Origin of the sequence: Methylomonas sp. MS20 (assembly GCF_050275925.1) — a bacterium.
Classification (GTDB): Bacteria; Pseudomonadota; Gammaproteobacteria; order Methylococcales; family Methylomonadaceae; genus Methylomonas; species Methylomonas koyamae_A.
Genome location: NZ_CP189962.1, coordinates 112,907 through 228,249 on the forward strand (window position 1 = coordinate 112,907; position 115,343 = coordinate 228,249).

Annotated in this window: 90 protein-coding genes and 1 riboswitch (2 of these 91 running past the window's edge); of the genes, 43 read left to right on the forward strand and 47 right to left on the reverse strand. The window is 59.0% G+C overall.

Annotation, left to right across the window (positions count from 1 at the left end; all coding sequences use genetic code 11):
• The 9 genes from ACQE3D_RS00535 to ACQE3D_RS00575 form a co-directional block, all read right to left on the reverse strand.
• A protein-coding gene (locus ACQE3D_RS00535) for a YcbK family protein (RefSeq protein ID WP_231883603.1) crosses the window boundary here: on the reverse strand, nt 1-224 show its beginning. 496 nt of this gene lie to the left of the window's left edge; only the first 224 of its 720 coding nucleotides appear in the window; the start codon lies at nt 222-224; its stop codon lies beyond the left edge, outside the window.
• A gap of 419 nt (nt 225-643) precedes the next feature.
• The gene (locus ACQE3D_RS00540) at nt 644-1,387 is read right to left on the reverse strand and encodes a methylenetetrahydrofolate reductase (protein WP_064026997.1); all 744 of its coding nucleotides are present in this window, start codon (nt 1,385-1,387) and stop codon (nt 644-646) included.
• Nucleotides 1,388-1,702: 315 nt separating this feature from the next.
• On the reverse strand, nt 1,703-3,166 hold the full coding sequence (locus tag ACQE3D_RS00545; RefSeq protein ID WP_313729396.1) for a transglycosylase SLT domain-containing protein: 1,464 nt from the start codon (nt 3,164-3,166) through the stop codon (nt 1,703-1,705).
• Between the two features lie 237 nt (nt 3,167-3,403).
• Nucleotides 3,404-4,924 carry a fumarate hydratase gene (locus ACQE3D_RS00550; RefSeq protein ID WP_313729395.1) on the reverse strand — a complete coding sequence of 507 codons (1,521 nt, stop codon included), beginning with the start codon at nt 4,922-4,924 and terminating at the stop codon, nt 3,404-3,406.
• 217 nt (nt 4,925-5,141) lie between these two features.
• A complete protein-coding gene (locus tag ACQE3D_RS00555) occupies nt 5,142-5,354 on the reverse strand; it encodes a hypothetical protein (protein ID WP_071160012.1) in 213 nt (70 codons plus the stop codon).
• Nucleotides 5,355-5,762: 408 nt separating this feature from the next.
• The gene (gene mltB / locus ACQE3D_RS00560) at nt 5,763-6,929 is read right to left on the reverse strand and encodes a lytic murein transglycosylase B (protein WP_313729393.1); all 1,167 of its coding nucleotides are present in this window, start codon (nt 6,927-6,929) and stop codon (nt 5,763-5,765) included.
• A gap of 18 nt (nt 6,930-6,947) precedes the next feature.
• The gene (locus ACQE3D_RS00565) at nt 6,948-8,081 is read right to left on the reverse strand and encodes a PilT/PilU family type 4a pilus ATPase (protein ID WP_064026987.1); all 1,134 of its coding nucleotides are present in this window, start codon (nt 8,079-8,081) and stop codon (nt 6,948-6,950) included.
• Between the two features lie 15 nt (nt 8,082-8,096).
• Complete coding sequence (locus ACQE3D_RS00570; protein WP_064026984.1) at nt 8,097-9,134, reverse strand: type IV pilus twitching motility protein PilT; 1,038 nt, start codon at nt 9,132-9,134, stop codon at nt 8,097-8,099.
• Nucleotides 9,135-9,372: 238 nt separating this feature from the next.
• Nucleotides 9,373-9,705, reverse strand: a complete 333-nt coding sequence (locus ACQE3D_RS00575; RefSeq protein WP_064026982.1) for a TraR/DksA family transcriptional regulator — start codon at nt 9,703-9,705, stop codon at nt 9,373-9,375.
• Nucleotides 9,706-9,835: 130 nt separating this feature from the next.
• On the opposite strand from ACQE3D_RS00575, the gene ACQE3D_RS00580 reads away from it, so the two are divergent.
• Genes ACQE3D_RS00580 through ACQE3D_RS00590 form a run of 3 tightly spaced genes read left to right on the forward strand, consistent with a single transcriptional unit; the run spans nt 9,836 to nt 13,625 of the window.
• Nucleotides 9,836-10,741 (forward strand): AAA family ATPase, encoded by a 906-nt coding sequence (locus ACQE3D_RS00580; protein WP_064026980.1) that lies wholly within the window; start codon nt 9,836-9,838, stop codon nt 10,739-10,741.
• Complete coding sequence (locus ACQE3D_RS00585) at nt 10,738-11,682, forward strand: DUF58 domain-containing protein (protein WP_281021906.1); 945 nt, start codon at nt 10,738-10,740, stop codon at nt 11,680-11,682. The genes ACQE3D_RS00580 and ACQE3D_RS00585 overlap by 4 nt, the downstream gene beginning before the upstream one ends.
• Nucleotides 11,679-13,625 carry a transglutaminase TgpA family protein gene (locus ACQE3D_RS00590; protein WP_313729392.1) on the forward strand — a complete coding sequence of 649 codons (1,947 nt, stop codon included), beginning with the start codon at nt 11,679-11,681 and terminating at the stop codon, nt 13,623-13,625. Before ACQE3D_RS00585 ends, ACQE3D_RS00590 begins: the two co-directional genes overlap by 4 nt.
• Nucleotides 13,626-13,645: 20 nt before the next feature.
• On the opposite strand, the gene ACQE3D_RS00595 is transcribed toward ACQE3D_RS00590, so the two are convergent.
• The gene (locus ACQE3D_RS00595) at nt 13,646-13,951 is read right to left on the reverse strand and encodes a hypothetical protein (protein ID WP_281021908.1); all 306 of its coding nucleotides are present in this window, start codon (nt 13,949-13,951) and stop codon (nt 13,646-13,648) included.
• A 99-nt stretch (nt 13,952-14,050) separates the two neighbouring features.
• Between ACQE3D_RS00595 and ACQE3D_RS00600 the strand changes: the two genes are divergently transcribed.
• Together ACQE3D_RS00600 and ACQE3D_RS00605 are read left to right on the forward strand one after the other, a co-directional pair.
• Entirely contained in the window at nt 14,051-14,971 is a 921-nt protein-coding gene (locus ACQE3D_RS00600; RefSeq protein ID WP_064026972.1) for an SPFH domain-containing protein, read from the forward strand.
• Between the two features lie 4 nt (nt 14,972-14,975).
• A complete protein-coding gene (locus ACQE3D_RS00605) occupies nt 14,976-15,419 on the forward strand; it encodes an NfeD family protein (RefSeq protein ID WP_313729391.1) in 444 nt (147 codons plus the stop codon).
• Between the two features lie 27 nt (nt 15,420-15,446).
• On the opposite strand, the gene ACQE3D_RS00610 is transcribed toward ACQE3D_RS00605, so the two are convergent.
• The 4 genes from ACQE3D_RS00610 to ACQE3D_RS00625 form a co-directional block, all read right to left on the reverse strand.
• The gene (locus ACQE3D_RS00610; protein WP_064026968.1) at nt 15,447-16,232 is read right to left on the reverse strand and encodes a class I SAM-dependent methyltransferase; all 786 of its coding nucleotides are present in this window, start codon (nt 16,230-16,232) and stop codon (nt 15,447-15,449) included.
• A 197-nt stretch (nt 16,233-16,429) separates the two neighbouring features.
• Nucleotides 16,430-17,845, reverse strand: a complete 1,416-nt coding sequence (gene lpdA, locus ACQE3D_RS00615; protein ID WP_313729390.1) for a dihydrolipoyl dehydrogenase — start codon at nt 17,843-17,845, stop codon at nt 16,430-16,432.
• A gap of 394 nt (nt 17,846-18,239) precedes the next feature.
• Nucleotides 18,240-19,049 (reverse strand): glutamate racemase, encoded by an 810-nt coding sequence (gene murI / locus ACQE3D_RS00620; RefSeq protein ID WP_313729389.1) that lies wholly within the window; start codon nt 19,047-19,049, stop codon nt 18,240-18,242.
• A 153-nt stretch (nt 19,050-19,202) separates the two neighbouring features.
• On the reverse strand, nt 19,203-29,534 hold the full coding sequence (locus tag ACQE3D_RS00625) for a filamentous haemagglutinin family protein (RefSeq protein ID WP_313729388.1): 10,332 nt from the start codon (nt 29,532-29,534) through the stop codon (nt 19,203-19,205).
• A 366-nt stretch (nt 29,535-29,900) separates the two neighbouring features.
• Here ACQE3D_RS00625 and ACQE3D_RS00630 point away from each other — a divergent pair, with 366 nt between their 5' ends.
• The 8 genes from ACQE3D_RS00630 to ACQE3D_RS00665 all read left to right on the forward strand — a co-directional run bounded on the left by ACQE3D_RS00630 (nt 29,901) and on the right by ACQE3D_RS00665 (nt 40,534).
• Nucleotides 29,901-30,785, forward strand: a complete 885-nt coding sequence (locus tag ACQE3D_RS00630) for a hypothetical protein (protein WP_281021914.1) — start codon at nt 29,901-29,903, stop codon at nt 30,783-30,785.
• Nucleotides 30,786-30,850: 65 nt separating this feature from the next.
• Complete coding sequence (locus ACQE3D_RS00635; RefSeq protein ID WP_071160033.1) at nt 30,851-32,776, forward strand: hypothetical protein; 1,926 nt, start codon at nt 30,851-30,853, stop codon at nt 32,774-32,776.
• 420 nt (nt 32,777-33,196) lie between these two features.
• Nucleotides 33,197-35,050: a DUF2341 domain-containing protein gene (locus tag ACQE3D_RS00640; RefSeq protein WP_313729387.1), complete on the forward strand. Its 1,854-nt coding sequence runs from the start codon at nt 33,197-33,199 to the stop codon at nt 35,048-35,050.
• On the forward strand, nt 35,047-35,451 hold the full coding sequence (locus tag ACQE3D_RS00645) for an ExbD/TolR family protein (protein ID WP_064026943.1): 405 nt from the start codon (nt 35,047-35,049) through the stop codon (nt 35,449-35,451). The genes ACQE3D_RS00640 and ACQE3D_RS00645 overlap by 4 nt, the downstream gene beginning before the upstream one ends.
• 6 nt (nt 35,452-35,457) lie before the next feature.
• Nucleotides 35,458-36,129 (forward strand): energy transducer TonB family protein, encoded by a 672-nt coding sequence (locus ACQE3D_RS00650; RefSeq protein ID WP_313729386.1) that lies wholly within the window; start codon nt 35,458-35,460, stop codon nt 36,127-36,129.
• Nucleotides 36,130-36,203: 74 nt separating this feature from the next.
• The gene (locus tag ACQE3D_RS00655; RefSeq protein WP_313729385.1) at nt 36,204-38,048 is read left to right on the forward strand and encodes a putative porin; all 1,845 of its coding nucleotides are present in this window, start codon (nt 36,204-36,206) and stop codon (nt 38,046-38,048) included.
• A gap of 9 nt (nt 38,049-38,057) precedes the next feature.
• Nucleotides 38,058-38,879 (forward strand): hypothetical protein, encoded by an 822-nt coding sequence (locus ACQE3D_RS00660; RefSeq protein WP_313729384.1) that lies wholly within the window; start codon nt 38,058-38,060, stop codon nt 38,877-38,879.
• Nucleotides 38,876-40,534 carry a ShlB/FhaC/HecB family hemolysin secretion/activation protein gene (locus ACQE3D_RS00665; protein ID WP_313729382.1) on the forward strand — a complete coding sequence of 553 codons (1,659 nt, stop codon included), beginning with the start codon at nt 38,876-38,878 and terminating at the stop codon, nt 40,532-40,534. The genes ACQE3D_RS00660 and ACQE3D_RS00665 overlap by 4 nt, the downstream gene beginning before the upstream one ends.
• A gap of 620 nt (nt 40,535-41,154) precedes the next feature.
• Here ACQE3D_RS00665 and ACQE3D_RS00670 read toward each other — a convergent pair.
• Together ACQE3D_RS00670 and ACQE3D_RS00675 are read right to left on the reverse strand one after the other, a co-directional pair.
• Nucleotides 41,155-42,012, reverse strand: coding sequence for an HDOD domain-containing protein (locus tag ACQE3D_RS00670; RefSeq protein ID WP_071160047.1), 858 nt, complete (start codon nt 42,010-42,012; stop codon nt 41,155-41,157).
• Nucleotides 42,009-44,513, reverse strand: coding sequence for an EAL domain-containing protein (locus tag ACQE3D_RS00675; protein ID WP_064026928.1), 2,505 nt, complete (start codon nt 44,511-44,513; stop codon nt 42,009-42,011). The genes ACQE3D_RS00670 and ACQE3D_RS00675 overlap by 4 nt, the downstream gene beginning before the upstream one ends.
• Nucleotides 44,514-44,821: 308 nt before the next feature.
• Between ACQE3D_RS00675 and ACQE3D_RS00680 the strand changes: the two genes are divergently transcribed.
• Entirely contained in the window at nt 44,822-45,154 is a 333-nt protein-coding gene (locus ACQE3D_RS00680) for a DMT family transporter (protein WP_071160050.1), read from the forward strand.
• A gap of 100 nt (nt 45,155-45,254) precedes the next feature.
• Here the strand turns inward: ACQE3D_RS00680 and ACQE3D_RS00685 are convergent, their stop codons facing one another.
• Nucleotides 45,255-45,527, reverse strand: coding sequence for an oxidative damage protection protein (locus ACQE3D_RS00685; RefSeq protein WP_071160052.1), 273 nt, complete (start codon nt 45,525-45,527; stop codon nt 45,255-45,257).
• A gap of 290 nt (nt 45,528-45,817) precedes the next feature.
• On the opposite strand from ACQE3D_RS00685, the gene ACQE3D_RS00690 reads away from it, so the two are divergent.
• The gene (locus ACQE3D_RS00690; protein WP_313729381.1) at nt 45,818-46,918 is read left to right on the forward strand and encodes an efflux RND transporter periplasmic adaptor subunit; all 1,101 of its coding nucleotides are present in this window, start codon (nt 45,818-45,820) and stop codon (nt 46,916-46,918) included.
• Entirely contained in the window at nt 46,915-50,019 is a 3,105-nt protein-coding gene (locus tag ACQE3D_RS00695; RefSeq protein WP_313729380.1) for an efflux RND transporter permease subunit, read from the forward strand. Before ACQE3D_RS00690 ends, ACQE3D_RS00695 begins: the two co-directional genes overlap by 4 nt.
• A gap of 25 nt (nt 50,020-50,044) precedes the next feature.
• On the opposite strand, the gene mutY is transcribed toward ACQE3D_RS00695, so the two are convergent.
• Nucleotides 50,045-51,124, reverse strand: a complete 1,080-nt coding sequence (gene mutY, locus ACQE3D_RS00700; RefSeq protein ID WP_313729379.1) for an A/G-specific adenine glycosylase — start codon at nt 51,122-51,124, stop codon at nt 50,045-50,047.
• A 528-nt stretch (nt 51,125-51,652) separates the two neighbouring features.
• On the opposite strand from mutY, the gene ACQE3D_RS00705 reads away from it, so the two are divergent.
• Nucleotides 51,653-52,027, forward strand: coding sequence for a Rieske (2Fe-2S) protein (locus tag ACQE3D_RS00705; protein ID WP_313729378.1), 375 nt, complete (start codon nt 51,653-51,655; stop codon nt 52,025-52,027).
• Nucleotides 52,028-52,039: 12 nt separating this feature from the next.
• On the opposite strand, the gene ACQE3D_RS00710 is transcribed toward ACQE3D_RS00705, so the two are convergent.
• From ACQE3D_RS00710 to ACQE3D_RS00745, 8 genes are all read right to left on the reverse strand, one after another.
• Nucleotides 52,040-52,708, reverse strand: coding sequence for an NAD(P)H-dependent oxidoreductase (locus ACQE3D_RS00710; protein ID WP_313729377.1), 669 nt, complete (start codon nt 52,706-52,708; stop codon nt 52,040-52,042).
• Nucleotides 52,709-52,822: 114 nt separating this feature from the next.
• Entirely contained in the window at nt 52,823-53,575 is a 753-nt protein-coding gene (locus ACQE3D_RS00715; RefSeq protein WP_064026909.1) for a DUF5765 domain-containing protein, read from the reverse strand.
• Between the two features lie 250 nt (nt 53,576-53,825).
• Nucleotides 53,826-56,030, reverse strand: coding sequence for a primosomal protein N' (locus ACQE3D_RS00720; protein ID WP_313729376.1), 2,205 nt, complete (start codon nt 56,028-56,030; stop codon nt 53,826-53,828).
• A 339-nt stretch (nt 56,031-56,369) separates the two neighbouring features.
• Nucleotides 56,370-56,882: a disulfide bond formation protein B gene (locus tag ACQE3D_RS00725; RefSeq protein ID WP_168030350.1), complete on the reverse strand. Its 513-nt coding sequence runs from the start codon at nt 56,880-56,882 to the stop codon at nt 56,370-56,372.
• 126 nt (nt 56,883-57,008) lie between these two features.
• Nucleotides 57,009-57,713 (reverse strand): potassium channel family protein, encoded by a 705-nt coding sequence (locus ACQE3D_RS00730; protein WP_071160071.1) that lies wholly within the window; start codon nt 57,711-57,713, stop codon nt 57,009-57,011.
• Nucleotides 57,710-59,314: an NAD-binding protein gene (locus ACQE3D_RS00735; protein ID WP_313729375.1), complete on the reverse strand. Its 1,605-nt coding sequence runs from the start codon at nt 59,312-59,314 to the stop codon at nt 57,710-57,712. Before ACQE3D_RS00735 ends, ACQE3D_RS00730 begins: the two co-directional genes overlap by 4 nt.
• 3 nt (nt 59,315-59,317) lie before the next feature.
• Nucleotides 59,318-60,046, reverse strand: coding sequence for an SDR family oxidoreductase (locus ACQE3D_RS00740; RefSeq protein WP_313729374.1), 729 nt, complete (start codon nt 60,044-60,046; stop codon nt 59,318-59,320).
• A complete protein-coding gene (locus ACQE3D_RS00745; protein ID WP_313729373.1) occupies nt 60,034-61,026 on the reverse strand; it encodes an SPL family radical SAM protein in 993 nt (330 codons plus the stop codon). The genes ACQE3D_RS00740 and ACQE3D_RS00745 overlap by 13 nt, the downstream gene beginning before the upstream one ends.
• Nucleotides 61,027-61,135: 109 nt before the next feature.
• Here ACQE3D_RS00745 and ribF point away from each other — a divergent pair, with 109 nt between their 5' ends.
• Together ribF and ACQE3D_RS00755 are read left to right on the forward strand one after the other, a co-directional pair.
• Nucleotides 61,136-62,077: a bifunctional riboflavin kinase/FAD synthetase gene (ribF, locus tag ACQE3D_RS00750; RefSeq protein ID WP_313729372.1), complete on the forward strand. Its 942-nt coding sequence runs from the start codon at nt 61,136-61,138 to the stop codon at nt 62,075-62,077.
• Nucleotides 62,074-62,304: a DUF1289 domain-containing protein gene (locus tag ACQE3D_RS00755; RefSeq protein WP_168030342.1), complete on the forward strand. Its 231-nt coding sequence runs from the start codon at nt 62,074-62,076 to the stop codon at nt 62,302-62,304. The genes ribF and ACQE3D_RS00755 overlap by 4 nt, the downstream gene beginning before the upstream one ends.
• Nucleotides 62,305-62,393: 89 nt before the next feature.
• Here ACQE3D_RS00755 and ACQE3D_RS00760 read toward each other — a convergent pair whose 3' ends face one another.
• Both ACQE3D_RS00760 and ACQE3D_RS00765 read right to left on the reverse strand, forming a co-directional pair.
• Nucleotides 62,394-62,849, reverse strand: a complete 456-nt coding sequence (locus ACQE3D_RS00760) for a DNA polymerase III subunit chi (protein WP_313729371.1) — start codon at nt 62,847-62,849, stop codon at nt 62,394-62,396.
• Nucleotides 62,850-62,927: 78 nt separating this feature from the next.
• Complete coding sequence (locus ACQE3D_RS00765; RefSeq protein WP_313729370.1) at nt 62,928-64,412, reverse strand: leucyl aminopeptidase; 1,485 nt, start codon at nt 64,410-64,412, stop codon at nt 62,928-62,930.
• 92 nt (nt 64,413-64,504) lie between these two features.
• On the opposite strand from ACQE3D_RS00765, the gene lptF reads away from it, so the two are divergent.
• Together lptF and lptG are read left to right on the forward strand one after the other, a co-directional pair.
• Entirely contained in the window at nt 64,505-65,638 is a 1,134-nt protein-coding gene (lptF, locus tag ACQE3D_RS00770) for an LPS export ABC transporter permease LptF (protein WP_064026539.1), read from the forward strand.
• Nucleotides 65,638-66,705: an LPS export ABC transporter permease LptG gene (gene lptG, locus ACQE3D_RS00775; protein WP_313729472.1), complete on the forward strand. Its 1,068-nt coding sequence runs from the start codon at nt 65,638-65,640 to the stop codon at nt 66,703-66,705. Before lptF ends, lptG begins: the two co-directional genes overlap by 1 nt.
• Nucleotides 66,706-66,754: 49 nt before the next feature.
• Here the strand turns inward: lptG and ACQE3D_RS00780 are convergent, their stop codons facing one another.
• The 3 genes from ACQE3D_RS00780 to ACQE3D_RS00790 are packed head-to-tail and all read right to left on the reverse strand — an operon-like array spanning nt 66,755 to nt 67,841.
• Nucleotides 66,755-67,141, reverse strand: coding sequence for a lipocalin family protein (locus ACQE3D_RS00780; protein ID WP_168030336.1), 387 nt, complete (start codon nt 67,139-67,141; stop codon nt 66,755-66,757).
• 58 nt (nt 67,142-67,199) lie between these two features.
• Nucleotides 67,200-67,661 (reverse strand): RDD family protein, encoded by a 462-nt coding sequence (locus ACQE3D_RS00785; protein WP_269454748.1) that lies wholly within the window; start codon nt 67,659-67,661, stop codon nt 67,200-67,202.
• Complete coding sequence (locus tag ACQE3D_RS00790) at nt 67,662-67,841, reverse strand: hypothetical protein (protein WP_064026486.1); 180 nt, start codon at nt 67,839-67,841, stop codon at nt 67,662-67,664. It abuts the gene before it with no gap.
• A 247-nt stretch (nt 67,842-68,088) separates the two neighbouring features.
• On the opposite strand from ACQE3D_RS00790, the gene pcnB reads away from it, so the two are divergent.
• The 5 genes from pcnB to panD all read left to right on the forward strand — a co-directional run bounded on the left by pcnB (nt 68,089) and on the right by panD (nt 72,103).
• Nucleotides 68,089-69,468 carry a polynucleotide adenylyltransferase PcnB gene (gene pcnB, locus ACQE3D_RS00795; RefSeq protein WP_064026484.1) on the forward strand — a complete coding sequence of 460 codons (1,380 nt, stop codon included), beginning with the start codon at nt 68,089-68,091 and terminating at the stop codon, nt 69,466-69,468.
• Nucleotides 69,465-69,968: a 2-amino-4-hydroxy-6-hydroxymethyldihydropteridine diphosphokinase gene (gene folK, locus ACQE3D_RS00800; RefSeq protein WP_064026482.1), complete on the forward strand. Its 504-nt coding sequence runs from the start codon at nt 69,465-69,467 to the stop codon at nt 69,966-69,968. The genes pcnB and folK overlap by 4 nt, the downstream gene beginning before the upstream one ends.
• The gene (gene panB, locus ACQE3D_RS00805; RefSeq protein ID WP_313729369.1) at nt 69,965-70,774 is read left to right on the forward strand and encodes a 3-methyl-2-oxobutanoate hydroxymethyltransferase; all 810 of its coding nucleotides are present in this window, start codon (nt 69,965-69,967) and stop codon (nt 70,772-70,774) included. Before folK ends, panB begins: the two co-directional genes overlap by 4 nt.
• Nucleotides 70,775-70,776: 2 nt before the next feature.
• On the forward strand, nt 70,777-71,625 hold the full coding sequence (gene panC, locus ACQE3D_RS00810) for a pantoate--beta-alanine ligase (RefSeq protein ID WP_313729368.1): 849 nt from the start codon (nt 70,777-70,779) through the stop codon (nt 71,623-71,625).
• A 97-nt stretch (nt 71,626-71,722) separates the two neighbouring features.
• Nucleotides 71,723-72,103: an aspartate 1-decarboxylase gene (gene panD / locus ACQE3D_RS00815; protein ID WP_064026534.1), complete on the forward strand. Its 381-nt coding sequence runs from the start codon at nt 71,723-71,725 to the stop codon at nt 72,101-72,103.
• 44 nt (nt 72,104-72,147) lie between these two features.
• Here the strand turns inward: panD and fliW are convergent, their stop codons facing one another.
• Nucleotides 72,148-72,606: a flagellar assembly protein FliW gene (fliW, locus tag ACQE3D_RS00820; RefSeq protein ID WP_064026476.1), complete on the reverse strand. Its 459-nt coding sequence runs from the start codon at nt 72,604-72,606 to the stop codon at nt 72,148-72,150.
• Between the two features lie 131 nt (nt 72,607-72,737).
• Nucleotides 72,738-72,959, forward strand: a riboswitch (cobalamin riboswitch).
• A gap of 110 nt (nt 72,960-73,069) precedes the next feature.
• Between fliW and ACQE3D_RS00825 the strand changes: the two genes are divergently transcribed.
• The 4 genes from ACQE3D_RS00825 (at nt 73,070) to cobD (ending at nt 77,600) form a co-directional block, all read left to right on the forward strand.
• Complete coding sequence (locus ACQE3D_RS00825) at nt 73,070-74,935, forward strand: TonB-dependent receptor domain-containing protein (RefSeq protein ID WP_313729367.1); 1,866 nt, start codon at nt 73,070-73,072, stop codon at nt 74,933-74,935.
• A 19-nt stretch (nt 74,936-74,954) separates the two neighbouring features.
• On the forward strand, nt 74,955-75,527 hold the full coding sequence (locus tag ACQE3D_RS00830; RefSeq protein WP_064026472.1) for a hypothetical protein: 573 nt from the start codon (nt 74,955-74,957) through the stop codon (nt 75,525-75,527).
• A 161-nt stretch (nt 75,528-75,688) separates the two neighbouring features.
• A complete protein-coding gene (gene cbiB, locus ACQE3D_RS00835; RefSeq protein ID WP_313729366.1) occupies nt 75,689-76,606 on the forward strand; it encodes an adenosylcobinamide-phosphate synthase CbiB in 918 nt (305 codons plus the stop codon).
• A complete protein-coding gene (cobD, locus tag ACQE3D_RS00840; protein ID WP_313729365.1) occupies nt 76,599-77,600 on the forward strand; it encodes a threonine-phosphate decarboxylase CobD in 1,002 nt (333 codons plus the stop codon). The genes cbiB and cobD overlap by 8 nt, the downstream gene beginning before the upstream one ends.
• On the opposite strand, the gene ACQE3D_RS00845 is transcribed toward cobD, so the two are convergent.
• The 3 genes from ACQE3D_RS00845 to ACQE3D_RS00855 form a co-directional block, all read right to left on the reverse strand.
• Nucleotides 77,594-78,505, reverse strand: a complete 912-nt coding sequence (locus ACQE3D_RS00845) for an MBL fold metallo-hydrolase (protein WP_313729364.1) — start codon at nt 78,503-78,505, stop codon at nt 77,594-77,596. The genes cobD and ACQE3D_RS00845 overlap by 7 nt on opposite strands.
• Before the next feature lie 19 nt (nt 78,506-78,524).
• A complete protein-coding gene (gene polA, locus ACQE3D_RS00850) occupies nt 78,525-81,281 on the reverse strand; it encodes a DNA polymerase I (RefSeq protein WP_313729363.1) in 2,757 nt (918 codons plus the stop codon).
• A 130-nt stretch (nt 81,282-81,411) separates the two neighbouring features.
• Nucleotides 81,412-82,662: a dicarboxylate/amino acid:cation symporter gene (locus tag ACQE3D_RS00855; RefSeq protein WP_313729362.1), complete on the reverse strand. Its 1,251-nt coding sequence runs from the start codon at nt 82,660-82,662 to the stop codon at nt 81,412-81,414.
• Between the two features lie 377 nt (nt 82,663-83,039).
• Here ACQE3D_RS00855 and mtgA point away from each other — a divergent pair, with 377 nt between their 5' ends.
• Nucleotides 83,040-83,819: a monofunctional biosynthetic peptidoglycan transglycosylase gene (mtgA, locus tag ACQE3D_RS00860; RefSeq protein WP_313729361.1), complete on the forward strand. Its 780-nt coding sequence runs from the start codon at nt 83,040-83,042 to the stop codon at nt 83,817-83,819.
• A gap of 17 nt (nt 83,820-83,836) precedes the next feature.
• On the opposite strand, the gene yjgA is transcribed toward mtgA, so the two are convergent.
• Together yjgA and ACQE3D_RS00870 are read right to left on the reverse strand one after the other, a co-directional pair.
• The gene (gene yjgA, locus ACQE3D_RS00865; protein WP_064026462.1) at nt 83,837-84,421 is read right to left on the reverse strand and encodes a ribosome biogenesis factor YjgA; all 585 of its coding nucleotides are present in this window, start codon (nt 84,419-84,421) and stop codon (nt 83,837-83,839) included.
• Between the two features lies 1 nt (nt 84,422).
• A complete protein-coding gene (locus ACQE3D_RS00870) occupies nt 84,423-84,659 on the reverse strand; it encodes a hypothetical protein (RefSeq protein ID WP_313729360.1) in 237 nt (78 codons plus the stop codon).
• A gap of 427 nt (nt 84,660-85,086) precedes the next feature.
• On the opposite strand from ACQE3D_RS00870, the gene rdgC reads away from it, so the two are divergent.
• Complete coding sequence (rdgC, locus tag ACQE3D_RS00875; protein ID WP_071160101.1) at nt 85,087-85,998, forward strand: recombination-associated protein RdgC; 912 nt, start codon at nt 85,087-85,089, stop codon at nt 85,996-85,998.
• Nucleotides 85,995-86,957: a L,D-transpeptidase family protein gene (locus tag ACQE3D_RS00880; protein WP_064026458.1), complete on the forward strand. Its 963-nt coding sequence runs from the start codon at nt 85,995-85,997 to the stop codon at nt 86,955-86,957. The genes rdgC and ACQE3D_RS00880 overlap by 4 nt, the downstream gene beginning before the upstream one ends.
• A gap of 81 nt (nt 86,958-87,038) precedes the next feature.
• On the opposite strand, the gene ACQE3D_RS00885 is transcribed toward ACQE3D_RS00880, so the two are convergent.
• Nucleotides 87,039-87,317 carry an Lpp/OprI family alanine-zipper lipoprotein gene (locus tag ACQE3D_RS00885; RefSeq protein ID WP_082885413.1) on the reverse strand — a complete coding sequence of 93 codons (279 nt, stop codon included), beginning with the start codon at nt 87,315-87,317 and terminating at the stop codon, nt 87,039-87,041.
• A gap of 85 nt (nt 87,318-87,402) precedes the next feature.
• Entirely contained in the window at nt 87,403-87,954 is a 552-nt protein-coding gene (locus ACQE3D_RS00890) for a L,D-transpeptidase family protein (protein ID WP_064026526.1), read from the reverse strand.
• Between the two features lie 72 nt (nt 87,955-88,026).
• On the opposite strand from ACQE3D_RS00890, the gene ACQE3D_RS00895 reads away from it, so the two are divergent.
• Both ACQE3D_RS00895 and ACQE3D_RS00900 read left to right on the forward strand, forming a co-directional pair.
• Nucleotides 88,027-89,661, forward strand: a complete 1,635-nt coding sequence (locus ACQE3D_RS00895; RefSeq protein WP_313729359.1) for an alpha-D-glucose phosphate-specific phosphoglucomutase — start codon at nt 88,027-88,029, stop codon at nt 89,659-89,661.
• Between the two features lie 234 nt (nt 89,662-89,895).
• Entirely contained in the window at nt 89,896-94,875 is a 4,980-nt protein-coding gene (locus ACQE3D_RS00900) for an MG2 domain-containing protein (RefSeq protein WP_313729358.1), read from the forward strand.
• A gap of 134 nt (nt 94,876-95,009) precedes the next feature.
• Here the strand turns inward: ACQE3D_RS00900 and ACQE3D_RS00905 are convergent, their stop codons facing one another.
• From ACQE3D_RS00905 to aceE, 3 genes are all read right to left on the reverse strand, one after another.
• Nucleotides 95,010-95,588, reverse strand: coding sequence for a hypothetical protein (locus ACQE3D_RS00905; RefSeq protein ID WP_313729357.1), 579 nt, complete (start codon nt 95,586-95,588; stop codon nt 95,010-95,012).
• Between the two features lie 161 nt (nt 95,589-95,749).
• On the reverse strand, nt 95,750-97,051 hold the full coding sequence (gene aceF, locus ACQE3D_RS00910; protein ID WP_313729356.1) for a dihydrolipoyllysine-residue acetyltransferase: 1,302 nt from the start codon (nt 97,049-97,051) through the stop codon (nt 95,750-95,752).
• A gap of 25 nt (nt 97,052-97,076) precedes the next feature.
• Nucleotides 97,077-99,749, reverse strand: coding sequence for a pyruvate dehydrogenase (acetyl-transferring), homodimeric type (aceE, locus tag ACQE3D_RS00915; RefSeq protein WP_071160114.1), 2,673 nt, complete (start codon nt 99,747-99,749; stop codon nt 97,077-97,079).
• A 262-nt stretch (nt 99,750-100,011) separates the two neighbouring features.
• Here aceE and ACQE3D_RS00920 point away from each other — a divergent pair, with 262 nt between their 5' ends.
• Entirely contained in the window at nt 100,012-100,653 is a 642-nt protein-coding gene (locus ACQE3D_RS00920; protein ID WP_313729355.1) for a hypothetical protein, read from the forward strand.
• Nucleotides 100,654-100,717: 64 nt separating this feature from the next.
• Here ACQE3D_RS00920 and ACQE3D_RS00925 read toward each other — a convergent pair whose 3' ends face one another.
• On the reverse strand, nt 100,718-103,168 hold the full coding sequence (locus ACQE3D_RS00925) for a retention module-containing protein (RefSeq protein WP_313729354.1): 2,451 nt from the start codon (nt 103,166-103,168) through the stop codon (nt 100,718-100,720).
• A gap of 86 nt (nt 103,169-103,254) precedes the next feature.
• The gene (locus ACQE3D_RS00930) at nt 103,255-104,868 is read right to left on the reverse strand and encodes a protein adenylyltransferase SelO (protein WP_313729353.1); all 1,614 of its coding nucleotides are present in this window, start codon (nt 104,866-104,868) and stop codon (nt 103,255-103,257) included.
• Between the two features lie 105 nt (nt 104,869-104,973).
• Between ACQE3D_RS00930 and bamE the strand changes: the two genes are divergently transcribed.
• Entirely contained in the window at nt 104,974-105,318 is a 345-nt protein-coding gene (gene bamE, locus ACQE3D_RS00935; protein ID WP_064026436.1) for an outer membrane protein assembly factor BamE domain-containing protein, read from the forward strand.
• A gap of 8 nt (nt 105,319-105,326) precedes the next feature.
• The gene (locus ACQE3D_RS00940; RefSeq protein WP_313729352.1) at nt 105,327-106,283 is read left to right on the forward strand and encodes a peptidoglycan DD-metalloendopeptidase family protein; all 957 of its coding nucleotides are present in this window, start codon (nt 105,327-105,329) and stop codon (nt 106,281-106,283) included.
• Here the strand turns inward: ACQE3D_RS00940 and ACQE3D_RS00945 are convergent.
• The gene (locus ACQE3D_RS00945; protein WP_064026434.1) at nt 106,244-108,499 is read right to left on the reverse strand and encodes a PAS domain S-box protein; all 2,256 of its coding nucleotides are present in this window, start codon (nt 108,497-108,499) and stop codon (nt 106,244-106,246) included. The genes ACQE3D_RS00940 and ACQE3D_RS00945 overlap by 40 nt on opposite strands.
• A gap of 130 nt (nt 108,500-108,629) precedes the next feature.
• Nucleotides 108,630-109,823: an MFS transporter gene (locus ACQE3D_RS00950; protein WP_313729351.1), complete on the reverse strand. Its 1,194-nt coding sequence runs from the start codon at nt 109,821-109,823 to the stop codon at nt 108,630-108,632.
• Nucleotides 109,824-109,934: 111 nt separating this feature from the next.
• Here ACQE3D_RS00950 and ACQE3D_RS00955 point away from each other — a divergent pair, with 111 nt between their 5' ends.
• Nucleotides 109,935-110,717 carry a dienelactone hydrolase family protein gene (locus ACQE3D_RS00955; RefSeq protein WP_064026432.1) on the forward strand — a complete coding sequence of 261 codons (783 nt, stop codon included), beginning with the start codon at nt 109,935-109,937 and terminating at the stop codon, nt 110,715-110,717.
• Nucleotides 110,718-110,771: 54 nt separating this feature from the next.
• On the opposite strand, the gene crp is transcribed toward ACQE3D_RS00955, so the two are convergent.
• Complete coding sequence (crp, locus tag ACQE3D_RS00960) at nt 110,772-111,425, reverse strand: cAMP-activated global transcriptional regulator CRP (RefSeq protein WP_064026430.1); 654 nt, start codon at nt 111,423-111,425, stop codon at nt 110,772-110,774.
• Between the two features lie 129 nt (nt 111,426-111,554).
• On the opposite strand from crp, the gene ACQE3D_RS00965 reads away from it, so the two are divergent.
• The 4 genes from ACQE3D_RS00965 to ACQE3D_RS00980 all read left to right on the forward strand — a co-directional run.
• Complete coding sequence (locus ACQE3D_RS00965) at nt 111,555-111,974, forward strand: OsmC family protein (protein ID WP_168030300.1); 420 nt, start codon at nt 111,555-111,557, stop codon at nt 111,972-111,974.
• Nucleotides 111,975-111,978: 4 nt separating this feature from the next.
• Nucleotides 111,979-112,758: an adenosylmethionine decarboxylase gene (gene speD, locus ACQE3D_RS00970; protein ID WP_064026426.1), complete on the forward strand. Its 780-nt coding sequence runs from the start codon at nt 111,979-111,981 to the stop codon at nt 112,756-112,758.
• Between the two features lie 255 nt (nt 112,759-113,013).
• Nucleotides 113,014-113,580: a hypothetical protein gene (locus ACQE3D_RS00975; protein ID WP_313729350.1), complete on the forward strand. Its 567-nt coding sequence runs from the start codon at nt 113,014-113,016 to the stop codon at nt 113,578-113,580.
• A 14-nt stretch (nt 113,581-113,594) separates the two neighbouring features.
• Nucleotides 113,595-115,343 carry the 5' portion of a bifunctional metallophosphatase/5'-nucleotidase gene (locus ACQE3D_RS00980; RefSeq protein WP_313729349.1) on the forward strand. 96 nt of this gene lie beyond the right edge of the window, so only the first 1,749 of its 1,845 coding nucleotides appear in the window; its start codon is at nt 113,595-113,597; the stop codon falls past the right edge of the window.

Here is a 115,343-nt window from a genome sequence, read left to right on the forward strand (position 1 = left end):
GGCATCACCAAATCGCGTTGGATCGGTTGAATCTCCGAATGTACTCTACCGCCGTGATAACTATGCCGATTCGCATAGTGATATTCCGTCGTCACGCCGTGTTTTTTTCCGCCGTAAACGTCGTGTACCCGGCTGTTAGGCGCGCCATGCTGGTCCGCCGAAGCGAGACGGGCATGACCGTGATCCGGTCGCGCGGATTTAGCCGATCTGCTTGCTACCGTCATGTTTGATCCCCGGCTGGATCCAGACTTGTGAATTTCTCGCGCCGCCTTAGCGGCGTGTTTAGGTAAGCGCACCGCAGTTCTGCCGGCGGCTGCCGCGCCATGGTTGTGTTCCGATTTTGCCGCCGATTTTTTTGCTGCCTGCACCGCGCCGGGCATCGCTATAGATAAGACAGCGCCGACCGCGAAACGGCCGAAAAAACTACGACGAGAGAGTTCCACCTCGTCCTGTTTGCTGCTGTGATTTTCTAAGTTACGTCTCAGCATCCATCATCTCCCAATTTAACTTCGCTCGGATAGTTATTGATTCCGAAGGCCAAAACCCAAAAAGGTCCGGAACGATTATAGCACTGCATCACGGTTCTGGCCCGTTTTGTGGGAAACCGCGGCTCCCCTTCGGTGCGGCAATGGGTAGGAGCAGCTCAACGCGGCAGGTCTATCCGTTCGAAATATTTTTGCAAGTCGATCCGAATCGGCATGAAGTAAACGTGCAGATCGGCAATGGTGGCGGACGCGATCAGCTGGTTGGCGAAGGCAACGTTCCAGTCGTAATCGGGGCGGAAGTCGGCCGGAAATTTGACCTGGTTTTTGACTTCCCAATAATTCATCGACGCTTTGGTGGTGATCGGACTGATCCCGATATAAGTCTCCAGCCCCCGAACCTGCTCGGCATAAATTTCCACCATTCGGCTATCGTAGAACGGTTGCGAAAATAGCCCTGTCGCGCCGGCATCGGCCTTGCGCTGGATGTAGTCGCATTCGTCCCGCAGACCGTGCCGATGCGGGTCGAAACCGGCATAGATATTCAACTCGGGAAAACGCTGATGTGTCGCACGAATCAGATCCACGACATCGGTGTTGTAAAAAGCCCGCTTCAAGCCTTCCGGCGGATCGCCGGTGACCAGCAATACGCTGTCCAACTGGTACTGCTCGATGATCCGGTACAACTCGCCGCTCTCAATCTTGAAATCGATTGCTCGAAAATGCGGAACAAAGCGATATTTGCCGCGATCGATGCGAGTCGCCAATTCCCAACTACGGGTGTCGAAACGCTGGATATCCGGTATGTTGATGATATTGATACCGTTACCCAAACCTTGAACGAAAGCGTATTGTTCATCGAAAGCCGCAAGGCTTCTAGGCACTATTTCAAAAGAGATATTCATGGACGTTGCGTGCAGTGTTGAGCATCGATTCGCCGTTACCGTTAGCGCTTAGGTCGAACCAAAACTCAATCATCCTAGATGGCCTGCTCGGAGATTCGGCTGCCGGCGCTAGCGCTGGTTGCGATGTTAGGGTGTTGAAACGTTTGTTGGACGTTGAGTTAATGAATGTTGGGTTGGCGGCAGCGGATATTTAGGCATTTCCGACGGAGGCATCTCCGCCGGGGGCAATACACACGCTACATCTGGCCGATTGATTCGGTATTCTAGCCGACTCCGGGACAAAAAACGCGTGCGAGACGGTTCGGAACTATTTTGCTAAGGGATGAATTGCTCGCGCGTCTGTTGCTGATGCTGCTGAATTGCCAACTGCAGCTTGTACGCCGCATAGTATTTGTAAATATTGCGCACGTAGGTCGTGGTTTCCCAGCCTATTTTATCGGCGACGACCAATTCCAGGTTATTGAACCAGCGATTGGGGTCGAAGCCGCGCTTTTCCGCCTCATGGCGCAGACGGGTGATGGCGCCGGGGCCGGCATTGTAGCTGGCGAAGGCAAAAAGCGTTCGGTCGTCGTCGCGGAACTCGATGTCGCTGAAGTAACGCGCCATCAAATCGTCCAAATACTTTGCGCCAGCGTGGATATTGGCTTCCAAACGCCGCACGTCGCCGACGTTTAGGCTCCGGCCGGTGGACGGCAGTACCTGCATCACCCCAATCGCGCCGGTTGGTCCGCGCGCGCTCTGCCTCAGTTGCGATTCCTGAAAACCTTGGGCGGCCAGCATCAGTGGGTCGAAGCGGTATTGGTCGCCGTATTTTTCGAACAGCTTCAGCATATCGGCGAAACGCTGCCATTCCTGATCGGCGGTGTTGTTCCGGATTTGCTCGATGTTTTTATTGAAAGCCACGATGGTTTGTTCGATCAAACGATGTTTTTTGACATCATTGAAATAAAAGTCCCGCAGTACTGTCTGCAATTCGGGACTTTGCTTGCGAAAAACCCACCCCGACTGTCCGGCGGAGCGCACCGCCACATCGGTCACGGTGATATTGGGCAAAACCTTGGCCCAAATATCCGCCTTCCAATCGTCGACGATGATGATGCCGACCAAGCCGGCATTCAGCATTTCCATTAAATCTTCGTCTTCAATCGCATCCGGTACGGTGACGATATTGACCGGCGCTTTTCCGGTGCTTTTCAGTCGGTCGTTCAATGCGGTCAGGCTGGCGTGGTAGCTGGACGACGGGCGGACATGCACGGTTTTGCCGCTTAAGTCTTCGACGTTAGCGATTACTTCGCCGCCGCGACGAACCAGCACCAACTCGGAGATCGAATAGTCGTCAGGCGCCAGGAAGTCGACCAGATCAAGACGCTCCGGGGTTTTAGTCAGATCGGCGGCGACAATGTCTCCCAAGCCGCGCTTGAGATCATCAATCAGCCGGTCGCGAGTCGTCGGCACGATTACGACGGTAATCGGCCGTTTGTGTAACTGCTTGGCGTATTGATGGTTAATGAAACGTTCGAAGTTACGCACCAGTTCGGCGGTTAAACCGCGCTCGCGACCCTTATCGTGAAAATATAGCGTCCGGCTGTGAGGCGCTAAAACTCGAATTAATCGCCGCTCCAACATTTGCGAGAAATCGCCGACCCAAACCTCGTTGGTCAGCGACAATTGCCGGGTCGAACCGGATGAGGACCGGTTCGGAAATAGGTCGGCATCGGCAAGCGCGGGTTGCGGCAACGCCAGACACAGTAAAAACAGTTTCAGTATGAATTTCGGCATCGGACGATGAATAACATTGCTTTGAAATGATCGAAGACTGGCACTATACCGCGAGCCGGGGACAGGTGGGAACGTCGAGTTGGCATGCGGGTCCGCTTGATTTTCCGAATAGATTTCGTTGTCGAGTCAGCGTGGACGGCTAAGGTGCCGGGGTTACCCCCGTTTCTAATTACCAGGCCTCGAATCCTTGCGTATTGGTAGACTGCCGGCTTCAGGCTACGGGGGTAATGCCGTAAATTACTCGGTCACGACTGGAATCTTGCCAATCTTCGATTGCCATTCCTTGGGAGCAGTGTCGTGTATCGACTCGCCCCGACTATCGACCGCCACCGTCACCGGCATGTCTTCCACCACAAATTCGTGAATCGCTTCCATACCCAGCTCGGGAAAGGCCACGATACGCGCCTGCTTGATGGCCTTGGAGACTAAATAGGCCGCGCCGCCGACCGCGATCAAATAGACGGCTTTGTGCTTGGCGATGGCGGCTATTGCTTGCGGGCCGCGCTCGGATTTGCCTATCATGCCCAGTAGGCCGGTTTTTTCCAGTACCGTATCGGTAAAGCCGTCCATTCGGGTGGCGGTGGTCGGGCCGGCCGGGCCCACGACTTCGTCGCGTACCGGATCAACCGGGCCGACGTAATAGATGAATTTATCTTTTAAATCGACGCCGTTCGGTAACGGCTCTCCTTTGTTTAAAAGATCGACGATACGCTTATGGGCGGCGTCGCGACCGGTCAGCAATGTGCCGCTGAGCAACAAGGTTTCGCCGGGTTTCCAGTCGGCAACGTCTTGCTTGGTCAAACCATCGATATTGACCCGTCGCGCCGTGCTGGCGGATTGGGTGATTGCCGGCCAGTCCGATAAACTGGGCGGCGTTAACACGGCTGGGCCCGAGCCGTCCAAGACGAAATGGGCATGGCGGGTGGCTGCACAGTTGGGGATCATCGCCACCGGCTTATTGGCGGCGTGAGTCGGGTAATCGAGGATTTTCACATCCAGCACCGTGGTCAGCCCCCCCAGACCTTGGGCACCGATGCCCAGTGCGTTGACCTTGTCGTACAACTCCAGCCGCAACTCTTCCAGCGCGTTGCTTGGGCCGCGCGCGATCAAGTCCTGAATATCGATAGCGCCCATGCAAGCCTGCTTAGCCAGGATCATGGCTTTTTCGGCGGTGCCGCCGATGCCGATACCGAGAATGCCGGGCGGGCACCAGCCGGCACCCATGGTCGGCACGGTTTTCATCACCCAATCGGCGATGCTGTCGGCCGGATTCAGCATGACGAATTTGGACTTGGCTTCCGAGCCGCCGCCCTTCGCGGCGACTTCCACGTCCACTTTATCGCCTGGCACCAGTTCCATATGCACCACCGCCGGGGAGTTGTCTTTGGTGTTAATGCGCTTTCCGGCCGGATCGGACAGGATCGATGCCCGCAACACGTTATCCGGATGCAGATAAGCCCGCCGTACGCCTTCGTTGACCATCTCGCCGACGCCCAGCTTGGCGTCCCAGCGCACCTCCATGCCGATCTTCAAAAACACCGTGACGATACCGGTGTCCTGACAAATCGGCCGCCGGCCTTCCGCGCACATCCGCGAGTTAATCAGAATCTGCGCCATCGCGTCCTTGGCGGCCGGGCTTTGCTCCTTCAGATACGCCGTGTGTAAGGCGTCGATAAAATCCTGAGGATGGTAGTACGAGATGAATTGCAAGGCATCGGCGATGCTTTGGATGAAATCGTCTTGACGTATCGTTGTCATGGCGCGACTGAAAGCTAAAAATCAGCCGAAAATTTACCACGAAGAGCCAAGGAATTGAGTATTTTTGAAATCGCGGGATTTATCCGCTAGCTCGTTGATTCATTGGATTCGCAATAACCCCGCAACGCCATACGCCAAGACCTAGATATTCCCGACATTGACCAATAGGGTTCTGAAAGTGCGGCGTGCCGCTCTCGATCTCGATGGCCTTGTTTGATTATCGAAGGCATAAATCCGGCATATCGAAGAAGACTTCCAGGCGATCCAGTTCGGTGTTGGCGATTTCCAGCGCAGCATCGAAAGTCGCCAAGTCGCCGGATTGGGTGGCGATATCCAGCATCAGATCGCACATCGATTTGGTTTTGATCAGGGAGTCGCGTTGCCTCTCCAGTTCTTCCTGTTGCTCGTCTGTTATTAAGTAAATTTTCATGACAACTATCCTTTACCGTCCACGGTCAGTCCAATGTCAGCATCGCCATTTTTCTTTGAAAGAATTTACGATTTGGCAATCTGGTTTGATTAAAAATGTGATCAATTTTGCAATTATCGGCTTGTTGCGTATGGTCGCCTTGAAAGCGCCGGCCTGGAATTGTTCGAAGGTCCAGTGCGCGACCATGATGACGGTGCGGATGTCGGGAAGGTTTTTGACATGCGTCGGCGCTGGTCGGTGGGAACCGCGCGGTTCGCAACGCATTGAAACTATGGATGTGGAGTGTGAGGATTCAGTCGGGTGGACACCGCGCGGGCCGGCTCGCGCTGCAACCGGAATTTGCCAGTGCGTTTAAGGCCGGGCTTGGCGGCATTCGACTTACCGTACGACTTACGTTAGGCCTTGGGACTAACCAAGACCGTCCCCGCCCGCCGTTCTCAAATAGCCGCTTTTGATCGCTTGAGCCAGCTCGTGTACCGCCATCGCATAATGGGTGCTGTGGTTGTAACGGGTAATGACGTAAAAGTTGGGGTGTCCCAGCCGGTATTCGTCGCGGTCATGGTGACGGAGCAACAGCAAACTGAGCGGGTAATCGCAACTGCAGGATTCCGCCGGTTTCAGCCCCGCGTCAGTCAGTTTGTCCAGCGAATACCGGCTGTCGAAGCCGGTTTCCAAGTCGGCGGCGGGTTGGCCGGACGCGGCGGAAACCACCGGTTGACCGGCTTGCCAACCGTGTTCGGCAAAATAGTGGGCGACGCTGCCGATCGCGTCTTCCGGATTCCATAGATCGCGGCGGCCATCGCCGTTGAAGTCGACCGCCCATTGCAAAAAGCTGCTGGGCATAAACTGACCCAAGCCCATCGCGCCGGCGAACGAGCCGACCGGCTTGCCGGGGTCCACGCCTTCGGCACGGGTCATGACCAGAAAATTCTCCAGTTCGCCTCGGAAATACTCGCCCCGGCGCTGGTAATCGAAGGCCAAGGTGGTTAGGGCGTCAATGACGCGGTGATTGCCGACGAAACCGCCGAACGTGGTTTCCACCGCCAGAATGCCAAGGATGTACTCGGCCGGCACGCCGTATTCGCGGCTGGCGCGTTGCAGCGAGGATCGGTACTTTTGCCAGAAAGCGACGCCGGCGTCGATATGACGGGCGTCGAGAAATTGGGCGCGATAGCGGCTCCAGCCGCCCTTGGCCGGCTTGCCCTTCATCGCTTGGTCCGACTTGGCGAGGTAGTCCAGAGTCCATTGCTTGCGCTTGGCTTGGCTGAACAGTCCGTACAGATATTCGCGATGGAAGCCGTGCTTTTGGCTGATGTCGTCAATAAAACGGCCGAGCGCTGGGTATCCGGCGTAATCGCCGGATACCGAAGAGGCCCGATAGTTGCCGGGTTCGGCCAGCGGCCTTAAATCGGGTGTCGCGGTACGGCCGCGTTCCGGCGGCGCTTGCCGGGTTGGACTGTAAGCCCGCTCGGAGGGCGCGTTCTTGGAAATGGGTTGAGAGCTGCAGCCATCCAGCAGCGCAATCAGCAGGACGGCGGCGATTTTGTTGGCGCGCGGAGAATTCGGAGGTTTCAAAGGTCGGGTTACCCAATGTTATTTATACAGCGCGCCTCCGTCGTCGTCGTTTTCTTCCAGCATCATGTCCTTGACCTCGAAATTGACGTTTTCGGCGCCCAGTTTGATCATCAGGCGGACTTCGTTGCGGGAGTCGGCGGCGTGTAGCGCGTCTTCGTAGCTAATTTTACCGGCTGCGTACAAATCGTAAAGCGCTTGGTCGAAAGTCTGCATGCCGTGTTCGCGCGAATTCTTCATCAATTCCTTCAGTTTATGCACTTCGCCCTTGCGGATCATGTCCGACACCAGCGGGGTGTTCAACAGAATTTCGATCGCCGGATAGCGGCCCTTGCCGTCCGAGCGCTGCACCAGTTGTTGGGCGACGATACCACGCAGATTCAACGATAGGTCCATGAACAATTGGCTGTGCATTTCCTCCGGAAAGAAATGCAGAATCCGGTCCAACGCTTGGTTGGCGTTGTTGGCATGCAAGGTACAAACGCACAAGTGACCGGTTTCGGCGAAGGTGATGGCGTGCTGCATCGTGTCGCGGGTGCGTACCTCGCCGATCAGGATCACGTCGGGCGCTTGCCGCAAAGTGTTTTTCAGCGCGACTTCGAAGGACTCGGTATCCAGGCCCACTTCGCGTTGGGTCACAATACAGCCTTGGTGCGGATGGATGAACTCGATCGGGTCCTCGATCGAAATGATGTGACCGCTGGTGTTTTCGTTGCGATGCCGAATCAGCGCCGCCAGCGATGTGGATTTACCGGTGCCGGTCGCGCCGACGAACATCACCAGACCGCGCTTATACATGATCAAGTCTTTCAGCACCGGCGGCAGGTGCAGTTGTTCGGCGGTAGGAATCGTGGTTTCGATGCGGCGTAACACCATGCCGGCCGAATCGCGTTGAGTAAAGGCGCTTACCCGGAAGCGACCCAATTCACTGACACTCAGCGCGAACTGGCATTCCTTGGTATTCTCGAACTCGTCGCGCTGGCGTTGCGACATCACGCTGAGCACCAGTTTCATGGTTTGTTCGCTGTTCAAAACACCCTTGGATACTTCGACGACCTTGCCGTCCACTTTCATGGACGGCGCCCGGCCGGCGGTAATGAACAGGTCGGACGCTCTTTTCTCGACCATCAGCGCCAATAAGGCTTTAAAGTCCATGGCCCCTCCTTAACCTCAGCGGAACATATCTTTGTTGACCGCGCGCGTCATCGCCGCCTTCGCGGTGATCAAACCCTTATCAACCAGTTCCTTCAGGTTTTGATCCAGCGTCTGCATGCCGTCCTTGCGGCCGGTTTGGATCGCCGAATACATTTGCGCGACCTTGGCCTCGCGGATCAGGTTGCGAATCGCCGGCGTGCCGACCATGATTTCGTGCGCGGCGATTCGGCCGCCGCCGACTTTCTTCAGCAGCGTTTGAGAAATCACCGCTTGCAAGGATTCCGACAGCATGGCCCGGATCATGTCTTTCTCGGCGGCGGGGAACACGTCGATAATCCGGTCTATGGTTTTCGCGGCCGAGGTGGTGTGCAGCGTGCCGAACACCAAGTGGCCGGTTTCCGCGGCGGTCAGCGCCAGCCGGATGGTTTCCAGGTCGCGCATCTCGCCGACCAGGATGATGTCGGGGTCTTCCCGCAAGGCCGAGCGCAAGGCTTCGTTAAAACCCAAGGTATCGCGGTGAATTTCGCGTTGGTTGATCAGCGATTTCTGGCTTTCGTGAACGAATTCGATCGGGTCTTCGACGGTCAGGATGTGCGCGTAATCGTTGGTGTTGATGTGATTGATCATCGCCGCTAGCGTCGTCGACTTACCGGAACCGGTCGGTCCGGTCACCAGGATCAAGCCGCGTGGTTTGGTACACAGTTCCGCGAAAAATTTCGGCGCGTCCAAATCTTCCAACGTCAGCACCTTGGACGGAATGGTCCGGAACACGCCGGCCGCGCCGCGATCCTGATTGAAGGCGTTAACCCGGAACCGCGCCACGCCAGGCAGCGCGAACGAAAAGTCTGTCTCCAGAAACTCTTCGTAATCCCGGCGCTGCTTGTCGTTCATGATGTCGTAGATCAGCGCGTGGACTTCCTTGTGATTGAGCGGCGGGATGTTGATCCGCCGGATGTCGCCGTCCACCCGGATCATCGGCGGCAAGCCGGCGGACAAGTGCAGGTCCGAGGCCTTGTTTTTAACGGAAAAAGTCAGCAATTCTGCGATGTCCATGGGGCGGGGTCCAACGAAAAAAGGTGGTGGGCAAAGGATAGTACAAAATCCGAATCGGCGGCGGGGATGCGCGCCGAACCCGCCGGAAACGACAGGCTTGGACGTCACGATGCCGCGAACCCTGGCCGCCGGAATGGTTGCGGCCCTGAAGGCCCGGCCGTTGTTTTTGAATGCGGGGTTCAGGCCCGAGGGCTCGCGTCATCCGTCTGGAACCACTGAAGGTGATTCCTCGGCGGGTTTACTGTTGCTCGGCGCAGCGTATACAGAGCGCGGCGTAGGGCAACGCGGCCAGCCGGGCGGGCTTGATCGGCTCGCCGCAGCGTTGGCAGATGCCGTAGGTGCCGGCGTCGATGCGGATGATCGCTTGCTTGATTTTTTCGACTTCGTCCCGAGTGACGTTGCCGATGGCATCCAGCACTTCGTCGTTCTCGGTTTGGGTCGCTTGTTCGGAAAAATCGCGGTCCAGCGCTTGGTCGATGTGCTTAACGTCGTCGGTAATTTTACCGAGGCGGTCGTCCAGCTCTTCCAGCATGTTCAAAAGCTGGTCGCGCACGTCGTCGTAGTCTTTCATAAGCGTCTCCGCGGTCCGGCCGGATCGCATGGGTGTTGGGGCTGTCGGCTTTATACAACGAAGCCGATGGCGGGTGCAACCGGGCTGGACTATACTCGGCCGCAGCCCTTTCGCTACCGACATTTCTCCGATGGATCTCGCCCTCGAACGCTTATTGGACACCGCTAACCGGATTATCCTCGGCAAGCCCCGCCAAATCCGGTTGGCGGTTTGCTGTCTGCTGGCCAGAGGACATCTGTTGATCGAGGACATTCCGGGCGTCGGCAAAACCACGCTGGCGCACACCCTGGCCAAACTGTTTGGGATGGAGTACCAGCGCATCCAGTTCACCAGCGACATCTTGCCCGCCGACATTCTCGGCTCGTCGGTGTTCGATGCCAATCGCCAGAGTTTTACGTTTCACGCCGGACCGATTTTCAAGCAAATGGTGCTGGCCGACGAAATCAACCGGGCCACACCCAAGGCCCAAAGCGCGTTGCTGGAGGCGATGGAAGAGCGTCAGGTCACGATAGAAGGCAAGACCTATCCGTTGCCGCGGCCGTTTTTCGTGATCGCGACCCAGAATCCGGCTCACCAGATCGGCACTTTCCCGCTGCCGGAATCGCAGGTGGATCGGTTTTTGATGCGGATCGAACTGGGTTATCCCGATCGCCAGGCCGAACGCGAATTGCTAAGCGGCCGTCCCCGGCATGCCTTGATTGACAATCTGCCGGTGGTGATCGGCGCCGGCGAATTGCTCGAAATGCAATTGGCGGCGACCGAGGTTCACGTTTCGCCGGCCTTGCTGGATTATCTGCAAGGCATCTTGGATTTCAGCCGGCACCACCCGGATTACGCCAGCGGCTTGTCGCCGCGCGGCGGATTGGGCTTATTGGCCGCTGCTAGGGCTTGGGCGTTTCTGGACCGGCGCAAGGCGGTCTTGCCGGAAGACTTGCAAGCCGTGTTGCCGGCGGTGGCCGGCCATCGCTTGCAGGCGGGGGTTGTCGATTCGGCGGCCACCGTCGCGCCGATACTCGAACAAGTTGCCGTGTTGTGAGCCTGAAGCTGTCGGAACGCTTTCGCCTGTCCCGCTTCATTCGCGGCGAAGCGCCGTCCGGCGACGCGATAGAACTCAATCACCGGCGCATCTTCATTATTCCCAACCGGCGGGGATTGTTGTTCGTTGGCTTGATCGGCGTGCTATTGCTGATCGGCTACGTTTACGGCAACAACCTGTGCTACTTGTTGGGGTTTTTGTTGGCCGGCGTTTTTTTCGTGACGATACTGCATACCTATCTGGCGCTGGCGGGCTTGGTGGTGCGGGCCGGGCGGCAGGCACCGGTATTCGCGGGCCAACCGGCCGCTTACGCTTTTACGCTGGAACCGGGACGGCGACCTCGTCCAAATCTCGAGTTGAGTTTGCGGAGTCGCTTGACAGTGGAATTGCCGGCCGAACAAAGCCGTACCGTCACGTTATTCGAGACTGCCGCCCTGCGCGGACGGCGCCAACCGGGCACTTTAACCGTCAGCAGTAGTTATCCGCTGGGTATATTTCGGGCTTGGTCGCCGTTGCGTTTCGATAGTCCATTGCTGGTTTACCCTAAACCGGCCGAGCCGGGCGCGCCGTTTCCCGAGCAAGCCGGCGGCGACGGCCGGGCAGGCTATCGGGCGCGCGGCGGCGACGAGTTCAACGGATTGCGGGCCTACCAACTCGGCGATACCCTGCGGCAGATCGATTGGAAGACTTACGCCAAGGGCCAGGGCGTGCATAGCAAACAGTACGGCGGCAATACCGCCGCCGAGCTGTGGCTGGATTTGCAAGCGGCGTCCGGCCACCATTTGGAGGAACGCTTGAGTTTGCTGTGCCGCTGGGTGGTGGACGCCGAACATGCCGGCCTGCGTTACGGCTTGGTGCTACCCAATCTGCGCCTGGCGCCCGATCGCGGTACCCAGCATTATCGGCGCTGCCTGGAAGCGCTGGCGGTGTTCGGCGTATGACCGACTATTTACCCGACCGCCTGCTCTGGTTTGTGTTGGCATCGACCGGCCTGATCGTGTTGCCGCACGCCTGGCACGTGCCGCTGCCGCTGTTCGGTTTTTTCCTATTGCCGCTGGGTTGGCGATGCGTCGGTATCGGCCGGCCGGACTGCTTGCCGGGCAAGTGGCTGTTGTTCGCGCTGACCGTGGCCGGGCTGGCCTTGCTGTTCAGTCAGCAGCGCGGCGTGTTCGGCCGCGATGCCGGCACCGGTTTATTCGTGGTGTCGCTGGGCTTGAAATTGTTGGAAATTCGCGGCCGGCGCGACGTTTACGTGATCGTGTTTTTGTCGTTCATCGTCGCCGCTACCCAATTTCTTTACGAAGAAAGCATCTTGATGGCCGGCTATATTGCGCTGGTCTGCGTCCTAGGCTTGGCGACCTTGATTACGTTGAACAGCCGGACGCCGCGCACCGGCGCGGCGCTGTGGAGTGCCGGGCGCTTGATCGCCCAGGCTGTTCCGGCCGCGCTGGTGTTGTTCGTATTGTTTCCGCGACTGGAGGCGCCGCGCTGGAGTTGGTTGCAGGATACCGACAGGGCCAGGAGCGGCTTGAGCAATAAGCTGGAGCCGGGCGCCATCGCCGAACTGAGTCTGTCCGGCGACCTGGTGTTCCGGGTGAAGTTCGCCGGCGAGCCGCCACCGGCCCATCTGCGTTACTGGCGCGGGCCGATTTACGCCTTCACCGACGGCGTGGTTTGGCAGCAATTGCCCTACGCCGGTCGCGGCGAAACCGATCCGGCCTTCGATACGACTCGGATTTACGACTACACGCTGTTGATGGAGCCGCAAAACCAGCATTGGGTCTACGCGCTGGATTTGCCTTACCGCTACCCGCCCGAATTGCGCCGCAACGGCTTGTACCAATTGCTGGCCGACAACAACCCCGGCGAACGCGCCGAATATCGGCTGGCGTCTGCCCCCAACTACCGGACCGGCGACCTCGACGACTCGGGACGCCGGGAAAACCTGCAACTGCCGGGCAAACCGGCGCCCAGGATCCAAGCGCTGGTCGAGCGCTTGCGCGACGGCGATGCCGATCCGGAACGCTTCATCACTCGACTACTCGGGTATTTTCGCGAGCAGAATTTTCGTTACACGCTGACGCCGCCGACTATGCCGGTCAAACCGATCGAAGCGTTTTTGTTCGACCACCGGGCCGGCTTCTGCAGTCACTACGCGACCGCGTTCGTTTACGTGTTGCGGGCGGCGGGCATTCCGGCGCGGGTGGTGGGCGGTTATCAGGGCGGCCAGTTCAATTCGGTCGGCGGATTTCTGGAAGTCCGCCAGGCCGACGCGCATGCCTGGGCGGAAGTCTGGCTGGCGGAACGCGGCTGGGTACGCTTCGATCCGACCGCGGCGATTGCGCCGGAACGTATCGAGCGTGGCGTCGATATCGACCTGCAGGTTGCCAGCGGCGCGGTGAACTTTAGGACTTCCAATTTCGATCCAACGGCGCTGAGCTGGTTGCAACGCGGTGCTCAGTTGTGGAGCAACGTCGATTATCAATGGCAGCGCTGGGTCATCAATTACGATAACGCCAGTCAGCGCGAATTTCTGTCGGCGCTGGGGATCCAGGATTGGTTGACGCTGGCCTACTGGCTGTTTGCCAGTTTGGCCGGCATCGGCGGGCTACTGGCCTGGCGTTTGTTGAAACCATTGCGTCGGCGCCGGGACCCGGTCGCCGAGTTGTATAGACGCTTCGTCGCGCGCTTGGTCAAAGCGGGATTGATGGCCAAACCGGGGTATGGTCCGAGCGAATTGGCGGATCAGCTTCGCCGGCTAAGACCCGATTTAGCCGAACCGGCCGGCCGCATCGCCGAAACGTTTAACCGCCTGTATTTCGAGGAAACCGGCGAAGACGTCGATCTAAGCGATTTGAAACGGCGGATCGACGCTCTACGCTGATCGGCCCGGATCGGCCCGTTTTAGGGCTGAGCCGCCGGCTTGGCGGCCGGCGCCGGTTTAACGACCGGCACGTCGCCGCCGGTGGGTGCCGGCGGCGGTGGGGTTTGGGCCTTGGCTTGTTGGGCTTTTTCGGCTTGGAGTTCCTTGTTGCCTTCACCGTACATCACGGCCGACGTCATGAACAGGCCGGTGCAAACAAAGATGATCGGTAAGCGGCCGGGTTTGTCCATCCAAAATAGCAGCCACTTAGGCTTGATCAAACCGACCAGCAACAGGACTAAGGTAAGAATCAGGAGGTTGAAGCTGTAGTAAATCAGAGTGTTCATGTATCCGGGTTGGTTAGCGGCAGGTGAAAGAAACCTATATTATTACCAGGCTTAGGATCGGCAATCATAAAAAAATTACATCAGCCTCGGGAGGCAGTTATGGGCGGTTTCGGTTTATTCGTGACAGTGTTGTTCTTTTTCGCCATTTTGATGGTGTTCATGAGCGTCAAATCGGTGCCGCAAGGCATGGAATACACAGTCGAGCGTTTCGGCAAGTACACGGCGACCTTGACGCCGGGTTTGAACATCATCGTCCCCATCATCGATCAGATCGGCAGAAAATTGAATATGATGGAACAAGTCATCGACGTGCCGTCGCAGGAAGTCATTACCAAGGACAACGCCATGGTGCGGGTGGACGGCGTGGTGTTCTACCAAATCATGGATGCCGCCAAGGCGGCTTACGAGGTGAATTATCTGGATGTGGCGATTATCAATCTGGTGATGACCAACATCCGCACCGTGATGGGTTCGATGGACCTGGACGAATTGCTATCGCGCCGCGACGAAATCAACGCCCGTTTGCTGGCGGTGGTCGACGACGCGACCACGCCGTGGGGCATCAAAGTCACCCGGATCGAAATCAAGGACATTGCGCCACCCAAGGATTTGGTCGATTCGATGGCTCGGCAAATGAAGGCCGAACGGGAAAAACGCGCGCAGATTTTGGAAGCCGAAGGCTTGCGGCAGGCGGAAATTTTAAAAGCCGAGGGTTTGAAACAGAGCGCGATTCTGGAAGCCGAAGGCCGCCGCGAAGCGGCGTTTCGCGAGGCCGAAGCCCGCGAGCGCTTGGCGGAAGCCGAGGCCAAGGCCACGCTGATGGTGTCCGAAGCCATCGCCAAGGGCGACGTGCAGGCGATCAATTTTTTCGTCGCGCAAAAATACATCGAGTCCATCAAGGAGATCGCCACCGCCGACAACAGCAAGCTGATTCTAATGCCGCTGGAAGCCTCCAGCGTGATCGGTGCCTTGGGCGGTATCGGCGAATTGGCCAAGGAAGCTTTGTCCAAAAAAGGCTAGTGCGATGAGCGAATTCGACATCGTGTTCTGGTATTGGTGGGTGGCCGCGGTCGCGTTCCTGGGCTTGGAGATTTTGGTCAGCGGTTTCTTCTTTTTGTGGCTGGCGGTGGCGGCTTTCGTGACCGGCGCGTTGTTACTGGTCGTGCCGGTGATGGGATTTAACGTGCAAGTGCTGCTGTTCTCGGCGATGGCGATCGCGGCGGTACTGGCTTGGCGCCGTTACGCCGGCGCCAAATCGCAAACCAGCGATCATCCGCTGTTGAACCGGCGCGGGGCTCAATACGTCGGCCGTACCTTCAATTTGGTGGAAGCCATCGAAAACGGACAGGGCAAAATCAAGGTGGACGACACGATCTGGAAAGTCCACGGCGACGATTGCCCGGTGGGCGGTAAGGTCAAGGTAGTCGCCGTCAACGGTACCGTGTTCGACGTGGAAATCTGTCGCTAGCTACCCCCAGTGAGGGGATTGCGATTTTTAACCCAGGGTGAGCTTCAATCCGCCAATAGTTTGCCCTGGGTGCTCGTTATCGTTCACGGGCTTAACGCTGAAGAATTTGTCCAAAAACAACGAGGTAGTCTCGGCGTGGGTATTCAAGGGGCCGAGACCGCAAAAATCGATCTGAAGCAATCCTGAATCTCTTAGCAATTTGGCGGATTCCGGATGCCAGTCGGAGTTATCGAGAATAATCAAACCACCTGCTCTTAAATGCTTTAACGCGTTGTTTGCGCAAGCGTAGCGCGTCCTGAAACGAGATTCGCCGTCGACAATAATGACGTCGAACTGGCCGAAATTATTCAAAGCCTCCGCGTAATCGCCAAATGCTTGACTATATTCATCCCCATCTATTGCGACAAGTATCGGTGTGGTGTTGTCCGGTAAGACATTGGAAGACAAGATTTTGTCGTACCAGACCCGTGAGCCCTCCAGGCTCACGACCGATTTAGACCGGCCGGCCCACCATCGGGTCGAATTGCCGCAACCGAATTCAAAGACTTCCGCTTCTGAAAAATCCCATTTCGCCAGTTGTTCGATGGCCGGATAGGTGTACCAGGGGAGCGGATTACCTTCGCGGTCGACGCACATGGTTTCGCGAAGCGAACGCAAATACCCTCTATGAGTTCCAACCGCGCTGCAAGTGTACAAATACTGCTCCAACTCAGATGCGCTAAGCCTATCGTCCAGCAGATTACAGTGTTTAAGTATTCGGTACTTCTTTGCCAATTCAGGCAAGTATTTTATCTTTTTGAATAATTTTTCCATTTTCAGACCTGCTGTCAAAGTAATATTTATAGCCAACGCGGCGGCCTGTCTGGAATCTCCTCGCTAATTCCGAAGGAAATTTCCCATTCCGATGGACGACGCAAGTGATCGAGGAAAAATCAATCATCAAATAAACAACTTGCCGGACATTCAATTTCCGACGCCAATTATGATCGGAAATCAAACCGCTAAACTATCTACTTTTTAACGTAAAGATCGGTAATCGTCCCTTCTATCATCTCCGCCGCGAACGCAAACGTCTCCGACAAGGTCGGGTGCGGATGGATGCTCAGGCTGACGTCGGTGGCGTCAGCGCCCATTTCCAAGGCCAATACCGCTTCCGCCACCAACTCGCCTGCGCCGGGGCCGGTGAAGCCGGCACCCAGGATTCGCCCGTTGGTTTTGTCGGTCAAAATTTTAGTGATGCCTTCGCTACGTCCCAAGGCTAACGACCGACCGCTGGCGGCCCACGGGAATACGGCTTTGTCGTATTCGACGCCTTGCTGTTGCGCCTGGGTTTCGGTCAATCCCATCCAGGCCACTTCCGGATCGGTGTAGGCCACCGATGGAATCGTCAACGCATCGAAACCGGCTTTATGGCCGGCAATGGTTTCGGCGGCGATTTTGCCTTCGTGAGTGGCTTTGTGGGCCAGCATCGGGTTGCCGACGATATCGCCGATCGCGAAAATGTGGCCGACGTTGGTGCGGCCCTGTTTGTCGACCGGAATAAAGCCGCGTTCGTCGACGGTAACGCCTGCTTTATCGGCGTCGATTAGTTTGCCGTTCGGCCGACGGCCGACCGCGACCAGCACCGCGTCGAAAGTTTCGCTTTCCGGCGCGTCCTTACCTTCCATAGATACCTTAATGCCAGCGTCGGTGGCTTCCATCGCTTTCACGCTGGTTTTCAGCCACAGATTGTCGTATTGCTTTTTGATCTTACGTTGCAGCGGCGTGACCAAATCCTTGTCGCAGCCGGGGATGATTTGGTCCATCAACTCGACCACGCTGATTTTCGAGCCCAAGGCGTGATACACCGTCGCCATTTCCAGACCGATGATGCCGCCGCCGACGATCAGCAGCTTCTCCGGCACGAAGTTCAAGTTCAACGCATCGGTCGAATCCCAGACGCGCGGGTCGTCGTGCGGGAAACCGGGAATTTTAGTCGGCTGCGAGCCGGCGGCGATGATCGCGTTATCGAAAGTCACGGTTTGGCTGCCGGACTCGTTTTCGACGGTCAGGCTATTGGCTGAAGCGAACTTGCCGACACCGTTGATCACGGCGACTTTGCGCTGTTTGGCCAGCTTCGCCAAACCTTGATTCAAACCCTGGCTGACGCTTTGCTTCCAGCCGCGAATTTTATCCAAATCGACTTGCGGCTGGCCAAAGCTGACGCCGTGTTCGGCCATCGCCTCGGCTTCATGGATGATTTGCGCGGCGTGCAACAAGGCTTTCGACGGAATGCAACCGACGTTCAGACAAACGCCGCCCAGCACCGGATAGCGTTCGACCAGGACCACCTGCTTGCCCAAATCGGCGGCGCGGAAGGCCGCCGTGTAACCGCCGGGGCCGCCGCCCAGGACCAGAACTTCGGCGTGAGTTTGTGTATTGCTCATGAAATGGAACTCCTAAATGACGAAATCGGTGAGGCGTGCCAGCTGATGCCGAAACGGCGTCAACGCTTAAAGGCGATTTTACAGCTTACCGCGACGGATCAAAAACTAAACTGAGGCCTTTCGGTAAAACCTGCGTCAGCGACCGGCGGCACTCGAGAGCCAGATGCCCTGACGCGCTGAGCATCAGGCTAGGGGTAAGGATCAGCCGGGTTTCGGGGGGAACCCGGTCGGAATCGCGGGGCGACTTTCGAGACTGGGTTTTAACGGATGAGCCGTAGGCGAGGACCTGTGGCGTGGTATTCCACATAATCGAAGGCGTTTGGACACCGGTCTGTCCGTACTTTTTCGGCACAAACAGACAAGTGCCCGTCGGGTCCTTATACCCTCGGGCCGGCTACGGCACGCCCGCTGGCAGCGTATACACCGCTTGGGAGGTTTCGCCGATCGTCGCCAAAAAAGCCGACATGTCGGGCGCCGAACCGGACGTGTAGTAAGTGGTGGCGCTGGCTGGTCGCCGAGGCGCGGTGGCGGCCGGCAGAACACGGGCGAGTTGCCGGGCGATGGCGTCGGAAGGCTCGACCACCGCGACCGTCGGTCCGGCAATCCGCGAAATTTCCGAAGTCAGAAACGCGTAATGCGTGCAGCCCAGCACAATGGTATCGGCGCCGGCGGCAATGCCGGGTCTGATGAATTTGTCCAACAGATCTAAGGTTGCCGCGCTACCAAATTCGCCGCGTTCGACCTGGTCCGCCAAACCCGGACACGGTTGCAGGATCACGTTAACCTCCCGGCCGTAGGCGCTGCACAGTCGGGCGACCGACGCGCTCCGGATCGTGTTGGTGGTGGCCATGACCAACACCACCTTGGATTGCGTGATTCGCGCGGCCGGCTTGATGGCCGGTTCCATCGCGACGATCGGCAAGCCATGCAGTTTGCGTAGCTGTTGGGCGGCGACGACGCTGGCGGTGTTGCAGGCCAGCACCAAGGCTCGCGCGCCGCGTTGCACCAGGAAGGCGGCGATTTGCCGGGCGCGCGCTTCGATGAAGTCCGGCGCCCGGTCGCCGTACGGCGCGTGGGCATTGTCCGCGACGTAAACGAAGGATTCGTTTGGCAACTTTTCCCGTAAGGCGCGCAACACCGACAGTCCGCCGATGCCGGAGTCGTAAACGCCGATCGGCGCGGAACAGGTTTCGGAGGTGGGCATGATCGAGCTAAGGCTCCCAATTGGCGAACCGTGAATTTTCGCACATTCACTGAAAAACGCTCGCGCGGAATCCTGTCTTGGGCTTACCCAAGCGCTTTGCCGCTACTGCCCGAGGTCTACCCGGCGAAATTAAATTGCGGCCTAGCGGTCCCGTTAGTCGCCGCACCCCGCCTTGCCGGACTTGATGTCGGCAAGGCTGCAAGCACCGAAACCAAGCAATTGGCTGTCCAACAACGCCACTTTGACCGAACGTCCGGCCGCGGAATCGTCGGTTTGCTGCTCGGCGGCCGCTTCGTTTGTCGACGCTGACCGGCTGGCGGCGGCCGCTGCCGCGCCGGCATTGTCGGGCATGGTCGGGAGTGCCAGGATTTGGCCGAATCCGATACTGCTTCCCAATACCTGAATATTGCTGGCGCCGATCACGGCGGTGGCGGCAATTGTCACGTTCTGCCCACCGATACCGGCCTCGCCGGCATCGACGACGCCTTTCGGCGCGGCCAGCACGACATTGCCTATCCTATCGCTGTTATAGCCCGACTGCGCCCGAATACCGCTGCCGGAAATCGTCGGCGGAAATTCGACGATCAGTTGGCTGGTGGATTTGTCGATGCTGATTCTTGGCGCGGCGGTCGCCAAGGCCGCTTTGGCGCCGCGGCCCGCGTCGATATTGCCCTCGGAAGACCAGACGGTAATGTCGCCGCCGGCCAATGTGAATACCCGTTGCTGGTTCACCTGCAAGTCGTTTTTGACCAGGATGTTGATGTTGCCTTCGCGCTGAGCCATGATGCCCAGATCGGCTTGGTCGGCTTTACCGCCGGTAAATCCCGAAGCCAGGCCGACGTTGATCATGCCGCCCGGCGCCAACAGATTGACGTCGCCGCCTTGCACGGTTTGAATCCGGCTAAAGAACAACTTGATGTCGCCGGCCGGCGCGTCCGGGAACAACAGAGCGATCGCGTCGTAACCGCGTTGGTAGGCCGCCTGCTGCTTGGCGCCCGTCGTCACCGCCGCGGCCTTGGCCGAGGCGCGAATTTCGTCGAACAGCACCGCCAACGCGATTTGTAGCCGGCCGATCGGCGTGGTTTGTTGCTCTAAGGAAGCGCGCAAGCTTTGGTAGTTGCCGGACACGACATAGGTGTTCAGGAAGTCTTCCAGCGGCGCGGTGGAGTCGGAGAAGCGGTTGCCGGCCAACACGCTAATGTCGGCGCCTTGACTGGGTAGCGCAACGTTGTGCAAATTGCCGACCGAGATAATGCCGCCGGACACGCCCAGGTCAATATTGCGACCGGCCCACACGTTCAACAAACCCGGCCCGCCCAGTTCGATTTGGGCGTTGGTCGTAATATAAGCCCCGGTCGTCGGGTTTCTGATCAACTCGTAGAGGATGTCGCGGCCGGCGCTGATGCTGCTGACGTCGTCGGCATGCAGATTCTGCAAGGCCAAGCCCAGGTTTTTAAAGTCCAGTCCGGCGTAAAACGTGGTGGCCTTGGCGGTAATCACGCTGGCGGACCCGATACCGGTGATGCTGCCGTGCGCGGCAATCAGCCGATTTGAACGGCTGTCGTTGGTGTGGACCGATACATCGGCGTGCTGGGGCGAATTGCCGCCGGTATTGGTCGGATTCAGCACGGACGGCAACAGGCTGGGATCGGCGTCCAGTTGTTCGATCTTGCTGTCGCTTAGCGTACCGACGCCCAGGGTCAGATTGCCCCAGGCCGCCAGATCCAGCGTCCCGCCGCTGCTCGGAAACAGCGACAGCGAATTGTTGACGTTGATATCGCCGCTGAGCGCGTGGGCGGTCAGATTGCCGGGATAGTAGGACCACCAATCCACGCCGGCCTGAGAAATATAGGATTGCGGATCGCTGGTGGCGGTCGGGAAGGTTTTGGCCAGTTGGTCGATCAGATCCGTGTCGTTGTTAAAATCGATAGCGCCGGCCAGCGTTTGCAGTGCGAGGCCGCTACGCTCGCTGTAATTGAAAAAGTAGCTGTTGACGATGGCCGTATTGGACGCCGGATTACTGGCCGGTGGGACACCGAACGGATTCACAACCGCGCCGACCGCGATACCGATCGCCGCTTGCACGTTAAAGATCGAATCGCCGATCGCGAAAATCGGCCCCGCGCTGTAGACGACGCTGTCTTCCGGGGCGTCCGGATCGGATCGGCTGGCGGTAATCGCGCCGCCGGCCTTCAGGTTAGCGTTGCCCTTGTCCACAAAAAACACCCCGCCGGCAATGTCGCCGCCCGCCCGCAAGTTCAGATCGCCGCCGCCGCGAATCAGCGGCATGCTTTCGGCGATGTTACCGTCGGCATCGACGGCGCCGGTCAGCTTGGCCGAGGTCGGCAGCATCACCGACAAATTCAGAATGTCGCGGCCGGCGTTGATTTCTATATCGCCGCTGCCGAGCGCGCCAAGGTTTTCCCGGAAGCCAAAGCTTTGGTTTTGGTTGTTAAAGCTATACGGCGCATCGAAGCTGATACCCCAGGCCGTGGCGCCTGTCAATGTACCGTCATCGGCTGGCGATCGAACGCTGCCGTGTTGCAGCCAATCGCTGAGGAACTGCGAGCTGACCGCGCCGATGATGTCGCCGCCGGCGCGCAGCGCCAAGCCGCCGCCGTCGACCGGATATTCCACGAAAAACTCCTTGCCGGCGGTTTTACCGGACAGACTGCCGTAGCGGTTGACGGACTCGGCGCGGCCCATCGTATAGATTGCCGAAGTCCAGTCGGTCAGCTTGATATTGCCGGCGGCGGCAATCTCGATGTCGCCGGTGCCGGTCCGAATGCGGCTGTTGGCGCCCACCGTCAAATTGCCGGTGCCGAATGCCGGCGCGCTCAGCAAGCCCATCAGGTTCGCGCTGGACAAGTCGGCGCCGGCCACCAGTTGGTAGCTCCAGGACGCGCCGGTTTGCAGGACTTCCCGACTTTGCCAACTGTCGTTAGTACCCAATAATGCGTTCATTTGCTTGCCGTCATAACGGGCAATGCCGTCCGACAGGTTTTGATTGATGTCCAAATTTTCGGCGGCGCGAATCACCAACAGCCCTGGTACTTTTTCTGCCCCGAAATGCCAATCCTGGCCATTGGCGTAGGGCAAGGCCAGGTCCCAGCCGTTGAATTCGGTCAAGCCGCTCAGCGTGCGCGGGTTGGCGTTGGTAGTGCCCCTGAAAAACAAGGTTCGGTAGGTGGGCGAGTTGGGATTGGCATCGAAATAATAGCTGCCGGCAGTCAACGAGCAACTGGTCAGCGTGCACGGAGAGTTCGAAGACGCCGGCGAAAAGTAGCTGTACTCCTTGATAATCTCGCCATCGGCGTTTAAGCGGCGTAAGGCCTGGACGGCGCCGGCGATATTGTCCAGCTTGGTTCGCCAGACTGTCGTCGAGCCGACTCTGGTCCAGGTTGCCGTCGCCAAATTCTCGGACAAATTCATATCCAGACTGCCGCTGCCTTGCACGTCCAATCCGGGCTGTAGCGTAAAGCCGCCCAAGCGCCCGCTCAAATCCGCGTTGTCGGCGGCGGCGGTCATGAAAACGCGGGTATCGTCGTACCATTGCTTGATTTGGGCGTTGGTGATGGCGTCGGTCGCGTAATGGGCCATCGCCGCGACTTTCAGGCTGGCGGCGCCGGCGACGCTGCCGGCGGCAATATCGACCGCCGCATCGTCGTCGCCTTTGCGGTTGACGATGACATCGATTTCGCCGCCGCCGGCCGCGCCGCTCAGGTCCAGCACGGAGCCGGACGCTATCGCGACGCCTTCCAGCCCGTCGCCGTCGGCGTCGGTCGAGGTCAACGTGATCGTGCCGCCGGCCTGATCGGCACCGCTCGAAACCGCGCCGAGTTTGGCGCCGGCCAAGATCGTCAGTGCGTCGCCGGCCGCCAGTTGCAGTTTGCCGGCTTGGGTGCCGCTGACGCTCAGTTCGCCGGCCACCGTCAACGAACCGCTGTCGGCGGCCAGCGCGATGTTGGCGGCTTGCAGGCTTTGGCCGGCCGTTATTGTCATGTCGCCCAGGCGCTGGCGGATCGCGATATCGCCGTTAAAACCGCCGTCGTGCAATTGCCCGAGCAACCCGGCCCATTGGGTGGGGCTCAGGCTGAGGCTGTCCAAGGCCAAGCCGCCGCCGACCGCGCCGGAGTGAGCACGGCCCACCAAGCTGCCTGCCAACGTCAGCTCGCCGTTGGCGGCCGCCAGGTTCAGACTGCCGGCGTCGCCGCCGACACTGCTGCCGGATACGTCCAAGCGCGCGCCGTTCAGGATTGCCAGTTTGCCTTGCTCGGCGGTCAGCGAAATATAGCCGCCGCCGGCATAGGCTACCGCATCGGCCAGGTTGACGACCCGGCCGGCGGCATCGATGTCGCCGCCGACCGTCAGGTCGCGGCCGGCGTTCAGCGTCACGCCGCCGGCGGCCAGTTCGATACGGCCTTGTTGCACGATGTCGCGCGCGTTAACGGTCAAGCGCGCGCCCAGGCCGCCACCGACCGCGCCGCCGTTGCCGGCGCCGACCGTCAGATCGTGGCCGCCCAACTCGATCACGGTATTGGCGCCGGCACTGGCGGTCCACACCGGCGCGGTGACGGCCAAGTCGGCGGTCGAGTGGATCGTGGCGGTGCCGTCGTCGATCAGCGCCACACCGGCGCTGAGCGCGACTTGGCCGAAGCCGGACCAAGCGTATTCGCCTTCGGCCAAGCTCAGGCTGTTACGGGCGGATAAATCCAAGCGCATGTCGCCGGCTAAGGTTTGCGCCGCCGCCGCGCGACCGGTATGGGTCAACGTGATCGTATCGGCAACGATGCTGGCGGTTTGTCCACCGGCCACGCCGCGCAAGTTCGCGGCATTCAAGGTTAATTCTTTCACCGCCAGATGCAGCGCGCCGGCAAAGTCGATGGCGTCGTAGCTGTTCAACGCGATACGGTCCGCATTTAGGCCGTTCAAGCTACTGTCGCTCAGGTTCAGGCCGGCGGCCGTGCCGTCGCCGCCCAGCGTGATTCGGCTGGAACTCAAGGCCAGATCGCCGCCGTTCATCGCGATCGTGCCGTTGAATGCCACATCCCGGCTACCGTCCAGCAAGATGGAGCCGGCGCTGCTTAACACCGCGCCGGTTTTTACCTCCAGCAAGCCGGTCGCGTTGCCGACTCCGCCGCCGGAGCGCTCGATTTGGCTTTGCGCTCCCGCCGAAACCCGCAACAAGGCGCCGGCGCCGCTGCCGTCGGCATTCGTCACGCTTAATTCGGTGTCGGTGCGGCTCAACTGGCCGGATGCGGCCAAACTCGCGTTGGCGCCGACCGTGACCCGGTCGCGCGCGGCCAACAGGATTTCCCGGCCGTGCAGGGCTACTCCGTCGCCAATCGCGACGCTATCGGCGGCGACGGTCAGTTGAGTGCCGTCGCCGTTCCGTTGCCGGCGTCCGCCCAATAACAGACTATCGACGTTCAGCCGATTCAGTTGCTCGGCCAATAAGGCGACGCCGTCGCTCGGAACGGCCGCGCTCAAGTCTTGCACGACGTTGAGTTTATTGGCGCCGATGTCCAGCATGCCGCCCAAGCCGCCGGCCGCGGCGGTGGCACTGATGTCGGCGGCCAACGTCAGGCGGCCTTGCGCCAACAGGGCCAGATTGCCGGCATCTTGCGGCAAGCCGGCGCCTTTCGCGCCGAAAAATTCGCTGGCGGTGGTCTCGTCGTATTCCGAGCGGGTCCGGGCAACAGTGCCGGCTTCGACCGCGAAGCCGGACCAGCGGCCGGCGGCGATACCGGTATTCGCGGTGTAACGGTAACCGGCGATGACCTGGGTGCCGTCGATCAGACTACTGGTGGTGCCGGCGGCCATGTCCAAGCTGTCGGCTTGCGGCGTGACCAAAAACGCATTAGGCAACAGTGCGTAATGGGCCGGTAACAGCACGTAGTCGCCGGCCGCCAGATAATTGGCATCGCCCGGATTACCCAGCGCCGCGCTCAAATGCAGGTTGTCGCCAAAATTTAGACCCGAGTTGGCGAATTCGATGGGATCGTAAGCGGCGAAATCCGCCAAATAAGCCGGCAAGATCGCGTAAGCGCCGCTGGTGTCGAGGACATCCTGGCTGCCACCGGCGCCGGCGACGAATTCGAAGGCCGACAAATCGCCGCCGCCGTTCAGATTAACGCTGGCCCCGGCGGCCAGGTTGATGTCGGGCCCGGACAATACGATGGACTTGGCCGGTGCCGTGGTTTGGATGTTGCTGGCGGTGCCGAGCGGATACAGCCAGCCCAGACCGCCTTGGGTGCGGCCGAACGGAATCACGCTGTCGGCGCCGACCGAAGTAATGCTGCCGTCCAACAAGGCCAAGGATAGGCCGGCATTCAACTCGATGCTGCCGAACGGCGCCAGCAAGCGGCCTTGGCTTTGGATATGCGCCGCCTCTATCGTCAACGCGCCGGCCGCCGACAACGGCGTCGCCTGGCTGCCGACGCCGGGCAGAACCGTCACCGTGCCGTCGGGATTGACGGCCGCATCGATAGCGATCGTGTAATGGCTGAGCGTGGTCGGGTAGATTTCCCGAGCGCCCAAGACCAGATCGCCGGCCAGTCTCAGCGCGCCCAGCAAATCCGCTTCGGCATTGGGATTGATGCCGGTCAGCCGCAGGTCGCCGTTGCTGAGCAAGCGAGTCTCGGCGAAGCCGCCGATCGCGGTGGCGCCGAACAGGTTGATCAGGTTGGCGTTAACCGTCAAGCGGTCTTCGCCGCCGGCCGCGCCTGGCGAGCCGGACACGGTTCGGTTCAAGCTCGAACCCAGATTGACTACGTTGGCGGACAGAACGGCCGAACCGTCGCCAACGTGGCCAATCAACGGCGCATCCAGGGTCAAGCTTTGTTCGACGGCCAGAGTGACCGGGCCGTCGAAGCGGATTTCGCCATTGCTCAGGTTCGCCAGACTGAGCCGGTCGGCGCCGCTTTGCGTGATTTGGCGGGCACTGATATAAGCAAGACCATTGAATTCGGCCGGTACGGCGCCGGCCGCGATCGCGGCCTCGACATCGCTCGATAGCACCTCCGCTTCGGCGCCGACCCGAATCACCCGTTCGCCGGTCGGAAAATTGGTGAACTCGCCGGCGCCGCGTTTGCGGATGTCCAGAGCCAGATTGACGGTGCCGCCGGATACGCCGCCGCCGGCCGCGCCGGTACCGGCGCCGGCTTGCGCCAGCAATTGGCCTTGCAGGATCAAACCTTCGGCTGCACTCAGGTCGATCGTACCGCCGGCCGAGGCCAGGGTCTGTTTGGTTCGGCCCTTGGCGTTGAGGATGTCCAGCCGTGCCTGTGTGCCGGAAACGTCGATCGTGCTGCCGGCGGCGGCGGCAATATAGCCTCGGAGAGCGGTCAGCGACACCGTGCCGCCGGCTTTCACATCGCCCTGCGACAAGCCGGAGCCGTTCGGCGTTAGCACGCTGGCGCCGACCGCGTTGAGATGGCCGAGGGCGCCGAGGAAAATGCCTAAATCGGGATCGTAGCCGCTGTCGAAAGCGCTGCCGGGGCTGGTTAGGGCGATTTTGATGGTACCGGCCGGCGCATTCAGCGTGCCGTTAATACGGATGCTATCGTCGGAGGTCAGAGCGAATTGCGCGCCCCAATCCGCGCCTATCCAAGCGTTGGCGCCGATCACGATGCCGCCGTGGTCGCTGACGATGCTAAAACTGGTTCGTCTGGCATGGGTTAAATTCAGGTTAACCGCCTGGCGCTGGTAATCCGGCAGCAACGCCAGATGGACTAATTCGCTTAAAGGCGTGCCGCTGGCGGCTTGCATCGCGTTGCCGTTCAATTGCCAATTGGTTTGGCGCAATTGCCAGCGGGTGCCGTCGGCGATTTTTAACGCGCCATCCGTCGTTGTCAGCGCGTAAGCGCCGAAGTTGGCGTTTTGCAGCCAACTGCTGCTCAAATACAAGGTGCCGTCGGCTTCAATCGGCAGACCGGTGCCGTCGGCGATTTCGACCCGGCCGGTGCTGATGCTCAGCGTGCCGTTTTTTTGCAAGCCGACCGCCGACAGCGTGGCGCCGAGCCGGAATTCGCTCGGTTCGCTGGCGGTACTGTTGTTTTGCAGCGAGATGTTGCCGCCGGCGCCGCCGGTGACTTTATGGGTGGCGGTCATCCGGGCGCCGCCGTTGGCCGCCAAGCTGGCACCGCGCGCCAACAGCAAGCCGCCGCCGGCCTGCAAGGCAATGTCGCCGCCGTCCAGCCACAAGGTTTGCAAGCTATTGGTCCGGCCGTCCTTGATGTCGTTGATCCAGCGGCCGCTGGTGTCGATGCGGCTCGCGGTACCCAGCGTCAGCTTGCCGTCTAAATCGCCGGACACCGAGGTTAACGCGACGTCGCCTGCCGGCGCGATCAGGCTGCCCTGCACATCGATAGTTCCGGCACGGACCGTGAAGCCGCCGCCAGCCGCCAGGTTCAAGACCACGCCGGCGTCGATCGTGAAACGTCCCAGGGTTTTCAACTCGAAATGATTCAGGCCGTGGCCGAACAAGGCCGGCGTCAGCGCCAAGACGTTGGCGATGTCTTCGCCGCCGCCGTTCGCCGCGCCGACAAAGGCCACGGTTTGCGACGAGGTGTCGTTCCAAGTAAGATCCAGGTCCAGCGTGCCGCCGGCGGCGGCCGTGGCCGGATCGCGCTGATACAGGCCGCCGACGGTGTCGGCATTCACGCTGCCGTCGAGGCGCGCCGCTTGGGTCCGGATCGAAAGCGTGCCGGCAGCGCCGCCCTGCCGGTAAGCCGCTTCGTGATGCCGGCCGCTGACGATTTGTTGGTAGGTGCGGTTGGGGTCGGCCGTGGCGATGTCGAACAGGCGGCCGTCGGACAGTAGTTGCGTGGTATTGACGTAACCGCCGAGGTAACTCAGGTAGCCGCCGGAAATGTCCAGGTTGGCGCCGGTCTGGACGATCAGATCGCCTTCCGATTGCAAGCTGATCGTGCCGGCGCCGATACTGCGTTCGAATACCGAGTGCGGCCGCTTGGCGATCGCGCCGGAAGCGTCGGCCAGCGTCGTGCCGTCGCGGACGTCCACCTTGACGGTTTTACCGTGCAAGATACCGTCTTTCTGCAAGGGCGCGTCGCGCAACTCGTAATTGCGCAATTCCAGATCGACGATATTGCTGCTCATCGCCAATTCGACGTTCTTAACGCCGGATACGTCGATGTTACTGCCTTGCTCCAGGACGATCCGGCTGGCGTTGCCGGCGATATTCTGAGTGAGCGGTGCGTCGGGAACGGCGCTGGCGATCAAATTCACATCGCCGGCGTGGGCGACTATTTGCGCGCCATTCTTCAATCGAATGCTCCCGGCCTCGATGTCGATGCGCGAGCGCGGTTGGGTTTGTTCGTCCACGGCGGTGCCGCCGCTGGCGTCCAGCGCCACTTCGGTCAGACTGCCGCCGTCCAGCACCACGCGGGCTTGCCTGCCCAAACCGTCCTCGCCCGCTTGGGCCCTGGTGGTGGTTTTAGGTTTTAGCTTATAGGGGCCTGTTCCGGTCAATTGCGCGCCTTCGCGGGCCAGCAAGCGCACGCTGCCGTTCAAGGCTACCGAGGTCGAGGCCGAAACGACGCCTTGCTGCGACACCGCGAAGCCCAGCATCGTGGTGTTGCCGCGCTCGGTCAAAATCTTGCCGACGTTTTCGACGCTGCCGCCGGTACCCACCTCCACCAACAAGCCGCGCACATCGCTGGTGTCGCTGGCTTGCAAATAGACTTTATCGTTCGCGCCGACTAGCAGGACTTGGCCGTCCGGCGCGGTGATGGTGCCGTCGTTTTCTACGTCCGGCGCCGCCAGCAGCACCCGACCGCTGTTGGCGGCGGAGATCGCGGCGCCGTTCTCGACCAAAATCCGAATTTTCTCGCGCCGGCCGTTGCCGAGATCGCGGTAGACGGCGCCGTCGCCGGTCAACGCCGCGACCGGCGCGGGGTTGACGCCGGTCGCGCCGGAATCGACGACGTTGGCGATGCCCTTGTCGAACACCTCATCCTCGATTTTCAAGGTGGTGGCGACCAGCGAGTTGACGTTGACCGACGCGCCCTGTCCGAACACGAAGCCATTGGCATTGACCAAATACACCTGGCCGTTGGCGCTGAGATTGCCGTAAATCTTGCTGGCGTCGAGCTGGTGAATGTTGTTCAACGCAATCGAACCGCTACCGGGCTGGGCGAATTGCACGCTCTTGCCGGCATCCACGTTAAAGCTTTGCCAATCCAGCACCGCTTTGGCGGTGGTTTGGTTGACGGTCAGTTTTTGGCCGTCGGCGCTGTAGCTGGCGGAGGCATGGCCGACATCGATAGTCGGATGCAAGGCCGGGTTCGCCAACTCGGCGATGCTAGAACCGGGCGTTGCTCCTGCGCCGACCGCGACCGGCAAGCCGGCGTCGGCCAGTAATTCGCCGCCGGCGCCGGCCAGCAAGCCGCCCGCTAGAATCCGCCGAATGCAGACCGCGAGTGGAGCCAGTTTGAAGCTGAACGGGGAGCGCTGGGATTTCATCGAATTTCACCGGAATCGAGTTTGAAGCCTGTTATATATCAATGTCTATATCGAATTCGCAAGCCTTCGGGCTGGAGCGCTCTGGCTAGGCTAGTAAAAAAACTATGTTGCCAACGGTGTAAACGCTGATTTTCCGCAGGTTGTGTGGGATTATTTCCAAATTGCAAATAAGCCATTGCCTCTGAATGTGTTTGACGAGCTTCACATTTTTGCATTACGTTATGCTCCACGGTAAACATCGAAGATAGATGATTGAATCGTAAGGGCTGGGTAGCGGACGCGGATAGATTGATGCCGGAATGCTGACAAGGCCGTGGGCAACCAACGGGACGGACGTCCCTCTCAAACTAACTACAGAGGTAGAGTATGAAAATTTTTAACAAACACGGTTTCGGCTTGACGGCGGTGTGCATGGTGCTCGGCATGGGTTCGGCCCAGGCGGCGATTAACCCCGGTACCCAAGCGCAGCAAACCAGCGGCGAGATGTTTTTGAGCGTCTACGACGTCGACAATGCCACGACCTACGGCATCGATTTGGCGACCACGGTCAACGACTTCACCGACAACATTGCCAATGGCACGAGCTATACCTGGAATCTGGGACCGCGCTGGGCCAACTTTATCGCCAACGCCACCGGCGAGTTGCAATGGAACGTTTTGGGCAGCAACTATTACACTGCGGTCAGCTTGTTAGACCCGCATTACGGCATTCTGGTCAGCCAAACCAATATCTCGGATCTAAGGGAAGCCGATAAGCTTCTGGTGCAGGTCAGCCAGTTGCAAGGCCAAACCACCGGGGTCAAAAACCAGGCGCTCGCGCTTAACCAGGCCTTGCCGAACAGTACGCCGATTGTGACCCCGGGCAAGACCAAGTTGACCGACTACGCGGCGAACTGGGACTTGACGACGACCAATTCCAACGCGTTTAGCGAGGAAGGCGGCATTGGTCTGTTCCAGGCCTCTGCCTACCTGTATGCCGACGGCACGGAGCATACCAATTTCTTCGGTGAAAATGACGAAACCGTCAGAATGTTGTTTTGGCACACCGGTTCCACGCCCGGTACCACCACAAATAGCCAGGCAAACTTCGACTTCATGCCCGGTTATATGTCGCTGGATATCGCTAGCGGCACCTTGAACTGGAATTACGTCACCGCGGTACCGCTACCCGGCGCCGCCTGGATGTTTCTGGGCGGCTTGCTGAGCTTGTTGCGCTTTACCAACCGCTCTCGCCAGTCTGTTCAAGCCTGAATCAGCATTACAAACGGTAACAGCCCCGGCATGGCCGGGGCGATCGTTAACTTAGGAGACAAAAAATGAATCGCTTTACCCCTAAGCGCCTGGCTCAACTGAGCTTGGCGATCAGCATGGTATTTTCGGGCGGCGCCCTGGCGCTGCTGCCCACCGACGGCACGCCCGATCTGGCGCTCTATTTGCCGGGTTCGCAAGCCAACGATCCGGTGCTGGGCTTTCCGGTAGCCAATAGCGTCATCGACAGCATCTGTGCCGACAAGGCCAATATTGCCGGCACGACTACCCACGTCTACTTTCAAGCGCTGCCTTCCGAGGTGGACAGTGTCGCGAAAAACGACAGTTATTCGGGAATTTATTGCCTGACTTCGAGCGCGAAACTGGCCAGCATACTGGGTAGCGGCGCGGCCAGTACCTTGGCGACCGCCGGCAGCTATGTGGCCGATGCGACTCACCCCGCTCCCGCCACCGCGCCTTACAACACCGCCGCCACCAAGATCAAAGTCTGGATCTCGCGCCGCCGCTTGGGTGCGTCCGCGGTGGGTTTATCCGCCGCGTCCACGAATAGCCCGTTGGGTTTTATCAAGGACCCCAGCAATTGCGGCACGACCACCAATACCTCGGGCAGCTTCAGCTACTCGTCGGGCGGCACCACCTTCCAATATAACTTTGCTTGTCACCTCACGCCCGACGACCCGCTCGATACCTTCAACGTGGCCCTGCCCACCGGGGCGACCGGCGACGTCACCCCGGATGTGATGGGGGCACCGGACAATACCGTGCCGGATACCACGCCGATCGACTATACCCAGTTCAACACCCGCAGAACCATCGCCAGCCACATCATCGGCACGCCGGTTACGTTGAAACTGTACCAAGCCCTGCAACTGGCCGGCATCGTCAGCGGCACCCTGCCCAGCGACTGCGGTTTGGCCGGCCAAGGCGTAACCCCGGTCAGCTCTAACGCATCCGGCGAGAACGCCGCTTGCCAACCCAGCCTGACCAAATCGCAACTGGCCAGTATCTTTAGCGGCGCGGTCGGGGATTGGACCGCGCTCAAGGTGAAATTGCCGACCACGCCGACCACTGGCTTTACGCCGACCGATACCGATCCGGCACCGAACGACACCGATAACGTGATCGATTTGGAAGAGTTGGTCAGCCAGGCCAAGGCCGCCGGCTTCGCCGGAACCGGTACCGGTAACACCAAGTTGGACGTCCCCCAGGACACCAAGGTGCACGTCTGCCGCCGCGAAAACGGCGCCGGCCAACAAGTGGCGGTTTTAGCCAATATCTTGCAGTACCCATGCTTGGGTAGTCACGGACCGGTGATTGCCGATACCGGTTCGTCCAACGCGGATTTTATGTATGCGACCAGCTTGGGCGCGGTGGATAGCTGCCTGACCGACTTGAACAACGGCACCAACAACTATTTCAGCGGCACCAACTCCTGGAATAGCACCACCGGCGCGACCAGGCACAACCCCGCACCGTACAACGATTACCGCGACATTCCGCAAAACGTCGCTCACGGCAATCAGTGGGGCATCAGTATCCAAACTACCGAGCGTAACGCGAGCCGCAGTGCCAATTACCGCTTCATTAAAATCGACGGCGCGTCGCCAACCGGCAAGGAAGTGGCGCAAAACCGCTATCCCTTGGTCGGCGAGTACACCTTCTCCTGGCGCACGACATATAACACCGCCAACCTGGGAACCAGCAAGGGCAACGATGTTAACAAGTTGCAAAACGGCCTGGTCAAAGTGGGCCAACTGGCTTCTACCGTTGCCGCCCGCAATACCAGCTTGAGCAACCACGGTTGGGGGCAAGCCGGCTACGTGGCACTGAGCGCCAACGTGGCGCCGCCGGCTGGTTGGGACCCGGCCAATCCGGTAACCCCTTATCTGCGGCAAACGGCCGGCCAGCCCGATGCTTGCGCGCTGCCTGTCCTTAACACCAACTACAACGACTTGTCGTTGCCTACCCCTTAAGTTTCCCACGCCGCGGCCAAACCGGACCTTGGCCGCGGTATCCCCTGCGAACCGTGCATTGGCGGGAAGTCCTTTACCCAAACACGTTAGCGTTAACAAATCAGGATCTTCGAGCCTCTGTCCATAGGGAACCGGATACGCTTGGACGGCACACGGATGTGCACCCTTTCGCCGATCCGCGGGAAGCCAATCGGATTCCGCTACCGGATGTGTCAGCCGACGAGTTTCGGCGCATATGTCCAGAGCTTCCGCGATTTCGGCCTTTTACACTGGATTCAGGCTGGTCGACGATCGTGAATTTGTCCGATGAAGTGCTTTTATTCCCCTGTTCGCCTAAGTACGTTCGGCGAGAACGTGGCCGGCGGGCTTCCGAACTTTCAATCACTCTCCCCTAACGATTTTTCCCGATGATCCCATTCGATGCGTAATCTTATTCCGCGAATTCTATTCCTTTGTTGTTTACCTTCTCTCGGCCACGCCTGGTGGAACGCCGACTGGAGTTCGCGCCGGCAGGTAGCGGTGGACGCCTCGGCGACCGGAGCCGACATCCAGCAGACCTTGTCTGACGTACCGGTGCTGGTGCGGCTGCATGCCGGCAACTTCGGCTATTTTGCCGAACTGGCCGAGAACGGCCGCGATTTGCGCGCGTTGAAGGACGAGCAGACCCCGCTGGCCTATCAGGTCGAGCAAGTCGATGTGTTGAGCGAGATCGGCCTGATCTGGGTCAAGCTGCCGCAAGTGCGCGGCGGAGTGGCGACCGACGATTTCTGGTTGTACTACGGCAACGCCAATGCCGCCGACGGCTCCGATTCGAAAAGCCTGTACGACGTGGCCCAAGGCTTGGTCTACCACTTTGCCGCCGGCGAGGTCCTGCCGCAAGACGCCACCGCCTACGCTAGCCACGCCGCCGATTCCAAAGCCGCGATTCAGTCCGCCGGCTGGATCGGCGCCGCCGCTCAATTCACCGGCGCCGGGCCTATTGTCGTTAATCCGGCGCCGCAATTGGCGGTCGATCCGGCGAAAGGCTGGACCTTTTCGGCCTGGCTGAAAATCGACCAAGCCAACCCTGCCGCCACCCTGCTCAGCGCCCAAGCCCCCGGCCTGGACTTGCGTTTGAGTGTGCAAGGCAACGCCCTGACTGCCGTCGCCGGCGGTGCAAGCACCGCGCCGGCACCGCTGACCCTGGGTCGATGGCAACACGTCGCTTTGGTTTTGCGTCCGGAAAACCTGACCGCCCAGACCGGCGGCCAAGCCGTGCGAAACCCTGGCAGCGAGGTTACGCCGCAAATCGTCGAGCTTTATATCGACGGTGTTTCGGCCGGCAGCGTCAAAACCCAACTCCCGGCCGGCCAACCGGTCATCCGCTTGGGCGACAACTACCAAGGCTGGCTGGACGAAGTGCAAATCGCCGCCACCGCCCGCGGCGCCGACTGGCTCAAGTTCGCCTACCGCAGCCAAAGCCCCGACTTCGCCGTCATCGGCTACGGCCAGGACGAGTCCAACGGCGGCGGCTCGGATAGCCATTTTCTGGTCATCGTCCAAAACGTTACCGTCGATGGCTGGGTCGTCATCGGCCTGACCTTGGTGATGCTGATAATCGCCGTCATGGTTATGGTCGGTAAAGCCTTGGTGCTTAATCGCATCGGCAAGGACAACCGCGCCTTTCTCGAAAAATACCGCCAGCTCGATCCGAATAAGCTCGGCGGGCTGGACCAACAGGAAAGCTCGGCGGAGCACGAACTGGCCGATTCGGATTTACTGACCGCGCTGGTCGGCAAACACGATCACTTTCAAAGCTCGCCGCTATACCATCTCTACCACACCGCGATTCACGAGTTGCAAAAGCTGCAAGGCAACGCCGAACAAGTCGTCGCCCGCGAAGCCTGGGACTACTTGCGGGTCAAGCTCGACAGCCGAATCGTCCACGAAAGCCAACGCCTGAATCGGCATATGGTGTTGCTGACTATCGCGATTGCCGGCGGCCCGTTCTTGGGGCTGCTCGGCACGGTGGTCGGCGTGATGATCACCTTCGCCGCCATCGCCGCCACCGGCGACGTCAACATCAACTCGATCGCGCCCGGCATTGCCGCCGCGCTGCTGGCGACCGTCGCCGGCTTGGCGGTCGCGATCCCGTCCTTGTTTGCCTATAACTATCTGCTGACCCAAATCAAGGATATCACCGCCGGCATGCGGGTGTTCAGCGACGAATTTCTGGCCTTGTTGGCGATGCGCGCCGCCCGCCAAACAGCCGCGCGGCAAGAGGCCAGGCCATGAAGATCGACGACCAGGATAAAGTTTACGACGACATCAACATCACGCCGATGCTGGACGTGGCTTATGTGCTGTTGCTGATTTTCATCATCATGACCACCGCCACGGTGCAAGGCATCACCGTCAACCTACCCAAGGCCAGCAACACGCCGGCCATGTCCAAGCCTAAGACCAAGGCCATTTCGATTACGCCGGACGGCAGTATTTACCTGGATACCTACCCGGTGTCGCTACAGGAACTGGAAACCCGACTGGCGCAATATAAGGCCGCCACGCCGGACTTGCCGGTGGTGGTGAAAGCCGACGCCAGCGTGCAGTACCAGAAAGTCATCGATGTGCTGGACATCGTCACCCGCCTGCAAATCAGCCAGTTGGGCTTGGTGACGCAGAAGTTGGTGAAGTAGCGACCGATGACAAATCAGTATGCGTGGTTACGCCGTTTGCCGATGTTGCTCGGCATCGGTTTGAGCGTGGCGATTGTCTGGGGCGTGTGGTGGTTGGCGAAGCACTACGAGAAGCCGCCTCAGGCCAAGAAGCAGGTGCAGCAAATCGCGATGATCCAGCCGCCACCGCCCCCGCCGCCAACGCCGGACCAACCGCCGCCGCCGGAAGAGATCAAGGTGGAAAAAATCGAAGAACCGGAACCCGCGCCAGAGCCGGAACCTTCGCCCGAGAAGGACGAAGCACCGCCGGCGGAGGCGCTCGGTTTGGATGCCGACGGCTCGGCCGGCGGCGACGCTTTCGGCTTGCAAGCTCGCAAGGGCGGCCGCTCTCTGCTGGGCGGCGGGGGCGGCAACGCGGTGATTTGGTACGGCGGCCAAGTCCAGCGCCGAATCGAAGACGGCTTGCAAAACTTGCTGGCCGACACGCCGGCCGCCAGCGTGGCGTTTAGCGTGATTCTGGATATCTGGGTCGGCGCCGACGGCGGCATTAGCCGTAGCGAACTGGCGTCAGGCAGCGGCAATGCCGAGGTTGATCGTGCTCTGCGCGCGGCGTTGCCGAAGTTGCGGGCCAGCGTTGGCCGTCCGCCGCCGGAAACGATGCCGCAACCGATCCGGATTCGGCTGAATTCCAGGGTTTAGCCGTGGCTAACCCGGTGCTCGGCGCTGGCCCAAGCCGACTAACTTAAAAACCTTTGAATAGCGAAAACACCACGATGAATACCGCGATCAAACCCCTGGTTCTACTGTTGATTGGCGGCGCGACGACGGCCGCCCAGGCCGCCGCGCCCGGCGACGAAGTCATCCCGGTCAAGAAATCCACGTTGGTGAATTTGGTGGACCTGCTGGTGCAGCGGGGCGTCTTGAAACCCGACGAGGGCCAGGGTTTGGTGCGGGCGGCCGAACAGGAAGCCGCCGAAACCCAAGCCGCGCAAGTCAAAAGCAATGAAGCCAAAGCGGCGACCTCGACCGCGGAAGATGCCGGGGAGCCGGGTAATTCGGCTCCCAAAACCGGCAAAACCAAGCACGTCGGCTACGTACCGGAATTCGTCAAAAAGGAGATCCGCGACCAGGTACGGGCCGAGTTGAAGGCCGAGGTGTTGCAGGACGTCAAACAAGACGCCAAAACCGAAGGTTGGGGCATCCCCGCCGCGCTGCCGGAATGGGTGGCGGCGATTCATCCCAGCTTCGATATGCGGGTGCGTTTTGCCGACGAGTTTTACGGCAAGGAAAATGCCGGGGGGATCGCGAATGCCGGTCTGGATGCCGCCGGCAATTTTTTCGGCCCTTACAACTGGTTGGCGATCAACCGGCTCGCCAACAGTCCGCAAGGCGGCTTGCAGCGGCAGGTTTCTCAAAACCCTAATGAGGCCATCGTCAACAACCAAATCGATCGTTTGCGGCTGCGGGAACGTTTCCGTTTGGGTTTCGAAGCCAATTTGAGCGACGGCTTGAAAGCCGGCGTCCGCTTTGCGACCAGCAATCTGAACAACCCGGTCTCCAACGACCAGACCTTGGGCAACACCGGCCAGTCCTACCAGTTCGCGATCGACCGCGCCTATCTGCGATACGACTACCTGGACGAGCGAAACACTTCATGGTTCAGCCTGTACGCCGGGCGCATCATCAATCCCTTCCTGTCCACCGATGTGGTGTTCGACCCGGATTTGAGCTTCGAAGGCGTGGCCGGTAGTGTACGTTTGCCGTTCAATCGCGGTACCAGCAAATTGGCCGGCTATAAAGCGCCAAATCCGACCGCCCGCTTCGGCATCAACCAAGGTCAGCAAACCCCGGACAGTTTGTTCTTGACGCTGGGCGTGTTTCCGTTGCAAGACATCGACGTGTCGGTTAACGACAAATGGCTGTACGCCGGTCAGGTCGGCGCCGACTGGCTGGTGTGGCATGATTCCCGGCTGAATCTGGCGGCATCGTATTACGAATTCCAGAACGTCAACGCCCGCCGCAACCCGATCGGCAGCCACGTCTACGATTGGACCGCGCCGCAGTTCGTCCAGAAAGGCAACTCGATGGTGGCGATTACCGACGATCAGACCTTGAACGGTGTGTGCGACGATACGGTCGGTTGTTTATTCGGCCTGGCCTCGCGGTTTAAGGTGTTCAATGCCACCGCGATGTTCGACTACGCCGGCTTCGACCCGGTTCATGTATTGCTGACCGCCGATTACGCCAAAAACCTGGGCTACAACCAGCAAAAAATCCTGACCGAATTCGCCAACGGCATCGTTAACTACACCGACAGCCGGCCGCGCACCACCGCTTATCAGATTCGCGCCGATATCGGCCAAGTCGAGGTTCGCCATTTCGGCGACTGGAGTGTCAATTTGGCTTACCGCTACGTGCAGCGCGACGCGGTGTTGGACGCCTTCACCGACTCGATTTTCCATCTGGGCGGTACCAATGCCAAGGGCTGGGTGATCGGCACCCAATACGGTCTGTCCAAATACGCCTGGCTCAATCTGCGCTGGCTTAGCACCGATGCGATCGACGGCCCCAAATACAGCATCGACACTGTCAACGTCGATCTGAACGCACGGTTTTAGGGGATGGCGATGCGTTGGATTGGTTTATCAGGTTTAACGGTGTTGGTGTTGTTGGCCGGCCTCGAAACCGGTCGGGCCGAACCCAAGCCGGCACCCGTCGGCGACAGTGCGATCAAGAAAGCCCAGGGTATCATCCGCCAGCTCAGCCAGGAAAAATCCGCGCTGGAGGCGGAAAAAACCGCATGGCTGGCCGACAAGGCAACTTTGGAGGGCAAACTCAAATTACTCGAAAATCAGGCCAGATTGCTGCCGGCACTGCAGGACCAGGTGGAACGCTACAAAGCCGGCTTGGACAGCGTGCGCGGTAGCCTGGAAAATCAGTTGGTCCAACAGCGTCAGCGCGAACAGGCCTTGCTGCAAAAGCATAACGACATGGTTTTGCAGGCCCGCGCCATCCGCGAAGATAACACGGTGTTGGTGCAAGCGGTGCAAGAACGCGAGCGATGGATTAGCCAATGCGGCGAATTGAACCGTCAGCTGCGCGAGGTCGGCCGGGACATCGTGCAACACAGTGGCGATAAAAGTCTGTTCGAACAACTGGCCGAGCTGGAACCGATCACCGGGATTGCCCAAGTGCAAAACGAGGCCCAAGCCGAAACCTATCGCTATCGCTTGCGGCAATTGAAAGTCACGCCGTTCGAAGCCGTAGTGCCGGTACAATCCGACGGTACGCCCGCCGCCGCGGCGGCAATGCCGGCCGAACCGGCGTCGACCGGGGTACCTGGCGCCGGTGCGGTAGAGCCGGTTGATAACGCGGAATCGCCGGATGCCGGCCAAGCGGCGCGGGCGGCCGATGACACCGCGAGTCACGGCCGGGGGGCTGGCCGATGAGCCGCATCGCGCCTTTTGCCGTTGCGCTCGGGCTAAGCCTGGCCGTCACGACGGTTCAAGCGCAAACTGCGGCAGCCGCGCCAACCGGTGCCGGCGCCACGGGTGCCGATCGCGCCGCCAATGCCGAGACGGTCGCCGCCGAATGGGCGGGCGAGCAGAAACCCCGATTCGACGTTTTCGATTATCAAATCGACGGCAACACGCTGCTAGACGACGAAACCCTGGAAAAAGCCGTTTATCCCTTCCTCGGTCCGGATAAGAGCGTCGACGAGGTCGAACGGGCCCGCGCGGCGCTGGAGCAAGCCTACCGTCAGGCCGGCTATCCGACCGTGGTCGTGTCGATTCCGGAGCAGGACGTGGCGGGCGACAGCGTGCGCCTACAAGTACTGGAAGGCAGCATCGAAACCGTCTACATCAGCGGTTCGCGTTATTACGCGCTGGGCAAGATCCGCGAAGGCTTGCCGGCGCTGGCCGAGGGTCAAGTCCCGCACATGCCGCGACTACAGGAGCAAATGAACACGCTGGCCAAGCAATCGGCCGACCGCAACGTCACGCCGGTGTTCCGGGCCGGTGCGACGCCGGGCAAAATGGAAGTGGAACTGAAGGTCAAGGACGAATTACCGCTGCATGGCAGCGTCGAAATGAACAGCCGCAACTCCGAGCGCACCAGCTATTCCCGGCTGCTGGGCTCGCTACGCTACGACAACCTGTGGCAGGCTTTTCATAGCGCTTCCTTGCAATATCAGGTCTCGCCGCAAGTCAGCGAAGAAGTCGAAGTCTGGTCGGGCACCTACGTGCTGCCGACCGGTTGGGCCGACACCCGTTTGGCGCTATACGGCATAGGCATCAGCTCCAACACCCAACTCGGCGTCAATATCGGCGGCTTGTCGGTGGTCGGTACCGGCTCGATCTACGGCGCGCGGCTGGTCAAGCCGCTGGCGGGCTCTTCCGAAAGTATTTTTCACAATCTGACCTTCGGCTTCGACTATAAAAGTTTCGGTCAGCAGATTGCCAGCTTCACCGAGAATACGCCGATCAGCTATGCAGGGTTCATGGCCGGCTACGACGGAACGCGGCGCGGCGACGGCTACGCCAGTAGTCTGAACCTGGCCGGTCATTTCAGTTTTCGCGGCTTGGGTAATGATGCCGCCGAATTCGAGCGCAAACGGGCCGGGGCCACCCCTAACTATTTCTACCTGACTGGCGACGTGAAACACCAGCAGCTACTGCCCTGGGATTTTCGCTTGCAAGCCAGGGCCAGCGGCCAGGCCAGCATCGGAAAACTGATCAGTAACGAGCAATTCGCGGCCGGCGGCCCGCTCAGCGTGCGCGGTTATCATCAGACCCAGGTTCTGGCGGACCATGGCGTCAATCTGTCTCTGGAGTTTTACAGCCCGCACTTGCTGCCTGCCGACTGGGACGCCGCGCAAAATCTGCGCTTGCTGGGTTTTATCGACTGGGCCAGATTGTGGACAGACGCGCCGATCGCGCCGACTCCGGCGGTCGAACAACTCGCTTCGGCCGGTTTGGGCCTGCGTATGCAATGGTTCAAGCGCCTGCTCGGCGAACTGGATTGGAGCTATCCCTTTCACGGCCAAAGCAGTGTTTCCGCCGGCCAACAGCGCGTGGATTTTCGGTTGGTTTACGAATTTTAGGGCTGCAAATCAAACGGCTTTCGTAGCGTTTGCCGATCGCCGGAAGGCTAACGGAGTTCAACGGATTGCGGAGGCAAGACAACCTTTAGTGATGACAGCCAACAAGTCGGATCGGTGTTTATAAATCCCATCCCGTTCGTCGGTTCTCAAGAAACTGAAACCGTGATGGAGAAAAAGCGCGCGGATAACTTCATCAGAGCCGGACGATCAATTAAGCATCTTCACGAAGAAACCGAAACGACCTTCGACAAGGCTTTCCCGAGCGAGGCCGAAGGACTCGGGACAAACGGTCGAGACTAAACTGAACGGCAATGGGTGCTGGGCAAGGAAGGCCGTTCGAACCAGGGGCGCTGGTAACGCGTGTCGCGGTAACGCTCATTGCGGTGCAAAAAGCCGGCTTGCGATTGATTTTGGTGCGGCTTTTCGGCGGGCGGCGCGGGGAGGATCGGTGTGAAGGCCGGTAGCGTGGGACATGCAAGGGTTGGCACCGGATTTGCTAAATTAAAATCGTAACTCCTGGCTGTTCCTCCTGTCCTCTCCCGTGGGACTCACACCCTCCGCTTCTGACCGGGCCGAGGGTATTTTTTTGCGCCGAGTGCGGCCTTGGGTTTTGGAGGGGCTCAGTCGCTCAGCAGCGGCATGGTGCCTTGAAACTGCCGACGGGCTTGCGCGGTGAGTTTGGCAAGCCGCTCGCCGTCCAATTTCAGGCGCGACCAAGCCACGCCGTTGACTTGCAATTGGCGCGCCTCGCACACCTCGTCATCTTGGAGCGTTTCGGCCAGCAGATTGGCGGTATAGATGACATCGGCCATCGTCTTGCCGCCGCCGGGTAGATAATGGGTATGGTGCAGCGCGATCGCGTGTTGAATATCCACCGGAAAATTCCAACGTTTGGCAACTTCGCTGCCCAGCAGGGTATGGTCGAAACCGAAGGTTTCCCGTTCCAGTTGCAGCGGCGACAAGCCGCTTTCTTCGCTGAGTTCGCCTAATCGGGCGACGTCGTGCGGAAAACAGCTCCACATTACCAATTTGCCGATGTCGTGCAGCAGGCCGGCGGTGAACGCGGCGTCAGGGTTTAGGCCTGTGCCGCCCGCCAACAGCTTCGCGCACACCGCGGCGGCGACATTGTGCCGCCAGAATGCCCGCCAGTCGAAATACTTTTCCATGCCGGTAAAGACGTTGATCAGGCCGGCGGTCAATACTAAACCGCGCACGTTGGTGAACCCGAGCATGGCGATGGCTTCGCTGATCGAGCCGATCTGCCCGGATACCCCGTAAAACGGTGAGTTGGCGACCCGCATCAAGCGAGCCACTAGCGCCTGGTCGTGGGCGATTTTATTGGCCAGCGTGGCGATATTGACGTTTTCGTCGCCGAAGTTTTCCAGTAATTCTACGACCAATCCAGGCAGCGACGGCAGCTGCCGAATGCTGTCCAGAACTTTGTCGAGATTGCCGGCGTATTGGGATCTTTCAGTCATTGTCTCGGGTTTTCCTGACCGGATTCCGGCCAAAGCATCAGGATGCGTCCGCGCGAAACGCTGTCGGCTCCCATGGTTCGACAAAGCGCCCATGCGGATAGGCCGCCGGTCAGCACGATGCGCCGCTCGCGGCCGTCGGGATCGGCCAGTACCGCCAGCGCGGCGGCCGGCAGGCGCAGGGAGGCCTCGCAGCTCAGCAACGGTATGCCGTCGTCGCTGGCCAGCAAGCGGTTGGCCTGGCGATTGGCCATTACGATCAAACCGTCGTCGTCGATGCCGATCACCGCGGTCGGCAAATGTTCCAGGATTTCCCTGGACACTTGCAGCATGTTGATGCCCCGGCCGAGTTCCCGGGTTTTTTCGGCGATGCGCCGCTCCAAGTCCCGATTGATGGCCGACAGCTCGGCGTTGGCTTGTTCCAAGGCCCGGCCCAGCGCGGCATTCTCCAGCGTCAATTCGTAGCGTTGAAAAGCTTCGCGCACCGCGTCGCGCAGATGCTCCTCGCGCCAGGGTTTGTTCAAGAATTTATAGATGGCACCCTGATTGATCGCGTCGGTCACGGTCTGGATGTCGTTGAACCCGGACAGAATGATGCGAGCCGTGGCCGGGTAAAGATCCTTGACCTTGCGGAAAAATTCGACGCCGCTCATGCCCGGCATGCGCTGGCCGGACACGATGACGCCGACTCGCTGCCTGGCCAGTATCTCCAGTGCCTCGCCGCCGCCGGTCGCGGTCATAATCCGGTAGCCGTCGCCGTCGAGTTGACGCACCAAGGCTTCGACGACCTTGGTTTCGTCGTCGACCACCAGTAGACGGCGCTCCTCGCTGTCGCCGCCGCCGCGCCGGGCGGCCAATCGATCGAAACGCCGGTAAAAGTCGATGAATTCATCGGCCGGTAACGGTTTGCCCAGAAAATAGCCTTGCACTTCGTTGCAACGGTGATTGGCTAGAAAATTCAATTGGCCTTCGGTTTCTACGCCTTCGGCTATGACCCGCAGGCGCAATTCGTGCGCCATGCTGATGATAGAGCGGACCAGCGCGGCGACGTTGGGGTCGCTGGTCAGCTCGCGGGTAAAGGATTGGTCGATCTTGACCGTCGTGACCGGAAAACGGCTCAGATAACTCAGCGACGAATAGCCGGTGCCGAAGTCGTCGACGGCCAAGCAGATGCCCATCGCCCGTAGCGCTCGCAACGTACCTATCGACTCCTCGACGTTGCGCATCAACAGGCTTTCGGTCAGCTCCAGTTCCAATAATCTGGGGTCCAGACCGGTTTCCCGCAGTACCGCCTCGATGCAATCGGCCATGCTGTGTTCGGTGAATTGTACCGGCGACAGATTGATGGCCATTCTTAACGGGGGCAGGCCGGCCGCGCGCCAGGCGCCGACCTGGCGGCAACCGGTTTCCAGCACCCACCGTCCCAACGGCACGATCAATGCGGTTTCCTCGGCGATCTTGATGAATTCGGCCGGCGAGATCCAACCCAGCGTCGGATGCCGCCAACGCGCCAAGGCTTCGACGCCGATGATGCGGCCGCTATCCAGATCGATCTGCGGTTGATAATGCAGAGCCAGCTGGCGGTGCTCCAAGGCCAAGCGCAATTCGTTTTCCAGATGCAGCCGGTGGGCGTTGGCGGCATTCATTTCGTCGGAAAAATACAGATACCGGTTCTTGCCTTGTTCCTTGGCGCGGTACATCGCGGTGTCGGCGCGTTTCAGCAACACCACCGCGTCGGCGCCGTCTTTCGGAAAGGCGCAAACGCCGATACTGACCGTCAAAAACAAGGTGTGACCGTCGATGTAAAACGGCGCCGCCAGCAAATCGAGAATTTTCTGAGCGATGCAATGAATGTCTTCGAACTTGCCTATTCCGGTGGCGAGAATCACGAATTCGTCGCCGCCCAGTCTGGCCACGGTGTCGGCTTCGCGGATACCGCTGTCCAGTCGCACCGATGCCGCCACCAATAATTTATCGCCGATTTCGTGGCCCAAACTGTCGTTGATCAGTTTGAATCGATCGAAGTCTATCGACAGTACCGCTAGCCAGTGCTCGCTACGCCCGGCCAGCGCGATGGCTTGGCCGATACGGTCCAGCATCAGGTTGCGGTTGGGTAGGCCGGTCAATTCGTCGCGACTTGCCGCTTGCGTTGCCACAGCCGCGCGCTCGGCGGCGTAGATCAGCATCGTGCCATGCAAGGCGGCCGGCCGGTCCGACTCGGCCGCGGCGGTGCTCAGTTGCAGTCGCGCGGGCATTTGCGCGCCGTCCGCGCGGGCGACTCGACACTCGGTCCCGCTCGGCGAGAGCTGTGTCAATAAGTGCCGGTCTTCGGGGATGACCACGGTTTGCCAGAAATACGGAATTCGCCGCCAATGTTCGGCGGGGTAACCCAGTCGTTCGGTCTGGTCTGAGACGTAACGGCACAAGCCGGTCCGCGGATCGGCTTCCCACGCGATAGTCCAGATTCGTTGCAACAACTGATAACTTTCCGGATCGGCGATCATGGTACCTTGAGTAGCGGAAGCGGAACGAACAAGCGGTTAGATGTCATTTCAGTGAGAGTGGGTGCGGACCGGTCGACTTGGCGGACGAAACGCGGCGCAAACCTCCAAAAGGTAGTCGAAATCCGGGATTTGCCAATGGCGCGAACTTCCGACCGCGCCCTCGTCTAATGCCGTATTGACGTCGACGCGGGTCGCCGACGCCGGAATTCCGCAAAATGCCGGAGCCGCTGGCGCGCGTTGGGATAAGCTCCCCGCGCGCGGCAAGGCGCCCGGACATTGTCCCAATCAAATTCAGGATAGTTTCCAGTATGACGCATTGGCTTTATTTGGCCGTATCCATTCTGACCGAAGTCGCGGCGAGCTCGCTGCTCAAGTACAGCGACGGTTTTTCCAAGCCGTGGCCGTCGTTGGCCATCGCGATCGGCTACGGTCTGTCGTTTTATTGCTTTTCGGTGGCGCTACGCACGATCCCAATCAGCATAGGCTATGCGGTTTGGGCCGGGCTTGGCATTGTCGGCATCGGCTTGATCGACGTTGCCCTGTTCGGCCAGAAGCTGGACGGACCGGCACTGGCCGGTATCGGCTTGGTGGTGGCCGGTGTCGTGACGCTGAGTCTGTTTTCCAATTCGGTCGGGCATTAAGGATTTAGCGCTCAAACGGCTGGCCGGCCGGATCTCACGCTAGCGCGTCAGCCGCGATCAGAGGCTCGCCGGCCGTGCCTTAAGCCCGCGCCGGGCGATCTTACTCTTTTCGCGGCACGTAGCCGTTCGGCACTTGGAAACCGCCGGCAAACAGGAATTTTTCCCGTTCGACCTCCAGGACCTTCTTGGCGTAGGGATCGAAACTGGATAAGCGCTGCTCGTTAATGATCATAGTCTGCATCGCCAGCCAGTCTTTCCAGGCTTGTTTGGAAACCTGTTCGAAAATACGTTGGCCCTTGGGGCCGGGAAACGGTGGCGAGTCTAGGCCCTCCGCTTCCACACCCAGTTTTACGCATTGAACCATTCTTGTCATAGTGAACCTCGCTCTCGTTAGGTGGTCACAGCTGCTCCGAAACGTGCCGGAAGCCGTGAGTATTCCGGCCAGCGTTATACCAAAGCACGGGTTCCGCTTCCATCACATTGTTGATAGGGTTATTGGAGACGATGCCAACTTCGCCGATCGTAACCTCGGATCGCGGCGGTGCGGTTTTACCGTTCCGTTTTGCCGGATCGACAATGTATGAAAGAATCGGCGACGGTACCAACCCAGGCCCGATTCGGCAATCCGCCGGATCGGGCCTCCACTTCATATAGATCACGGACATGACGACCTTTTGCTTTCGCGGCACTGTTTTCCTCGCCGCTTGGATGTTTTTTGCCGGCTGCGGTAGCGACGTGCCGGCCACCGAATCGACACCCGCCACCAACCCCGCCCTGAGTGTGACGACGATACAGCCCGCCGGTCGGGATATTCCGCTGATGCTGGCCGCCAACGGTTCGATCGCCGCCTGGCAGGAGGCGATCATCGGCGCCGAGGTCGGCGATCTGCGGCTGGCCGAAGTCCGCGCCCAGGTCGGCGACGCAGTGCGCAAGGGTCAGGTGCTGGCGCTACTGGATGCCGAAACCGTGCAGGCGGATCTTGCCCAAGCCAAGGCCGTATTGGCCGAGACCAAGGCCAGCCTGGAAGAGGCCAGACTCAACGCCGACCGCACCCGCCATTCCACCTCGTCGTTGGCGCTTAGCGCCCAACAAGTCGCCCAATATCTGACGGGCGAAAAGACCGCCCAGGCCAAGGTCGAATCGGCTCAGGCCCAAGTGGACGCACAGTTGTTGCGCCTCAAGCATACCCAAGTGGTCGCCAGCGACGATGGCGTGATTTCGGCGCGCAACGCGACCTTGGGCGCGGTGGCTTCGGCCGGCCAGGAATTATTTCGCTTGATTCGGCAGAGCCGCCTGGAATGGCGCGCCGAAGTCACCGCCGCCGAAATTGCCAAATTGCGGCCGGGACTGGAAGTGACGGTCGAGGTGCCCAATGTCGGCCGGACGCCCGGCAAAGTCCGTCAGTTGGCGCCAACTCTGGACCCGCAAAGCCGCAACGGTCTGGTCTACGTTGACCTGCCGGATGCCGTCCGCCAAGGCCTGCGAGCCGGTATGTTCGCCAGGGGCGAATTTGCCCTGGGCGCCAGTCCCGCGCTGATCGTGCCGCAAACCGCGGTGTCCTTGCGCGAAGGTTTCAGCTACGTGTTCAAGCTCGGCGAGCGCCAGGGAGACTTGGCCAAGGTGGCCCTGGTCAAGGTTCAACTCGGCCGGCGCAGCGGCGACGATCTGGAAGTACTGGCCGGCATCAGCACCGGCGACCAGCTGGTGGCCGGCGGCGTGTCCTTCCTGGCCGACGGCGATCTGGTGCGGGTGGTGCCGAAATGAACGTCTCCGCTTGGTGCATCCGCAATCCGATTCCGGCCCTGATGCTGTTCGTGCTGCTGGGTTTCGGCGGTTTACAAGGCTTCAAGGCGATGAAAGTCCAGAACTTTCCCGATCTGGACTTGCCGACCGTGACCTTGACCGCCAATCTGCCCGGCGCGTCGCCGGCCCAATTGGAAACCGACGTGGCCCGCAAGCTGGAAAACTCGCTGGCCACGCTGCAAGGCCTTAAGCACCTCTACACCAAGATCTACGACGGCAACGTGGTGATCAACGCCGAATTTCGTCTGGAAAAACCGGTGCAGGAAGCGGTGGACGATGTGCGCTCGGCGGTCTCCAAGGTGCGCGCCGATTTGCCGGCCGACTTGCGCGAGCCGGTCGTTACCAAATTGGATCTGGCCGGCGCGCCGATACTGGCGCTGACCGTGTCCTCCGACAAACGCGACGACGAAGCGCTGTCCTGGTTCGTCGAGGACACCGTCGCCAAGCGCCTGCTGGCGGTGCGCGGCGTCGGCGCGGTGACCCGAGTCGGCGGCGTCAGCCGGGAAATCGGCATCGCGTTGGACCCGGTCAAACTACAGGCGCTGGGCGTCAGCGCCGCCGACATTTCCCGGCAACTGCGCCAGGTGCAGCAGGAAAGCGCCGGCGGTCGCACCGATCTTGGCAGCGGCGAGCAGCCCTTGCGCACGCTGGCGAAAGTCGCGTCGGTCGAGGAATTACGGCCGCTGCAACTGGCCTTGCCCGACGGCCGCCGCATCCGGCTGGATCAAGTCGCCGACCTGAACGATTCGGTTGCCGAACCGCGCGCGCTGGCCTTGCTGGACGGCCGGCCGGTGGTCGGCTTTGAGGTCACCCGCAGCCGAGGCGCCAGCGAGGTCGAAGTCGGTGCCGGCGTGCAACGGGCGCTGGCGGACTTGAAACTAAGCTATCCGGACGTGCAATTCACCGAAGCCTTCAATTTCGTCGAGCCGGTCGCCGAGGAATTTCAAGGCTCGATGACGATGATCTACGAAGGCGCGCTGCTGGCGGTCATCGTGGTCTGGCTGTTTTTGCGAGACTGGCGCGCTACCTTCGTCTCGGCGGTGGCGTTGCCGCTATCGGTGATTCCGTCGTTTCTCGGTATGTACTTGCTGGGTTTTTCGTTGAACGTGATTACCTTGCTGGCGCTGTCGCTGGTGATCGGCATTCTGGTCGACGACGCGATCGTCGAAGTCGAAAACATCGTCCGTCACCAGCGCATGGGCAAGACGCCCTATCAAGCGGCGCTGGAAGCGGCCGACGAAATAGGCCTGGCCGTCGTCGCCACCACGTTCGCGTTGGTGGCGGTGTTTCTGCCGACCGCGTTTATGAGCGGGGTGCCGGGACGTTTTTTCAAACAATTCGGCTGGACCGCCGCGCTGGCCATCATCGCCTCGCTGATTGTGGCCCGGATGTTGACGCCGATGATGTCGGCTTATCTGTTGAAGGATCGCGAACACGTCGCGGCGCCCGAAGGTTGGCTGATGCGGACTTACATGAACATGGCGGCCTGGTGCTTGCGCCACCGCATTGTGACGATGGCCGGCGCGCTGGCGTTTTTCATCGGCTCGCTGATGTTGATTCCGCTGTTGCCGACCGGCTTCATCCCGGCCGACGACAATCCGCAAACCCAGGTCTTCGTCGAGCTGTCGCCCGGCGCGACGCTGGCGCAAACCCGCGCCTCGGCCGAACAGGCCCGGCAATTGGTGGCGGCGGTGCCTTACGTCAAAAGCGTCTACACCACGATAGGCGCCGGCGCGGCCGGTAGCGACCCGATGGTAATGAGCATGGGTACCAGCGAGGTGCGCAAGGCGACGCTGACCATCACTCTGGCCGCCCGCCGCGACCGGCCGGTGCGCAAGCAAACGATAGAAAACGACATTCGGATCGCGCTGCAACGTTTGCCCGGCGTGCGTACCAAGGTCGGCTTGGGCGCGTCCGGCGAAAAATACGTGCTGGTGTTGAGTGGCGACGATCCGCAGGCCTTGAGCAAGGCCGCCGGCGACGTGGAACGCGATTTGCGCACGATACCCGGCCTGGGCAGCATCGCCTCCAGCGCGGCCTTGATCCGCCCGGAAATCGCGGTGCGTCCCGACTTCGCCCGCGCCGCCGATCTGGGCGTCACCACCGCCGCGTTGGCCGAAACCCTGCGCATCGCGACGATAGGCGACTACGACTGGTCGCTGCCCAAACTCAACCTGAGCCAGCGGCAAGTGCCGATCGTCGTCAAACTGGCGAGTGCCGGCCGCCAGGATTTGGCGGTGCTGGAACGTTTGACGGTGCCGTCCAACAAGCCCAACGCCGGTTCGGTGCTGGTCGGCCAGGTCGCCAAGCTGGAGCTGTCCAGCGGCCCGGCACTGATCGACCGCTACGACCGCGCCCGCAACGTCAATTTCGAAATCGAACTCAACGGCCAACCGCTCGGCGACGTCGCCAATGCCGCGCATCAGTTGCCCAGCATCCGCCACCTGCCGGCCGGCGTGCGCTTGCTCAGCATCGGCGATGCCGAAATGATGGAGGAGTTGTTCGGCAGTTTCGGTTCGGCGATGTTGACCGGCGTGTTGTGCATCTTCGTGGTGTTGGTATTGCTGTTTAAGGACTTCATCCAACCCATCACGATTTTGACCGCGCTGCCGCTGTCGTTCGGCGGTGGCTTCGTCGCTTTGCTAATCGCCGGCAAGGCTTTTTCGATGCCGTCGCTGATCGGCCTGGTGATGCTGATGGGCATCGCCACCAAAAACTCCATTCTGCTGGTGGAATACGCCATCGTCGCTCGCCGCGAGCATGGCCTGAGCCGCGGCGAAGCGCTGCTGGACGCCTGCCGCAAGCGGGCTAGGCCCATCGTGATGACGACGATCGCGATGGGCGCCGGCATGCTGCCGATCGCGTTGGGCATGGGTGCCGCCGACGCCTCGTTTCGCAGTCCGATGGCGATCGCGGTGATCGGCGGCTTGGTCACGTCGACGCTGCTCAGCCTATTGGTGATTCCGGTGGCCTATTGCTATCTGGACGATTTGAAAATGAGCTTGGCGCGCGGCTACGCTCGGTGGTTGAGCTGGTTGAATCGGCGGGCGGCGCAAGCCTGATCGCGTATCCGTTGGCCGCCAGCGCCTAAAGGAGGCGCGGACCGGGGGAAATAACCGCGCCGTCCGATTCGGGCATTTGCGCCAACAGCTGTTTGATCGGTGTCGGCAAACCCAGGGCGGCCCAGGCCTCCGGGGCTTGCCAGGCAAAAGTCGCGGGGTCGGCGATCGCGGCGACTTCCGCCAAGCTGGCCAATAACGGCGTGTAGTCCAGGTGATAATGCGAAAAGGTATGGCGGCGTTGCGCTAAGGCCGCGACGGCCGCCAAACGATAGCCGCGTTCGCGACACCACGCCTCGGCGCTCGGCCGATCCGGAAACTCCGGCAAACTCCACAAGCCGCCCCAGATACCGGTTGGCGGACGCTTTTCCAGCAAGATCGCACCGTCGCGCGCGGTCAACAGCAGCATATAACATTGTTTGACCGGCAAAGCCTTACGCGGTTTGGCTGCCGGCAATTGCCGAACCAGTCCCCGATGTTTGGCCTCGCATCCGGCCTGGACCGGGCAAATCTCGCACAGCGGCTTGGCGCGGGTACACAACGTCGAGCCCAAATCCATCATCGCCTGGGTATAGTCGGCGGTTCGGTGTTTCGGCGTGTAGGTCTCCGCGAGCTGCCAGAGTTGGGCCGCGACCCTGGTCTCGCCCGGCCAGCCATGGATCGCGTGAAAGCGCGTCAATACCCGTTTGACGTTGCCGTCCAATATCGGTTGGCTTTGCCCGCCGGCAATGCTGAGTATCGCGCCGGCCGTCGAGCGGCCGATGCCGGGCAAGGCGCTCAGCGCTTCGACGGTTTGCGGAAACTCGCCGCCGTTCGCCGCGACCAGGCGCGCGGTCTTGTGCAGATTGCGGGCACGGGCGTAATAACCCAGTCCGGCCCAATGCTGCAACACATCGTCCAGTTCCGCGTCCGCCAAATGCCGAATGGTCGGGAATCGGTCCATGAAGCGCTGGAAATAGCCGATCACGCTGGCTACTTGAGTCTGCTGCAACATGATCTCCGACACCCAAACCCGGTAGGGATTGATGTCTTGTTGCCAAGGTAAATCCCTGCGGCCATGTAGGTCGAACCATGCGAAGAGTTGTTGTTGGAAGTGGGCGGGTGACACGGAAGGAATATTGAAGCGGCTCGGTGAAATGGGATGACGATCCCACGGAAGGGTTCCTGAATCAAGCGTGATTATAGAGCTTGCTATTTGCGGTCGGCGGTTTATTCCACAACTACCGCCCGTCGAATTTTCACGACCTGATGTTTTCCTATGCCGGTCTGGGCAGTCCGCGTTCGGGATTGAACGAAAAGACCGGCGAGCGAGGCCGGAAACCGGGGCATATCGGGTTGGGCGTCCGGTTTTCGGCACTCGACGATGCTGGACCACGCGGGATTGGGCCGACCTACAACAGTCTGGCTAGATCCGCCGGCGGGACGCGGAAATGGGCGCTCCGACGGCGCAAAAAAATCAGATCAGCATGTAAACGCGGGCTGCGCTTATCTGCCTAAGGTTAGCCTGACGTCGGTTGTCGTGGCCCGTTACTCTCGGCGGATACGCTCGACTGCGGTAAATCCGTCGCGCGTTCGGTCATCGTGTCGTATCATCGGTCGCCAGTGACCCGTTTGCCCTTTCCGAGGAGCCGTTCTGATGAGTAAGAGCCATCCCGTCCCGATTTGCCGAAGCGATCAGTTAGCCGAGCTGGGTAAGTGGTGCTTTTCGGTGCTATACCGGGGAGCGCCCGAACCGGCCTTGGTGGTGCGTTTTAACGGCACGGTGTTCGGCTATTTGAATCATTGCGCCCATATGCCGAGGACGCTGGATTGCGAACGCGACGGCGTGTTCGATCCCACCGGCCGTTATCTGCAATGCTCGATGCACGGGATTTGTTACGATCCGGTGAGCGGACGATCGTTGAGCGAAATTTGTCTGGATAAGAGTCTGACGGCGATCAAGGTCGACGAGCAACAGGGTTGGATTTACCTGATCGACAAGCACGCCAGGCTGGAATCGACTGAGTCGTAAGGTTCGCTGCACCTAGCGCCATTCGATGACCGCGCTGGCTTCCTGGCGGGTTTTCGGGCGAGCCGGCGGGTTTTTCCGGTAACCGAAAGCCACCAGATAAGCGACGCTCCATTGTTCGAGGTCGATGCCGATCTCGGCGGCCAGAGCCTGTTCCAAACTGTTGCGCTCGAAGCCTTCGATCGGACAGGAGTCTATGCCGATTAGGGCTGCCGCCGTCATCATATTGGCCAGCGGAATATAGGTCTGCTTGCCGGCCCAGTCGTTGATGGCGCGTTCCGATTCCAGCAGCGCGAAGTCGTGCTTTTGAAATTTTTCCAGTACTTGGGTGCGGGTTTGGGCGGCGTCTTCCGGGTAATGCTGAACCTCGCGCATGAAACCTTGCACATAGTCGCTGTCGTAGCGCAGGTCTCGGCTTTTGCGGCACAGCGTCAAGATCAGGTGGCTGGCGGTCGGCAACTGTTTTTGACCGCCCCAGATGTGCGGACGCAGTTTCTCGCGCAATGTCGGGGTCTGAATCACCAGAAACTTCCAGGGCTCCAGGCCGAACGAACACGGCGACAGCCTAGCGGTTTCCAGTATGAAGTCGAAGTCCGCGCCGGCGATTTTGCGCTCGGCATCGAATTCCTTGCAGGCGTGGCGGAAGTGGAAGGCTTCCAGAATCGCGGGTTTATTGATCGTCATCGCATCCTCGTGGCGAACGGTGGACTAAGGGTTTGCCCCGGACCCCGGCCTCGCCGACAGCGGCCGGCAAGGCCCATGGGCGAGGGTCGGCCCTCGGATTCCAGGCGTTTAATGCTAGAGGCTATCGCCCACTTCGCGGTGGTAAAACGGCCATTTCTTGACGTGCAAATACTTGCGGATCGGGGTTTTGATGACCGACACGCACAGCGCGATCGAAAACAAACACCAGACCGCGCAATATTCGTTCGGATCGTCGGTGGTGACGTCCGATATCCACGGTCCGATCAAATAGTGAAAACCGACGAAACGCCAGGAACCATAAATGATGGGCAGATAAAACGCCGCCAAAATATAGGAAAACGCATGCAGGCCCCAGTTGAAGCCGAACAGCCACTCGACCGGATTGGACATCAAGCCGTTCAACGGCATTTTCCAGGCGATATGCCAGGCACCCGACACCGAACAGGTTTGCGCGCCGCAGAAGCCTTCGACGCCTTCCACGCAGTTGCCGGCCCATGCGAACGGATACATTTTAATCAACATCGCCAGCGAGCTGATCGCGCACAGCGTATAGACGGTAGTCCTGATTTTGAGCTTGACGCTTTCCGGAATGAAATACATCGCCACCATATTCACGAAAAACGGCTGAAAGGCAATATGCACGTAGCCGAGCAGCGTCAGTATCTGATTGTTCGGGTTGTCGCATAGATTGATGTACACATAGGTTGCCGCCTGCAACAGTTCCATCAACGCGAAATAAGTCAACGGAATCCAAAGTTCCTTGGACTCGCCTTTGTACGCCACGTAAACGGCGGTGGTCAAACCGGCGGCGGCTAATACGCCCGACGCTTCTCCGCTCCAACACATTGAAAAGTACCCCCTTTCGTTATTTTAATTATGTGATTGCCATTCGGATTGGGGTGGGGTGCTAGTCCCGCCGCCATAGACCGCAATCTTCCGGGCGGGGCGTTCGGTGAGCCCGAAGTGTCGGCCTGGCGAATACCCCTGGTTTTTTGCCGCGACCTCGAGCCGCGAAAAAGCGGCGAATTATCCCATAAAACCCTTCACTTACCGGCGGCTTTTTGCCGGGCGATCGCAGTGAATCGATAGCGGATGGTTAATACAAGTCCAGCGGATCGACATCCAGCGACCAACGTACCGATCTGGCCTCGCGCAAGTCGGCGAGGCGGGGGACCCAAAAATCCAATAGCCGCTGCAAAGCCGGGCGCTTATCGCTTTGCAGTAGTATTTGGTAACGGTATACCCCGGCGCGTCTGACCATAGGCGCGCTAACCGGGCCGAGCACTTGCACGTCGGACGGCGTAAAGTCGGTCAAACATTGAATAGCCGCCCGCAAAAATTGCGGCGGTGCGCCGGCGTTACCGGCTTGCGCCCGCAGCAGGGCTTGATAGCCGAATGGCGGCAGCCCCGCGGCGCGGCGTTCGCCGAGCTCGGCTTCGGCGAACGCCCGATAGCCGCGGCTCAGCAAGCTATGCAGCAGCGCGTGTCTCGGATGGCGGGTTTGTAGGATCACCCGGCCGGGCAATTCGGCCCGGCCGGCTCGGCCGGCGACTTGTACGATCAATTGCGCTAACTTCTCGCCGCCGCGAAAATCGATGCTGAACAGACCGCTGTCGATATCCAGGATGGCCACCAAGGTCACGTTCGGGAAGTGGTGGCCCTTGGCGAGCATTTGCGTGCCGAGCACGATGTCGGCATCGCCGCGATGAATTTGCTGCAAATAGCCTTCGAGCGCGCCCTTGCACTGCGTGGTGTCGCGGTCCAGGCGGACGATGCGGTGGCCGGCGAACAACTCCTTCAGCGTTTCTTCGATGCGTTCGGTGCCCAGGCCGAGTGCCTGCAACTCGCCGACGCCGCAGGCCGGACACTGCCGCGGCAAGGCTTGCTCGTAGCCGCAATGATGGCAGCGCAATTTGTGTATGCCGGCGTGGATGACCAGATTGGCGTCGCAACGGTGACAGCGCGATACCCAACCGCAATCGTGGCAGATTTGCACCGGCGCATAACCGCGCCGGTTTAGAAACAGCAGCACTTGCCGGCCTTCGGCGAGTTCCGCGCCGATCGCCGTTACCAATGGCTCCGACAGACCGGCTTGCAGCTTCTTGCCGCGAATGTCCAACACCTGAAATGCCGGCGGCTTGGCGTTGCCGGCTCGGTGCGGCAAGTGCGACAGACGGTAGCGGCCCTGGGCCACATTGGCCAGACTCTCCAGCGACGGCGTCGCCGAACCCATCACCACCGGAATATTCAGCAGCTTGGCTCTGGTGATCGCGACATCGCGCGCCGAAAATCGAAACCCGTCCTGTTGTTTGAAGGAGCCGTCGTGTTCCTCGTCCAACACGATCAGGCCGGGTTCCCGAAGCGGCGTAAACAGCGCGGATCGAGTGCCGAGCAGTATCCGCGCCACGCCGGCGCGCATACTCAGCCAGGCTTGTTGGCGTTGCCGGTCGGTCAGATTCGAGTGAAAGGTTTCGATCCCCACCCCGAAGCGCTGCCGAAACCGCTGTTCCAATTGCGGCGTCAGATTGATTTCAGGCAGCAATACCAAGACTTGCCGCCCCAAAGCCAGGGTTCGGGCGATGATCTGCATGTAGACTTCGGTCTTGCCGCTGCCGGTCACCCCCTCCAACAAATGCACCGCGAACCGGTCCAGGTCGGCGCCGACCGCGTCGATCGCGGCTAGCTGGTCCGGATTGGCGGCCAGCGCGGCACCGAGCACGACCGGACCATCCGACGGGTCCGGCATTCGCGGCTCGACCAAACCTTTGTCGATCAACGCCCGCAGGGCCGGCTTGTGTCCGGCCAATTCGGCCGCCGACCAAGCCGGTTCGCGGCTGAGCATTCGTCGCAGCAAATCTTTTTGCCGAGTGGCGCGTCCCAAATCGACATCAGGCGCCCGGCCGGCCGCGGTCGGCGCGAAATAACGCTCGCACTGCAATGTGGCCGGCAAACCTTGGCGTAACGCGGTCGGAAATGCCGTTGCCACTACTTCACCGATCGGATGGTGGTAGTAGCGGGCAGCCCATTCCAGCAACTGCAAATCGAGAGCCGACAACAACGGGGTGTCGTCCAGTAGCTCGATGACCGGCTTAATCGAGCGACTGGCTAGCGTCGAGCCGTTGGCGCTACCCATGACGACGCCGACGCATTGACGCTTGCCGAACGGCACCAAAACCCTGGCGCCACGCTGAAATTCCGCCGAATTGCCGAGTTCGGAAGGTCGGTAATCGAACAATCTGTCCAACGGAACCGGCACCGCAATTTTTAAAATCAAACTGTCGGCGGCATCGCATTTAGCCATTTTTGATGAGTTGTTTTCGATGTTGCATCGCTAAGTGATTATGTCGGCTAAGGAATTTAAGTTACCCACAAAACCTGTGGATAACTCTGTGGATGGAGGCGAATACGGACCGCTTAGTGTCGGATTTAATTACAGATTTGTTAAATTGCGTAAATTTGAGCCAATGTAATTTATCTTTATTTATCAATGACTTGAAATCAATCTTCGGCAGGCTCCATCGTTTTCCGTCTAGGCGGCGAGGCTTCGGGCGTTTGCTCCGTTTTTGTGCATAACTTGTTACAAAACTGAGGGAAATAACACAGCTTGGAGAAGGAAACCCTGTCCGATATTCGACAATGCTTATTTGCTAATGCGCGGCGCCGAATCGCCCCATAGCAGCCCGGCCCAGGTCGCCAGCAACAGGAAAGCAAACAAGGTCCAGGCCGGTATGCTCAATCCCAGTAAGGTCCAGTCGATCTTGGCGCATTCGCCGGTGCCGCTCAACATCAATTTGATGGTGTCGGCCAACGGGAAATTCTGAAATACGTATTCCAGGCCGGGGCTGCATTCCGGTACCTCCTCCGGCGGCAAATGCTGCAACCACACGTGACGGGCGGAAACGCTGGCGCCGATCAATGCGGCGGCGGCGGCCAAAACCGCATAGATCTTACGGCCGCGGTTGTGCAGGCCCGCCGCCAGGAAAATCAAGCCGGTGGCCAGTATGGCCAAGCGCTGCGAAATACATAGCGGACAGGGCTCCAGCTCTTCGACGAATTGCAAATAGGCACCGACGGCCAGCAAACCGGCGCAGGCCATAAAACCGATAAAGAACCGCGCGCGCGGACTGAAATAATCAAAAAGCGAGCTGATCATAACGAATGAGGGCTAAATTTGGAGTATGAAAAATCGGTTCGAAGCGGAGGCTTTCGAACCGCGCTAACCATCCGCGACATGTTAACAACTTCGCGCTGCGATGGCTTATCGGGTCCGAGCATTCCGCTAAATATCGCAAAACTCGTCTTCGACATCTTTTTTAAAAGCCCGAATTTCCCGAGTCGGCCCCAGAATGACCAGAATGTCGCCGGCGTTCAAGCGGCGTTCGGTTTGTTCGCTGACAAACTGCAACTGATCGCCGGCCTGTTGATCGACGATGCCGATCAGTATCAAATTGTATTGCGTCCCCAGCTCCAGTTGCTCGACCGTGCGGCCTTGTAAATAGCTGGTTTGAGGAATCGCGATTTCCGCCATCCGCAAATCGTGGCGGCCGAATACGGTGTGGTCGAAAATATCGGTAATGTCGGGCCGTTTCAGCATGTCGTGAATCTTGCGGCCGCAAATTTCGTAGGGATCGATGATTTTGTTGGCGCCGGCCGCCAGCAGTTTTTCCGCCGATTCCGGGCTGTCGACGATGGCGATGATGACCAGTTTCTTGTCCATCGCTCGCGCCGACAAGGTCAGAAACACGTTTTCGGAGTCGTCGTCGAAAAAACAAAACAGGATGTCGATATCCCGACCGATGCCTATCGATTTCAATTCCTCGTCGCTACGAAAATCGATCGTGGCCGATTCGAAGCCGTTTTCAGCGGCCATCGCGGTATGCAGCGGCCGATGGTCGATAACCAGGATGTCGTGGTGCTCGCGATCCAGGCGGCTGATGGCCTCGAACGACAGGCGGTTGTAGCCGAATACGGCGACCTTTTTCATGGCGACGTCCTATTCCACAAGCGGCGCTGCTCGACCTGATCGCGAAAATGATCGATCCCGTATTTCCGCCCCAGCAACACCAACAAATCGCCATGGCGCAGGATGAATTTTTCTTCGGGATTGAAGTAAAAATGCTGTTGTTTCACCTGGTACTTGTTCTTGTGCTTGAAATGGATGGGATTGTCGCTGATCACGCCCAGCAGCGTCAGCTTGTTTTGCTTCAGGTCCAACTGGCCGATGCGACGGTTGTCTAGCGGCGAGTTTTCGGTGACCAAAACGGTTTCCATCGTAATTTCGGTCTGGTTTTGCAGAATCCCGGAAATCGCCTCGAAGGCCACCGGCTGGCCGACGAACTCGGCGGCCAGCAACCCGGCGACCTCGAAGGGCCGAATCACGTTGTCCGCGCCGGCTTGGTAGAGTTTGTTGACGTTTTCGTGGCGGTTGGCGCGGGAAATAATCCGCACATTTTTATTCAAGTGCCGGCCGGTCAGGGTGATGTAAACGTTGACGACGTCGTCGCCGGTGATGCACAAAATCGCGGTGGCGCCGCGATTGATGCCGGCGTTCAGTAACACTTCGTTTTTGCTGGCATCGTTTTGCACCGCCAGATATCCCAGGTTTTTGGCCTGGACGACGTTAACCTCCTTGCGGTCGATAACGATGAAGGGCTGCTGCTCCCGATGCAGATGGCGGGCGATTTCTTGCCCGACCCGGCCGAAGCCGCAAATGATGATGAAATTTTGGTAGCGGTCCAGTTCGGCATAGGCGCGACTTTCGCGCAGCGACAGCATTTTTTCGGCGAAGGCGGCGATCAGAATCGATGTAAAAAACGACAACACGCCAATGCTGGTTAGGATCAGAAACACCGCGACCCAGCGTCCGCCGGTGGTTTGCGGGGTGATGTCGCCGTAACCGACCGTCGCCAAGGTCACGACGGACCAATAGAAGGCGTCGAACATGGTTTTGATGCTGCCGCTCGCCACCTGGTATTCGAACATATAAATCGCCACGCTGGCGATGAACAGCAAGAAACCGCTGAAAATCAGCAAGGTAGTCAGCTCGTAACGCCGGCTGGCCAGCACGTTGGCAAACAATTTGGCACTATCCGAATAGCGGAACAGCTTGAACAAGCGGAATACGATGAAAATGCGCAAGATGTCCAGCGGTCGATAGCTGGGCAAAATCGCCAAAATGTCGATCACCGCGAACGCCGAACTCATGTATTCCAGTTCCTTCGCGAGTATGCGCTTGCCGGCCGCCGGCAAATTGAACGGCAAATTCAAATAAAGGGCTTTTTCGTATTCTTCGATGATGATTTTGTAGGAATCCGAATAAATCCAACCGCGTAGCAAGTACTCGGTAATGAATACCGCCAGGATTGCCTGCTCGAAATAGCCGCCCATGGTGCTGGCCTGATGTTCGATCCGATACAGCAAAAAGATCACGCTCAACACAATCAGGCCGATCATGATGCTGTCGAAGCGTCGTTTACGCGGGCTATGCGGTTCTTCCAATAGCTGGTAGAAGAATTGTTTGCTGCGCCGGTAGCCTTCGGCCGACTTCAGAAAATACGCGGCGTAAACGATTAGTTTGGAAAGCATGACTCAGGGCTGATGGGGTGGCTTCTTAAAGTCGACGACCTTGCAGGCCGGGCCGAGGTTGATTTCGTCGATCACTAGGTGCGGGCCGGCTTGCAATATGTAGAGCGCGGCGTCGGCGACATCGTCGGCACTTAAGGCTTGCCCCGCTTGCTTGCCCGGTGCGAAGTGCAAGGTTTCGAAAAACGCGGTATCGACCATGCCGGGGTTGATCAAGGATACCCGAACGCCGCTCTTGCCGCATTCCTCGCGTAACGCCTGACTAAAACCGCGTAACGCAAACTTGCTGGCGCAATAGATGCTACCGTTACGGCTACCTTTCAGCGCGGCTTCCGAGCCGATGTAGAGCAGGTTGGCGCGAGCTTGTTGCTTGAGTTGGGGCAGCAGCGCCCGCGTCAAACAAGCTTGAGCGGTGAAGTTGACGGTTATCAGCTGCTCGATCTGCGCCTGTGAATGTTGCTCGAGCGCGCCGAACCGGCCGTAACCGGCCGCGAACACCACCGCGTCGAGATCCGGAAAGTCCTGCTGCAAACGCTTCGCGAACGGCGCGATAGCGGACAAATCCGCCAAATCCAGCGCCATCGGATAAAAACGCGGATGGACCCGCTCGAAACGACGGCTATCGCGGGACGTGCCGATCACGCGATGGCCTAGTTGTAACAGACGCCGGGCGATGGCGCGGCCGATGCCCGAACTCGCGCCGGTGACCAGGATTGCGCGGCTCACGGCATGCACCGGAACAACTGGGCTTCGTCTAGGTATTGCCGTAACATTTCGCTACAGTCGGCGATCATCGATTGTTCCAGGTCGGCGCGATACGAGACCAGGCCGGCCGAGGTTTGCAACGGACTGGCAAACAGGCGCTCGTCCGGATAGAGCTTATGCATCTTCTTGTAATACGCCTCGGGTAGGCGGAAGGTACCGAGGCTGACAGAGTGCAAGGTTTCGGCATCCAGGGTCGCGAAGACTTGCTGGAACAATGCCCGGTATTGCTCGCGATAGTCGTGTTGGTATATCAACGGATCGAAACGCAAACCGATGGGCCAGCCCTGTTGCTGCAACTTGGTAGCCGCTTCCAAGCGCTTGGCGACGGCTGGCGCCTTGGCTTCGACTTGTTCGGCCACCGCGTCCGGCGCCAAGCTAAATGCCACGACGCAACGCGGCCATGGCCGGCGCGTCAACAGGCTGCGAATTTGGGTGCTCTTGGTACGTAACTCCAGCCAGGCATTGGGCAGCGTCTCGAAAAACGGCAGGAACTGCTCGGCGAAACCGGTGATCGGTTCCAGGGCCAGGCTGTCGCAATCGTAGCCCGAGAAAAAATAGACGGCCTCGTTGGGCGTTTCCGCGCAAATTTGGTCGATTTCACGCTGAAAATCCTCGAAATTGACGAACAACACGTAATTGGCCGACTGGTACATGCCTTGTAAAAAGCAGTAGCGGCAGTCGTACAGGCAATTGAGCATATGCGAGAAGTAGTAATTACGTGTCCCGCCGATGCCGTAACCCGCCGGCGCCGGCAACGCGAATTTCCGGTATTTCTCGGCCAGGATCAACGCCGGCCTTTGCTTTTGCAAGCGAAAATTCTGCGCCCTGGGATTGAAGACTTCGCCGTAGCGCGCGCACTCCACTACGCGCGCTCGCGGAAAGCGGGCGCGTATCGCCGCCGTGCGGGAATGCCCGGCGACGGCGGCTTCGATATACAAGGTATCTATCATGCGGGCATAAACAACGAAGGCGAAAACTCGGTCGGGCGCTCATTATAAATGACGATAGGCCGGGGTCGGCGCTTGCTGATAGAATCGGCACTTTTAACCCGACACAGCCATGCGATTGATCAGAGGCCTGCACCATCTGGAGCCGTTGCGCGACGGTTGCGCATTGACGATAGGCAATTTCGACGGACTGCACCTTGGCCACCGCCGCGTCATCGAAACCTTGGCCGAGCATGGTCGCCGTCTGCATCTGCCGACCGTGGCGATGGTGTTCGAACCCCAGCCGCTGGAATATTTTCTAGGCGATCACGCCCCGTCCCGGTTGACCCGCTTACGGGAAAAAGCCATTCAATTCGCCAAACTGCCGATAGACGAACTGTTGGTGCTGCCTTTCAATCGGACTCTGGCGGATTGCGATGCCGAACATTTCATCCGTGACATTCTGGTCGAACGCCTGCGCGTCAAACATTTGGTGGTCGGCGACGATTTTCATTTCGGCAAGGCCAGGCGCGGCAATTTTGCGATGCTGCAGCATTTCGGCGAACAGTACGGTTTCGCGGTCGAAGACAGCCATTCCTTCGAAGTCGATAGTTTGCGGGTCAGCAGTACGTTAATTCGCGACGCGCTCAGCGAAGGCCAACTGGCGTTGGCTCGAACCATGTTGGGCCGCGACTTTTCGGTGTGCGGACGGGTAGCGCACGGCGACAAACGCGGTCGCGAACTGGGTTTTCCGACCGCCAATGTACGGATGTTTCGCAAAAATACCCCGATAGTCGGTGTGTACGCCGTGACGATGAGCGGTCTGGACGGTAACGAATATCCTGGGGTTGCCAACGTCGGCACGCGTCCTACCGTCGACGGCGGCGCCAAAGTGGTCTTGGAAACGCATTTATTCGATTTCAATCAAGATATTTACGGCCATTACGTGGAAGTTCATTTCAAACGCAAATTGCGTGACGAAACCCGCTTTGTGTCGTTGGCAGCCTTGAAAGCGCAAATTGAATTGGATGTGGTCGATGCGCGGCGGTTTTTCGCCGAGGAGGAGGCGCGATGAGTGGGCTGGATCGGGTGGCTTCGCCCTGCGTGCGCAATTGTTGTCTGGACGACGAGGATGTTTGCTTGGGATGCTTCCGGAGTTTGTCGGAAATTTGCGGCTGGAGCGTCGCCGACGACGGCGAGCGTCTGAGTTGCTTGGCCCGCGCCGAACAGCGCAAAGCGGCCAAAAAGTCGCCGAAAGCTCAAGTAGGAGCCGGCGAGCCGACTGGCGGAATCTCACCGTAAAATCCAAGGAGACGACGGTTACTGCTTCGGATCGGCAAATCACGCAACATTCGCCGATCCGCGCAATGGCGCGCGCCGCCTCGAAAATCTCACATCTTATGGGTCTGAATCGTCAATCCGAGCTGTTGATACCGCCGATAGCGCTGGCGACCGGCTTGTTTGCTGGCTTCACTGTTATCCAGGATCTCGAGTATCCGCTCGGTCGGTGGTGAGGTGGGCGGAAAGTCGGCGGACAGGTTGACAATGACACCGCGCCAGTTTTCCGGAATATCGCCGACGCCGATTAGAATCGTGCCGGGGTGGCTGGGCAGCGTGCCCGAATAGCGTTGATGGGGCACGAAACTACCGGGCCGAAACGTCCACAAGTGTTTGTCCATCAGCTCGGCCTGTTCGGCGGAATCGGTGAGTACATAACAAAACCGGCCGCTACGGTAGATCTTTTCGATCAGCTTGCAGGCGAATTCGTGGCGTTGCTCCAAATCGTGCGAGCTCAGCACGTAAAAGCTGACTTCAGGCGCAGCGGGCGAGTAGCCGAGTTCTGTCATGTCGTAGGCGTGGTTCGGCCGGGAGCTTGAAGCAGCGATCGCCATCGCGGCTGAGTTTGATTTTTCCCCAAAACGAACTTACGCCGCAGCCCGGTTCAGCAAATACTGAGTCAGCAACGGCACCGGTCGGCCGGTCGCGCCTTTGTTCGCACCGGTGCGCCAAGCGGTACCGGCGATGTCGATATGAGCCCAGCGGAAATCCTCGGCGAATTTGGACAGAAACACTGCCGCGGTGATGCTGCCGCCGTCTGGACCGCCGATGTTGGCCAGATCGGCAAAATTGGATTTAAGCTGTTCCTGGTATTCTTCCCAGATCGGCATGCGCCAGAGCATGTCGCAGGCGGTTTCGCTGGCGCCCAGCAGATCGTTGCACAGTTTGTCGTCGTTACCGAACAAGCCGCTTGGCACCCGGCCCAGCGCGACAATGCAGGCACCGGTCAGCGTGGCCATGTCGATCACCACGTCGGGATTGTATTTTTTGGCGTAGGTCAGCGTGTCGCACAGAATCAAGCGGCCTTCGGCATCGGTGTTCAGCACTTCGATGGTTTTGCCGGACATGCTGGTCAAGATGTCGCCCGGTTTGTTGGCGGCGCCGTCCGGCAGGTTTTCCGAGGACGGGATCAGGCCAACAATGTTCAGCGGCAAATTCAATTGGGTGACCGCCCGCAGAATCCCTAACACACTAGCCCCGCCGCACATGTCGTACTTCATTTCGTCCATGCCTTGGCCGGGCTTCAGCGAAATGCCGCCGGCGTCGAAAGTCAGGCCCTTGCCGACCAGCACGATGGGCTTGTAGCTACTGTCGCCGCCCTGATAGTCCAGGCAAATCAGCTTGGCCGGCTGGCGGCTACCGCGCGATACGGCCAGGAACGAGCCCATGCCCAGCGCTTCCATGTCGTGCTCTTCGAGAATTTGGCAGGTCAGCTTGTCGTGTTGGCCGGCCAACGCCAAGGCCTGCTCGGCCAGATAAGTCGGCGTGCAGACGTTGCCCGGCAAGTCGCCGAGCGATTTGGCCAATTCGACGCCGGCCGCGATCGCCGCGCCTTGTTGCAATCCGGCTTCGGCCTGGGCGCGTTGTGCTTCACTGGCAACGATGGCCAGTTGTTGCAACGGAATCTTGTCGTCGACCTTTTTTGTCGCGCTGTATTGGTAAACGCCGTCGCCGAACAGTTCCACGATTTGCCGGGCTTTCCATTGCACGTCGCCGGCTTCGACGTCGATGTCCAGCAACGCGGCGGTCGCGGCCTTGACCTTGCTAGCCTTGATCGCGCCGACTGCGGCGATCAGCGCCTTACGGAACTGCTTGCGGCCGATTTTGCCGCGCTCGCCGAAACCGACCAACACGAGACGTTGAATACCGCCTTCCGGCAAATGGTTGATTAACAGTGTTTCGGCGTTTTTCCCCTTGATGTCGCCCCGGCCGATTAGTTTGGAGAGCAGCCCGCCGAATTGTTGGTCTAGCGCCGTCGCGGCCGGGCCGAGTTGTTGGTTTTCGTAGAGGCCAACCAGCAGGCAGTCGCTTTGCAGTTTGTCTAGGGGAGCGCTTTCTATAAAATAGTCCATTGCGATAGGTCGTGGGTGTCTTGGATTGAAGGGGATCGCCGAGGCGCGGCCGGGTTCGCCGGATTATACCTTAGAAAATCAGGAGTGCGTTGTTGAGCAATTTGCGAGCTTTACCCAGTGCCGGCCGGCCGTTTCGGCTATTGACGGTGCTGGACAAAATGATCGTCAAGGAGTTGTTTTTGACGGTCGGCGGCGTGTTGACGGTACTGGTGGTCATTATCGTCAGCCGCAAGTTCATCCGGGTGTTGGCTCAGGCCATCGAGGGCAACATCGCCAACGAGACGGTATTGACCTTGTTGGGTCTGAAAATCGTGTTGGCCGCCAATGCCTTCCTGCCCGCATCGCTGTTCATGGCGGTGCTGATGGTGTTGGGCCGGATGTACCGGGAACAGGAGATGGCGGCGATCGCCTCCGCCGGCGGAAGTGTGTTCACGATTTACCGCGCGGTATTTCTGTTGGTCGTGCCGCTAAGTCTGGCTGGCGTGGCGCTGTCGATGCTCGCGGCGCCCTGGGCCGAGGCAATGAGCGAAAAGCTGATGCACCAGGATAGGCAGGATGCCGATATTCGCGGTATTTCAGCCGGCCGCTTCAGCGAATACAGCGACGGCGAGTTGATCTTTTACACCGAGAACGTCGACAAGGACGGCCGGATGCACAAGGTCTTCGTGCAAAACAAGCAGGGCGAGCGCACCGGCGTCGTCAACGCCGAGACCGGACGTTTGGCGTTTTTACCCGGCGGGCTATACCTGATACTGGAAAACGGCGAGCGGGTGATGGGCCAGCCCGGTAACCGGGACTTCACGATCGAAAAATTCGGCGAATACGCGGTCTTGGTCGAAAAGAAAACCACCGAACTGGTGTTGGGCCGAGAGGCGGTAGCGACCGAAGATTTGTGGTCGTCTCGGGAGACGCGCGATGTCGCCGAATTGCAGGATCGCTTGAATACGCCATCCGGCGTCATCCTGTTGGCATTCTTGGGCGTGCCGCTGGCCCGGCTTTCGCCGCGCGGTGGTATTTACGGGAGCATGATGGTCGCTTTCGGCATTTATTTCGTGTACGGCAACTTGCAACGGGTCAATCATAGCTGGGTGGTCGGCGGCAAAGTGCCGGGCTGGCTTGGCTATTTTTGGGTGGACGCCCTGTTGTTGACGGTCGGTTTGCTAATGCTGGCTCGACTCTACGGCTGGCGCTGGCTGTGGGAAACCGTAAGGGGGAAACTGGCATGATCAATGTTCTGACTTGGTATATCGTCAAGGAAATCGTCAAGGGTTCGTTGATTGCGGTGTTGCTGTTGCTGACGTTGTTTAATTTATTTAGCTTCAGCGACGAACTGAAAGATTTGGGCCAGGGCAATTACGGCCTGAAACAAATTCTGTGGTTTTTGACCCTGACCTCGCCTCGGGTGTTTTACGAATTGGTGCCGTCGTCGGCATTGCTCGGCAGCTTGTTCGTGGTCGGCTCAATGGCGAACGATCGTGAAATCGTCGCGATGCGCGCCGCCGGCTTGTCGATCGCCTGGATCATCCGCTCCATCATGTTGGCCGGCTTAGTGTTGGTCAGCGTCGCGGTCGCGGTGGGCGAATTCGTCGCGCCGACTTGCGAGAAGGCCGCGCAGGTCTTGAAAACCACGGCCTTGCATGACGGCGTCGTGATGCGCTCTTTATATGGTATGTGGCTGCGCGAGGGCGACAGCTTCATCAATGTCCGTAGATTGCAAGATGACGGTACCTTGGCCGACATTCGGATTTACGACATCGACGACCAACACCACGTGAGTCGAATCACCCAAGCGGAGCGAGCCCAATTTCTAGGCAACAAACAATGGAAGTTGGAAAACGTTCGCTATTCCGAAATCGGCCAACCGCGAATTTTGGCCGGCGCCCAGCCTGAACAGGCCTGGACTTCGGGCATCGATTCGGATTTGCTGAAAGTGGCGGTCGTCAACTCGGATAATTTATCGTTGTACGATTTATTTATGTACATCGACTTTCTGAAACAGAACAGTCAGAAGTCGCAGAGTTACGAGCTGGCGTTCTGGAGTCGTTTGATCAACCCGTTCGTGACCTTCGTGATGCTGATGGTGTCGGCGCCGTTCGTGATCGGCATAGGCCGAGGTACCAGCACCGGTGCCAGGGTGATGGTAGGTATCGTGATCGGGATGACTTTCAACATCTTCGACCGGATCGCCGGTCATGTTGGCTTGGTTTACGACATGAATCCGATGCTAATGGCCATGTTGCCGAGCGCCGTGGTGTTTTGCGTGGCTTCGTTGGCGGTGTGGCGAGTCAGCTAGCGGTGGGCGGGCGCTTGGGGCGGAAGTTTCCGCACCAAGCGGCATTGGGTTATTTGTGGGTCATGAACAAATAGAGAAATTTACATTTCAGCGTCATATCCTTGCCGTCCAGTTCAACGACCGAACAGTCTTCGTATTTTTCGCGGCCGGGCGTGATTTGTTTTTTGATCACACCGTTTTCGATACTGTATTTAATCGGAATGGTCATTTCGCCGATGCCGCTACGCGCATCTTCGCCGGTAGTGATCAAGGTACCGTCTTTTTGGAATTCCCAGGTGACCTGCAAGGGTTTCCTTTCTCTGTCCAGCGCGAGCGCTTCGGCGGTAACTTGCCATTTTCCGATGAGTTTAGAGTTATCTTGCAGTTGCACGTCGGCATCAGCGGCGGCCGAGATCAATGCGCCAAACAGTGACAGGGCTATTGTTATAGTTTTCATTCTGGACTCCCGGACTAGGATTGGTGTGAGGCGCGAATATAGCACATCCGTTTCGGCATTATCCCGGGCCGTCCAGAAAAAACAGGCGGGTGCCGGATAGCCGGTCGTGCCAGGCCAAGCCTTCTTTGTCGATCAAACACCACGCAAAGCCCAAGCCAAAAATTGCCCATGACAGCAGGCCGCCAATAAAGCGCACGCCGGCCCGCCGCCATCCCAGTTTGCCGCCGGCCTTGTCCGCGACTCGAATTTTCCAGGCCTTCAAGCCGAGCGTCTGGCCGCCATGCGTCCAAAACCAACCGTAAAAACCGAACGCCACGGCCAACAAATACAGCGGATAAAAATATTGGCCGCTGTTAAAGGCTTCTCCGGCATTGAACGGCAGAATCAGCGCGGTTGCGACAAACCAGATGGCCAACAACAGGAATCCGTCGTAAAACACGGCGGCCATGCGACGCAAAAAGCCCGGTGTCGCGGCTTTGGCGGCACCGGGCTTGGCGGTTTCAAAAAGATCGTGACGCAATTATTTTTCGAACAAAGCCAGCTTCTGGCCCATGTACATGCTCATGCCGACCAGACAGCCCAGCATGACCAGCGAAAACAAGAAAGGCGGCCGGTGAAACACCAGCAATGCGAAATCGGCCACGAACAAACTGGTGAACAAGGGTTGGTCGATAAAACCATTTAATATCTTCTTAAACATACGCTCCACGCTCCGAAGTAAATTGCCCGCCGCCGGAGCCCGGACAACGAGGACAGTCATCGATATTATTTAGTATCGCCGCCACTCGGCGAGTCTCTGAATTCTACCTATAAAGGTAGGGATTGTAAAAGAAAGCGCTCGATTGAGCATGAATCTGGCTCGGTGTTATGATAAAGGTGCCCGGCCGGCTCCGATCCTGCTTGATAGCCTTCGACCCGCCGCCACTTAAAACTTTAGGGATAGAGCCATTTTTAGTTTTTTCAGAAGAATTTTCTCGCCGCCCGGCACCGCTGTCGAAGCGGCTCCAGTCGCGCCGCATTCCAGTAATGCCCCGAGAATATACGCGCGAGCCGAACATTGCATCTCCAGAGCGCAAATCAGCGAAAATGCGTTGAAGGTATTGTTGCGGCTTAAAAAAGCCGATTTCGAAGCTTATTTGGTTGGCGGATGCGTCAGGGATTTGCTTTTAGGCCGGGAGCCGAAAGACTTCGATGTCGCGACTAACGCCAGCCCCGAGCAGGTTAAGCAGATCTTTCGCAATTGCCGAATCATAGGCAGGCGCTTTCGGTTGGCTCACGTGTTTTTCGGTCGGGAAATTATCGAAGTGGCAACGTTCCGAGGCTCGGAGGCCGAGGCGCCCGATCAGCAAGTCGTTCACGAAGATGGCCGCTTACTGCGCGATAATGTGTTCGGTACGTTGGAGGAAGACGTCTGGCGGCGGGATTTTACCGTCAACGCGCTCTACTATAATATCCGAGATTTTTCGGTCGTCGACTTTACCGGCGGCATGAGTGACCACTCGGCCGGCGTCTTGAAGCTAATTGGCGACCCTCAGCAGCGCTACCGGGAAGATCCGGTGAGGATGCTGCGCGCGGTGCGCTTCGCGGTCAAGCTGAGTTTCAGCTTGCATCCGGATACCGAGCAGCCGATATACGAACTGACGGATTTACTAAAAAGTATCCCTTCCGCCCGCTTGTACGACGAAGTGTTGAAGCTGTTTTTGGCCGGCTACGGTGTGCAAACCTTCGAAATGCTGCGCCATTACGGCTTGTTTGCGATTTTGTTTCCCGACACCGATCGCTGTCTGGCCAGTCAGGAGCAGGATTTTCCCCGCTTATTCGTGATCCGAGCGCTGGAAAATTCCGATGCGCGTTTCAATGACGGCAAGACGCTGACGCCGTATTTTCTGTTGGCCGCATTATTGTGGGAACCACTGACTGTATCGGCCCAACAACGCATCGACCACGGCGAAAACGAAACGCTGGCTTATCAAAACGCCGCCAACGAGGTTTTGGGGCGGCAAGTCAAGATTACCGCAATGCCGCGCCACATCACGCAGTCGATCCGCGACGTCTGGTTTTTGCAACAGAAATTCACTCGCACCGTAGGTTCTCGGCCGTTTCGTTTGCTCGAACAACCCAAATTCCGCGCGGCCTACGATTTTCTGCAGTTGCGCGCCGAAACCGGTGGCGCCGATCCGGAACTAGTGGCCTGGTGGACGGGCTTTCAGGAGGCCGACGAGGACGAACGTCATCGGATGACCGCACCGCCCAAGGGCGGCGGTAAACCCAGGGCAAGAAAAACAGGCCGCTACCGCTCCCGTTCCAAACAACCCAATTCGCAATGAGCCTACCCGTTGGTTATAGGGAAGCCTATATCGGCCTGGGCAGTAATCTGGAAGACTCGGTAGCTCACGTCACGCAGGCCAGAGGCGAGATTGCCGAGCTAGCCGAGGTTGTCGAACTGGGTTTTTCGGCCTTGTATCGCAGTTTGCCGGTTGGACCGCAAGATCAGCCGGAGTATGTCAACGCGGCAATGCGGATCGCCACCGCGCTGCCGGCCATCGATTTACTGCGCCAATTGCAAGCCATCGAAAACCGCCATGGCCGGGTGCGTGGGCAGCGCTGGGGCGCTCGAACCCTGGATCTGGATCTGTTGCTCTACGATGCCCAGATCATCGAACAACCGGATCTGATCGTACCGCATCCCGAATTGGCCAAGCGTGCCTTTGTCCTGTATCCGCTGGCGGAGCTTTCAGTACCGGATTTGACGGTGCCCGGTCTCGGCTCGCTGGCCGAACTGATGAGCCGCTGTCCGCCGGACGGTTTGACCCAAATCGATTCATGACCCTGTACGGCGAGACCACCAAAATGTTGACGATCAGCGATCTGGCGGCAATGAAACGCGCCGGCGAAAAGATTAGCTGCCTGACCGCGTACGACGCGAGCTTCGCGGCGGTACTCGATAACGCCGGCATCGACGTACTGCTGGTTGGCGATTCGTTGGGCATGGTCGTCCAAGGCGAAGCGAGCACATTGCCGGTGACTATCGACGACATGGTCTACCACGGCCGCTGTGTCGCGAAAACGCGTCGCCGAGCATTTTTGATCGTCGATCTGCCATTTGCCAGTTACGCACTGCCCGAGCAAGCGCTGAACAATGCCGCGCGGCTAATGCGCGAGGGCGGCGCGCAAATGGTCAAGCTGGAAGGTGCCAAGCCTGCCATCGTTGCCTTTTTGGTCGAGCAAGGCATCCCGGTTTGCGGACATCTGGGCCTGCTGCCGCAATCGGTCAACCGACTGGGCGGGTATCGGGTGCAAGGCCGGGACGCCGGCCAGGCCGAGCGCATTCTGGCCGACGCCGTGGCATTGGAACAAGCCGGCGCCGGCGGTTTGGTACTGGAATGCGTGCCGGCGGCACTGGCCGAGCGCATCAGTCGGCGGTTGGCGATACCGGTAATCGGCATCGGCGCGGGCGCGGCTTGCGACGGCCAGGTGTTGGTGTTGTACGATATGCTCGACATCGGCGCAGGCAAACGGCCGCGTTTTTCGAAAAACTTCATGACCGGCGCGGCCGGTATCGCGGACGCGGTCGCCAGCTACCACGCCGCCGTTAAATCCGGTGAATTTCCCAGCTCCGAGCACGCCTACTGATCATGCAAACCGTCGATCGCATCGAAGCATTGCGAATGCTGCTGAAACCCTGGCGCCGGGCCGATTTGAAAATTGCCTTCGTCCCGACGATGGGCAATCTGCACGCCGGACATCTCCGGCTGGTCGAGGCTGCCCGCCGTCATGCCGACAAGATTGTGGTCAGTATTTTCGTGAATCCGACCCAGTTCGGTCCGACCGAAGATTTTGCCAGTTACCCGCGCACCGAAGCCGACGACGTGGCCAAGTTGAGCGAAGTCGGCGCCGATCTGCTGTTTCTGCCCGGCGTCGCGGAAATCTATCCGCAGGCTTCCCTGACGACTATCTCGGTTGCCGGTTTGTCGACCATCCATTGTGGCGCGAGTCGGCCCGGCCATTTCGACGGTGTGGCGTTGGTTGTCTGCAAATTGTTGAACATGGTTCAGCCCGATCTGCTGCTGCTTGGCGAAAAGGATTTTCAACAATTGACGCTGATTCGGCGCATGGTGGCCGATCTGAATCTACCGGTGGCAATCCAAGGTGTCGCGACGGAGCGGGACGACGACGGCTTGGCGCTGAGTTCGCGTAACGGCTATTTGACGGCACCGCAGCGCGCTAGCGCGCCTGAGTTGTACCGATGTTTGCGGGCCGCTGGAGATGCGATACAGCGCGGCGAGCGCGATTTTGCCGGGATAGAAGCCGCCCAGTCGCTACGCCTGACACAAGCCGGGTTCGTGGTGGATTACTTTACGATTTGTCGCGCCGCCGATCTGGCGCCCGCCACTTCCGGCGACATGGATCTGGTGATTCTTGCCGCGGCCAAACTCGGCAATACCCGCTTGATCGACAACCTGGTTTGTCGTTCAAATGGTTGACGAGACAAGGCTTTCCGGCGATAAAGCCAATGCCGATATTTGATAGCCCGTTCAATTTCAGGCATAATCGCCATCCCTGTCTTCGAACTTGTTTACCATGCAAACCATCATGCTTAAAGCCAAGTTACACCGTGCGCGGGTAACGCATTCAGAACTGGATTACGAAGGATCCTGTGCGATTGACGGCAAGATTTTGGATTTTTCAGGGATTAGGGAATACGAGCAGATCCATATTTACAACGTCAACAATGGCGAACGCTTCACGACGTACGCGATTCGCGCTCAGGACGGCTCCGGTATTTTTTCGATCAACGGCGCGGCGGCTCGTTTGGCGTGTCCCGGCGATCTGATCATCGTCGCGGCTTACGTCAGTCTCGACGAAAAAGAGTTGAAAAACTATCAGCCGACGCTGGTGTATTTCGACGGCAATAACCACATCAGCCATTCCAGCCACGCCATTCCGGTACAAGCCGCATAACGTAAAAGCAACCGCCGCATTGCGTCGGCGGTTGCCGAAGGGTTTTACGCTTCCGATACGTCGATTTCGCTGACTTTCTCGGTTAGCGTGATGCTTTGTTCTATCGTCACCAAAACTTTCTGATAGCCGATGCGCTTGTTACTGTTGATCAGTAGCGGCGCTTTGATAGACCCCTTGATGGTCGGCTTGCCGTTTTCCTGTTCGTTATCCTTGTGCAGTAAAATCAAAATCAATAAATCGTCGCCTTCCTCGATCTTCAACAGCGCTTCTTCGTCGTCGGTCAGCGTGAAGTTGTAATTGATGTTGAAATGGGCCGGATGCGCGACCGAGAATGTCAATTCCGCGTTATCCACCGCTTGCAGCCAATAAACGATTTCGCTGCCTTCCTGATGAAACAGCTTGAAACGGGTTTGATCCTCGAAGCCAGGAATACCGCGCGGAAAGGTGATAATGGTGTCCGGATTGATGTCTTGGTTGCCTAGCAATTTCGATTGAATTTCCATGATCCCGCCAGTTTCTATTGAAGCCTTCTGAGCGGCTTCGTTGATAAATGCCCCAAGTTATAGCATGTAACCGGTGATTTGCAATCCTTACCGGGAGACTTGCCTTGCGCAAACGACTATTCCGGCCTAAAATCGCCTTCCCTCTTTCAGGTGTCCTGGACCGTATGGTCCGGCTTAAACAGGAAGTCGGTGAGCCGGTGTCATCCACCGTTCATGCCGACGCTGCCCCCGCAACGGTAGATAAGTCAAGAATTGCGAACAAGCCACTGTGCGATTGCGCATGGGAAGGCCGCAACTTCAGGCCGCTAAGGCCGCTTATGAGCCCGGAGACTGGCCCGAAAGATCATTCGAGACAGCGGAGGGCTGTTTACGGAATGGTCGCAGCCTGTCTACGCCTTTTTCGTGCCCCGTTCTCCTCTGTCGTTTTTATACCCCGAATGCGCGGTGGGCGCAGAGGACAACCATGCACAAACCTTACTATCCCTTGCTGGCGTTGGCGGGAGCCGGCACCGTATTTTCCGGGGCGACACCGGCCGAATCGAGCGTTAATTTGCCGGATACCGTCGTTACGGCGACTCGCACCGCCACGCTTACCGACGAACTCGCCAGCGCGACCACGGTATTTACACGCGCCGACATCGAGCAATCGCAAGTCAAAACCCTGCCCGATCTACTCAAAACCGCGCCCGGCCTGGACATTACTCAGAACGGCGGCTACGGTCAGCAAGCGAACGTCTATATGCGCGGCACTAATTCCGACCATATTTTGGTGTTGATCGACGGCATCAAGGCCGGTTCGGTCACTTTGGGCACCACGGCGTTTCAATGGTTGCCGATCGATCAAATCGAGCGGGTCGAAATTACCCGAGGACCGCAATCGGCGCTCTACGGTTCGGAAGCGATCGGCGGTGTCATTCAGATTTTCACCCGCAAGGGTGCTCGGACCGAAACCCCCAGCATCAGCCTGGATGCCGGTGCCGGGTCGTTCGATACCGTCAACGGCGCGGGTTCTATCAGTGGCAAATGGGGCGACAATTGGTATAGCTTGGGCGCTTCTCACCTGGGCAGCCAAGGTTTCAATACCCGCAGTATCGGCACGGAAACCGATAGGGATGCCTATTACAACACCGGCCTAAACGCCCGTGTCGGCCATCGTTTTGCGAACAACGCGGAGGTCGAAGCCTTTTTCATGCGCGCCGAAGGCAAATCCGAATACGATGGCACACCGAATCGAACCGTTTTCGTCAATCAAGTGGTCGGTACGACGGCCAGCTTCGACGTACTGGAACATTGGCGCTCGATATTCCGTTTCGGCCAGACCGAGGACAGGGCCGACAATTTCAACGCTAACGGCCAGTTCAACAGCCAATACAACACCACCCGCTGGAATGCCAGTTGGCAGAACGAATTTCGCCTGACCGAAGCCCATCGTCTGACCTTGGGCAGCGATTATCGCCTCGACGAAGTACGTAGTTCGGTGAACTACAGCGAATCCTCGCGCTACGACGTCGGGGTATTCGCTGACTTGCACAGCCGGCTATTCGATCGCCATTTCATCAACGCGGCCTTACGCTGGGACGAGAACCAAGCCTTCGGCGACCGGGTGACCGGCAATTTCGGCTGGCGCTTTAACTGGGATTACGGTTTGAGCGCGTTCGCCAGTTTCGGCAACGCGTTCAAGGCGCCGACCTTCAATGACTTGTACTGGCCGCACAACCAGTCCGACTTTGCCGGCTTTACCTACATCACCGAGGGCAATCCGCGGCTGAAGCCCGAGGAATCGACGACCTTCGAAGCCGGCCTCGCTGGACAGCATGACTGGCTGAATTGGCAATTGCGCGCCTATCACACCAATATCGACAATCTAATCGATTGGGCCGGCGAAATCCTGAATTCGACCACCTATCGCTATCAGCCGCAAAACGTCGATAAAGCCCAAATCGACGGCCTAGAGGCGGAACTGGGCGGTCAATGGCTGGGTTGGCAAAATAAGTTGAGCATGAGCTTGCTCAGCCCGCGCAATCGCCAAACCAATCTGGATCTGGCCCGGCGCGCCGAGCAAAGTCTGTCTTACGATTTGTCGCGCTCGTTTGGTGCCGTCGACGTTGGCGGCCATGTGCTGGCGCAAGGCCATCGCTACGACGACCGGGCCAACACCCGGAAAGTCGATGGCTTCGTGACCGTGGATTTACGCACCGCCTTCCACATCGACAAGCATTGGACGCTGAGCGCTAAATTGAACAATCTGCTGGATAAGCAATACCAAACCGTCGATACTTATAATACCGCCGGCCGGAACTTTTACTTTTCCGTACATTACAACAACTGATTCCCTTGGAGACCTCTCGATGACCATGCCTAGTTTTGCCGTCAAACCCGGTGCCGTCGCGTTGATGGCGCTGATGGCCGCCACCCGCTTTCACCATTTCGGCACGCCGTTCGCGCTACCCGATGCCTCGTTGGCGATTTTCTTTCTGGCCGGCTTATGGCTCGGCGGTCGCTATCTGTTCGCGCTGCTGTTGCTGGAAGCCGGGTTGATCGATTACCTGGCCATCACCAAGCTGGGCGTTAGCGATTTTTGCGTATCGCCCGCCTACGGATTTTTGATTCTTGCCTATGGAGCGATGTGGCTGGGCGGGAAGTGGTGCCGGCGATACAGCGGCCTTACCGCCGCCAATGTCGCACAGCGCTTCGCGGCGCTGGTCGTTTCGACATCGGCCGCCTTTTTGATTTCCAACGGCAGTTTCTACTGGTTGTCGGGCCGTCACGCCGAAACCTCGCTGGCTCAATATGCCGAAGGTTTCGCGAAATACTATCCATCCTATTTGTCGGCCACCCTGATTTACGGCATTGCGATTTTTGCGGCGGTCTCGGCCGTCAAGGTACTGTTAGCCCAGAAAGCGGCACGCGCGGCGATTTGACAGCCTTCGCGAGTGCTGCTCGCGATTCGGTCGTCGCTAAGCGGTTTGGAGCGGTAAATCCGGATTCACCGCTCCGCCGCTCGGTCAAGATTACATGATTCAGTTTTGCACCTGCCATCCCGAAAGGTCGGCCTCGCCGCATACCTTCATCCCTTAACCGCATGACCTTGACCCTGATCGTCCTTTTAGCCGTAGGACTGGACCGCTGCCTGGGCGAGCCGCGCAATGCGTTGCATCCGTTGGCGGCATTCGGCCGCTGGGTCGGCATTCTGGAACGAAGCTGGCTCGATCTGGCCGCCTCCCCGGCCAAGCAACGCTGGGCAGGCATTCTGGCTTTGCTAGGCGCGGTGGCCCCGGCGTTGTCGTGCTTGTTGGCGCTTCCGGCGATACCGGCATTGCAAGCCGGATTGGCGGTCGCGATCCTGTATTTTTGCATCGCCGCCCGTAGCCTGGAGCAACACGCCACGGCAGTTGCCTCTGCTTTGGAAGCCGGCGACCTGGCATTGGCCAGGCAACGGGTCGGCTACATCGTCAGCCGTCAAACCGAAACAATGTCCGAGGAAGACGTGCGGCGAGCCGTAATCGAGTCGGTGTTGGAGAATGGCGCCGACGCGGTATTCGCGCCGCTGTTCTGGTTTGTGCTGGCCGGCCCGGCCGGGGCGGTCGTTTACCGATTGGTCAACACCCTGGACGCAATGTGGGGTTATCGGAATATTCGCTACCGACACTTCGGTTGGGCCGCGGCGCGTTTCGACGATGTGTTGAACTGGTTGCCGGCGAGGCTGACGGCGTTGAGCTACGCGGCGTTGGCCGACACGGGACGGGCAATACGCGCGTGGCTGCAATTCGCGCCGTTACTGGATAGTCCGAACGCTGGTCCGGTGATGAGCGCCGGCGCCGGCGCGTTAAATTTGCGGTTGGGCGGTCCCGCCGTCTATCACGGCCAGCTCAAGCAAAAACCCTGGTTCGGCGGCGACAGATCGCCGGAGTTGGCCGACATTGCCCGCGCTTGCGGCTTGGTGCAACGAACCTTGTGGTTGTGGCTGGCGGCGATCGCGCTGGGAGACTACCTTGCTTGAGCACGGCGGCCGATTGCGCCGGGCCGCTCGGTATTACGGCATACCGCTGGCCGATTGGCTGGATTTGTCCACCGGCCTGAACCCAAACGGCTGGCCGGTGCCGGCCATTCCGGCCGAATGCTGGCAACGCCTGCCCGAGGATGACGACGAGTTGCCGGATGCCGCGCGTCGTTACTACGGGAACCCTCACATTCTGGCGGTGGCCGGTTCCCAGGCAGCGATTCAAGCCTTGCCGTCGTTGCGCCCGCCGGGGCGAGTCGGCGTACTGCATCCGGCTTACGCGGAACACGCCGCCAATTGGCAACGCGCCGACCACCAATTAGTCGTGTTGAGCGAAGCGGACATCGAACCGGCACTGGACGACTTGGACGTGCTGATTGTGGTCAATCCGAACAATCCGACCGGTAAGTTATGGCAGCCGGCCCAATTGCTGGCTTGGCAAATTCGTCTCGCCGAGCGCGGCGGCTGGCTAATCGTGGATGAGGCGTTCATGGACAGCCGGCCCGAATCGAGTTTAGCCAGCTTGCCGGTGCGGCCGGGCTTGATCGTGCTGCGCTCGCTGGGCAAGTTTTTCGGGTTGGCGGGCTTACGTTGCGGTTTCACGATCGCCGAAGCGGACTTGCTGGCTCTGCTGGCCGAAACGCTGGGGCCGTGGCCTATCAGTCATCCTGGTCGCTATGCGGCGACCATGGCCTTGGCCGATACGGTTTGGCAGCAGGCGACCATCCGGCACTTGCATAGCCAGGCGGCTCGGCTGGCGGCGTTGCTGAGCGACCACGGCTGGCCACCCGACGGCGGATGCGATTTGTTTCAATGGCTGCGTTGCCCGGCGGCGCCGGCCTTGCACGCCGCGCTGGCCGAGCATGGCGTTTTGACCCGTTTGTTCACCGAACCGGACGGCCTACGCTTCGGCTTACCGGGCGATGAGGCGGCCTGGCAGCGACTGAGTCTGACCTTGGCCCGCCCGGAAATTCAAGCATTGCGCCGTTACTGAGCCTCGTGCCGCGAGGCGGCCGGCGCCAACTGATATTCCTCGCCTTCCTTGGCCAGATAAATTGGCGGCTCGCTGCCGATGTTTTGCAGGATGGCGTTATAAATCGATTCCAGATCGGCGTCGCCGCGCGTTGGCTCGTGGTGGGTCAGAAACAGGCGCTTGGCGGCGGCCTGCTTGGCATGCGCTATCGCCGAGGCATAGGTGCCGTGGCCCCAGCCGCGCCGATGGGCGTATTCGGTTTCGGTGTACGACGAATCGATAATCAGCGCATCCACGCCGCTCATCGCGGCGATGACTTCGGCCAGTTTTTGTTCGGTCAAATCCTGCATTGCTTGAAAGCCGGGATGGTCGCTACGGTAGGGATTGGTCGGCGGTTCGTAGTCGCCGGTAAAGAACAGCGAACTGCCGTCGGCATCCTCGATCCGATAACCGAAGTTGTAGACCGGATGATTCAAGACCGTCGGCGTGACCTTCACCCCGCCAACCGCCATCGTTTCGCCGGCTTTTAGCGTGAAATAGCGGATGTCGGCTTGCAACTGGGCTTCGCTGATCGGGAAATAGCTGTGTTGCAATTGCACGTTCATCGCCCGCTCTATGCCTTGCTGGGTGAAGGGATCGAGTCCGCCGTAGATGTTGATGCGATTGCCGGCCTTGAACATCGGCAGAAAGAAGGGTAGGCCCTGGATGTGGTCCCAATGGGTATGGGTAATCAGGATGTGCGCGGTCAGCGGCTGACGGCTCTCCAGGCTCTGAGCCAGCGCGTGGATGCCGGTGCCGGCGTCGAGAATGATCAAGTCCCCGGACGAGCTGGCGATTTCGATGCACGTGGTATTGCCGCCGTATTTGACCGTATTCGGGCCGGGGGTTGCTATGGAGCCTCTGACACCCCAGAATTTGACTTTCAACGCCAATCCCCCATGCCGCTCAGTGCGCCTCGTCCCAATTCGCGCCGGTTCCGGCTTCGACGAGCAGGGGCACGGCCAACTCGGCGGCGTTGGACATGATGGCGACGATTTGGGCGATGCTGGCGTCGAGCTGGGATTCGGCCACTTCGAACACCAATTCGTCGTGTACCTGCATGATCATGTTCAAGTCGGCGCCGCTGGTTTCTATCCAGTGATGGCAGGCGATCATCGCCCGTTTGATAATGTCGGCGGCACTGCCCTGCATCGGCGCGTTGATCGCGGTGCGCTCGGCATATTGGCGCTGGGCGGCGTTGCGGGCGTTGATGTCCGGCAAATACAGGCGGCGGCCGAAGATCGTTTCGACGTAGCCGAGGCGCTTGGCCTGTTCGCGGATGTCGTCCATGTAGCGTTTGACGCCGGGATAGCGGCTGAAATACAGATCGATGTAGGACTGGGCCTGATTGCGCGGCAGACCCAGCTGTTGCGCCAGACCGAAGGCCGACATGCCGTAGATCAGGCCGAAATTGATGGCTTTGGCCGAACGGCGCAAATCGTGGGTAACTTGGTCCGGCGCGACTTCGAACACTTCGGCGGCCGTGGCGCGGTGAACGTCTTCGCCGTCGGCAAAGGCTTTCAGCAAGCCGGCGTCGCCGGACAAATGCGCCATGATCCGCAGTTCGATCTGCGAATAGTCGGCGGCGACGATTTTATAGCCGGGTGGAGCGATGAAGGCCTGGCGAATTTTGCGGCCCTCTTCGCTACGGATCGGAATGTTCTGCAGATTGGGATCGGTGGACGACAGCCGGCCGGTCGCCGCGACCGCCTGATGGTAGGAGGTATGTACCCGGCCTGTCTTAGGATTGATCTGTTGCGGCAGTTTGTCGGTATACGTCGATTTCAGCTTGCTCATGCCGCGATGTTCCAAAATCACTCGCGGCAACGGATAATCGATCGCCAGTTCCTGCAGCACCGATTCGTCGGTGGATGGCTGGCCTTTCGGCGTCTTCTTCAGTACCGGCAATTTTTGGCGGTCGTACAGAATTTCCTGGATTTGCTTGGGCGAGCCCAGGTTGAAGGTCGAACCGGCCAGATCGTGGGCCTGGATTTCCAGGCCTATCATCCGATCGGCGAGTTCCTGGCTTTGCTGCGCCAACATGTCGCTATCGATCAACACGCCATTGGCTTCGATGCGGGTCAACACGTCGATCAGTGGCACTTCGATCTCGTTATACAGCGCCCAAAGACCGGGCTGCCGTTGCAATTGCGCCGACAAGGTTTGGTGCAAACGCAAGGTGATGTCGGCGTCTTCGGCGGCATACTCGGTGGCTTGGTCGATGGCGACCTCGGCAAAGCCGATCTGCTTGGCGCCCTTGCCGCACACGTCTTCGAAATGAATGGTTTCGACGCCGAGGTAGTGCTTGGCTAGGTCGTCCATATTGTGCTTGGTGGCGGTACTATTGAGTACGTAGGATTCCAGCATCGTATCGTGGCGGATGCCGCGCAACGCGATGCCGTGGTTGGCCAGCACGTGGGCGTCGTATTTTAGGTTTTGACCGAGCTTGGCTTTCGCGGGATCTTCCAACAGTGGCCGCAAGGCCGCCAACACACTTTCCCGGTCGAGTTGGGCCGGCGCGTCCGGATAATCGTGCGCCAACGGCAAATAGGCGGCCCGACCGGCTTCCACCGCGAACGAGACGCCGACGATTTGCGCGTCGCTGTAATTCAGGCTGCTGGTTTCGGTGTCGAACGCAAACAGATCGGCTTGCGTGAGCGCCGCCAGCCAGGAGTCGAAATCGGCTTGATCGAGGATGGTTTGGTACTCTCTGGTCAACGCGGCGGCGGATTCGGAGCTTGCTCCAGCGTTTCCGCCCTGGCTCTCGGCAACGTCGGAAACCGCGGTAGCCGAAGGCGCGGCGTCGCCGTTCAAGGTCTTTAGCCAACTGCTGAAGCCGAGTTGCCCCAACTGGTTTTTCAGGGCCGGGATGTTCGGTTCCTTGCGTTTCAGGTCGTCCAGCGTGTAGTGCAACGCCACGTCGCATTTGATCGTGGTCAGTTCGCGCGATAGCGGCAACTGACCCAGCGCGTCGCGGAGGTTGTCGCCGATTTTGCCCTTGATGTCGCCGGCGTGGGCGATCAGGTTGTCCAGCGTACCGTATTCCTGCAACCACTTGGCGGCGGTCTTCGGGCCGACCTTGGGCACGCCGGGAATGTTATCGACCGCGTCGCCCATCAAGGCCAGATAATCGATGATTTGCTCGGGCTTGACGCCGAATTTGTCGATCACGCCGGCGATGTCCATCCGGGTATTGGTCATTGAGTTTTCCAGGATGATTTGATCGTTGACCAATTGCGCCATGTCCTTGTCACCGGTGGAAATGACGACCTGGAAGCCCTGGCGGGCCGCGCTTTGCGCCAAGCAGCCCAACACGTCGTCGGCCTCGACGCCGTGCTCGATAATCAGCGGCAATCCCAACGCCCGGATCAGTTCGTGCAAGGGTTGGATTTGCACCCGCAAATCGTCCGGCATCGGCGGGCGATGGGCCTTGTATTGCTCGTACATTTCGTGGCGAAAAGTCTTGCCCGGCGCGTCGAACACCACCGCGAAATACGGCGTGTTGTAATCGTTGATCAGCTTGCGCAGCATGTTGGAGACGCCGTAAATCGCGTTGGTCGGTTCGCCTTGCGCATTGGTCAGCGGCGGAACGGCATGAAAGGCGCGGAACAGGAACGACGAACCGTCGACCAGGATCAGTTTGTGTGTGGCGGAATCGGACATGTGAGCTTATCGGCGCAAAGATTCGGGCAACGATACAGGGCCGAATCAGGCCCTGCAAGTGTTGAATATCACAGAGCGGTGGCGATTGGCGCGAAACTCGCGTGTCGCGCGGCATATCCCGGCCGGCGGCTTACTCGGCTTCGGCCGGTTCGGGCTGGTCCACCAAGGCGGCGATCACCAAATCGCCGCTAACGTTTAGGGTAGTCCGGCACATGTCCAAGAAGCGGTCCACGCCCAGAATCAGCCCCATGCCTTCGGCCGGAATGCCGACCTGTTGCGTCAAAATCATAATCAGCGGCAGCGAGCCGCCGGGTACGCCGGCGGTGCCGATGCCGGCCAATATCGCCATCATCACCACTCTAACCTGTTCGGCCATCGACAGATCGACCCCGTAGACTTGGGCCAGAAACAACACGGTAATGCCCTCGAACAGCGCGGTGCCGTTTTGATTGGCGGTCGAGCCTATCGTCAGTACGAAGCGGGCGATTTCCGGTTTGATCGCCAAATCGCGCTCGGCCAGCTCCAGCGAACGCGGCAGCGTGGCATTGGACGACGCGGTCGCGAAAGCGTATAGATAGACTTCCCGACAATCCCGAAAAAACGCCAGCGGCGACCGCTGGGTAAAGGTTTTCAACAATGCCGAGTACACCAGGGCTTGCTGCATTAGCAAGCCGCCGACCACGACAGCCACGTAAAATCCCAACGACACCAAAATGTGGTGGCCGAATTTGAACGTCGATTGAAACACCAGCGCGAACACCGCCAACGGCGCCAGACGCATCGCCCAATCGACGACGACCAGGCTGGCGGCGTAGCTTTCTTCCAGCAATTCGACCCAGCGCGACGTCTTGCCGGCCGTGATCGTGGCCAAGGCCGCGCCGAACACCAGCGAGAAGAACATCAGCGCCAGCATTTCGCCTTCCAACGCTTGCGAGGCGGTCGCGAATGGATTCTTGGGAATAATATCCAACAAAGTTTGTTCGATGGGTTTGGCTTGTTCGGCGTTTCGGCGGATGCCGCCGACCGCCGTGGTTTCGCCGTTTTGGGGAATTTCGACGCCGACACCGGGTTCGGCGATATTCACCAGAGTGATGCCGATCGCAACCGATGCGGAACTGGCCAACAACGTGAACAGCAGCGTGCGCCGCGCCACCCGCGCCAGGCCGTGGTGGCTGCTGAGTTGGAATACCCCCAGTATCAGGCCGCTGACGACCATCGGCACCACGACCATGAAAATCAGCCGCAAAAAGATTTGCCCCAACGGTTCCAGCACATAGCGAACGCTCAGTTGCAGCGGCAAGCAGCCGGCGTATTCGTGGCCGATCAATCCGGCCGCGGCGCCCAGTACGAGGCCAAGTAACAAGCGATGGTGATTTTTCATGGCGGTCTAGGACGAAATCGCAAAGTTCGGATGATACTGCGAATCGGCGCGAGGACCGAGATTGGATTGTTATGTTTAGGAATGGGTGCGGATGGCACGATGGGTCGTCCCTGCCTGGATAAAAGCCGATGTCCAAGCTTTTATCCAGGTATTCCTTGGCGTCGTTGTTTTCCATGTTCACGGGGGAGAGAACTTAACATCCTTGATGCCGCCTTTAATTTAGCAAGTGGTATGCCAAAACAACCAGGCCAAGCGCGATGCGCCATGCCTAGGCCGATCGACACGGAATTCGTTAAAAACTATGTTAAATTCCGTAAAAAATACAAATCGTAGCGGCATTTCCCGCACTTCGGTCGCTCTGGCGCGAATCATGGATAATGTCCGGGAAATTTACCGCCGCCGAACTTAGCTTGAGACATTTCCGACATCCCGAACGTTACCGCACCCCGGCCCGCCGCTTTCGGCCGGCCGCGGCTTCATCTTGGTGGCGTTCTCTGAAACGGGGATTCGGCTATGCGATTGCCGCTTTCGTCGTGGGGTCGGTGCTGAGCGTCGCGGTATTGCGCTACTTACCGCCGCCAACCTCGGCTTTCATGTTGAACCGGCATTGGGAAGATTGGCAGGCAGGCAAGGACTATCGGCCGATCTCCCAGCAGTGGGTCGACGGCGGGCGTATATCCCCGCATGCCTATGCGGCGGTGGTGGCTTCGGAAGATCAATTGTTTTTTCAGCACAACGGCTTCGATGTCGAGGCGATCGGCAAGGCATGGTCGCACCATGCGCGCGGTGGCAAGCTGCGGGGCGCCAGCACGATCAGTCAGCAAGTCGCGAAAAATTTGTTTCTGAGTCCGGCGAGAAATTGGGCCAGAAAAGCACTGGAGATTTGGTTTACCGTGCTGATCGAGGCGTTCTGGAGCAAACAGCGGATACTCGAGATCTATTTGAACATCGCCGAATTCGGCGATCATTTATTCGGCGTCGAAGCGGCCAGCCGCCGTTATTTCGGCGTTCCCGCCCAACAGATGACGCCGGCGCAAGCCGCATTGTTGGCCGCGACGCTGCCGAATCCTCTACTGCTGAAAGCCGATAGACCCAGCGCTTATGTCGCTAGGCGGCAGAGCTGGATATTGGCGCAAATGCGCGTGGCGGGTCGCTGAGGCGGACCCGTTCGGGCTCATTCGATGCTTTCGGTGTCGTCGTCGGATTCGCTTTGGTAGGCCGCGCCGGCATCGGCGATCAGCTGTTTCAAGTATTGATACAGCTGCCTTGCGGCCTTCGGCGGTTTGCCATCCTTCGCTTCTTTCTGAGCATTGCGTTGCAACTGACGCAGATGCTGGGTGTCGGCGTCCGGATATTCGCCGACCAATTCGGTAATTTGACCGTTACCGGAGTCGGCCAATAATGCGTCGCGCCAGCGTTCGGCCTGATGGTGCTCGCGCACCGCATGGGCGCTGCGGTTTTTGAGGCGGTCCAGCTTTTCGCGGATCGCGTCGGTATCGAGCTCGCGCATTCGCGCGGTGATGTATTTCAGCAGACGCTTCTTGGCGGCGTTTTGCCCCATTTTGCCGGCATCACGCAAGGCTTGCTCTATCGGTTCCGGCAGCTCGAATTCGGCGATTTGGGCTGCCGACAAGCCACAGATTTCCTCGGCCATCGCAAACACTTCGGCGATTTCCTTTTTGATGCGCGTCTTGTTTGGGCGTACCGCGTAATACTCGACTTCGTCGTCTTCGTCTTCCAGATAAAATTCTTCGTTCATTTCAAACCATTGCGATGAGGAACAGCACAAACATCACGACCATGACGAGCGGCACGATCAAGCCGCCCCAGTCGGATGGTGCTTGCCGGCTGCGGGCCAACGCGGCTTTGATGCTGGGTTGCATCCAGAATAAAATCAAAAGCGCCATGGCGCCAATCAGCAGATTTTCCCAAGTGGAAAGCATGGTGTCGCCCCAGTTACGGCCGATAGACGGCGGCCGGAGTGCCGTGTTCGGCATATCTTAACAAACCTGATGGAAAGCCATGGTCAGGTTTTGTCCGGCGCTTTAGGATAGTCAGGGAGTTGTCGCCGATAAATGATTGCCCCGGCAGGGAAAAGTCCGGATAGTCACAGAAGCTGTGGATAAGTCTGTGAGTTGAGCGGCGATTTCCGGTCGAATTCCCCGGTTTTCCTGAAGCGAGCTTAAATTGTACAGAAATTGGCCAATAAAAATACATTATTTATCAATGGCTTGTCTTTACTCTTTTGAATTCAACGAGTTATTTTGTCAAGCTTTTTTACAGTCTCGTCTTTAATGGCTAAATGTGAATAACTGATAATGAAGCGATCCGTCCGACTTGGACGATTCGGCGGTTTCCCCAATTGGCCAGTTCTAAGGATTCAACAAATTTGCGATAATGGCCGGTTTTTGACAGAGTCTTTTCATGTGGTTTAAGAATCTTGCCGTCTATCGGTTTTCCGAGCCGTTCGAGTTGTCCGCCGACGCCGTGCAACAAAAACTGGCTGAGTCTCCTTTCAAGCCATGTGGTAGCCACGACACCTTCAGTTTCGGCTGGACTTCGCCGTTGGGGCGGGCGTCCGACGACCTCGCGCACGTCAACAATGGCTTTTTGATGGTTTGCGCCAAGAAAGAGGAAAAGGTGGTTCCCGGTTCGGTCGTTAACGAGATGCTACAGGATCGGATTACTGAAATCGAAGAGCGCGAAGCTCGCAAACTGCCGGCCAAGGAACGCAGTCGGCTGAAGGACGAATTAATTTTTGATTTATTGCCGAGAGCCTTTTCCTTTTCCAAAAAGACCTATGCCTACATCGACAGTCGAGGTGGTTGGCTGGTTGTTGACGCTGCCTCGGCGAAGAAAGCCGAGGACTTATTGAGCCTGTTACGCAAATGCCTGGGCTCGTTGCCGGTGACGCCGATTGCCGGCAACGGCATGGCCTCCAGCGTGATGACCCGTTGGCTGCTATCAAACCAAGCCCCTGGTGACATTGTCATCGAAGACGAATGCGAATTGCGATCACCCGAGGAAGAGGGCGCAATTATTCGCTGCAAGCGCCACGACCTGGGTTTGCCGGAGATCAAAAATCATTTGGATACCGGAAAACAAGTCATTAAATTAGCGATGAATTGGACGGATAGGCTATCGTTTGTGCTCGACGAGAATTTGGCGATTAAGCGCCTGAAATTCCTGGATTTAGTGCAGGAACAAGCCGCGAATATCGAGGCGTTCGACGAAGTCGAGCAATTCGATGCCGATTTTTCGATTATGACCGCGGAACTTGCCCAGTTCCTGCCGCGTCTGCTCGAATTATTTAACGTTGAAGGTAAGGTTCAATGAAAACCCGATTATTGATAAGCCTGTTGATAGGTGTGGTCGCGGCCGTCCCGTCGGCCTCGGCCTTGACCTTGCCGCCGCCGGACCGGCCCGGCGATAGCCTGATCGGCAATCCGCCGCACGAGGTCAAATATGTTGCGGCCAAACAAGAAGACACGTTGATCGATATCGCCGTCAATTTCAGGCTGGGGCAGGATCAAATTGTGTTGGCCAACCCTTACGTCGACCGCTGGTTGCCGGGCGCCGGCGCTCAGGTGCGTATTCCCAGCAGTTTTTTATTGCCTAATGCGCCCCGCGAAGGGATTGTGATCAATTTGCCGGAAATGCGAATTTACTACTTTCCGGACGCTACCAAGGTAGTGACGTATGCGATCGGCATAGGCAGGGAGGACGACTGGAAAACGCCGCTTGGCAAAACCCGGATTCTCGGTAAAACCGAGCGGCCATCGTGGACGCCGCCTAAGTCCATCATTGCCGAACATTTGGCCGATGGCGACGTTCTGGAGCCGTATTACCCGCCCGGTCCCGACAACCCGTTGGGGTTGTACGCGTTTCGCCTGGGCATTCCCGGTTATTTGATCCATAGCACCAACAAAACCAATGGCGTCGGCATGCGCGTCAGCCATGGCTGCATCAGGATGTATCCCGCCGATATCGAGCAGTTCTTCCCGATGGTGAAAACCGGTACCACGGTCAATATTGTCAATCAGCCGATAAAGGTTGGCTGGTATCACGATACCTTGTATCTGGAAACCTATCCGCAAATGGAAGAGACGCCCGCGACTTTCGAGCAGCGCTTGCATGTGGCATTGGATTTAATCGAACAAGCCAATGGCGGCAAGATGCCGGTCATCAAGGGGGCGATTTTGAAAGCCGCTCTCGAAAAAGCGAGCGGCATTCCGATTGCGATTTACGAGAGACCCGTGCAAACGCCGGCTATCGTACAAAGTCAGGCGCACTGACCGCTAACTCGGGACAACAAAAAAAGCCCGTGAACCTTTCGGTTCACGGGCTTTTTTAATCGGCAACTCAAATAATAAAGCTTATTTGTGTTGTGATTTTTTGAACATGCGGTCCAATTTGCTGTTGGTATCTTGAGCATATTGAGCGGCACGGTTAGCAGCGGCTTCGGCAGCGGCAGCTTTAGCAGCGGCTTCGGCAGCGGCAGCTTTAGCGGAAGCGGCGTCAGCAGAGGCAGCGGAAACTTGTGGTTTCAGGCTGTCGATTTGACCTTGCAGGTTTTCGATATCTGAAGTGCTGGCGCAACCAGTAGCCAGAGCTGCAACGGCAACAACTGCTGATAATTTAATGGCTTTCATCATGGTGTTTTCCCCTTGATTGTGGTTTCAAAAAATAAAATGAAAAAACGGTGGCAATTGTCCAACATTTTTTTGGTTTTTACCAACATTATTTCACGGTGACAAGCGTCCCTTTTTCCACCCATTGACTCAACAAGTCTATTTGTTCGTTAGTCAATGCGATACATCCGTGTGTCCAGTTTGTGGTTTTATGAATGGCGAGATTGGCACTACCCAAGCCATGGATACCAATCTGACCTCCCAATTCGGTGTTTTGCGGCGGAATTTGGCCGGCAGTATGCGCCCGGGCGATGGCTTCGTAGGTGCCCAAATCGATTTTGCCTTGTTTCAAGGCTTCGTCGGCGTGGTCGACATCCGGATAGGTCAAGCCGAAAAACTTACGAAACGAGCTTTTCTGATTGATCCAGCCGATACGGTAGTTGCCGAGCGGTGTCACATCGTCGCCGCGATGGCTTTTCTTGCCCGCGCCGCTACGGCCGATGGCGATGTTTTCCAGCACGGCAAGCGTTTTTTCACCTTTCTTGACCTCCATGTTCAGCTTTTCGGTATCGACCAGCAGCCAGACGTCCGATGCCAGACTTACCGAGGACCCTAGACAGCCAATTAGGACAAAAACTTTCGATAATTTTTTCTTCAGCATGGCAATCTGTAAATAACCGGGGTTTTGGTGTAATTTAACCCTTCCGAAACGCGGTAAAACAAAGGGTAGCATATGACAATAACAATCACCAAAACCACTGCCTATGACGATCAAAAGCCCGGCACATCGGGGCTACGGAAAAAAGTAAGCGTTTTCCAACAACCGAATTATCTGCAAAACTTCGTCCAATCCATATTCAATAGCTTGGACGGCTTCCAAGGCGACACCCTGGTCATCGGCGGAGACGGTCGCTATTTCAATCGACAAGCCATTCAGATCATCATCAAAATGGCGATCGCCAACGGTTTCGGTAAGCTCATTATAGGCCAAGGCGGCTTATTGTCCACCCCTGCCGCGTCGAATATTATCAGGAAATACAAAGCCTTCGGTGGCATAGTTCTATCGGCTAGTCACAATCCCGGCGGACCTGACGAAGATTTCGGCATCAAGTACAACGTCGGCAACGGCGGCCCGGCCCCGGAGAAGTTCACCGATGCACTCTACGCTAATACCAAAGTTATTGCCGAATATCGGAGCGCGGAGGTTGCGGACATCGATCTGGATACGCTTGGCGAGCAGCAAATCGCCGGTGTGAAGGTTAGCATCATCGACCCGGTGGCCGATTACGCCGCGCTGATGACCGACATTTTCGATTTCGAATTGATTAAACAAAGCATTGCCGCCGGCTTGATCACTCTAAAGTTCGATGCCATGCATGCCATTACAGGCCCTTACGCCAAAAAAATATTGGAAGAGGAGCTCGGCGCGGCGCCGGGCTCGGTGTTCAATGCCGTACCGCTGGAAGATTTCGGCGGCGGTCACCCTGACCCGAATCTCGCGCATGCTCATGAACTGGCCGAACTCATGCTCGGGGCGGACGCCCCGGTGTTCGGCGCGGCATCCGACGGCGATGGCGACCGCAACATGATCATGGGCGCCAACATTTTCGTCACGCCCAGCGACAGTTTGGCGATCATGGCCGCCAACGCCAAACTGATTCCGGCCTATGCCAAGGGTATCAGCGGCGTGGCCCGGTCGATGCCGACCAGCCAGGCTGTCGATCGGGTCGCCGACAAACTCAGTCTGCCCTGTTACGAAACTCCAACCGGCTGGAAATTTTTCGGCAATTTGCTCGACGCCGACAAAATCACGATCTGCGGCGAAGAAAGCTTCGGCTCGGGTTCCAGCCACGTGCGAGAGAAGGACGGCTTGTGGGCGGTCTTGTTTTGGTTGAACCTGATCGCCCGCAAACGCCAGCCGGTCGCCGATATCGTCCGCGAACATTGGCAAACGTATGGCCGCGACATCTATTGCCGGCACGACTATGAGGCCGTCGATAGCGATATCGCCAACGGCATATTCGACCACTTGCGCGGCCTTCTGAACGGCTTGCCCGGTAAAAGTTGGGGCGATTACACGGTCAAATACGCCGATGAATTCAGCTACACCGATCCGGTGGACGGCAGCGTCAGCAGCGCGCAAGGCATACGCATCGGCTTCGCCAACGGTTCGCGTATCGTGTTCCGTTTGTCGGGCACCGGTACGGTGGGCGCCACGTTGCGAATTTATCTGGAGCGTTACGAACGCGACGTCGCCAAACACGATCAGGATGCTCAAGAAGCCTTGGCCGATTTGATCGCGCTCGCCGAGCAGTTTTGCGAAGTCAAACGGCGTACCGGCCGTAACGCACCTGACGTGATCACCTGATTCGGCGTTTTCAGGCGCCCCGGAATTTGGGTCGGTGCCGAGCGGCGCGGTTTTCTCCTCGGGTCGAACGCGGCAAGCCGCGCTTCGGCCTGCTAACATTAACGGCCAAAAGCCGGCCGACGCAGTTGGCGGGTTAGGTATCGCCGTCGCGATTGGCGCCGGCGGCTTTGCTGTTAACGCAGCGTCGGATGCGGCGCATTCGAAGTTCGGGCGATAGAACGGGGAGGAAGGGACATGTTGGATATTTTCGGTCCAGGTAGACGGGCGGACTCGTCGATTCGAGCTTTCGCTCGATGGGTATTTTCAACTTGTCCGGCCGCGGTCCCCGATAATCCCCGCGTCGTCGCGCTCTCAATCGGGCTATGCTGGACCCTCGCCGGCTTGCTGACGCTGGCTTGCGCCGGACCAGCCTGGGCCGGGAGTCCCTTTTACCTGACCGCCGAGCGCAGCTTTTCCAATACCGAGTCGCCGGCCGTACGCCTCGATTACACCGTCACCGACCAGCCCATGTTGCTTCGGGTATTGAAGGCCGACAACCTGGAAAATTTTTTGGATGGTCAATTCAATGTCAGTCGCAGTTACGAACAACCCGTTAACGAACTCAATCCGGGCCACTATTTCGCCAAGGGTCTGAATAACGCCCAATCGCCGTTGAAGCTGTTGCGCGGCCTGTTGGATGTGGAGTTCCGCAAGGCGTTGAAAGAAACCAACTTTAGCGGCTCGGTATTGACCGTCACCGAAAAACCGCTGGTCTCGGTGCCGCAACAGATTTTGGTCGCGGCGCCTAAAGGTTTTAGCGTCGTCAGGGAAAGCTATCTGGATTTGCAACGCAACGGCCGGCAAACCCATGACTTGGGCTGGTGGTTTAACGAAGACGCCTGGAGTGAAAACCGTTACAAGGTTAGGCAAGTCGCGCTCGAGCCCTTGCCGGACGGCCTTTATTTATTGCAGGCCGTGCAAGGCAAAACCGAGGCGCAATGCTTGATTCAGGTCAGCAGCTTGGCGGTCCAAGTCAAGCAATCCAGCGAGCAATTGCTGGTGCGGACGATGAACCGCGATCTGCAACCGGTGGCCGGCGCCAAGGTCAGCGTTCGCGACGGCCGTGGGCGTTGGCGGGCGATCCCGGGTGCTTCCGATGCCGTCGGCGAATTGCGTTTCGACAACCCCGACGGAATTCTGGACGGCAAATTGCTGGTCAGGGTCGATGCGCCGGCAGGCAAGCCGGGCGAAGCACCGCGCACCGCGCTGACCGCGACGGACTTTCTACCGACTCAGGCCAAGGACGACGCGGTGTTTGTCATGACCGACCGGCCGATCTTCAAGCCCGGCGAAACCTTTTTCTACAAGGGTATCGTCCGCAACATGCAGGATGGACGGTTGCAAATACCGGCTTTTCAATCCAGGCAAACCGACGTTTCGTTGCTGCGCGCCGACGGCAACGCCACCGGTTTGCAAGGCCAAACCCTGTTGACCGATTTCGGTTCGTTTTCCGGCAGCTTCGATTTGGACCCCGCACAGACGCCCGGCTTGTACCGCTTGCTGGCCCAGATCGACCAAAAAGCCTATGGCGGCGAATTCCGGGTGCGCGATTACATCAAGCCGACTTTTTATCTGGAATGGCTGGATCGCAGTTCCAGCGTGCAACCCGGTCAACCTTTCAACTTGAAATTCCGCGCCAAGCGCTATAGCGGCGGCGTACCGCAAAACGTCAAGTTCGAGGTGTTTCTGTACCGTAAGAAATTCGAGGTGCCGCAGTTCGTCAGCGAGGCCGGCGCTGGCTTGACGGCGGGCAACGACTACTTCGGCCAGATCAAATCCGCCGCCGCGCTGAGCCAGCCTCAGCGCTTGTTCAGTTCGATCGAAGCGCGTCAGGCCGTCGATGCCAGCAACCCTTGGGAAACCGCCGCCAAACTGGGCGAAAACGGCGACGGCAGCTTCGAATTCACGGTGCCGGTCGAGGCTCAAGCCGATGCCAAACAGCCCAAACCCGAACAGGAATGGATTTATACCCTGATGGTGCGCGCCCAGGACGCCGCCGGCGGCAGTGCGATTTTGACCGACAACCTGTACGCGACCTTGTCGGAAGCCCAGCCGGCGCTGCGCTTCAACAAAACCGTGGCGGCGGTTGGCGACAACGATTTGCAATTGTTGCTGCAAACCAGCTATCCGGACGGCAAACCCGCCGCCGGGGCCGGTGGCGTGGTCGATGTATTGCTAGAACAACCCGGTTCGGCCAAGCGCGGTCTGGTCAAACTGGATTTCCAAACCGACGAACGCGGCCAGCAAAAACTGACGATACCGGCCCTGCAACAGTACGGCCGCTTGTCGGCGGTCGCCCGCCTGGAAACCTTGGCCGGCAGGACGATGAACCATGCCGCGGAGTCGCAAGCCGCGACTTTGATCGTTGCCGGTAGCGGCGGCGAAGCGGTGGCGGACAATCCGGAATTGGAGCTGTACACGCCGACCACTATTCTCAGCCCCGGCGAGCAAGCCAGGATCTTCGCGCTGCTGCCCAAGGCCTGGGGAAATAACGAGCGCGGGGCAATCTGGGAAACCGTGGCGGGTGCCAAGTTGTTCGATAGCCGTAGCGCTCAGGTGCAAGGCCGCAGTCGATGGTTCGACGTGACCGCCAAACCCGAATTTGGTACCGGCTTTTACCATACCGTGACCGTGCCGGTGGCTGGCGGCAAATTTAAGGAACAGACGCTGGGGTTCAGAATCGTGCCGTGGGACAAGCGTTTGCAAATCGCCATCGAACCGGCCCAAGCCGACGCCGAGCCGCTGAAGCCGACCCAAATCAAACTTCAAGTCAAGCGCGCCGACGGCACGCCGGCCGCCGACACCGAATTGGCGGTGTCCATTGTCGATCGCGCCGTTTACGCGGTGCAAGCTGAATTCCGGCCCGGCATTTTCGACTTTTTCTACCCGCTGCAACGCAGCAATTTATCCACTTTTTACTCCGATGACCTGCAAGGCTACGGTTACGCCGATTTGTTACGCAAACCCAATTTCGCGCTGAGTGCCTTGAAAAGTCAAAGCAAGCTGGCGAAGAAAGCGATGCGCGATACCGCCGGCTGGTTTCCGCATGTCGTTACCGATGCCAACGGGGTTGCCGCTATCGATGTCGATATGCCCGCCAACGTCACCGAATGGCTGGTCACCGCGGTCGCCAGCGACAAGGACGGCAGGCTCGGCGAAACGACCGGCCAATTTCGCACCAAGACCGACATCGCCGTCGATACCGTCGGCCCGCAATTTTTGCGCGGCGGCGACGAAGTCGAATTGGCCGTGAAGTTGATCAACCACTTGGCCGATCCGGTTAAGCTGACCGGCGATCTGAGTCTTTCGGAATCGCTGCAGCGACAAAGCGGTGAGCTTGCCTGGGCTGCCGAATTGGCCGGCAAGGCCGAACAACTGTGGCCGCTGCGTTTACGGGCGGCCGTCGAATCCGGCAACGCGTCCCTGAGGGTGGGCTTGACCGCGCCGGCGCCGGTCAAGGTCGGTGGTGCCGAGACCTTCGATCTGCCTATTCAGCCGGCCGCGCTACCGCAAGTCTATGCAGCCGAACGCCGCGATGGCGGTTTGCATTTCGATATTCCGGAACCAGCCCAAGCCAAGCAACTGACGGTGCGGGTCAATTCCGGCTTGCTCGGCGCGGCCTTGCAAGCAGCGGCCATGCTGGCGCAATATCCATACGGCTGTACCGAACAATTGGCGCATAGCACGGTGCCGAATCTGGTGCTGCTGGACTTGATCGAGCGGGCCGGTTTGAAAGCCGAGCAACTCGGACCGCTCGAAAAGCCCTTGCAGCGTGCCAAGCAAAATGCCGCGCTGGGTATCCGCAAATTGATACAAAACCAAAAAGCCGACGGCGGTTTCGGATTGTGGCCCAACGACAGCGCCGCGAGTGTACCGGTTACCTTGATTGCGATGCAGGCCTTGAAATACGCCGAAGAACTGAAGATCGAGGGTGCCGCCGCAGCCTACGGGAAAGGCGTGGTCTGGCTGGAGCAACAGGCCGCTAGTAACCAAGCTTCGGACGGTTTTACGCTGGCCGGCTACACCGCCGCCACTTATATTTACCAAGGCCCATGGCAACAGCAGGCCGATTTCGTCGCCCGAGTGTATGCCGACGATCGGGCCGGCATCGCCGACTTGACCGCCGCGCTGCGCTTGGTGACCGCCTATCGAACCATTAGCTGGCACAGTTTCAATCAAGCCTTGCAGGACAAATCCGATCTGCAAAAACGCTTGGTTACCCGCTTGCAACAAGCCTTGGACGCGATTGATCCGGGTACTTATCAGTCCGAGCGCGGCGAGTTGTATGGCCGATTGGGTTTTGGCTTCGGATTGCCCAGCGTGGTTTCCGAAGGACTAGGTGTTTTGTTTACGGCCGGTGAACTACCTCAGGCTCTGGAAACCAAACTCAAACGCCTGCTGCTGCAAACTCAGCAACACGGCTATTGGACTTCGACTTACGACACGGCCCAAGTGATCTTCAACACCCGCGAACTACTCAGCAAGGAAGCCGCCGCCGCGCAAAACGCCAAGGCAAGGTCCTTGAAAGCCAGCGCGGCCGGCCGCGTGCTGGGTAATTTGAATCGAATACCCGGCGGTTATCTGGGGCGTTTCGACTCATTGCCGGCGGCCGGCGAGCTGGCGGACATCCGCATTGCCGAGTTAAGCGATACCGACGTGGCTTCGGCCAGCTTGCAAGTGGATGTGCCGTATCCGGCGGTTAGCGCTCGCGCGGCCGGTCTGACCGTCGAGCGGGTTTTTCGCCGCATCACGTCGAGCGGCAACGAATCGATCGACTTGAACCAGCCGCTAAGCCTCGGCGATGTGGTAGTCAGCGAAATCCGGATCAAACGGCATGACGAGCCGGGTCGTTTGCCAACCGGCAGCGAATTCGTCGTCGTCGAAGATGGAATTCCGGCGTTGGCGGAAGGCCAGGAGAACGACCAAACCTACTTGGCCGACGCCAAATTGCAAGCCAGCGACGACAACTATTGGGCCAACGTCAAGGAAACCCAGCGCTACCCGGACCGCATCGTTCGCGTCGCCAAGCTACAACCCGGTGGGGATTTAACCTTATACCAAGTTTGGAAAGTCGGCCGTCCCGGTAATGCTGCGATACCGCCGGCCAGCGGCTTCGACATGTATAACGCGGCGGTTAGGGGGAATAGTCCGGCCGGAAGAGTGATTGCGCGTTAGAAAAGAGGTGCCGGACTATCCGCCAAGCTCCGGCTCCGACCCGGAGCATCCGGCAAACCTGGTTTTTGACGGTGGCTTGTTGGAGCGTAACACCGGAGGATTTGCCGCTATTTTGGCGTTAGCTGGTGGCGAGCTTAGCAGTGGCAAACCGTCGCCGCCTGAAAACAAAAATCGAATAACAAGCGCCATTCCAGCGCTTGAATCCGTCGGCACAGCATTTCGATTTCCGCGTCACCCTTTCGGCCCAGCTCGCACAGGTCGACGAAACCGTAGGCGTCCCATTCGGGCAGTTTACCCAAAAAGCCCGCCATGCCGGGCAATTCCTGATCGGCAAGCAACCGTTGAACTTGCCGGTTCAAGTCGGGAAAAATCGGGTGGCGGCCGGTGCGATCCAGCCAATACTTGCTGTTGCCGCTGTCCGGTTCGCGGCGGTGCATGATCGCGTGCCAATAACTCCCGGAAGGCCCGGTTATTTTTTGGCTGATTCGATGGCTTTGTTCGAGATAGTCGTAATACAGCCAAAGCCCGGCAATACACAGCGCCGCATAATTGCTGTCCTTGACGACGCGCGGTGCGAATGCCGTTTCGATTTGCAGCGAGTTCAAGGTGTCGTAAACACTCGGTTCAGGCTGTCCCGGACCTAAATCCATCAAGCGCTGTTCGGCCAGCAATTGACCGAAAACCGGGCCGTAAAATTGGCTGTTGAAGGTCATTTCTTATCTCATCCGTCCGTCCGATCGATCGGTCTATACAACCATGCCGCCGATTCCGTTTGAACCCTGAATTCTATCGACTGAAGCGAGCTACCCGAACATAACCCCGATTGTAACTCGCATTCTAATGCGCGATCTTGTAGCCAAAAATGGAAACCTGTCTACAACAACAACCGCCGTATATCCGCCAGATTGGCTTTCAACGCTTCCATGAAACGCGCGCCCTCGGCACCGTCGATGACGCGATGGTCGTAGGTGATATCCAAAGGCAGCATCAGTTTCGGTTCGAATTCCTTTCCGTTCCAGACCGGTTGCACCTTGGAACGAGTCACGCCCAGGATCGCGACTTCCGGGGCGTTGACGATGGGTGTGAACGCGGTGCCGCCGATGCCGCCCAGGCTGGAAATGGTCATGCAACCGCCCTGCATGTCGGCGGGTTTCAACTTGCCGAGTCTGGCCAGTTCGCTCATTTCGGCCAATTCGGTCGACAGTTGGAAAATGCCTTTCTTGTCGACGTCGCGGATCACCGGCACCACCAAGCCATTCGGGGTATCGACGGCGATGCCGATATGGAAGTATTTCTTGAAGTACAGTTTGTCGCCTTCCGGGGACAGCGAGCTATTGAATGCGGGGTATTTCTGCATCGCCGCGACCAGCGCCTTCATGATGAACACCAGGCCGGTCAGCTTGACGCCGTCCTTGCCTTGGCCGGCGTTGACGGATTTGCGGAATTCTTCCATCTCGTCGATGGCGACTTCGTCGTGGTAGGTTACTAGCGGCAGGTTCAGCCAGACTCGGGTCAGGTTTTGACCGGTCAGGCGCTTGATTTTGCTCAACGGTTTTTCCTCGATTTCGCCGAACTGGCTGAAATCGACGGCCGGAATCGCTGGTATGCCGGCACCGCCGGTTGTCGCCGGCGCCGAGGTCATCGCTTGCTTGACGAAGTTTTTCACGTCGTCTTGCAGGATGCGTCCCTTGCGGCCGCTGCCGGCGGGAATTTTGCTCAAATCGACGCCGAGTTCGCGGGCGAACAAGCGCACGCTGGGCGTGGCGTGAGGTTTAAAGCCTTCGGCGCTGGCAACGACCGGAGCGGCAGGCGCTGGTGCCGGTTTAGCCGCTTCGGGTTTGGGCGCTTCGGCGACCGGAGCGGGAACGACTTCGGCGGGTCCCGCCGGGGCCGGCGCGGGCGCGGCCTCGGCAACCGCGGGCACGGCAGCGGCTTCACCGACTTCGACGGTGGCGATCAGGCTGCCTTCGGCGACTTTGTCGCCCGGCTTGATGTGTACGGCCTTGATGATGCCGGCCGCGCTGGACGGCAAGTCCATGGTCGCCTTGTCGGTTTCCATGACCGCCAGGGTCTGCTCGATGGCGACGACGTCGCCGGGCTGGACCAATACCTCAACGATGTCGATTTCCGGCACGTTGCCGACGTCGGGGACTTTTACTTCGATTAAAGAACTCATGTGTCGCTTTCCGTTAAATCAGCCGTTAAATCAACCAGGGCGCGGTGACGTTGGGATTGATATTGTATTTGGCGATGGCCACCTCGACTTTCGCGGCGTCGAACTCGCCACCTTGGGCCAGCGCGTGCAGCGCGGCGACGGCCACGTGGTAGCGGTCCACCTCGAAGAAACTGCGCAAATTGGCGCGGGTGTCGGACCGGCCGAAGCCGTCGGTACCCAAGACCGTGTAAGGTTGTTTGACCCAAGGCCGAATTTGTTCGGCAAAGGCGCGCATATAGTCGGTCGCGGCGACGATAGGGCCTTTGGCGCCGCCCAGGCAATGTTCGATATGCGTGGTACGCGGCTTTTCTGTGGGATGCAGTCGATTCCAGCGCTCGCAGCTTTGGCCGTCGCGCGCCAGTTCGGTGAAACTGGGGCAACTCCACAAGTCGGCATCGACGCCCCAATCGTCGTGGAGTAATCCGGCGGCTTCGATGACCTCGATAAAGATGGTGCCGGAACCCAGCAGTTGCACGCGCGGCTTTTTACTGTTCGGGCCTTTCTTGAACAAATACATGCCCTTCAGAATATCGGCTTCCGAACCTTCGACCAACGCGGGTTGATCGTAGTTTTCGTTCATCAAGGTGATGTAGTAGAAAATGTCTTCCTGTTCGACATACATCCGGCGCAAGCCGTCGTGGACGATCACGGCCAGTTCGAAGGCGAAGGTCGGATCGTAGGAATAGCAGTTGGGCACGGTCGCCGCCACCAAATGGCTGTGCCCGTCTTCGTGCTGCAAGCCTTCGCCGTTCAAGGTGGTGCGACCGGCGGTGCCGCCCAGCAGGAAGCCGCGGGTGCGTTGATCGGCGGCGGCCCAGATCAAATCGGCGACGCGTTGGAAACCGAACATCGAGTAGTAAATGAAGAACGGAATCATCGGCACGCCGTGGGTCGAATAGGCGGTACCGGCCGCGATCCAGTCGCACAGGCCGCCGGCTTCGTTGATGCCTTCCTGCAACACTTGGCCGTGCTTGTCTTCCTTGTAGAACATCAGTTGTTCGGCGTCTTGCGGCGTGTAAAGCTGACCAACCTGCGACCAAATGCCGAGCTGGCGGAACATGCCTTCCATGCCGAAGGTGCGCGATTCATCCGGCACGATGGGGACGACCCGCTTGCCGATTTGCTTGTCCTTGACCAGGATGTTGAGGATACGGACGAAGGCCATCGTCGTTGAAATCTCGTGACCTTCGCCGGTGCCTTCCAGCAGGGCTTTGAAGGCCGGCAGAGCCGGAATTTCCAGAGGATAGGATTTAGGGCGTCGCGCGGGCAAATAGCCGCCCAGATCGACGCGGCGTTGCCGCAAATATTTGAGTTCTTCGGAGTCTTCCGCGAAGCGGATATAGGGCAAATTGGGTAGTTCTTCGTCGCTGATCGGCAATTGGTAGCGGTCGCGGATGGCTTTGATCGACTCCAGACTCATCTTCTTTTGCTGATGGCTGGTGTTTTGCGCCTGACCGGAATCGCCCATGCCGTAACCTTTGATGGTTTTGGCCAGAATCACGGTCGGCTGGCCTTGGTGGTTGGCCGCCGCGTTGTAGGCCGCGAAGACCTTGATCGGGTCGTGACCGCCGCGATTCAGTTCCCAGATATCGCGGTCGGTGTAATCCTTGACCAGTTCCTTGAGTTCCGGCGTATTGAAGAACTTCTCCCGGACATAGGCGCCGTCCTTGGATTTGAAAGTCTGGTAGTCGCCGTCGACGCATTCCATCATGCGTTTGACCACCAAGCCGTCCTTGTCGCGCGCCAGGATGGCGTCCCAGCGCCGGCCCCAGATGACTTTAATGACGTTCCAGTTGGCGCCGCGGAAGTTGCCTTCCAATTCCTGAATGATCTTGCCGTTGCCGCGTACCGGGCCGTCCAGACGTTGCAGGTTGCAGTTGACGACGAAAATCAGGTTATCCAGTTTTTCGCGGCCGGCCATGCCGATCGCGCCCAGGGTTTCCGGCTCGTCGGTCTCGCCGTCCCCAAGGAAGGCCCACACTTTCCGGCCGTCGGTATTGGTCATGCCGCGATCCTGCATGTAGCGCATGAAGCGGGCTTGGTAAATCGCCATGATCGGCCCCAGCCCCATCGACACGGTCGGAAATTGCCAGAATTCCGGCATCAGCCAGGGATGCGGATAGGACGACAAGCCGTTGCCGCCGACTTCTTGGCGGAAGTTGTCCATTTGCGCCTCGCTCAAGCGCCCCAGCAAGAAGGCGTGGGCGTAAGTACCGGGCGCCGAATGGCCTTGCGAGAAAATCAGGTCGCCACCGTGTTTGTCCGAAGCGGCGTTCCAGAAATGGTTTTGGCCGACGTCGTACAGGGTGATCGCCGACGCGAAGCTGGCGATATGGCCGCCGACATTGGTGTATTTGTTGGCGCGCAACACCATCATCATCGCGTTCCAGCGCACGTAGGAGCGGACGGTGCGTTCGATATCGGTGTTGCCGGGATACTTCGGCTGCTTATCGACCGGGATGGTGTTGATGTAGGGGGTGTTGGCGGAGAAGGGTATATCCAGACCGGATTGCCTGGCGGTTTCAAGCAGGGTTTCGATCAGGTAGCTGGCGCGGTCGCTGCCTTCCTTTTCGATGACCGCCTGTAGCGCCTCCATCCATTCCTGAGTTTCTGCGGGATCGATATCGTGTTTGCCGGCAATGTCGGTATTGTTGGTCATTTCGGAACCTGGAATAACGTGGGATGAGCTTAAAAAGGATACCCGAAATGGTCGGCGCAAGCATGTTTTTTTGGGAGGCTTTCGGCCAATTTGTTGGCTTTGCGCCGCGATCGAAAAATCGCAATCGGCGGCGGCTAGCCGCTTGCGGACCGATACCGAACATTCCGTATCGTAAAGAGACGAGTTTCCCGTTAGTCCAGTGGCCTGCCGAGCGTGGATCGCGTAGAATTGGACCATCCTTTTTAGTCATGGGTAAGTCCTTATGCAGACCACGTTATCCAAACTCTTCGCCTTGCTGGGAATGGCCTTCGCCGCTTCTCACGCGAATGCCACCACGGTTACCTACACCCCGCCCAACCAGGTTACCTACACTTCTGAAGTCTTCTCGCCGAGCAATACCGCCAGAACCTTCGACTTCGAAATTCCAGAAGCCGTCATTGCCACCTTCATTGATGGCGTGTTCACGATCAGCGCCACCGGCGATTACACGATCGACGCCGCCAACGAATCGGTCAACGCCGTCGTGCTCGACAGCTACGTCCCCGGCGACGATTACTATCTTTACGATTGGGATGCGCGGCCGCAAACCGGTTTCGGCACGGCCACCGAATTGGGCGCCGAGGGAGGCGACATTTCCTGGGTACGTTGGACCAGAAGTTTCGATATTAGCGGCGACGACATCGTTAACTGGACTCAGGACGGTCGGGTCGTGATTCGATTGACCTTGTCCGATGGGGTCGATCTGGATTTGTTCAACAGCGGCTTGTCCGACCAATTTCCGCCATCCTTGCAAGCGACGCTGACTTATTCGGTGGCCGCGGTACCTCTGCCGGCCGCGACTTGGCTGTTTACGACCGGCTTGCTCGGTGTGTTGGGCGTTGGCGGACGCCGGCATTTGATTTAGCGTTACGCTGTCAGCAAAAAAAAACCGGCGCGAGCCGGTTTTTTTATGTCTGGAGATTTCGATTTTACGGCGTGGACAGCGCGTGCAAGCTATCGGGGTGTTCCAATACGCTGGCCGGGGTTTGCAATTGTGTCGTCAGCAAGGCCCCGGTGTCGACGGTAAAGCTGCCGGTCACGCTGTCGCCGTCGCCATCGGTCGCGGTAAAACCGAATTTCAAATCGAGCTGCTGGGTGTTGGGCAAATTCAGGTATTTCAGACCGCCAACCTCGAAACCGCCGGAGATCACCTGAATCTTCAGCGTATCGTAACCGCCGTCCACGGTGATCGCCGGCGCGTAATCGCCGCCGGCTGTCGCGTTAAAACTCACAGTCTTACTACCGACCACGGCGCCGTCGCGATAGGCGGTCCAGCGAAACGCATCGGCGCCGCTATTGGTGTTGAATTCCTGCAACTGTACCGAATTCACCAATTGTTTGACGGATACATCGAAGTTATCGACCGTTCCGAACTGGTAGGTAATCGATTCGCCCTTGTCCACGCTGGCGTTGCCTATCCCGATGTGACCGTTGGCGACATTAAGGTCGCTGCCCGTCACCAGCAGCGAATTGCCGACCGTCACTTGTCCGGCGGGCCCGGTGCTGGTGGTGCCGAAGCCGAGCGTCACGCTATCGGCCGGGGGCAGATCCAGTACTTGGTAGAGCGTTAGCGTGTAATCGCCGATTGCGGAGCCGTTTTGCGTCGGCGTCAACGTAAACACCATCCGGTCGCTGGCATCCAATCCCTGAGGGCCTTTGTCGATGAAGGCGTAGATTTCGTCCAAGCCGTCCGCGTTGGTGTCGGCAACCGCGAAGCTGACCGCGTCGGCGTCCGACGTCAATTGCCAGGGCGCGCCGTTAGAGGAAATTTCGGGCAGGTTCAGCGTAACACTGCCCAAGCCGTCGAATCCCAAGTCGTAATCGATCAACTGCGTTAACGCTTCGCCGACGGAATCTTTCAGTTGACCGTTGGCATTGGTGATGGTGGGGCCGTCGTCGTAAACCGTTACGGTAAAATCGGTATTCGCGCTACTGCCATCGGCGGCGGTCAAGCTTGCCGAGATGTCGAATGCCAGTGGGTTGCCGCTGCCGGTGTGGGCCAGCGGTTGTAGCAGTGTAAATTGATAGGTGCCGTTTTCGACCTTCACGGTGTAATGGCCGCCATCATCGGTCAATGTCTGCGTCGCCGGGTTCCAGGTGGCGCCGGCGGCGGCCAACGTGACCGAAGCCGGCGCCGCGCCGTCTATCGTCAATGCTGCTGTCACGGATCGGTCGGCGTCGCTTTCGTCGACGGCCGAATCGAGCGCGGTGACCGCCGGGGCGTAATCGACGCTGACCGTGGCCGGCTCCGAACGCAAACCCAGATTATCGGCGATGGTGTATTGAATCGGGGTCGGGTCGCCGATGAAGCCGGCGACCGGCGTAAACGTGATGGTGCCGGACTCGAGGTCGACACTCCAGGTGCCCTGGCCCGCGACCACTAGCGCTTGGCCCGGCGCCGACGTGCCGACAATCTGAATACTGGTCGGATCGACGCTACCGTCCGGGTCGCTGTCGTTGCTCAATACCTTTAATGTCGCGGCGTTGCCTGGAACTAGGCCGGAGATGCCGTCGTCGCCGGCCACCGGCGGTAGGTTGTAGTCGATACTGACCGTGGCTGGATCGGAACGTAGGCCGAGATTGTCCGCGACGGTATATTGGATCGGGCTCGGATCGCCGACGAAGTCGGCGGCGGGGGTAAACGTGATCGCACCGCTGACGGGGTCCACACTCCACACGCCCTCCCCGGCCACCGTTAGTGACTGTCCGGGCGCGGCGGTGCCGACGATTTGCACGCTGGTCGGGTCCAGGCTGCCGTCCGGGTCGCTATCGTTGCCGAGCACGTCCAAGGTGACCGGCGTGCCGGCCGGCAATCCGCTCGAGCCGTCGTCGACCGCGATCGGCGGTTGGTTGAGCCCCCCGTCCGCGGTTGCAGGCAGGCGGCGCGGATCGAGTAGCAGGACTTGCGGGGCGATGTCGTTGAACGCCACGACCGGGCCTATCGTATCGAAGCCGTTGTTGACCGGCGCGACGGGATTTAAATAATCGATGCTGACGATGCCGTGGCCTTCATTGCCGCCGCCGGGTCCGCCGCCGGCCGCCGGTGCGCCGGCCGCGGTGGGATCGGCAACCTTGGTCGGATCCTGGCCGGCCAACAACGCGGCCTGAATGTCTTCCACGCTAGGGCCGCTGGCTTGCGCTTGGCCGTTGCCGGTTATATCGCCACCGTCCGGCAACGCGTCGCCAAGCGCCATCCGGTCGTTACCGCCCATGTCCAGACTGCCGCCGCCATCCAATGCAACCACCAGGCTGGCGCCGTCGGCGGTCTCCAAGATGTCCGTCGCGTCGATGCGGTCGCCCACCTGCAGTATGCGCCGGCCGCCGTCGGCGGAAAGCGCGGTAACGGTGCCGGTGACAACAGTAACGGTTCCTACGGCCATGAGAGCTCCTTTGAATGCCTCAGCGAAAAATCAAGCGACAATGATAAGCCATGTCGGGTTACGCGCCAGTGTCACGACGCCGAAAATTACGAACTACACGAGAGCATCGAACAACCGGCGCGTTCCTTAGCCCAATCCGGCCGCTTCGCGGCGAACCGATCGCGCTCGGGTTGCTCGGCATACGGCGCGCGCAATAAATCCAGCAACTCCCAAACCAGGCTGAAATCGCCTTGTTCGGCCAGATCGATGGCTTGTTGAGCCAAATAATTGCGCAACACGTATTTGGGATTGACCCGATTCATGATTTCGCGGCGCTCGCTTTGCGGCAGGCCGTCGCTTAACAGCCTTTTCCGATAATCGCCGAACCAGCGCTCGGCCATTTCGACGACGGCTTCGCTCAAGGTCTCGTAACTGTTTCGTTGCAACAGCTCGATAAATTCGGCATTGGCTTGGTCGTCGGCCGATCCGGCGATATCGACATCGGCCAGTTGCCGGAAGAACAGCGTCATGTCGGTTTCGGCATTCTGCAACAACTTCAACACCCGATGGGTCAGGGCCTCGTCGCCGGCATCGGCATCGAATGCCGACAGGCCGAGTTTGGCGGCCAATGTCGCCTGCCATTGCCGGTCGAAGGTGTCGGTAAAGCTTTGCAGGGCCTGCTGCAAGCCCTCGGCGCGCTTAACCAGCGGATACAAGGCGTTGGCCAGTTGCACCAGATTCCAATAGGCGATTTTGGGTTGGTTGCCGTAACGGTAGCGGCGGCCTTGGGCATCGGTGGTGTTGGGCGTCCAGTCCGGATCGTAGTTTTCCAGCCAGCCGTAGGGGCCGTAATCGATGGTCAAGCCCAGAATCGACATGTTGTCGGTATTCATCACGCCGTGGACGAAGCCGACCCGTTGCCAATGCACCACCATATCGGCGGTTTTCCGGCAGACTTCGGCGAACCATTGCAGGTAAACGGCGGTACACGGTTCGCCCAATTCCGGAAAGTCGTTGCGTATCGTGTAGTCCACCAAGGCTTTCAGCGACTCCAGGTCGTCGCGGGCGGTGAATAATTGGAAGTTGCCGAAACGGACGAAGGACGGCGCGACCCGGCACACAATCGCGCCCGGTTCCAATTGCGGATTGCCGTCGTAAAACATGTCGCGCACCACGGTTTCGCCGGTCAAAACCACGCTGAGCGCGCGGGTGGTCGGCACGCCGAGGTGGTGCATCGCCTCGCTGCATAAAAATTCCCGAATCGACGAGCGCAATACCGCCAGGCCGTCGGCGCTACGCGAATACGGGGTCAGGCCGGCGCCCTTCAATTGCAGGGTTTGCCGCGAGCCGTCCGGGCAGATCACTTCGCCGAGATTGATGGCGCGGCCGTCGCCCAGTTGTCCGGCCCAATGCCCGAACTGGTGACCGCCGTATCCCATCGCGAACGGCTCCATCCCGTCCGCCAGCCGGTTGCCGGCGAAGACTTGGCAAAAATCGTCGGAGCGACAGACCTCCTCGGCAATGCCCAGCGCCGGGGCCAGGTCGGCGGCGTAGGCCACTAGTCGCGGGTTCTTGACCCTGCTGGGTGTGACTTTCGAATAACAGGACGCATACACTTGGCGGCGAAAATTGTCGGGTTCCGGGTCGCCCGGCAACTCGCGGACGAATCGGTTGTCGAAGCGCAGGCTATCGAGGGGGAGGCTATCGGCTGAGGCTGGCATGGTAATCGACTCACGGGCTAAAAATTACGAATCGTTGCGCGAACCGGCTAAGATACGCGGCGTTCCGCTACTTATATCAATCAATTTCCCTATCAGGCAATGCTTATGAGAAATATCGCGAAAATATTCAGCTTGCGGGCTGTTTCCCTGGGTTCGGCCCTGATGCTTTCCAGCCTGTCGGCGCTGCCGTTGAGCGGTTGCGTCACGGTCGGTCAGGAATTCGCCGCGTCCAGAGTACCGGAAATCAAAGTCGGTCAAACCCGCAAGCAGGACATCACCGAACTGTTCGGCACGCCCTGGCGTACCGGCATGGAAGACGGCCGGCCGACGTGGACCTACGGCATCTACAAATATTCGCTGTTCGGCGGCGACGACACTCAGGATTTGCTGATTCGCTTCGATAACCAGGGCGTCGTCAAATCCTACACGTTCAGCTCTACCCGGAAGTAGTTCGCGGCGTGTCGGCGCGCGGCGGCTTGGCGATGGTGCTGGTGCTGATTTGCGGCGGCGCCGACGCCAAAAAACTTTACAAATACCGCGATCCCCAGGGCCTCTGGCATTACAGCGACCAGGCGCCGCCGGACGCCGGTCCGGTTGAGATTCGGCAAATGAAGCCGGCCGCCGCTCAGAGAGTGTGGCTGGAAAAATCCGGCGACGACCGACGCGCGACCTTCGCGGTTCGCAACACCTATCCGGGACCGATTGAAGTCGAGATCGACTGGCGGGACGGCGAAAACGTCGAGGCCCAGCCAGCGCTGCCGAGCCGTTTCGTTGTCGGTCCCGGTCTGTCCGCGCCGCTGTTCGCGGTTGACGCCGTTCCCGGCGCCGGCCGATGGCACTACGGTTTGCAATATCGCTATGTGCTCGGCCAGCCGCTGGCCGAAGCGCCGGGGGACCCCGATTACCGCCCGCCGTTGGCGTTGGGAAGCCGCTTTCAAATCACCCAAGGCTTCGGCGGCGAATACAGCCATACCGACGACCAGAATCGGTACGCGGTGGACATCATGATGCCGGTCGATACTCCGGTGCATGCGGCGCGCGCCGGCGTCGTGCTGGATGTCGAAAACGATTTCGACGGCAACGGCACCGAACCCGCCTATGCCGGCAAAGCCAACACGATTCGCATCGGCCATGACGACGGCACGATGGCGGTCTATGCCCATCTTGCGTTGGAAAAAGCCCTCGTCAAGGTCGGCGAGCGGGTCGCGGCCGGACAATTGATCGGGTTTTCGGGAAATACCGGCCTTACCACCGGTCCCCACCTGCACTTCGCGGTGCAGGTCAATCGCGGCATGGCGTTGGTGTCGGTGCCATTCCGTTTTGTCGACGCGCAAGGTCGGCGCTTTACGCCGGAATTGGGCCGGTGGCTGGGCGATCAGCCGTCTCCGGCCGGCGTCGCGGCCGAGTCGCCGTAGAACCGATAACAGCCCTTGCCGGCGCATTTGGCTTGGTACATCGCTTGGTCGGCGTGCTTCATTAAAGTTTTGACGTCGGCTCCGTGATTGGGATAAATCGCGATGCCCAAGCTGGTCGAAATATTCACCGCGTATTGCTCGAGCGAAAACGGTCGGTTCAAGGCTTCCAAAATCTTTTCGGAAATCGCCACCACATCGCGCTCGCCGTCGATTTGTGGCAGCAGAACCACGAATTCGTCGCCCCCCAGCCGGGATACCGTATCGGATTCGCGGCGGACGCAGGCCCGTAGCCGGCAGGCCACGTCTTGCAACAGCAAATCGCCGATGTCGTGACCGTAACTGTCGTTGACCGGTTTGAACTGGTCCAGGTCCAGATATATCAAGGCGAGCCGGGTTTGCTCGCGTCTGGCTTGCGCCAGCGCCTGACGCAAGCGGTCGCTGAGCAGGATGCGATTGGGCAGATCGGTTAGCGGGTCGTGGTGGGCCAAATGGTGGACGTGGTCTTCGATGGCCTTGCGCTCGCTGATGTCGGTCATCGCCGCGACAAAATGGGTGATGGCGCCGTCCGCGCCTCGCACCGCGGTCATGGTTTGCCAGACTGGAAATACCGTGCCGTTCTTGTGCCGATTCCACAGTTCGCCCTGCCAGACGCCGTTACGGCGCAAGCCGCTCCATACTTCGTCGTAAAAGCGGCCGTCGTGAATATCCGAATGCAACAGGTTAAGGTTGCGGCCGACCGCGTCGGCCGGGGTGTAGCCGGTCATTTCGCTAAACGACAGATTGATTTTCAGGATCACCGCGTCGGCATCGGTGATGGCCATGCCTTCTTGGGACTCGAATGCGGTGGCGGCGATGCGTAACTGGGTTTCGGCTTGTTTGCGTTCGCTAATATTTTGCGCGAATGCAAACATCAGCGAACGATCGCCGTAACGGATGTAATGTCCGGTCACTTCGACCGGCACCAGCGTACCGTCCTTGCGGCGGTGCCGGCTCTCCAGCACGACGATTTCCTCGGCTTGTAGACGTTGCCACAACATCGGCCAGTCCGCCTCGCTCAAATCGAGGTTGAACTGCCAGGGGAACATGCCCAACAATTCGGCGCGGCTGTAACCCAGCGTTTCGCAGGCGTAATCGTTGATATAGGTGATACGGCCGTTTTCGTCCAGCCAGTAGAACGCGGTCTTGCTTTTATCGACCATGGCTCGGGTAAACCACAGCTCGGATTCGATTTGCTTGAATTCGGTGATGTCGTCGTAAACGCCCAGCACGCCGATGGTTTCGCCGCGTCGGTTACGTAACGGCGCTTTCGATGTGCGCAGCACACATTCGCCGTGATCGGACGTGATTTGTGGTTCTTCGTAAGCCAGTTTCGCTTGACCGGACTCAATGACCCAACGGTCGTCGCGCCGGTAGAGCTCCGCTTGCCGGTACCACGCCAATTGAGTGTCGACCTTGCCGATCACGGTCGCCACGTCCGGCGCGCCGCTGTCCTCGGCGAACAAAGCATTGCAGCCCAGATAACGGGAAGCTCGGTCCTTCCAGAATACGCGCAACGGGATGGTTTCGATCACCAGTTGCAACAAGTTGCGCGACTCGGCCAGCGCATTCATCGCCTCGACTCGCTCCGACACGTCGTACAGCACTACCAAGTGGAGGTGGTCGCAGAGCGGCCCCAACGGCGTTACGGTGACGACCACGTTTTTGGTTATGCCGTTCTTGCAAAAAACCTTGAGTTCCAGCGGTTCGAAGCGGGGCGGCTCGCAATTCAGCCGGCGCTGCCATTCGTCGGTTACCCAATAGCGATAGTCGCTGTCCGGATAGGCTTTGCGGCGCCAGGTTTCGACATCGGGAAGATCGGCCGCCAGGTAGCCGAAAGCGTTGCTGAAGGCCGGATTCAGGCGTAATATCCGGCGATCGGCGTCGAACAAGGCGATCGGTATCGGCAGGGCGTCGATGATCGTGTTCAGTTGCAAAATGTTGCGGTCTAGCGAAGCCATTTTCTCGAGGAGCAACACCGTGATGCCCGACACCAGAGACGCGACGATCAGCGACGCGACCAAGCCGGTCAGCAAATAATCCCAGGTGATTACGCCGCGCAACAACCAGCTCATCGCGGCGACGATGGTTTCGGTCAGCAGCAGCGCCAGTACCACGGCCAGCAGCCAGACCTGCCATTTGCGAGAGTGTTGCAGAGCGGGGATGGGAGCGAAATTCACGGACGGCCTCGAACTGGCGATACGACGGTCGAACGCCGTCGCTTGTAAGTGTTAACTTACACTTTACGTCCGGCTTTGGAAAGAGGGCGATCACTTGCCCGCCGTGTCGAGCGGAATACTCCCGGCCTTTTCAATGACGCGTGCGACGATCGAGTCGCAGCATCAGCCACGCGGCGGCGGAGAAGATCGCGCCGGCCACGAAAGTCAGCGCCGCGCCGTGGCTATCCCACAGCCAGCCGGCGACGACACTGGCAGCCAGCATTGCCAGGCCTGAGATCAGATTGAAAAAGCCGAAACCGGTGCCGCGTAAATCGGCCGGCGCGGTGTCCGCTACCAGTTTGGCGAGCAGACCTTGGGTCATCCCCATGTGAACGCCCCATAAACCGACGCCGGCCAGCGTCGCCCGCCAATCGGCGCTGCTGGCCAACACCAGGTCCGCGCCGATCAGCACCAGCAAGCCCCAGCTCAGTAAGCGCGCCGGCGAAATCCGGTCCGACAATTTTCCAAACGGATAGGCGGTTGCCGAGTACACGATATTCATCGCCACCATCACCAGCGGTACCAGCGCTAAGGCTATGCCCCCCTGTTGCGCCCTGAGTACCAGAAACGCCTCGCTGAAGCGCGCCAATGTGAACACCGCGCCGATGGTCACGACCCGCCAATAGGTCTTGCCCAAGCGGCGCAGATTGGCGCGGCGGATTGGATTGCCGTGCCTGGCCTTGACCAGATGCTTGGGTTCCTTGACGCCGACCAGCAGCATCAGTACCGCCAAGGCGCCCGGAATCACCGCCACCCAAAACACGGCCCGAAAGTCATTGTCCCACCACAGCATCAAGGTCACCGCCAACAAAGGGCCCAGAAACGCGCCGATATTATCCAGTGACTGCCGCAAGCCGAAGGCCGCGCCGCGAATTCCGGCCGGCGCCAGGTCCGCCACCAGCGCATCGCGCGGCGCGCCGCGTATGCCTTTGCCGACTCTGTCCAGCAAGCGGGCGGTCAGCACCATGCCGCTACTGGCGGCAATGGCGAACAGCGGCTTGGTCAGCGCGCCCAGACTGTAACCGATCAACGCCAGGCTTTTGCGCTTACCCAGGTAATCGCTGGCGACGCCGGAAAAGACCTTGACGATCAGCGCGGTGGCTTCGGCTGCGCCTTCGATCAAGCCGACGCTCAATGTGCTGGCGCTCAGCGTGCCGACCATGAACAACGGTAGCAGGCTGTGAATCATTTCCGAGGAAATGTCCATCAACAGACTGACGAAGCCCAGCGCCCACACGCCGCCAGGGATTTGCCGCCAAACGGCGATGGGTTTCGATGGGTTCATTTTGTTGATCGGTTGGGGCACTGGGGCGCCGGCGGCGCCGATTTCGGTGGCATTTCACCACAGATTGCGATAAAAAGCCGGTCCGATCATTTTTGCAACTAGGAGGACATCATGAAACCCATTTGGCTAGTGTTAAGCCTGTTAATCGCGAGCGGCGCGCAAGCCGCGTTGCGCGAGCAGACCGTCGAATACAGCGCCGGCGATACTCGGCTGCGCGGCTATCTGGCCTGGGACGACGCCAAGGGCCTCAAGCAGCCGGGCGTGCTGGTCGTCCACGAATGGTGGGGCTTGAACGACTACGCCCGCCAGCGCGCCAAAATGCTGGCCGAGCTGGGCTATACCGCGTTGGCGGTGGATATGTACGGGGACGGGAAGTCCAGCGAACACGCTGCCGAAGCGTCGGCCTTCATGAAATCGGTGCTGGAACGGGCCGACATCGCCAAGCAACGTTTTCTGGCGGCCTTGCAATTCTTGCGTGAGCAACCCAACGTCGATGTCGGCAAGATTGCCGCGATCGGCTACTGTTTCGGCGGATCGACTGTGTTGAACATGGCGCGGCAAGGCGTCGAATTGGCGGCCGTGGTCAGCTTTCACGGCAATCTGGTGACCGATACTCCGGCCAAACCCGGCAGTGTCAAGGCTAAGGTGTTGGTGTTGAACGGCGCGGCCGACGGCTTCGTGACGCCGCAAAGCATCGCGGACTTCGAAAAGGAAATGGCGCTGGCCAAGGCGGATTATCGCGTCGTCAATTATCCGGGCGTCAAACACGGTTTTACCAATCCGGATGCCGACCGTCTCGGCAAGGCCAACCAGTTGGACGTGGCTTACGACGCGGAAGCCGACCGGCTATCCTGGACGGCGATGCAAGAACTGTTCGATTCGCTATTTAAATGATCGCGGCGGCCGTTCCGGTGGAGCGGCCGCGCCGATGGTGGACGTAGGATGGACTTAGCGGGTGCCGAACACGACGATGGTTTTGCCGTGGGCGGTGATCAAGCCCTTGTCTTCCAGCTCCTTCAATACCCGGCCGGCCATTTCCCTGGAGCAGCCGACGATACGACCGATTTCCTGACGGGTGATGTGCAATTGCATGCCGTCGGGGTGGGTGATCGCGTCCGGCTCCTTGCACAGATCCAGTAAGGTCCGGGCGATACGTCCCTCGACGTCCATGAAGGCCAAGTCGCGGTATTTGCGGCTGGTAATCAGCAAACGGGTGGAGAGTTGCTCGCCGAGCACGGTCAGAATTTCGACGGCCTGATCGCGCAGATCGGCGTTCAGCAATTGCTTGAAACGCTCGTAACCGATCTCCGCCATCTGGCACTTGGTGCGGGTTTTCACCAACACGCTACGGGTTTCGGCATTTTTGAACACGCCGATTTCGCCTACGAAATCGTGCTTGTTCAAATAAGCCAGAATCAGTTCCCGGCCTTCTTCGTCTTCGACGCTGACGCTGACCGAGCCGTCGACCACAAACAACAACTTGTCGCCGACGTCGCCGGGGCGGACGATCGTGATTTTGGCCGGATAGGTCCGGACATGGCAGAAGCGCAAAAAGGCTTCGAGAGCGGATGGCGAGATCTTGTTTTGTTTAACGAAGCTCATAATTTGTAATAATTCTGTGAACTGATTTGGCTACCTTATCAAGGTGCAGGAGTTTCGGAAAAAAATCAAGACATTTGACGGGTTCGTTGTAAAATCCGCGTCAATTTTGGTTTCGACTTGGGTTAGAGGATGCAAGCAACGATTAAATGGGTCGACGGCAGATTGTTCGTCGGCGAGTCCGGCAGCGGACACACGGTGGTGATGGACGGTCCGCCCGACCACGGCGGTCGGAATTTGGGCGTGCGTCCGATGGAAATGCTGCTGATGGGCGTGGGCGGCTGCTCGTCGTTCGACGTGGTCGACATCCTGCAGAAAGGCCGCCACGAAATCGTGCATTGCAGTGCCGAATTGACCGCCGAACGCGCCGACGCCGTGCCGGCGGTGTTTACCAAAATCCACCTGCATTTCAAGGTGACCGGGAAAAATCTGCCGGCATCGGCGGTGGAGCGGGCGGTGAAACTGTCCGCCGAAAAATATTGTTCGGCATCCATCATGCTGGGCAAGGCCGGCGTGGAAATCAGTCACGATTTCGAAGTTATCGAGGGTTAAGCGGTTGAGCAAATTACAATTACACGGGTTTAACAACCTGACCAAATCGTTGAGCTTCAACATTTACGACGTTTGCTACGCGCCCAAGGAGCAAGAAAAAGCGTACATCGAATACATCGACGAAGCTTACAACGCCAAACGCCTGACCCAAATTTTGAAGGATGTCGCCAACATCATCGGCGCGCAGATTTTGAACATCGCTCATCAGGATTACGACCCGCAAGGCGCCAGCGTAACGATGCTGATTTCCGAGGGCGCGGTGATCCCGGCCGGCATGAATTCCGAGTCGCCCGGACCGTTGCCCGACACGATTTTGGCGCATTTGGACAAGAGCCACATCACCGTGCACACCTATCCGGAAAGTCATCCGGATACCGATATTTGCACGTTTCGGGCCGACATCGACGTGTCCACCTGCGGACAAATTTCGCCGTTGAAAGCCTTGAATTATCTAATACATAGCTTCGAGTCCGACATCGTCATCATGGATTACCGGGTGCGCGGATTCACCCGCGACGTGACCGGCCAGAAGATCTATATCGACCACAAGATCAACTCGATTCAAAACTACATCGCCGAAAGCACCAAGGAGCTGTATCAAATGATCGACGTCAACGTCTATCAGGAGAACATCTTCCATACCAAGATGATGCTGAAGGAAACCGAACTGGAAAATTACCTGTTCGAAAAGGAAAGTAATTTCAGCGACGAGGAGCAGGAAGAAATCCAGGAAATGCTCCAGGAAGAAATGGCCGAAATCTTCTACGGCCGCAATTTTTCGTAAGCCATTACTGACTTGATAGCATCGATGCCGTCGATTCCGGCGGCATCGCTCGATAGCCTTCGGCATTGCCGGTTTCCCCGTCCATCTACCCACTCCACGCATCATCCCCCTCGGCTAGGCGTTTGCGCGCTTGCCACGCAATTGTCGCGCTAGCGTCATCGGCTTTTCATATTCCCGGTTTGTAATGCCCAGCGGTGGCTGGGACGGAATCGTCCCAGCACCTTCAACGGCATCTTTCAAATGGGGTACAGACTTATGTTCAAACCAAGATTTTTCGCGGCGGTGGCGCTGGCATTCGCGCTACCGGCTCAGGCCCAAACGGTCGCTTTAGCCGTCGACGGCAGTTGGAGCGAGTTCGTTGTCGATGATTTTTCCGCCGAATCCGGCATCGATCCGCTCAGCTGGATCGCCGACGACGGCTCGGCCATCGCATTCGATTTCACGTTGAGCGCTCCGGCGATTCTGAAAGTCGTGGACGCCGGCTTTTCCGGCGATAGTTTCCAGGTCTTCGATAACGGTATCAGCTTGGCCTTTACTAGTGCCGGCATCAATAATTATCGGGATGGCGATACGCCGAGCGTGATCGATTTCGATACGGCCTGGAGTCAAACCAATTTCAGCCGGGGCTTGTTTCAGCTCGGCGCCGGCAGCCACCATATCACCGGCCTGTTGGCGGTGTCCGCGCTGGATGCGGAGGGGGTGCCCTTCAACGCCACCCTGGGCGGCGTCGCTCTGACGGCGGTTCCGTTGCCGGGCGCCGCTTGGCTGATGCTGTCCGGTAGCGGCTTGTTGGCTGCCGTCGCGCGGCGCCGTTCGGCTTAATTGGGAGAATCGCCATGAGAAACAAACAATTGATCGCCGGTATCGGCATCGCGTTAGCGACGCTGGGTTGCGCGCAAGCCGCCACTAGCACCGTTAAGATCGTCGCATTCAACGACTTCCACGGCAATCTGCAATCGCCGGGCAATTTCGGCGTGCAGGCCGGCGGCTCCGGCACCGCGATCGTCAGCAAGCCGGCCGGCGGCGTCGATATGCTGGCCGCTTACGTCGATGCGTTGAAAGCGGAGAATCAGAACAGCGTCGTCGTGTCGGCCGGCGACCTGATCGGTGCCAGCCCATTGATCTCGGCCTTTTTTCACGACGAAGGCACGATAGAAACGATGAACCGCCTGGGCCTGGAATTCAACGCGGTCGGCAACCACGAGTTCGACGAAGGCAAGGACGAGTTGCTGCGGATGCAGGCGGGCGGCTGCCATCCGACCGACAGCAACACCTGCAAGGGCGCGGAAGTCGGCACGCCGGTACCGTTCGAAGGCGCAAAATTCAAGTTTCTGGCCGCCAACGTGGTTAACACCGCGAACGGCAAGACCGTGTTTCCGGCTTACGCCATCAAGAGCTTCAACACCGCCGGCGGCAAGCTCAAGGTCGGCTTCATCGGTTTGACCTTGAAGGAAACCCCGACCATCGTCACGCCGGCCGGCGTCGCCGGTTTGGCGTTCAAGGACGAAGCCGCCACCGTCAACGGCTTGGTGCCGAAATTGCGCGCCCAGGGCGTCGAAGCCATCGTCGTGTTGCTGCATCAAGGCGGCTCGCAAGGCAGCGCGGCGCCGAATTTCATCAACGATTGCTCGGCGGCCTTGCAAGACCCGACCACTTCGCCGGTCAAGGGCATCGTCGCCCAACTGGACAACGCGGTGGACATGGTGATTTCCGGCCACACCCACACCGGTTTCATCTGCCAGTTGCCCAACAAGGCCGGCCGCGCGATTCCGGTGACCCAGGCCAGTTCGTTCGGCCGGGTGCTGACCGACATCGACCTGACCATCAACCACGCCAACGGCGATGTCGTCGCGGTCGATGCGCGTAACATCACCGTGGACAGGACCGACGCCAATTATATGGCCGACGCCGAAATCAAAGGCATCGTCGACGGTTATGCCGCATTGGTGGCACCGCTGGCCGCTCGCACGATAGGCACGATTACCGGCCCGGCTACCAACTCGGCGAACGGCGCCGGCGAAATGGCGGCCGGCGATTTGATCGCCGATGCGCAATGGCAAGCCACCTCGGCGGCGGCATTCGGCGGCGCCCAGTTTGCGCTGATGAACCCCGGCGGCGTGCGCAATCCGGGCTTCACCGCCGCCGGCTATCCGCACGACGTCAGCTACGGCGAAGCGTTTACGGTGCAGCCGTTCGGCAACAGCTTGGTGACGCTGACCTTGACCGCCGCGCAATTAAAAGATGTGCTGGAGCAGCAATTCGTCGGCGGCGGTTGTTTGTTGTCCGACGGCGTGACCAAGAACAATCAAACCTCGCAACGCATCCTGCAAATCTCCAACGGCTTGCATCAGGAGTGGAGCGAGTCCGCGCCGGCTTGCGCCAAGGTACGCAATGTATCGCTGAGCGTTTACGACGCCGATGGCAACCCGACCGCTACCGACCTGATCGTCAGCGACGGCGCGGTGATCAACCCCAGCCAAACCTACCGGGTCACGGTCAACAACTTCATGGCGACCGGCGGCGACAACTATAGCGTGTTCACCCAGGGCGGCGACATGCTAGGCGGCGCGCAGGACATCGACGCG

Bases quoted from the DNA above. Each gene is read 5' to 3' on its own strand.
- ACQE3D_RS00830 (WP_064026472.1), top strand. From the start codon at position 74,955: ATGACCATGCCTAGTTTTGCCGTCAAACCCGGTGCCGTCGCGTTGATG.
- ACQE3D_RS00855 (WP_313729362.1), bottom strand. From the start codon at position 82,662: ATGAAAAATCACCATCGCTTGTTACTTGGCCTCGTACTGGGCGCCGCG.
- ACQE3D_RS00690 (WP_313729381.1), top strand. From the start codon at position 45,818: ATGACGACCTTTTGCTTTCGCGGCACTGTTTTCCTCGCCGCTTGGATG.
- ACQE3D_RS00545 (WP_313729396.1), bottom strand. From the start codon at position 3,166: ATGCCGAAATTCATACTGAAACTGTTTTTACTGTGTCTGGCGTTGCCG.
- ACQE3D_RS00890 (WP_064026526.1), bottom strand. From the start codon at position 87,954: ATGCTGAAGAAAAAATTATCGAAAGTTTTTGTCCTAATTGGCTGTCTA.
- ACQE3D_RS00580 (WP_064026980.1), top strand. From the start codon at position 9,836: ATGGATCTCGCCCTCGAACGCTTATTGGACACCGCTAACCGGATTATC.
- aceF (WP_313729356.1), bottom strand. From the start codon at position 97,051: ATGAGTTCTTTAATCGAAGTAAAAGTCCCCGACGTCGGCAACGTGCCG.
- ACQE3D_RS00920 (WP_313729355.1), top strand. From the start codon at position 100,012: ATGCAGACCACGTTATCCAAACTCTTCGCCTTGCTGGGAATGGCCTTC.
- ACQE3D_RS00660 (WP_313729384.1), top strand. From the start codon at position 38,058: ATGCGTTGGATTGGTTTATCAGGTTTAACGGTGTTGGTGTTGTTGGCC.
- ACQE3D_RS00610 (WP_064026968.1), bottom strand. From the start codon at position 16,232: ATGGAAAAATTATTCAAAAAGATAAAATACTTGCCTGAATTGGCAAAG.
- ACQE3D_RS00705 (WP_313729378.1), top strand. From the start codon at position 51,653: ATGAGTAAGAGCCATCCCGTCCCGATTTGCCGAAGCGATCAGTTAGCC.
- ACQE3D_RS00640 (WP_313729387.1), top strand. From the start codon at position 33,197: ATGCGTAATCTTATTCCGCGAATTCTATTCCTTTGTTGTTTACCTTCT.
- ACQE3D_RS00695 (WP_313729380.1), top strand. From the start codon at position 46,915: ATGAACGTCTCCGCTTGGTGCATCCGCAATCCGATTCCGGCCCTGATG.
- ACQE3D_RS00555 (WP_071160012.1), bottom strand. From the start codon at position 5,354: ATGAAAATTTACTTAATAACAGACGAGCAACAGGAAGAACTGGAGAGG.
- ACQE3D_RS00655 (WP_313729385.1), top strand. From the start codon at position 36,204: ATGAATACCGCGATCAAACCCCTGGTTCTACTGTTGATTGGCGGCGCG.
- ACQE3D_RS00895 (WP_313729359.1), top strand. From the start codon at position 88,027: ATGACAATAACAATCACCAAAACCACTGCCTATGACGATCAAAAGCCC.
- ACQE3D_RS00965 (WP_168030300.1), top strand. From the start codon at position 111,555: ATGCAAGCAACGATTAAATGGGTCGACGGCAGATTGTTCGTCGGCGAG.
- ACQE3D_RS00870 (WP_313729360.1), bottom strand. From the start codon at position 84,659: ATGCCGAACACGGCACTCCGGCCGCCGTCTATCGGCCGTAACTGGGGC.
- cbiB (WP_313729366.1), top strand. From the start codon at position 75,689: ATGACCTTGACCCTGATCGTCCTTTTAGCCGTAGGACTGGACCGCTGC.
- ACQE3D_RS00885 (WP_082885413.1), bottom strand. From the start codon at position 87,317: ATGATGAAAGCCATTAAATTATCAGCAGTTGTTGCCGTTGCAGCTCTG.
- ACQE3D_RS00735 (WP_313729375.1), bottom strand. From the start codon at position 59,314: ATGCTTTCCAAACTAATCGTTTACGCCGCGTATTTTCTGAAGTCGGCC.
- ACQE3D_RS00665 (WP_313729382.1), top strand. From the start codon at position 38,876: ATGAGCCGCATCGCGCCTTTTGCCGTTGCGCTCGGGCTAAGCCTGGCC.
- ACQE3D_RS00905 (WP_313729357.1), bottom strand. From the start codon at position 95,588: ATGACCTTCAACAGCCAATTTTACGGCCCGGTTTTCGGTCAATTGCTG.
- ACQE3D_RS00880 (WP_064026458.1), top strand. From the start codon at position 85,995: ATGAAAACCCGATTATTGATAAGCCTGTTGATAGGTGTGGTCGCGGCC.
- ACQE3D_RS00950 (WP_313729351.1), bottom strand. From the start codon at position 109,823: ATGAACCCATCGAAACCCATCGCCGTTTGGCGGCAAATCCCTGGCGGC.
- ACQE3D_RS00625 (WP_313729388.1), bottom strand. From the start codon at position 29,534: ATGAAATCCCAGCGCTCCCCGTTCAGCTTCAAACTGGCTCCACTCGCG.
- mtgA (WP_313729361.1), top strand. From the start codon at position 83,040: ATGTCCGGGAAATTTACCGCCGCCGAACTTAGCTTGAGACATTTCCGA.
- yjgA (WP_064026462.1), bottom strand. From the start codon at position 84,421: ATGAACGAAGAATTTTATCTGGAAGACGAAGACGACGAAGTCGAGTAT.
- ACQE3D_RS00550 (WP_313729395.1), bottom strand. From the start codon at position 4,924: ATGACAACGATACGTCAAGACGATTTCATCCAAAGCATCGCCGATGCC.
- ACQE3D_RS00650 (WP_313729386.1), top strand. From the start codon at position 35,458: ATGACAAATCAGTATGCGTGGTTACGCCGTTTGCCGATGTTGCTCGGC.
- ACQE3D_RS00780 (WP_168030336.1), bottom strand. From the start codon at position 67,141: ATGAAAACTATAACAATAGCCCTGTCACTGTTTGGCGCATTGATCTCG.
- ACQE3D_RS00790 (WP_064026486.1), bottom strand. From the start codon at position 67,841: ATGTTTAAGAAGATATTAAATGGTTTTATCGACCAACCCTTGTTCACC.
- ACQE3D_RS00645 (WP_064026943.1), top strand. From the start codon at position 35,047: ATGAAGATCGACGACCAGGATAAAGTTTACGACGACATCAACATCACG.
- ACQE3D_RS00925 (WP_313729354.1), bottom strand. From the start codon at position 103,168: ATGGCCGTAGGAACCGTTACTGTTGTCACCGGCACCGTTACCGCGCTT.
- ACQE3D_RS00725 (WP_168030350.1), bottom strand. From the start codon at position 56,882: ATGATCAGCTCGCTTTTTGATTATTTCAGTCCGCGCGCGCGGTTCTTT.
- panD (WP_064026534.1), top strand. From the start codon at position 71,723: ATGCAAACCATCATGCTTAAAGCCAAGTTACACCGTGCGCGGGTAACG.
- ACQE3D_RS00685 (WP_071160052.1), bottom strand. From the start codon at position 45,527: ATGACAAGAATGGTTCAATGCGTAAAACTGGGTGTGGAAGCGGAGGGC.
- ACQE3D_RS00590 (WP_313729392.1), top strand. From the start codon at position 11,679: ATGACCGACTATTTACCCGACCGCCTGCTCTGGTTTGTGTTGGCATCG.
- ACQE3D_RS00720 (WP_313729376.1), bottom strand. From the start codon at position 56,030: ATGGCTAAATGCGATGCCGCCGACAGTTTGATTTTAAAAATTGCGGTG.
- ACQE3D_RS00540 (WP_064026997.1), bottom strand. From the start codon at position 1,387: ATGAATATCTCTTTTGAAATAGTGCCTAGAAGCCTTGCGGCTTTCGAT.
- ACQE3D_RS00765 (WP_313729370.1), bottom strand. From the start codon at position 64,412: ATGGACTATTTTATAGAAAGCGCTCCCCTAGACAAACTGCAAAGCGAC.
- ribF (WP_313729372.1), top strand. From the start codon at position 61,136: ATGCGATTGATCAGAGGCCTGCACCATCTGGAGCCGTTGCGCGACGGT.
- ACQE3D_RS00670 (WP_071160047.1), bottom strand. From the start codon at position 42,012: ATGACTGAAAGATCCCAATACGCCGGCAATCTCGACAAAGTTCTGGAC.
- ACQE3D_RS00635 (WP_071160033.1), top strand. From the start codon at position 30,851: ATGAATCGCTTTACCCCTAAGCGCCTGGCTCAACTGAGCTTGGCGATC.
- bamE (WP_064026436.1), top strand. From the start codon at position 104,974: ATGAGAAATATCGCGAAAATATTCAGCTTGCGGGCTGTTTCCCTGGGT.
- ACQE3D_RS00600 (WP_064026972.1), top strand. From the start codon at position 14,051: ATGGGCGGTTTCGGTTTATTCGTGACAGTGTTGTTCTTTTTCGCCATT.
- lpdA (WP_313729390.1), bottom strand. From the start codon at position 17,845: ATGAGCAATACACAAACTCACGCCGAAGTTCTGGTCCTGGGCGGCGGC.
- ACQE3D_RS00900 (WP_313729358.1), top strand. From the start codon at position 89,896: ATGTTGGATATTTTCGGTCCAGGTAGACGGGCGGACTCGTCGATTCGA.
- ACQE3D_RS00730 (WP_071160071.1), bottom strand. From the start codon at position 57,713: ATGAAAAAGGTCGCCGTATTCGGCTACAACCGCCTGTCGTTCGAGGCC.
- rdgC (WP_071160101.1), top strand. From the start codon at position 85,087: ATGTGGTTTAAGAATCTTGCCGTCTATCGGTTTTCCGAGCCGTTCGAG.
- panC (WP_313729368.1), top strand. From the start codon at position 70,777: ATGCAAACCGTCGATCGCATCGAAGCATTGCGAATGCTGCTGAAACCC.
- ACQE3D_RS00930 (WP_313729353.1), bottom strand. From the start codon at position 104,868: ATGCCAGCCTCAGCCGATAGCCTCCCCCTCGATAGCCTGCGCTTCGAC.
- ACQE3D_RS00710 (WP_313729377.1), bottom strand. From the start codon at position 52,708: ATGACGATCAATAAACCCGCGATTCTGGAAGCCTTCCACTTCCGCCAC.
- ACQE3D_RS00630 (WP_281021914.1), top strand. From the start codon at position 29,901: ATGAAAATTTTTAACAAACACGGTTTCGGCTTGACGGCGGTGTGCATG.
- ACQE3D_RS00745 (WP_313729373.1), bottom strand. From the start codon at position 61,026: ATGATAGATACCTTGTATATCGAAGCCGCCGTCGCCGGGCATTCCCGC.
- fliW (WP_064026476.1), bottom strand. From the start codon at position 72,606: ATGGAAATTCAATCGAAATTGCTAGGCAACCAAGACATCAATCCGGAC.
- folK (WP_064026482.1), top strand. From the start codon at position 69,465: ATGAGCCTACCCGTTGGTTATAGGGAAGCCTATATCGGCCTGGGCAGT.
- ACQE3D_RS00570 (WP_064026984.1), bottom strand. From the start codon at position 9,134: ATGGACATCGCAGAATTGCTGACTTTTTCCGTTAAAAACAAGGCCTCG.
- ACQE3D_RS00595 (WP_281021908.1), bottom strand. From the start codon at position 13,951: ATGAACACTCTGATTTACTACAGCTTCAACCTCCTGATTCTTACCTTA.
- ACQE3D_RS00825 (WP_313729367.1), top strand. From the start codon at position 73,070: ATGCACAAACCTTACTATCCCTTGCTGGCGTTGGCGGGAGCCGGCACC.
- ACQE3D_RS00675 (WP_064026928.1), bottom strand. From the start codon at position 44,513: ATGATCGCCGATCCGGAAAGTTATCAGTTGTTGCAACGAATCTGGACT.
- murI (WP_313729389.1), bottom strand. From the start codon at position 19,049: ATGCCCACCTCCGAAACCTGTTCCGCGCCGATCGGCGTTTACGACTCC.
- ACQE3D_RS00575 (WP_064026982.1), bottom strand. From the start codon at position 9,705: ATGAAAGACTACGACGACGTGCGCGACCAGCTTTTGAACATGCTGGAA.
- ACQE3D_RS00955 (WP_064026432.1), top strand. From the start codon at position 109,935: ATGAAACCCATTTGGCTAGTGTTAAGCCTGTTAATCGCGAGCGGCGCG.
- ACQE3D_RS00565 (WP_064026987.1), bottom strand. From the start codon at position 8,081: ATGGACTTTAAAGCCTTATTGGCGCTGATGGTCGAGAAAAGAGCGTCC.
- ACQE3D_RS00605 (WP_313729391.1), top strand. From the start codon at position 14,976: ATGAGCGAATTCGACATCGTGTTCTGGTATTGGTGGGTGGCCGCGGTC.
- ACQE3D_RS00975 (WP_313729350.1), top strand. From the start codon at position 113,014: ATGTTCAAACCAAGATTTTTCGCGGCGGTGGCGCTGGCATTCGCGCTA.
- ACQE3D_RS00760 (WP_313729371.1), bottom strand. From the start codon at position 62,849: ATGACAGAACTCGGCTACTCGCCCGCTGCGCCTGAAGTCAGCTTTTAC.
- polA (WP_313729363.1), bottom strand. From the start codon at position 81,281: ATGTCCGATTCCGCCACACACAAACTGATCCTGGTCGACGGTTCGTCG.
- panB (WP_313729369.1), top strand. From the start codon at position 69,965: ATGACCCTGTACGGCGAGACCACCAAAATGTTGACGATCAGCGATCTG.
- crp (WP_064026430.1), bottom strand. From the start codon at position 111,425: ATGAGCTTCGTTAAACAAAACAAGATCTCGCCATCCGCTCTCGAAGCC.
- ACQE3D_RS00755 (WP_168030342.1), top strand. From the start codon at position 62,074: ATGAGTGGGCTGGATCGGGTGGCTTCGCCCTGCGTGCGCAATTGTTGT.
- aceE (WP_071160114.1), bottom strand. From the start codon at position 99,749: ATGACCAACAATACCGACATTGCCGGCAAACACGATATCGATCCCGCA.
- ACQE3D_RS00715 (WP_064026909.1), bottom strand. From the start codon at position 53,575: ATGTGTTGGAGCGGAGAAGCGTCGGGCGTATTAGCCGCCGCCGGTTTG.
- ACQE3D_RS00680 (WP_071160050.1), top strand. From the start codon at position 44,822: ATGACGCATTGGCTTTATTTGGCCGTATCCATTCTGACCGAAGTCGCG.